This is a genomic window from Brevibacterium sp. 239c (genome assembly GCF_900169365.1).
In the GTDB taxonomy this organism is placed as follows: domain Bacteria; phylum Actinomycetota; class Actinomycetes; order Actinomycetales; family Brevibacteriaceae; genus Brevibacterium.
On the sequence record NZ_FXZH01000010.1, the window covers coordinates 56622 to 145217 of the forward strand.

82 protein-coding genes (1 of these 82 cut by a window edge) are annotated in these 88596 nt (G+C 62.5%); 44 read left to right on the forward strand and 38 right to left on the reverse strand.

Annotated features, from left to right (window positions below; translation table 11 throughout):
• Nucleotides 1–604: the 3' portion of an MFS transporter gene (locus BSP239C_RS10835; RefSeq protein ID WP_101572714.1), read on the forward strand. It extends 869 nt beyond the left edge of the window; only the last 604 of its 1473 coding nucleotides appear in the window; its start codon lies beyond the left edge, outside the window; it ends in the stop codon at nt 602–604.
• A 386-nt stretch (nt 605–990) separates the two neighbouring features.
• Nucleotides 991–2199, forward strand: a complete 1209-nt coding sequence (locus BSP239C_RS10840; protein ID WP_101572716.1) for an NADP-dependent malic enzyme — start codon at nt 991–993, stop codon at nt 2197–2199.
• A 123-nt stretch (nt 2200–2322) separates the two neighbouring features.
• Here the strand turns inward: BSP239C_RS10840 and BSP239C_RS10845 are convergent, their stop codons facing one another.
• Complete coding sequence (locus tag BSP239C_RS10845) at nt 2323–3411, reverse strand: SPFH domain-containing protein (RefSeq protein ID WP_101572718.1); 1089 nt, start codon at nt 3409–3411, stop codon at nt 2323–2325.
• Between the two features lie 174 nt (nt 3412–3585).
• Between BSP239C_RS10845 and BSP239C_RS10850 the strand changes: the two genes are divergently transcribed.
• Nucleotides 3586–4341: a FadR/GntR family transcriptional regulator gene (locus BSP239C_RS10850; RefSeq protein ID WP_226831344.1), complete on the forward strand. Its 756-nt coding sequence runs from the start codon at nt 3586–3588 to the stop codon at nt 4339–4341.
• 6 nt (nt 4342–4347) lie between these two features.
• Nucleotides 4348–5130, forward strand: coding sequence for a glucosamine-6-phosphate deaminase (nagB, locus tag BSP239C_RS10855; RefSeq protein WP_101572720.1), 783 nt, complete (start codon nt 4348–4350; stop codon nt 5128–5130).
• A 65-nt stretch (nt 5131–5195) separates the two neighbouring features.
• On the opposite strand, the gene BSP239C_RS10860 is transcribed toward nagB, so the two are convergent.
• From BSP239C_RS10860 to BSP239C_RS10875, 4 genes are read right to left on the reverse strand one after another with little or no spacing between them, the layout of a single operon-like run.
• A complete protein-coding gene (locus tag BSP239C_RS10860; RefSeq protein ID WP_101572723.1) occupies nt 5196–5885 on the reverse strand; it encodes an N-acetylmannosamine-6-phosphate 2-epimerase in 690 nt (229 codons plus the stop codon).
• Nucleotides 5885–6901, reverse strand: a complete 1017-nt coding sequence (locus BSP239C_RS10865; RefSeq protein WP_101572725.1) for an ROK family protein — start codon at nt 6899–6901, stop codon at nt 5885–5887. Before BSP239C_RS10865 ends, BSP239C_RS10860 begins: the two co-directional genes overlap by 1 nt.
• Nucleotides 6898–7815: a dihydrodipicolinate synthase family protein gene (locus BSP239C_RS10870; protein ID WP_101572727.1), complete on the reverse strand. Its 918-nt coding sequence runs from the start codon at nt 7813–7815 to the stop codon at nt 6898–6900. Before BSP239C_RS10870 ends, BSP239C_RS10865 begins: the two co-directional genes overlap by 4 nt.
• Nucleotides 7808–9400 carry a sodium:solute symporter gene (locus tag BSP239C_RS10875; protein ID WP_101572729.1) on the reverse strand — a complete coding sequence of 531 codons (1593 nt, stop codon included), beginning with the start codon at nt 9398–9400 and terminating at the stop codon, nt 7808–7810. Before BSP239C_RS10875 ends, BSP239C_RS10870 begins: the two co-directional genes overlap by 8 nt.
• Before the next feature lie 355 nt (nt 9401–9755).
• Between BSP239C_RS10875 and BSP239C_RS10880 the strand changes: the two genes are divergently transcribed.
• The 3 genes from BSP239C_RS10880 to BSP239C_RS10890 are packed head-to-tail and all read left to right on the forward strand — an operon-like array spanning nt 9756 to nt 12252.
• Nucleotides 9756–10835, forward strand: a complete 1080-nt coding sequence (locus BSP239C_RS10880) for a glycosyltransferase family 2 protein (RefSeq protein WP_101572732.1) — start codon at nt 9756–9758, stop codon at nt 10833–10835.
• On the forward strand, nt 10832–11758 hold the full coding sequence (locus tag BSP239C_RS10885; protein WP_101572734.1) for a hypothetical protein: 927 nt from the start codon (nt 10832–10834) through the stop codon (nt 11756–11758). The genes BSP239C_RS10880 and BSP239C_RS10885 overlap by 4 nt, the downstream gene beginning before the upstream one ends.
• Before the next feature lie 32 nt (nt 11759–11790).
• Nucleotides 11791–12252 (forward strand): DUF3151 domain-containing protein, encoded by a 462-nt coding sequence (locus tag BSP239C_RS10890; protein WP_101572736.1) that lies wholly within the window; start codon nt 11791–11793, stop codon nt 12250–12252.
• A gap of 82 nt (nt 12253–12334) precedes the next feature.
• Here BSP239C_RS10890 and BSP239C_RS10895 read toward each other — a convergent pair whose 3' ends face one another.
• The gene (locus BSP239C_RS10895) at nt 12335–12670 is read right to left on the reverse strand and encodes a helix-turn-helix transcriptional regulator (RefSeq protein ID WP_101572738.1); all 336 of its coding nucleotides are present in this window, start codon (nt 12668–12670) and stop codon (nt 12335–12337) included.
• A 166-nt stretch (nt 12671–12836) separates the two neighbouring features.
• Between BSP239C_RS10895 and BSP239C_RS10900 the strand changes: the two genes are divergently transcribed.
• A complete protein-coding gene (locus tag BSP239C_RS10900) occupies nt 12837–13913 on the forward strand; it encodes an NADH:flavin oxidoreductase/NADH oxidase (protein WP_101572740.1) in 1077 nt (358 codons plus the stop codon).
• 63 nt (nt 13914–13976) lie between these two features.
• Here BSP239C_RS10900 and BSP239C_RS10905 read toward each other — a convergent pair whose 3' ends face one another.
• Nucleotides 13977–14636 carry a TetR/AcrR family transcriptional regulator gene (locus BSP239C_RS10905; RefSeq protein WP_101572741.1) on the reverse strand — a complete coding sequence of 220 codons (660 nt, stop codon included), beginning with the start codon at nt 14634–14636 and terminating at the stop codon, nt 13977–13979.
• Nucleotides 14637–14808: 172 nt separating this feature from the next.
• Here BSP239C_RS10905 and BSP239C_RS20465 point away from each other — a divergent pair, with 172 nt between their 5' ends.
• On the forward strand, nt 14809–15069 hold the full coding sequence (locus BSP239C_RS20465) for a hypothetical protein (RefSeq protein WP_145997436.1): 261 nt from the start codon (nt 14809–14811) through the stop codon (nt 15067–15069).
• Here the strand turns inward: BSP239C_RS20465 and BSP239C_RS10910 are convergent.
• From BSP239C_RS10910 to BSP239C_RS10955, 10 genes are all read right to left on the reverse strand, one after another.
• Nucleotides 15050–15910: a polyphosphate polymerase domain-containing protein gene (locus BSP239C_RS10910; protein ID WP_101572743.1), complete on the reverse strand. Its 861-nt coding sequence runs from the start codon at nt 15908–15910 to the stop codon at nt 15050–15052. The two genes, BSP239C_RS20465 and BSP239C_RS10910, sit on opposite strands and share 20 nt — an antisense overlap.
• Nucleotides 15907–16551, reverse strand: coding sequence for a DUF4956 domain-containing protein (locus BSP239C_RS10915; RefSeq protein ID WP_101572745.1), 645 nt, complete (start codon nt 16549–16551; stop codon nt 15907–15909). Before BSP239C_RS10915 ends, BSP239C_RS10910 begins: the two co-directional genes overlap by 4 nt.
• A 106-nt stretch (nt 16552–16657) precedes the next feature.
• Entirely contained in the window at nt 16658–17323 is a 666-nt protein-coding gene (locus BSP239C_RS10920) for a response regulator transcription factor (RefSeq protein ID WP_101572747.1), read from the reverse strand.
• A complete protein-coding gene (locus BSP239C_RS10925) occupies nt 17320–18741 on the reverse strand; it encodes a cell wall metabolism sensor histidine kinase WalK (RefSeq protein ID WP_101572749.1) in 1422 nt (473 codons plus the stop codon). The genes BSP239C_RS10920 and BSP239C_RS10925 overlap by 4 nt, the downstream gene beginning before the upstream one ends.
• 17 nt (nt 18742–18758) lie before the next feature.
• On the reverse strand, nt 18759–19118 hold the full coding sequence (locus tag BSP239C_RS20715) for a hypothetical protein (protein ID WP_180958984.1): 360 nt from the start codon (nt 19116–19118) through the stop codon (nt 18759–18761).
• A 116-nt stretch (nt 19119–19234) separates the two neighbouring features.
• Nucleotides 19235–19612 carry a fluoride efflux transporter CrcB gene (gene crcB, locus BSP239C_RS10935; protein ID WP_101572751.1) on the reverse strand — a complete coding sequence of 126 codons (378 nt, stop codon included), beginning with the start codon at nt 19610–19612 and terminating at the stop codon, nt 19235–19237.
• Nucleotides 19609–20076 carry a CrcB family protein gene (locus BSP239C_RS10940; RefSeq protein WP_101572753.1) on the reverse strand — a complete coding sequence of 156 codons (468 nt, stop codon included), beginning with the start codon at nt 20074–20076 and terminating at the stop codon, nt 19609–19611. The genes crcB and BSP239C_RS10940 overlap by 4 nt, the downstream gene beginning before the upstream one ends.
• Complete coding sequence (locus BSP239C_RS10945) at nt 20073–20342, reverse strand: hypothetical protein (protein WP_101572755.1); 270 nt, start codon at nt 20340–20342, stop codon at nt 20073–20075. The genes BSP239C_RS10940 and BSP239C_RS10945 overlap by 4 nt, the downstream gene beginning before the upstream one ends.
• Before the next feature lie 202 nt (nt 20343–20544).
• Complete coding sequence (locus BSP239C_RS10950) at nt 20545–20874, reverse strand: nuclear transport factor 2 family protein (RefSeq protein ID WP_101572758.1); 330 nt, start codon at nt 20872–20874, stop codon at nt 20545–20547.
• 27 nt (nt 20875–20901) lie between these two features.
• Nucleotides 20902–21657 carry an SDR family oxidoreductase gene (locus BSP239C_RS10955; RefSeq protein WP_101572760.1) on the reverse strand — a complete coding sequence of 252 codons (756 nt, stop codon included), beginning with the start codon at nt 21655–21657 and terminating at the stop codon, nt 20902–20904.
• Nucleotides 21658–21720: 63 nt separating this feature from the next.
• Here BSP239C_RS10955 and BSP239C_RS10960 point away from each other — a divergent pair, with 63 nt between their 5' ends.
• Nucleotides 21721–22419, forward strand: a complete 699-nt coding sequence (locus BSP239C_RS10960) for a TetR/AcrR family transcriptional regulator (RefSeq protein ID WP_101572763.1) — start codon at nt 21721–21723, stop codon at nt 22417–22419.
• Between the two features lie 84 nt (nt 22420–22503).
• On the opposite strand, the gene BSP239C_RS10965 is transcribed toward BSP239C_RS10960, so the two are convergent.
• The 3 genes from BSP239C_RS10965 to BSP239C_RS10975 all read right to left on the reverse strand — a co-directional run bounded on the left by BSP239C_RS10965 (nt 22504) and on the right by BSP239C_RS10975 (nt 25240).
• Entirely contained in the window at nt 22504–23778 is a 1275-nt protein-coding gene (locus tag BSP239C_RS10965) for a PLP-dependent aminotransferase family protein (RefSeq protein WP_101572878.1), read from the reverse strand.
• A 136-nt stretch (nt 23779–23914) separates the two neighbouring features.
• The gene (locus BSP239C_RS10970) at nt 23915–24520 is read right to left on the reverse strand and encodes a copper resistance protein CopC (protein WP_101572765.1); all 606 of its coding nucleotides are present in this window, start codon (nt 24518–24520) and stop codon (nt 23915–23917) included.
• Between the two features lie 6 nt (nt 24521–24526).
• Entirely contained in the window at nt 24527–25240 is a 714-nt protein-coding gene (locus BSP239C_RS10975) for a YcnI family protein (RefSeq protein ID WP_101572767.1), read from the reverse strand.
• Nucleotides 25241–25515: 275 nt separating this feature from the next.
• On the opposite strand from BSP239C_RS10975, the gene BSP239C_RS10980 reads away from it, so the two are divergent.
• The 4 genes from BSP239C_RS10980 (at nt 25516) to BSP239C_RS10995 (ending at nt 30158) form a co-directional block, all read left to right on the forward strand.
• Nucleotides 25516–26802, forward strand: a complete 1287-nt coding sequence (locus tag BSP239C_RS10980; protein ID WP_101572769.1) for an adenylosuccinate synthase — start codon at nt 25516–25518, stop codon at nt 26800–26802.
• A gap of 262 nt (nt 26803–27064) precedes the next feature.
• A complete protein-coding gene (locus BSP239C_RS10985) occupies nt 27065–28099 on the forward strand; it encodes a tripartite tricarboxylate transporter substrate binding protein (RefSeq protein ID WP_219618884.1) in 1035 nt (344 codons plus the stop codon).
• Nucleotides 28096–28650 (forward strand): tripartite tricarboxylate transporter TctB family protein, encoded by a 555-nt coding sequence (locus tag BSP239C_RS10990; RefSeq protein ID WP_180958985.1) that lies wholly within the window; start codon nt 28096–28098, stop codon nt 28648–28650. Before BSP239C_RS10985 ends, BSP239C_RS10990 begins: the two co-directional genes overlap by 4 nt.
• On the forward strand, nt 28647–30158 hold the full coding sequence (locus BSP239C_RS10995) for a tripartite tricarboxylate transporter permease (protein WP_101572773.1): 1512 nt from the start codon (nt 28647–28649) through the stop codon (nt 30156–30158). The genes BSP239C_RS10990 and BSP239C_RS10995 overlap by 4 nt, the downstream gene beginning before the upstream one ends.
• A gap of 74 nt (nt 30159–30232) precedes the next feature.
• On the opposite strand, the gene BSP239C_RS11000 is transcribed toward BSP239C_RS10995, so the two are convergent.
• Nucleotides 30233–30511, reverse strand: coding sequence for a hypothetical protein (locus BSP239C_RS11000; protein ID WP_101572775.1), 279 nt, complete (start codon nt 30509–30511; stop codon nt 30233–30235).
• Nucleotides 30512–30670: 159 nt separating this feature from the next.
• On the opposite strand from BSP239C_RS11000, the gene BSP239C_RS11005 reads away from it, so the two are divergent.
• From BSP239C_RS11005 to BSP239C_RS11025, 5 genes are all read left to right on the forward strand, one after another.
• Complete coding sequence (locus BSP239C_RS11005; protein ID WP_101572777.1) at nt 30671–31513, forward strand: DUF1989 domain-containing protein; 843 nt, start codon at nt 30671–30673, stop codon at nt 31511–31513.
• A 302-nt stretch (nt 31514–31815) separates the two neighbouring features.
• Nucleotides 31816–32457, forward strand: coding sequence for an ABC transporter permease (locus tag BSP239C_RS11010; RefSeq protein WP_101572779.1), 642 nt, complete (start codon nt 31816–31818; stop codon nt 32455–32457).
• Nucleotides 32454–33704: an ABC transporter ATP-binding protein gene (locus tag BSP239C_RS11015; RefSeq protein ID WP_101572781.1), complete on the forward strand. Its 1251-nt coding sequence runs from the start codon at nt 32454–32456 to the stop codon at nt 33702–33704. The genes BSP239C_RS11010 and BSP239C_RS11015 overlap by 4 nt, the downstream gene beginning before the upstream one ends.
• Before the next feature lie 56 nt (nt 33705–33760).
• Nucleotides 33761–34447: an ABC transporter permease gene (locus BSP239C_RS11020; RefSeq protein ID WP_308298065.1), complete on the forward strand. Its 687-nt coding sequence runs from the start codon at nt 33761–33763 to the stop codon at nt 34445–34447.
• Nucleotides 34444–35403 carry a glycine betaine ABC transporter substrate-binding protein gene (locus BSP239C_RS11025; RefSeq protein ID WP_101572785.1) on the forward strand — a complete coding sequence of 320 codons (960 nt, stop codon included), beginning with the start codon at nt 34444–34446 and terminating at the stop codon, nt 35401–35403. Before BSP239C_RS11020 ends, BSP239C_RS11025 begins: the two co-directional genes overlap by 4 nt.
• A gap of 6 nt (nt 35404–35409) precedes the next feature.
• Here the strand turns inward: BSP239C_RS11025 and BSP239C_RS20720 are convergent, their stop codons facing one another.
• Both BSP239C_RS20720 and BSP239C_RS11035 read right to left on the reverse strand, forming a co-directional pair.
• Nucleotides 35410–35553 (reverse strand): hypothetical protein, encoded by a 144-nt coding sequence (locus BSP239C_RS20720; protein WP_180958986.1) that lies wholly within the window; start codon nt 35551–35553, stop codon nt 35410–35412.
• Nucleotides 35554–35669: 116 nt separating this feature from the next.
• Nucleotides 35670–36854 carry an MFS transporter gene (locus BSP239C_RS11035; RefSeq protein WP_308298066.1) on the reverse strand — a complete coding sequence of 395 codons (1185 nt, stop codon included), beginning with the start codon at nt 36852–36854 and terminating at the stop codon, nt 35670–35672.
• Between the two features lie 144 nt (nt 36855–36998).
• On the opposite strand from BSP239C_RS11035, the gene BSP239C_RS11040 reads away from it, so the two are divergent.
• Nucleotides 36999–37310, forward strand: a complete 312-nt coding sequence (locus BSP239C_RS11040) for a transcriptional regulator (RefSeq protein ID WP_101572882.1) — start codon at nt 36999–37001, stop codon at nt 37308–37310.
• 89 nt (nt 37311–37399) lie between these two features.
• Nucleotides 37400–38332: an arylamine N-acetyltransferase gene (locus BSP239C_RS11045; RefSeq protein WP_101572795.1), complete on the forward strand. Its 933-nt coding sequence runs from the start codon at nt 37400–37402 to the stop codon at nt 38330–38332.
• 33 nt (nt 38333–38365) lie between these two features.
• Here BSP239C_RS11045 and BSP239C_RS11050 read toward each other — a convergent pair whose 3' ends face one another.
• Nucleotides 38366–38851, reverse strand: coding sequence for a hypothetical protein (locus BSP239C_RS11050; protein ID WP_101572797.1), 486 nt, complete (start codon nt 38849–38851; stop codon nt 38366–38368).
• A 37-nt stretch (nt 38852–38888) separates the two neighbouring features.
• The gene (locus BSP239C_RS11055; RefSeq protein ID WP_101572799.1) at nt 38889–39674 is read right to left on the reverse strand and encodes an SRPBCC domain-containing protein; all 786 of its coding nucleotides are present in this window, start codon (nt 39672–39674) and stop codon (nt 38889–38891) included.
• 140 nt (nt 39675–39814) lie between these two features.
• Between BSP239C_RS11055 and BSP239C_RS11060 the strand changes: the two genes are divergently transcribed.
• Both BSP239C_RS11060 and BSP239C_RS11065 read left to right on the forward strand, forming a co-directional pair.
• Nucleotides 39815–40675, forward strand: a complete 861-nt coding sequence (locus BSP239C_RS11060) for an AraC family transcriptional regulator (RefSeq protein WP_101572801.1) — start codon at nt 39815–39817, stop codon at nt 40673–40675.
• A gap of 77 nt (nt 40676–40752) precedes the next feature.
• On the forward strand, nt 40753–41184 hold the full coding sequence (locus tag BSP239C_RS11065) for a VOC family protein (RefSeq protein WP_101572803.1): 432 nt from the start codon (nt 40753–40755) through the stop codon (nt 41182–41184).
• Between the two features lie 61 nt (nt 41185–41245).
• Here BSP239C_RS11065 and BSP239C_RS11070 read toward each other — a convergent pair whose 3' ends face one another.
• The gene (locus BSP239C_RS11070; protein ID WP_101572804.1) at nt 41246–42001 is read right to left on the reverse strand and encodes an AraC family transcriptional regulator; all 756 of its coding nucleotides are present in this window, start codon (nt 41999–42001) and stop codon (nt 41246–41248) included.
• Between the two features lie 68 nt (nt 42002–42069).
• On the opposite strand from BSP239C_RS11070, the gene BSP239C_RS11075 reads away from it, so the two are divergent.
• Both BSP239C_RS11075 and ftsW read left to right on the forward strand, forming a co-directional pair.
• Nucleotides 42070–43434 carry an MFS transporter gene (locus BSP239C_RS11075; protein WP_101572806.1) on the forward strand — a complete coding sequence of 455 codons (1365 nt, stop codon included), beginning with the start codon at nt 42070–42072 and terminating at the stop codon, nt 43432–43434.
• Nucleotides 43427–44707 carry a putative lipid II flippase FtsW gene (gene ftsW, locus BSP239C_RS11080; protein ID WP_101572808.1) on the forward strand — a complete coding sequence of 427 codons (1281 nt, stop codon included), beginning with the start codon at nt 43427–43429 and terminating at the stop codon, nt 44705–44707. Before BSP239C_RS11075 ends, ftsW begins: the two co-directional genes overlap by 8 nt.
• Here the strand turns inward: ftsW and BSP239C_RS11085 are convergent.
• On the reverse strand, nt 44647–45837 hold the full coding sequence (locus BSP239C_RS11085) for a GAF domain-containing protein (RefSeq protein WP_101572810.1): 1191 nt from the start codon (nt 45835–45837) through the stop codon (nt 44647–44649). The genes ftsW and BSP239C_RS11085 overlap by 61 nt on opposite strands.
• A 114-nt stretch (nt 45838–45951) precedes the next feature.
• Here BSP239C_RS11085 and BSP239C_RS11090 point away from each other — a divergent pair, with 114 nt between their 5' ends.
• Nucleotides 45952–47772, forward strand: coding sequence for an NAD(P)/FAD-dependent oxidoreductase (locus BSP239C_RS11090; RefSeq protein ID WP_101572812.1), 1821 nt, complete (start codon nt 45952–45954; stop codon nt 47770–47772).
• A gap of 248 nt (nt 47773–48020) precedes the next feature.
• Here BSP239C_RS11090 and BSP239C_RS21135 read toward each other — a convergent pair whose 3' ends face one another.
• The 3 genes from BSP239C_RS21135 to BSP239C_RS11105 form a co-directional block, all read right to left on the reverse strand.
• Nucleotides 48021–48926: a hypothetical protein gene (locus BSP239C_RS21135; protein ID WP_257930176.1), complete on the reverse strand. Its 906-nt coding sequence runs from the start codon at nt 48924–48926 to the stop codon at nt 48021–48023.
• A gap of 364 nt (nt 48927–49290) precedes the next feature.
• On the reverse strand, nt 49291–49812 hold the full coding sequence (locus BSP239C_RS11100) for a TetR/AcrR family transcriptional regulator (protein ID WP_101572814.1): 522 nt from the start codon (nt 49810–49812) through the stop codon (nt 49291–49293).
• Nucleotides 49813–49850: 38 nt separating this feature from the next.
• Nucleotides 49851–50489 carry a TetR/AcrR family transcriptional regulator gene (locus tag BSP239C_RS11105; protein WP_101572816.1) on the reverse strand — a complete coding sequence of 213 codons (639 nt, stop codon included), beginning with the start codon at nt 50487–50489 and terminating at the stop codon, nt 49851–49853.
• A 216-nt stretch (nt 50490–50705) separates the two neighbouring features.
• Between BSP239C_RS11105 and BSP239C_RS11110 the strand changes: the two genes are divergently transcribed.
• From BSP239C_RS11110 to BSP239C_RS11145, 8 genes are all read left to right on the forward strand, one after another.
• Nucleotides 50706–51719: an SDR family NAD(P)-dependent oxidoreductase gene (locus BSP239C_RS11110; protein ID WP_101572818.1), complete on the forward strand. Its 1014-nt coding sequence runs from the start codon at nt 50706–50708 to the stop codon at nt 51717–51719.
• Nucleotides 51716–53644, forward strand: a complete 1929-nt coding sequence (locus tag BSP239C_RS11115; RefSeq protein ID WP_101572820.1) for a sodium:solute symporter — start codon at nt 51716–51718, stop codon at nt 53642–53644. The genes BSP239C_RS11110 and BSP239C_RS11115 overlap by 4 nt, the downstream gene beginning before the upstream one ends.
• A gap of 30 nt (nt 53645–53674) precedes the next feature.
• Nucleotides 53675–55372 (forward strand): AMP-binding protein, encoded by a 1698-nt coding sequence (locus BSP239C_RS11120; protein ID WP_145997437.1) that lies wholly within the window; start codon nt 53675–53677, stop codon nt 55370–55372.
• A gap of 25 nt (nt 55373–55397) precedes the next feature.
• On the forward strand, nt 55398–56189 hold the full coding sequence (locus BSP239C_RS11125; protein ID WP_101572824.1) for an SDR family oxidoreductase: 792 nt from the start codon (nt 55398–55400) through the stop codon (nt 56187–56189).
• Between the two features lie 114 nt (nt 56190–56303).
• On the forward strand, nt 56304–56957 hold the full coding sequence (locus BSP239C_RS11130; RefSeq protein WP_101572826.1) for a TetR/AcrR family transcriptional regulator: 654 nt from the start codon (nt 56304–56306) through the stop codon (nt 56955–56957).
• A 166-nt stretch (nt 56958–57123) separates the two neighbouring features.
• On the forward strand, nt 57124–58866 hold the full coding sequence (locus BSP239C_RS11135) for an AMP-binding protein (protein ID WP_101572828.1): 1743 nt from the start codon (nt 57124–57126) through the stop codon (nt 58864–58866).
• Nucleotides 58863–62156, forward strand: coding sequence for a carboxyl transferase domain-containing protein (locus tag BSP239C_RS11140; RefSeq protein ID WP_101572830.1), 3294 nt, complete (start codon nt 58863–58865; stop codon nt 62154–62156). The genes BSP239C_RS11135 and BSP239C_RS11140 overlap by 4 nt, the downstream gene beginning before the upstream one ends.
• Before the next feature lie 84 nt (nt 62157–62240).
• On the forward strand, nt 62241–63794 hold the full coding sequence (locus BSP239C_RS11145) for an MFS transporter (RefSeq protein WP_101572832.1): 1554 nt from the start codon (nt 62241–62243) through the stop codon (nt 63792–63794).
• 125 nt (nt 63795–63919) lie between these two features.
• Here BSP239C_RS11145 and BSP239C_RS11150 read toward each other — a convergent pair whose 3' ends face one another.
• From BSP239C_RS11150 to BSP239C_RS11160, 3 genes are read right to left on the reverse strand one after another with little or no spacing between them, the layout of a single operon-like run.
• A complete protein-coding gene (locus BSP239C_RS11150; RefSeq protein ID WP_101572834.1) occupies nt 63920–65470 on the reverse strand; it encodes a tripartite tricarboxylate transporter permease in 1551 nt (516 codons plus the stop codon).
• Nucleotide 65471: 1 nt separating this feature from the next.
• Nucleotides 65472–66149 (reverse strand): tripartite tricarboxylate transporter TctB family protein, encoded by a 678-nt coding sequence (locus tag BSP239C_RS11155; RefSeq protein WP_101572835.1) that lies wholly within the window; start codon nt 66147–66149, stop codon nt 65472–65474.
• Nucleotides 66146–67192 (reverse strand): tripartite tricarboxylate transporter substrate binding protein, encoded by a 1047-nt coding sequence (locus tag BSP239C_RS11160; RefSeq protein WP_101572886.1) that lies wholly within the window; start codon nt 67190–67192, stop codon nt 66146–66148. Before BSP239C_RS11160 ends, BSP239C_RS11155 begins: the two co-directional genes overlap by 4 nt.
• Before the next feature lie 241 nt (nt 67193–67433).
• Between BSP239C_RS11160 and BSP239C_RS11165 the strand changes: the two genes are divergently transcribed.
• From BSP239C_RS11165 to BSP239C_RS11180, 4 genes are all read left to right on the forward strand, one after another.
• Nucleotides 67434–69734: a S9 family peptidase gene (locus BSP239C_RS11165; protein ID WP_101572837.1), complete on the forward strand. Its 2301-nt coding sequence runs from the start codon at nt 67434–67436 to the stop codon at nt 69732–69734.
• Nucleotides 69735–70067: 333 nt separating this feature from the next.
• On the forward strand, nt 70068–71054 hold the full coding sequence (locus BSP239C_RS11170) for an ABC transporter substrate-binding protein (protein WP_101572838.1): 987 nt from the start codon (nt 70068–70070) through the stop codon (nt 71052–71054).
• Nucleotides 71055–71195: 141 nt separating this feature from the next.
• A complete protein-coding gene (locus tag BSP239C_RS11175; RefSeq protein ID WP_101572840.1) occupies nt 71196–72236 on the forward strand; it encodes an ABC transporter permease in 1041 nt (346 codons plus the stop codon).
• Nucleotides 72237–72241: 5 nt separating this feature from the next.
• Nucleotides 72242–73033 (forward strand): ABC transporter ATP-binding protein, encoded by a 792-nt coding sequence (locus BSP239C_RS11180; RefSeq protein ID WP_101572842.1) that lies wholly within the window; start codon nt 72242–72244, stop codon nt 73031–73033.
• A 77-nt stretch (nt 73034–73110) separates the two neighbouring features.
• Here the strand turns inward: BSP239C_RS11180 and BSP239C_RS11185 are convergent, their stop codons facing one another.
• Nucleotides 73111–74100, reverse strand: a complete 990-nt coding sequence (locus tag BSP239C_RS11185; protein WP_101572843.1) for an alpha/beta fold hydrolase — start codon at nt 74098–74100, stop codon at nt 73111–73113.
• 53 nt (nt 74101–74153) lie between these two features.
• Here BSP239C_RS11185 and BSP239C_RS11190 point away from each other — a divergent pair, with 53 nt between their 5' ends.
• Nucleotides 74154–74759, forward strand: a complete 606-nt coding sequence (locus BSP239C_RS11190; RefSeq protein WP_101572844.1) for a TetR/AcrR family transcriptional regulator — start codon at nt 74154–74156, stop codon at nt 74757–74759.
• A 276-nt stretch (nt 74760–75035) separates the two neighbouring features.
• Nucleotides 75036–77180, forward strand: coding sequence for a BCCT family transporter (locus tag BSP239C_RS11195; RefSeq protein WP_101572846.1), 2145 nt, complete (start codon nt 75036–75038; stop codon nt 77178–77180).
• Here BSP239C_RS11195 and BSP239C_RS11200 read toward each other — a convergent pair.
• Nucleotides 77139–78176: a formylglycine-generating enzyme family protein gene (locus tag BSP239C_RS11200; RefSeq protein WP_257930177.1), complete on the reverse strand. Its 1038-nt coding sequence runs from the start codon at nt 78174–78176 to the stop codon at nt 77139–77141. The genes BSP239C_RS11195 and BSP239C_RS11200 overlap by 42 nt on opposite strands.
• 140 nt (nt 78177–78316) lie before the next feature.
• Between BSP239C_RS11200 and betC the strand changes: the two genes are divergently transcribed.
• Together betC and BSP239C_RS11210 are read left to right on the forward strand one after the other, a co-directional pair.
• Nucleotides 78317–79846 (forward strand): choline-sulfatase, encoded by a 1530-nt coding sequence (gene betC / locus BSP239C_RS11205; protein WP_101572847.1) that lies wholly within the window; start codon nt 78317–78319, stop codon nt 79844–79846.
• 273 nt (nt 79847–80119) lie between these two features.
• Nucleotides 80120–81520 (forward strand): TIGR01777 family oxidoreductase, encoded by a 1401-nt coding sequence (locus tag BSP239C_RS11210; protein WP_101572849.1) that lies wholly within the window; start codon nt 80120–80122, stop codon nt 81518–81520.
• 25 nt (nt 81521–81545) lie between these two features.
• Here BSP239C_RS11210 and BSP239C_RS11215 read toward each other — a convergent pair whose 3' ends face one another.
• Entirely contained in the window at nt 81546–82775 is a 1230-nt protein-coding gene (locus BSP239C_RS11215; RefSeq protein ID WP_101572851.1) for a cobalamin-independent methionine synthase II family protein, read from the reverse strand.
• A 167-nt stretch (nt 82776–82942) separates the two neighbouring features.
• Here BSP239C_RS11215 and BSP239C_RS11220 point away from each other — a divergent pair, with 167 nt between their 5' ends.
• A complete protein-coding gene (locus BSP239C_RS11220; protein ID WP_101572853.1) occupies nt 82943–83620 on the forward strand; it encodes a hypothetical protein in 678 nt (225 codons plus the stop codon).
• A 120-nt stretch (nt 83621–83740) separates the two neighbouring features.
• Here BSP239C_RS11220 and purL read toward each other — a convergent pair whose 3' ends face one another.
• The gene (purL, locus tag BSP239C_RS11225) at nt 83741–86107 is read right to left on the reverse strand and encodes a phosphoribosylformylglycinamidine synthase subunit PurL (protein WP_101572855.1); all 2367 of its coding nucleotides are present in this window, start codon (nt 86105–86107) and stop codon (nt 83741–83743) included.
• Between the two features lie 140 nt (nt 86108–86247).
• Between purL and BSP239C_RS11230 the strand changes: the two genes are divergently transcribed.
• Nucleotides 86248–87159 carry a rhodanese-related sulfurtransferase gene (locus BSP239C_RS11230; RefSeq protein WP_101572859.1) on the forward strand — a complete coding sequence of 304 codons (912 nt, stop codon included), beginning with the start codon at nt 86248–86250 and terminating at the stop codon, nt 87157–87159.
• A gap of 4 nt (nt 87160–87163) precedes the next feature.
• On the opposite strand, the gene BSP239C_RS11235 is transcribed toward BSP239C_RS11230, so the two are convergent.
• The gene (locus BSP239C_RS11235; protein WP_101572861.1) at nt 87164–88183 is read right to left on the reverse strand and encodes an epimerase; all 1020 of its coding nucleotides are present in this window, start codon (nt 88181–88183) and stop codon (nt 87164–87166) included.
• Nucleotides 88184–88596: the final 413 nt, after the last annotated feature.

Here is an 88596-nt window from a genome sequence, read left to right on the forward strand (position 1 = left end):
CCTGACGTCGATGTATTTCGTGGGCATGCCCGGAGTCTGGGTCATCGTCGCCCTCTATCTCCAGAACGGCCTCGGATTCCCTGCGCTCGAAGCGGGACTGATGGGTCTTCCCTCGGCGCTGTTGGCAGCGGTCAGTGCCCAAGCCTCCGGTCGCGTGGTCCTCACCTTCGGGCGCAAGATGGTCGTGCTCGGAGTCGGCATCGCCATCGTCGGAGTTGTCACGTCTGCACTGATCGTCCTCGCTCACGAAGACCTGGGCATCAGCATCTGGTGGATGCTGGCGAGCCTGGGTCTGACCGGGATCGGCCAGGGCATGGCGATCAGTCCGAACCAGACACTGACCCTGGCCGATGTGCCCGTCGAATATGCGGGAAGCTCCGGTGGGGTGATGCAGACTGGGCAGCGCGTGGGTACGGCCATCGGCATCGCGGTCGTCACGGCCGTGTTCTTCGTTGCCCAGGGAATGGCCGGATATGGGGTCGCGATCGTCACAGGATTCGGATTCATCGCCGCGGTCATGGTCTTCGCCGGACTCATCGGAATCGTCGACCTGGTCCGCGGGCGGGCGAAGGATCGGCAGACTGCCACAGTGGCAGGAGGCTGAGGTCCGGAACGCATTGTTCCGGGGTCGAATCCTCCCGGCTAAAGGTATTGAGAATATGCCTCCAAAACGTCGGACAACCTCGGCGAAGGTGACATTTTCGGGTGGACAGCGAAGGCTCATCGGCTATGCTGGCCGAGTTGCACAGTGAGTTTCATGAGGTCGGAACTCGGCCGACTGCGAACCGCTCGTGCCCTGCGCGACCACGCACAGTCCTTCACAAAGGACGCGGACCACACTGCGCAGACGTCACCGCACCATCCTTCTTGGTGACAGCTCTTCGATTCGACCGCTGCCAGAGACGCCCCGTGGTACTGAGCCGCGGTCTGACGAACACCGAAGGCGGCATCGCTGTGATGCCAGCCGTCACGAGACCACGAGGATCAAACATGACGACAACGACCGACACAACCACCGCTGCCGCACAGAACTCGCTGCCGCCCATCACCGATGATGAGATCTTCGCCGGGCACGAAGGCGGCAAACTCTCTGCCGAGCTCACCCGTCCGCTCGAGACCCAGCGTGATCTCTCCATTGCCTATACTCCCGGCGTCGCCAAGGTCTGCACCGCGATCAAGGACGAGCCGGAACTGGCGCGGACCCACACCTGGACCGGTCGACTCGTCGCCGTCGTCTCCGACGGATCTGCCGTGCTCGGCCTCGGTGACATCGGGGCGAAGGCCTCGCTGCCGGTCATGGAGGGCAAGTGCGCCCTGTTCAAGCGCTTCTCCGGGCTCGACGCCATCCCGATCGTCCTCGATACGAATGACTCGGACGAGATCGTCGAGACCCTCGTCCGCATGGCCCCGTCGTTCGGCGCAGTCAACCTCGAAGACATCTCAGCACCTCGCTGCTTCGAGATCGAGGACCGTGTCAAGGCCGCGCTCGACATCCCTGTCATGCATGATGACCAGCACGGCACCGCCGTCGTCGTCCTCGCTGCACTGACGAATGCGCTGCGCGTGGTCGACAAGTCTTTCGACTCCATCAAGGTCGTCCTCTCCGGGGCAGGAGCTGCTGGAGTCGCCGTAGCCAAGATCCTCGGCGATGCCGGTGTGAAGGACGTTGTCGTCCTCGACTCCAAGGGGATTATCGACTCCGACCGTGCGGATCTGACTCCGACGAAGGAATGGCTGGCGTCGAACACGAATCCACGCACCATCACTGGCAGGATCGACACCGCGCTCGCCGGTGCCGACGTATTCATCGGCGTCTCCGGCGGCACCATCGATGAGAAGCACCTGCCGCAGATGGCCGACAACGCTGTGATCTTCGGCCTGTCGAACCCGAACCCGGAGATCACCCCGGACATCGCGCAGAAGTACGCCTCGGTGGTCGCCACCGGCCGCAGTGACTTCCCGAACCAGATCAACAACGTTCTCGCGTTCCCAGGAATCTTTCGCGGAGCCCTGGATGCCGGAGCCACCGATATCACGGATGCCATGAAGCTCGCTGCCGCGCGTGCCATCGCCGATCTGGTCGGCGATGACCTGGCACCGGACTACATTGTGCCCGGAGCGCTGGACGCGCGGGTTGCTCCTGCCGTTGCTTCTGCGGTTGAGACCGCGGCCGATGCTGACGGTGTCGCTCGGGAGTAGGTTTCGGAGGTTGTCTGCCTGCGGGCAACAGCCTGCAGAGGCGAACGGGCGCCGGTGCGAAATTACGCGCCGGCGCCCGTTCTGTCATGTGCTGCCCAGACTGAGTCAGACTTTGACTCAGTCTCAGGAGCCGTCGGTCGTCGGGTCCGCGTTGTCGGTGTTGTGCCTGACAGCATCGACTGCACGCTTCATCGCCGACTTGGTATCGGCACGTGCGCTCTGCGCCGCCTTCGACACAGACTGCTGCTGAGACTGGGGGCCGGTGGCACCCTTCAGGCCCGTGGTGTTCTTTGCGTCCTCGGATGCGTTGGCTGCGAACAGGGTATTCCTGATCTCCTGCGTCATCTCGCCCAGGCCGCCGGGGTTCGACGGCATGAACAGCACGTTGGAGCGACCCTCCTGGGCCACGTTCTGCATGGTGTCGAAGTACTGGGTCATCATGAGCAGCTGCTCGGCTGTTTTGTCGATGCCGACTTCCTGCAGCTTCGCGTACTGTTCGGCGATACCTTCGGCAATGGCTTTGCGCTGTGCGGCCACACCCTCACCGTGCAGGCGCATCGCCTCGGACTCAGCCTGAGCCTGTGTGACCCGCTTGATCTTGTCGGCCTCGGCCAGGGACTGAGCCGCGACCTTATCGCGCTGTGCGGCATTGATCGAGTTCATAGAGTCGCGGACCTTGGAGTCCGGGGTGATGTCGGTGACCAGGGTGCTCACGATCTTGAATCCGTAGCGCTTCATCGACTCCGACAGGCGGCGTTCGACGTTCTCCGCGATATCATCCTTGGACTCGAATGCTGTGTCCAGGGTCAGACCCGACAGTGCGGAGCGAACGGTGTCGAAGACGTAGGACCTGATCTGCTCTTCGGAGTTGGCCAGTTTGTAGTAGGCGTCGGTGGCGTTTTCCTCTTCGACGACATACTGGACGGCCACCGGCACTGTGACGAACACGTTGTCACTCGTCTTCGACTCGATGTTGACCTCGAGCTGCTGGACGCGCAGCGAGATCGGTTTGCTGATGGTCTCGACGAGAGGCATTTTGAAGTTCAGACCAGGTTTGGCAACTTTCTTGAACTTCCCGAACCGTTCGACGACGACGTTCTCCTGCGTCTTGACGGTGAAGAACATACTGGTCCTCAGCTTGCCGAACAGAAGTACGCCGAGGATGACAACGATGACTACGACGGCGATGACGCTTCCGGTGAGAATTTCCATGGCTCCTCCGAGCTTTCAGTAGGTGCGCTGATTCTTACAACATCTGTTGCTTGCCCACTCTAGTGCTGTTTGGGGCAGGGGCGCGAGGGGAGACCGCATGTCGGTCGAAGCCGACACATCTGATGTCAGACGTATACTGGAAGCTCGGTGCGGAACTATCTGTGGAGGGCGACAATGACAGAGGCAATGCCGGCAGGCCATCAGCGTTCTGCCGCCGACAACGCCGAGGGGCGACGGAAGACGACGACGTCGGACCGGATCAAGGATCTCATTCTCGCAGACGGACTTCGCACCGGGGACCTGCTGCCCACCGAGGGGGAACTGTGCACTCGCCTCGGCGTTTCGCGGTCGAATGTCAGGGAAGCCATTCGCAAGCTCTCGACCCTCGACATCGTTGACGTTCGGCACGGACACGGAACCTATGTGGGTGAGATGTCCCTGGACGCACTCGTCGAAGCTCTCGTGTTCCGCGGTGTGCTTAGTCCCGGTGATGACCTGCGCGCCTTGCGGGACGTGGTGGAGGTGCGTGAGGCCCTGGACCACGGAATGTCCGAAGCGATTGTGAAGAGCCTGGAGGGAACCACGAACCCGGACCTCTCAGCACTCGTCGAGGAGATGGTCGCCATGGCACAGGACGGACGCTCCTTTCCGCAGCAGGACCGCGCCTTCCACACCGGGTTGCTTGAGTCCTTGGGGAACTCGCTCGTCGGTCAGCTCGTAGCCGCCTTTTGGGACGTGCACACCGCTGTGCTGCCCAAGCTCAATCTCGCGGTGGCTGCCGATCTTGAACGCACCGCCCGGGCCCACGGACTCATGCTCACGGCGGCCGAAGCCGGGGACGTCGACGCCTTCCGCTCCGCGATCACCGTGCACTACGAACCGATCGCCCGAGCCCTTGACCACGCCCCGACACCACGAGCAGAGAGCTGAGGACCAATGGAAGTAGTCATCGCCCCCGACGGTGAACTGGCGATGCTGGTCGCGGACTCCATTGAGAGGCTGCTGCGAGAATCGTCTGCCCCCGTGCTCGGGCTGGCCACCGGCTCGAGCCCGCTGCGCGTCTACGACGAACTGACCCGGCGGCACGAACAGGAAGGACTGTCCTTCGCTGCTGCGCGCGCATTTATGCTCGACGAATACGTCGGGCTGCCCGCAGACCACCCGCAGCGCTACCGGAATGTCATCGACGCCGAGATCGCCTCACGCGTCGATTTCGCCGAGGGCGCTGTGCAGGGGCCCGACGGAACCGCCGAGGACCTGATCAGCGCTTCCTCGGATTACGAACGTGCCATCGCAGAGGCGGGAGGAATTGACCTGCAGATCCTGGGAATCGGGACCGACGGTCACATCGCCTTCAACGAACCGGGTTCGTCCCTGTCCTCGCGTACCCGAGTCAAAGTCCTGGCGAACCAGACACGGGTGGACAATGCCCGCTTCTTCGACGGAGACGTCGACCAGGTGCCGAAGCACTGCCTGACGCAGGGGCTGGGCACGATCATGGAAGCGCGTCATCTTATGCTCATCGCCACCGGAGGCAACAAGGCCGAAGCGGTGCACCAGATGTTGGAGGGGCCGATCTCTTCGATGTGGCCGGCGACCGTGCTGCAGATGCATCCCCACGCCACGGTCCTTGTCGACGATGCGGCCGCATCGAGACTGCAGTTGGCCGATTACTACCGGCAGGCGTACGCGAACAAGCTCGAACCGCACCGGCTCTGAGGCGTCACTTTCACGGGCTGGGAGCCGTCACCTGAGCAGGCGGCGTCACCCGGGCACGGAGTGCCTTAGGCGTTGTCGCAGGCGTCGACGAACCAGGACGTGATCGTTGCCGGGTGGGTGATCGCTGTTCCCACCACCACCGCCTCGGCGCCGGCGGACAGTGCTGCTGCGGCATCGTCAGGGGAGTGGATCCGTCCCTCGGCGACGAGCATCGGGGCGAGGTCTGCCGCTTTGATCTGTTCGAGCAGCTCCAGGTCAGGCCCCGTCGTCTTCGCGCGTTCGCCGGAGTATCCGGCCAGGGTGGTGCCGATGAAGTCTGCTCCGGATTCGGCCGCGGTCAGCGCATCGTCAAGACTGCCGCAGTCGGCCATGACCAGCGCATTCGTCTCTTCATGCAGGCGCTCGATAGTCTGGGTGAGACTCAGCCCGTCCGGACGTTCACGGCGTGTGCCGTCCAGAGCCACCACGTGGGCTCCCGCCGAGGCGACGGCATGCGCGTGCTGATACGTCGGCGTGATGGCCACACCTTCGGTGCCGTCTTTCCATAAGCCGATCACCGGAACTTCGACCGCTGAACGAGTCGCCTGAATGTCGCTGAGCCCCTGGACGCGCACCGCCGCCGCACCACCGCGCACGACGGAAGCGGCGACCTGAGCAATGGTCCGCGGGTCCCGCATAGGCTCTCCCGGATAGGCCTGGGCCGAGACGATGAGGTGTCCTCGCAGGGCATCGACGATCTCCTGTTTGGTGAACATCACTCTGTCTCCTCGCTGGTGGTCTTTGATATTACCGAGTTTCCTGGCATCGGGCTTTTTGGTGCCGAAGTTGCGGCCGAGGTCGCGGCCGGCCACAGACTGGCCGCGCCGATGAGGGCCGCGTCTGATCCCAATTGTGCCTCGCGGAGCTCAAGTCCGCGGACGGCGGGGATGAGCTCACGGTCGAATGCCTCACACAGAGGCGACCACCACAGTTCTCCGGTACCCGCCAGGCCCCCGCCGATGACGACGACCTCGGGGGAGAGAACATTGGCCAGTCCGCCGAGCATCGAGCCGAGCGCTTCGCCAGCCCGGGCAAACGCCTCTTGGGCGATGACATCTCCAGAGCGAGCGACGCCCGCCAGTTCCCGGGTCGAGGACACGTCCGCACGGCCTTCGGCCCGTCGATAGGCCGCGAGCACAGCCGGCCCCGAGGCGATCGCCTCGACGTGCCCGGCGCCGTCGCAGGGGCACGGCAACCCCTGGGCGGCGGCGACAGGAAGGTGGCCGATGTGTCCTGCTGCGAAGTTCCGGCCGGTGAGGAGGCGGCCCTCGGAGATGAAGGCGCCTCCGATTCCTGTGCCCGCGGCTACCAGCAGCGAGCTGCGGGATCCTCGGGCTGCCCCTGCGAAGGACTCGCCGAGCGCATGAGCATGCACGTCGTTGACGGCCCGCGTCTCGAGGTCGAGGCGTGCCGTCAGCTCTGCCGTGAGTCGAGTCCCAGCCCAGCCGGTCAGGGAGTCCGTGGCCGAGACGACGGTTCCCGCCTCAGAGTCGATGACTCCGGCGGCCCCGATGCCCAGTTTCCACAGGCGGGGTGTATCAGCGCCGATCGAAGCGTCGGTGCTGCGCATGACTTCGCGGGCCACCTCGGCGATGGCATCCAGGATTGCCGAACGCCCCTCACTGGCGGGTGTCGGCACCTCCCGGATGTGTCCCATGGCGCCGTCGATGACGGCACCGGCACGAATCTTCGTGCCGCCGACGTCGATGGCCACCACGGCTCTTGAGGTCATAGAAGACCTTCGGCGGAGATGACCTCTCTGACGCGTCCGGTCTCGACCTCATCGAATGCCAGCATCGGCTCGGTCATCCGGTTGGAGGCGATGACGCCCATGAGCCGCAGGGCGGTCTTGAACGCACCAAGGCCAGCGGCACCGGGGGAGACGCGTCCGGGGGTGGGTGCAGCGGTGATCTGGAACAGGCGCGCCAGGCGATCCTGCTCGGCGGCGACGGCCGTCCAATCGCCGGCTCGGGCGGCGTCGTAGAGGCGAACGTAGCCAGCAGGGTCGACGTTGCCCAGACCTGGGACGATCCCGGCCGCACCACCGAGGAGTGCGCCGTCGGCGACCACCTCGTGGCCGGTGAAGACCGCGAAGTCGGGTTGGTCCTTGGTGTCGATGAGCAGGCGACGGAAGGACACGTCATCGGCCGAGGAATCCTTGACTCCGGCCAGCACACCCTCGCGGGCCAGGCGCACGGTCACGTCGTGGGGCAGTTTGGAATGGGTGCGCACTGGGATGTCGTAGGCGAAGACCGGAACGTCGAGGTGTTCGGCGACGGTGCGGAAGTGCTGCTCGATCTCGCCCGCATCGGAGAGCGCGTAGAACGGGGTGGTGACCACGGCGGCGTCTCCGCCGATCGACAGCAGACGCTTCGCCTCGTCGAGGACACGGCCTGTCGTCTGTTCGCTGATTCCCACGAGGACGGGGACCCGACCGTCGGCAGCTTCGATGGCAGTGGTCAGCACCTGCTCGCGTTCGCTCGCAGTGAGATAGGGGACCTCCCCTGAGGAGCCGAGCACGAAGATGCCGTGCACACCTCCCTCGACGAGGTGGTCGACGAGGGCCGAAATGCCCTCGAAGTCCAGCTCCCCGCGCTCGGAGCGCGGTGTCAGCAGTGGGGGGATGATGCCGTGGAATTCACTCATTGCTCTGTCCTTGCTTGATGCTGTTGCTGTCCCCCGCCGAGGTTGTCGCCGGGGAGGTTGAGATGCGCCGTGTGTACTGGTCACGTTTGCCGTAGATCGTCAGGGCAGTCACGTCGTGGTCGGCACGACGGTTCTGGGATCCTGTGAACAGGGAGATCACATAGCCGAAGACGACGGCGCCGACGAAGGCCACGGCCGAGACTGCGAAGGGTGTCAGCCCCGCGACGTCCTGGACGTACCAGGCGACGGCGGCACCGAGCACCAGTCCGCTGAGCACTCCGGCGCTGTTGGCCCGTTTGGTGAAGATGCCGAGGGCGAAGACACCGGCAAGGGGAACTCCGAAGAGTCCGGTGATCGACAGGAAGAGGTCCCAGGTGTGAGCCTGGTCAGTCGCGGAGAGATAGAGGGCGACTCCCACCGAGATCGCTCCGACGATCACGATGACCAGACGGGAGAACCCGACGCCTGTGCGGGCCACACCGTCCTTGGGCGGGAAGAACCGGTCCCGGATGTCAACGGTGACGCAGGCCGAGATCGAATTCAGGCTCGAGGAGATCGTCGACTGTGCGGCAGCGAAGATTGCCGCGATCAGCAGACCTGAGATGCCGGCCGGCAGCGCGGTGACAGCGAAGTAGGGCACCAGAGCCGAGGTGTTGAATCCGGAGGGAAGCGCCTCGGCGTGCTGGTAGTAGCTGTAGAGGACGGTGCCGATTCCGTAGAACAGAGGAATGGTCAGCAGTGCGAGGAAGCCGTTGACGATCAGAGACCGGATTGTGCTCTTCGGTGAGTCGGTCGTCTGATAGCGCTGCACCACGTCCTGGCTGGCGGTGTACTGGTGGAGATTGTTGAAGACCGAGCCGAGGAAGACGATCGGAATGGCCGCCGCCGCTCCACCGATCTTCCAATTGTCGGCCGAGATGAACTTGTCGTCTGCTGCTGCATCGGCGGCCACTGTCGCCAGACCACCGTCGAGGGCTGCGATGCCGAAGACGAGGATCACGGCGGCACCGACGAGGAGGATGATGCCCTGGACCACGTCTGACCAGATAACGCCTTCGATGCCGCCGAGGAAGGTGTAGACAACGGAGAGGACGCCGACTGCGGCGGCGACGAGCACGGGGCTGATATTGGTGACCGAGCTGATTGCCAGCGTGGGCAGGTAGATCACGATGGCCACGCGTCCGATGTGGAAGAGCACGAACAGGGCCGATCCGATGACTCGGATAGTGGGCCCGAAACGTTCCTCAAGGTACTCGTAAGCGGTGGTGACGTCGAGCTTGCGGAAGAAGGGGATGTAGAAGAGGACGAGCAGCGGGACGATCGCGAAGATGGCGATATTGCCTGCTGCATAGGACCAGTCTGTGAGGAAGGCCTGTTCAGGCGTGGACATATAGGTGATGGCAGACAGGGTCGTCGCATAGATGCTGAAGCCTGCGGCCCAGGCCGGGATGCGACCGTTCGCCTTGAAGAACGAATCAGTTCCGGCGCTCGCCTTGCGGGTGAACCACACCCCGATTCCCAACGTTGCCAACAGATAGATGATGATCACAGCCCAATTGAGGCCGCCGAGTCCCGGAGCGTCCATGCTCCCTCCTCACAGAAAGTCCGAACGGGACCGCATCGATGCCAAATCCCGGATGCAACATAAGACGTATGATGTCCTACGTTATAAATGTACGTGAATGTGTTCCCGCGCACAAGCCTTTTTGTTCGGCACGGGGAGGGCGAGGCGGAAGGGGAGCCCCTCGATCAACGCGGCACCTGAATATGTCGTCGCCGGCGACGACATATTCAGACTAACCATGGATCGAGCGCATACCGTGCCCGTGTGGCGACAATTTTTTTGTTCTTGGGGAGGTGGCCCGCAGCGATCGGGTGTTCGCCGGTGCCTGAGCAACCCCTCAAGGCCGAGACCGTGGGCATGTGGGAAGATTGAGGGCGTGTCGAAAATTCTTGAGATCCTGACCCCGGAAGGTCTGCCTCCACTGGCCGAACGCCCCGGTGTCTCCTTCATCATGCCGGTCCTCAACGAGGCCGAGCACATTGCCAAAGCGATCACCACGATCCTGGCCCAAGACTATGAAGGAGACAAGGAAATCGTCCTTGCGCTCGGGCCCTCGACCGATGACACGAACGCCATCATCGCCGACATGGCTGCGCAGGATCCTCGCATCCAGACCGTCGACAACCCGCAGGCTGCGACGCCGATCGGACTCAACCTCGCGATCGCCGCGACTCACCACCCTCTGATCATCCGCGTCGACGCACACTCGGGGCTGGGCGCCGACTACACGAAGCAGGCCATCGACACCCTGCGCCAGACCAAGGCCGCGAACTGCGGCGGACTCATGCTTGCCCGCGGTCGCACATCGTTCCAGAAGGCCGTGGCCCGGGCCTACATATCACCGGTCGGGCTCGGCGGACCTGCCTACCACTCCGGAGACGAAGCCGGCGAGGCCGAGTCGGCCTACCTCGGCGTGTACCGACGTGAGGTCTTCGACCACCTCGGCGGGTTCGATGAAGGAATCAAACGCGGACAGGACTGGGAGCTCAACCTGCGCATCCGCACTGCAGGCGGGCGCATCTGGTTCAACCCGGACATGGAGGTCACCTACTGGCCGCGGGATTCCTGGTCGAAGATCGGTCAGCAGTTCTGGGCCACCGGCATCTGGCGTGCTGAGCTCATCCGCCGCTACGGATCGCAGAATTCGATACGTTACTTCGCGCCACCGGTGCTGGTCCTCGGGATGGCAGCCAGCGTCGTCGAAGCCCTCCTGCAGCTCACAGGCAGGAAGAAGACCTGGCCCAAATTTCTGCGCCGCTTCACCTCTCTGGTCCACGTGCCCAGTCTGGGATACGTGTCGGGCATACTTGCGACCGCCTCGGCGGCCAAGGATTGCGGTCGACGCGAACGCGCTTGGTTCGGACTCGTATTGCCCACCATGCACCTGTGCTGGGGAGCAGGGTTCCTGCGGGGCCTGATCGCCGGGGCCGGATCGACGAAGGACGGCAGCCGTTGAGCAAGAAGAATCGCCGGTACGGTCGCAGTGAACGCGAGCAGAGCACCCGGGCTCAGGCAGGCAGCGAACACCCTGCAGAGGAAGCTCTCGAGAGCGGAGGGGCTCCGGTGCCTGAGCGGCCGACGCCGAAGAAGTTCAACGCGCCTCTGTGGGCCGGGCTCGTCGTCGTCATCGCTGTCGTCGCCGTCCTTGGACTCAACATGTTCGGAAGCAAGGACCACCTGACCGTGGACTCGCTCAACAAGCCCGCGGTCGCCGCCCTCGACGGTGGTTCGAAGGTCTACCCGGCGAACTCCACACTCGCCTTCACCGAGAACACGAAGTTCGGCTATCTGCCCGCACCGACCCTGTCCCAGCTCGGTGACGGCACCGTTGTCGCCGCGGACCCGAAATCCGCGCCCAAGGAGATGGAACTCAAAGGCGACCTGTCTGACCTGGACCGTAAGTCGTTCCTGGACCAGACCATCAAGCCACCACGCAAGAACACCGCATTCGGGGACCCCATCACCTGGGACCAGATAGTCGATGAGATGGGCGGAGCCACCGTGCTCATGCCCCTGATCGAATCGCCCAAGGTGGCAGATCCAGTGCTGAAGAAGATCGCCGAGGCGGACAGCGCCGATTCGACGATCGTGCGGACCTCCAACGCGAAGGTCGCCAAGGCGGCATCCGACGCCGAGGTGGCAGTGATGTTCACCGGTGACTATTCATCGACTTCGCCCGCGGACTTGAAGAAGTCGGGCTACAGTATGGTGTCCGTCGCACCCGATGCGGTGAGCACCTGGGCCGAGTCGGACCTCAAGGTCTGGGCCACCGGAGTCAAGGATGAAAAGCAGCTCAAAAAGCTCACAGATGCCGGGATCTTCGGGGCTCTGAGCACCAACCCGTACACGATCCAACCCTCAGACGTGAAGTCCAACTGAACTCTGCATTCGACCAACGACCAGGAGATGACATGACACAGCCCATCGGTAACCCATCGCATATCGGCAACCTCGACGCCACTCAGCTCGGCCCCCAGCCGACATTCCTGCCCGATGATCACGCAGACGTGGAAGCGAAGAAGCGCCTCGACGCCGGCGAAGAACCCATCGACGTCGCCGCAGCGTTGCCCGCCTCATCACTGGCCTGGGCGATCCTGGCCGATGAGGCTCACGGCGAGGGCCGCCTCGTCGACGCCTATGCCTATGCCCGCGTCGGCTACCACCGTGGTCTCGATTCCCTGCGTGCCGCCGGATGGCGCGGAGCAGGCCCGATCCCATGGAAGCATGAGATCAACCGCGGATTCCTCCGCGCACTCAACGCCCTCGGCCGTGCCGCCGGCGCTATTGGCGAAGGTGAAGAGGCTGCTCGGATCGAGGAGTTCCTGCGGTCCTCGGACCCGGTTGCCGTCGATGCGATTGCGGCGGGGGAGTAGGGGCGACAGCCTTGAGTTCCGCGGATTACGGAGCGGGGTCACAGGCGTCTGCCTGTGACCCCGCTCTGGTCTTCGATCGACCTCAGGTCGAGACGACCGCGGCTCCGCCTTCGATGTTTTGAGCAGCGAAGACCGCGTCGAGGAGTCCGGGGAACCGTGCGTCAAGATCGTCCTTGCGCAGTGAGTTCATGATCGACGTGCCCTGGTACTCCTGGCGAATCACACCGGCCTCGCGCAGAGTCCGGAAGTGATAGGTCGATGTTGACTTCGATACCGGCAGCTCGAATGTTGCGCAGGCGTGATCCTGGTGGGTGGTGTTCAGTCGGCAGGCGATGTGCCGACGAATCGGGTCGGCAAGTGCGGCGAGCACGGTGTCGAGTCGCATCTCGTTCCGTTCGGGGTGTTCAAGGGTTCTCATCCGTCACCTCTTCGTCACGCTGATTCTTTCGTCACAGTGATTCACAGTCCTTTGATTATACGTTCTTCTTCGTAGTACGGTAAACATCGAAGTACGAGGAGCTTCGTACTTCATCTCGAGTTCAGCGCTCAAGGCTCGAGTCCACTACTGACGATCACGAGGTCATATGTCTCATCTGCTGTTCGAACCCCTCACCTTGCGCGGCCTGACTTTCCGCAACCGTGCCTGGGTGCCGCCGATGTGCCAGTATTCCGTGGACACCCTCGACGGCGTAGCCGCCCCGTGGCACGTCGTCCACTACGGATCCCTGGCCCGGGGCGGCGCAGGCGCAATCATCGTCGAAGCCACCGGCGTCACTCCCGAGGCGCGGATCTCCGCGAAAGACCTGGGCCTGTGGAATGACAAGCAGCGCGATGCACTGATCCCGGTAGTCGACTTCATGCACACGCAGGGGGCCGCGGCCGGGATCCAACTCGCCCACGCCGGCCGTAAGGCCTCGACCTACCCCGAGTGGGGCGCCGACCACGAAGGCAGTCTGCCCGAGAGCGAAGGCGGCTGGCAGACACTGGCTCCCTCACCCGAGGCGTTCCCCGGATTGGATGCTCCACGTGAGCTCACCGAAGCGGAGATCGCCGAGATCGTGGCTGCCTTCGCAGCCTCGGCGCGCAGGTCGATGGAGGCCGGCTTCGACTTTGTGGAGATCCACGGCGCGCACGGCTACCTGCTCCACGAATTCCTCTCCCCGCTGAGCAATACCCGCACCGATTCCTACGGCGGAACCCCGGAGAACCGGGCGCGCTTCCTGCTCGAGGTTGTCGATGCCACTCGCGCCGAGGTGGGCGAGGACGTTCCCGTGCTCGTGCGCCTGTCCGCGACGGACTGGACCGAGGGTGGGCTGAGCCTCGATGACACCGCGCGGCTGTCCGGCTGGTTGAAGGGCCATGGCGTCGACCTCGTCGATGTCTCCACCGGCGGCAACGTGATGGCCAAGATTCCTGTCGGCCCCGGCTACCAGACGAGCTTCGCCGAGGGGGTCCGCAGGCAGGCGGACATTCCGACCGCGGCGGTCGGACTCATCACCGAGCCCTTTCAGGCCGAACACATCCTGGCGACCGAGCAGGCAGATGTCATTCTTCTCGGCCGCGAATCGCTGCGTGACCCGAACTTCCCGCTCCGGGCCGCTGACGCTCTACGCCACGAGATCGATTACCGGCCGTCCCAGTACCACCGCGCGTATAAGTGACACGTCGCCCGTGAGGTGAACCAGTGCGCGTAGGTAAGCCGTCGTGCGCTTAGGTCGACCGACTCAGAGTTCAGAGACGGTGCGGATGCGCTCGATGAGGTCATCCAATCCGTCGCTGAATTCGCGTTGTGAGGGGTCTTCGGCCAGTTTGCCTTCCAGGCGCTTGACTGTTGCATACTCGGCAGGATCCTCTTCGGGTTCGTCACCGTCGCCGGCTACCGGCGCGATGTCGATGCCCATCGCGGTCACCTGGAGAAGGAGGTCGCCGAGGAGGAAGCTGGTGAAGGCCTTATAGGCCTTCACCGCGTGAGTCTCGGAGAAGCCGTAGCCGAGGAGTGAGGCAAGGAAATAGTCCACCCAGCGAACGCTGCGCAGAGGGGGCCGCAGCCAGGGGGCTTCAGGCGGCTGTGAGATCAGTAGGGGAAACATCCTCGGATGAGACAGCGCCAGATTGCGCATGGCGTTGGCAACGTGCTGGAAGTAGGCCTCCCAGCTCTTCGGTTGAGTCTGCATGAGTTCGTCGTCAAAGAGGCCGTCGATGAGTTCACGGACAGCGGCAGAGACGAGCTCTTCGCGACTGGAGACGTGCCGGTACAGGGCCATGGCCTCGACGTCGAGGGCGGTGCCCAGGCGGCGCATGGTCAGAGACTGGACCCCATATTCGTCGATATATGCGATCGCGGACTGAATGACATCCTTTCGGCGCAGGCGTGTGCGATTCATGAAATCTCCTTGTCTTCGAAGCGAGCGGTCGCGGGAGGCGAATCGGCCCGGCCCGGCAGGGTCATCGTAGCGATCCTACACGCGTCCCCGGCTGCTGTGATGGGCAACGAGCGATGGCCGTGACCCTGCCACTTCAGCGGTGGGGCCATGGCCATCGACATCAGATCAGCCCATGATGGTTGTTCCTCTACTTGACGTACAAGGCGCCTCCGGCCGAGCTGGAGGCGCCTTGTATATTCAGGTGGGGATGTATCCGGGTGTTTACAACGTAAATAACATATCAATTGATTCAGTTATTCACAAGCGCAAACCAGTTTTCGTGCTGATTGCTTCGATGCTGGAGGGTTTACGCGGTAAACGTATGGGAGGTCTGGTCGCGATCGCTGAACACGGCAGCCCCTTCAGCCGCGAACTCACACGAAGTAACGTTTGATCGTCTGTTTCCACGGGTTGCTCGGCAGCTGCGGGTAGAGCAGTGACGCGGCTACGCAATACTTGCTGACCTTGTGCGGTCGGACGCCGTGCTGTTTGAGCAGCGCGTCCCAGATGCCGCCGCCACCGGCGGACTTCGTCTCGACGAGGACATCATCGGGACCGTCATGGGTCTCGTCCCCGTTGACCGCGCGAATGTTGAGGTCACACGTCAGTCGCTGATGGTCATGACACAGAGTGATCCGGTCGTAGATGGTTTCAAGCACCGGCTCCAATCGGTCGGCAGGGACCCGGCGGTGCGAGTCGCCGCCGATGATCGAATCGATGAACCCGATGTCGGTCTCCGACAGTGACCCTGGGCGATCGGTGGAGTGAGGGATTCGCTCCTTCACGGTCTGTCCCCGGTAACCCTTCGACTTGACCTCGAGGTGGCAGGTGCCGGTCTCCACGTAGGTTCTCGTTCGCACCTTGTACCGGTGACGACGTTCCTGGACATGGTCTCGGAAGAACCGGAAATCTGGGGAGTCGAAGTAGACGGTTCGGTACTCGAAGCATCTCTTCTGCCCGATCTCCAGCACGCTGAAGTCGTCCTCTGTGGCCTTGAGCAGTTCCACGAATAGGGCCCTCGGCAGGAAGTACTTCCGATCGACACGAGTCATGAGACGGGCCTGCGAATTGAGCTCGCCCAATGAGATGGAGTTCATGCGCAGCAGCTGCGCATCCAACTCGTCGGCCGCGGTGAGCTCGGCAGCCTGATCGAGTTCGTCCAGGTCAGCGAGGTCCAGGTGGGGCGAGGCCATCGCTGGGACCGCCTCGGCAATGGGGGTTCTGGTCATTGTCATTCCAGGTCCACCGGATGCTCAGGCCGCGTGCCCACCGCGATGTGATTGTCAGCCAGGTGGTCTGTCTGAGATGTCTGAGGCGCTTGTGACCTGCGGTGGGGCTTAGCCTTGTATCGCACATCGACCAGCGTCGTGTCTCGCACCAGATCGATGTCGAGGACCTCTGCTCGTACGGTATCGGCGGCGAACATGTCGGCCAGGTGAGCGATGAGCTCGTCCTGATCGGTGATCGCGCGATCGAGTGTCAGCGTGTGACGGTGCGTCGAGGACGCGATCATGGGGCTGTCGAGCACAGCGATGGCGACCAGGACCAGCGCGGAGAGCGTCGGTGTCAGCCAGGCAGGATCGGGATGCAGTCCAGCCAGGAGACCCAAAGCCAGTGCGGTGAAGTAGTAGGCGATCTCCTGCTGGGTGATCTGATCCGAGCGCAGCCGGATGATCGAGAGGATGCCGAAGAGGCCCATGCCCAACCCGACACCCACCTCCACCGAGCCCAGCGCCAGCGTCACGGCAACGACTCCGATATTCAGTGCCACATAGGACAGCAGCAGATCACGGCGACGGTGCCTGCGGAAGTACAGGACGTAGGCCAGGATGACAATGGCGACCAGGTCAGTGCCCAGTGCGAGAACAAGCGACATTTTTTCCTCCTTGATGACGTTCACCATCAAGACTGTCGTCCCCATCTAAGGCGACGATGAGGTGAAGATGAGAGCTTTCACATCTCTGCGGCGCTCACCTCGACGATCAGTCGATGACTCGCAGACGATACCCCGCCCCGCGGACAGTCTCGATCGTGTCGTGGCCCAGCTTCTCCCGCAGATACCTGACATAGACGTCGACGACATTCGAGCCGGGGTCGAAATCGAGTCCCCACACTCTGCTCAGCAGCTGGGCTCGGCTGAGCACCTGGTCGGGGTGCTGGAGGAAGACCTCAAGCAGCGTGAACTCGCGTGAGCTGAGTTCAATGGCACGCTCACCGACCAGTGCCCGGCGGGTGCGGATGTCGAGGGCCAGACTGCCAACCCTGAGCACACTCGGGTCCTGCGGGGTGGAGGGACGCAGCCGCAGTCGGACACGAGCCAGCAGCTCGTCGAAGGCGAAGGGCTTGCTCATATAGTCGTCGGCGCCGCCGGACAGTCCTGCCACGGTGTCCTCGGTCGATTCGCGGGCGGTAAGGATGATGACCGGGAGATCGTGGCGTTCGCCTCTGATCAGGCGCAGCACGCTGAAGCCGTCCAGCCCAGGCAGGCCCAGGTCCAGGATGACGAGGTCGAATTGTCCGGTGCGCACGAGGTCGATCGCGGTGTAACCGTCGTCGGCGATCTCGGTTGCGTACCCTTCTGCCTTCAGCCCCTTGTTCACGAAGGACGCGATTCGGTCCTCGTCTTCGACGATGAGAATGCGGGTCACTGGTCCTCCACTTCCGGATGGTGCCATGGCAATTCGATGAGGAATGTCGCTCCCTCTCCTTCAACTGAGCTGACTGAGACGCTACCACCGTGAGCCCTGGCGATGCGGTCGACGATCGTCAGGCCAAGCCCCGTCCCGCGTCTGCCGGGTTTGGCCTTCTTGCTGCGGGCGAAGCGTTGGAAGATGCGTTCGCGGTCTTCTTCGGCCACACCGGATCCGGTGTCTCGGACCCACAGTTCGATGGTGTCGGCTGTGGTGCGGCCGCCGAAGGCGATGGTGTCACCGGTGTCGGTATGATCGACGCTGTTGGCGGCCAGTTGCAGCAGTGCCTGGGTCAGCCGCTGCTCGTCGACGATGCCGAACGCTTCAGGGGTGGCATCGATGACCCAGTTGCGCGTCCCCAGGGCAGTTGCTTTGGAGAAGCTTTCGAAGACCAGATCGGTGATATCCGTCGGTGCGAGCATGAGGAAGTCAGGACCTTCGCTGCCGGCGAGCATGATGAGCTCGTCGACAAGTCGGGACATGCGTCGCAGCTCATCTCCGACGAGGTCGAGCGTGTACTCCCGGTCTTCGGGGTCATCGCCCATGACGTCGAGATGGCCGCGGACGACGGTGATCGGGGTGCGCAGTTCGTGCCCAGCATCATCAAGGAACTGCCGTTGGCCGGCGAACGCGGCTTCGAGCCGGTCGAGCATCCGGTTGAAGGTCACGCCGAGGTGGGCCACATCGTCATTGCCCGTGACCTCGATCCGCCGGCTGAGATCCTCTTCGCCGATCCGCGACGCAGTTTCGCTCAACTGCCTGATCGGGGACAGTACCCGTCCGGCGACCAGCCAGCCGAAGATTCCCGCCATGGCCAGAGCGATGACGGCGATGATCGTCATGGTCCAGATCGTCGCCCATGCCTCGTCGTATTCGGGGGTGAGGTATTCGACGATGACCAGCTGCCCCGTCTGCGAGCTGCCCTGCATCTGGATGGGAACGATCGCATAGGTCACCGGGCCGGCGGGAGTGGAACGTTCGTTGATTTCGGGAGTAGTCACCTTGGCAGCCTCAGCGACGAACTCGGCATCTTGGTCGAGCCGGAAGGGCGGATTGTCGACGCTGCGCTGGTCTTCTTTCCTATCCACGATGCTGAAGAACGTTTCTGTGTGTTCGGGCAGGTTGTTCTGCAGATGGCTGGTCATCAGTGCTTGAACGGAGTTGAAGCCTCCGCCGTCGCCAGAGCTCGGGCTGCTCGCGAAGTCGCGGAACTTCTCCACCTCGTGCTGCAGCTCAGTGTGGGCCTGGACCTTGACACGGGAGAGCTCTGCCCGGGCAGTGGTGACGACGATGATCGATACGGCGATGGTGAGGATGAGCAGAATCCACCCGAGGATGCGCGTGCGGGCGGTCACGCCTCGGCGGATCTCAGACATTCACGTCCTCGCCCAGCTCAGTCATCGTCGTATCCGTCGTCGTCATCGTCGTCCGCATCGTCTGAGTCGTCGTGGTCGTCATCGTCATCGTCATCGTCGCCGGCAGTCCTGGGCGGACCTGGTTTGATTCGGTCTGCGCCATGGGCGGTTCCGGTGGAATTACTCGAATCAGAGGGCTGTGGTGCCGGGCTCTGGGACGTGTCGAGGGTCGGCTCATCCGTAGGCGTGGGAGGCGATGGGGGTGCTGTCGGCGTCGGGACGACTACCGGCGGGCCGAGGTGAGTGTCGTCCTCGGCCAGCGTCTTGCCGGCGCCGAACCAGCCCAAAGCGCCGAGGAGGACGACCCCGATCACCAGAAGCCATCCGTAGCGTCCCATACGACAAGTATGGACGAAGCGGCGCCGAGGTTGGGCGCCGCAGCGATGAGAATGCTCTCATGATGTGCCGGTGAGTTGGACTGGGGTGAGGTGAGGCGGGCATACGGCTCCAGCAGCTACAGCTGTCCGCCGACCCAGAGTCCCAGCCCTGCCGCAGTGGTCGCAAGGACCAACGTCCCGAGACCACTGATGAGGCCGGCCGTCCACCTGCGCTCCTGAACGAGGAGTACAGTCTCGAAGCTGGCCGTCGAGAACGTCGTGTACCCGCCGAGGAATCCCGTGCCGATCACAAGCTGCCAGGCCTCGGGCAGGATGTGGGACGTGGCCAGTCCGGTGAGCAGGCCCAATGCGAGGGATCCGCTGACATTGATGATGATCGTCCCCCACGGGATCGCTCCATTCACACGTGACTTGATGAGGCCGTCGAGGAGCATCCGTGCCGCTGCGCCGATGCCGCCGGCCAGGGCCAAAGCGATGAAGAGGAGCGGAGTCATTGCGCACCTCGGCGATCATGGGCTGCGCTCGCCGCTGCGATTCCCGCCCAGGTGGCAATCGCGCCGATGAGGAGGGTGGTCAGGCCATATGCGATGCCGGTGCCGGGAGAGCCGCTGCCGATGAGCGTTGCAGCATCGGTGGCCAGCGCACTGTACGTGGTGAAACCGCCCATGAAGCCGGTGCCCACCATGATGCGCACTGTGCGTCGGCGTCCCTCGTCGGGACCTAGGCGGGCCAGCGCATCGAGAAGGAGACCGAGCAGGAACGCGCCGAGGATGTTGACCGCGAAGATCGCCACCGGAATCCCAGCCAGTGGTGGAAAAGCCAGTGACACCGCCTCGCGTGCGGCCGTGCCCAGGGTGCCGCCGACTACGGCGAGGCCGAGATAGGGAAGCCGGAGGTGCGCCGGTCGCCGGTGTAACGGTCGCCGGTGCGGCGCTCGCCAGGAATTCGGCCGGCTCATCGATCGCCTCCCTTGGAGTCTTCGGGATTCGACGGTGCTGGTTCGTGACTCGACGCGAGTGGGACGACGATCATCTGTGCGTCGACTTCCTCGGCGATGCGGGTCAGTTCCTGTGCAGGGCCGCCGGCGAGCCACCGGGTCGTCCAATCCACGGTCGAACCGCGCAGGATCTCGGAGATCGCGGAGTGCAGGTCCGGGTCGAACTCAGGGGCCACCTCGGCGGGCTGGCCGGGGGCGACGCCGACGACGATGGGTGCACTGTGCATGGGATCTCCTACCTTTCGGGCATGCTGACGCCGGTTGAGGTAGGGACTGTTGTCGGAGAACCGAGGTTGGGTACGGCGAGCCCCACCGCCGCGACGCTGGTGTGCGTCCCCTTCATTCTGCCACAGGGGGCATGCGAAGGAACCGCCGGATGACAGGCATCCGGCGGTTCCTTGACACTGAATATGACGGAGAGGGGAGGTTTCAGCCCTCGCGGATGGTCATTCTGCTCAGCTTGTCGCCGGCGACGACGAAGGCGAACGAGGACCGGCCATTTGCGTGTGTTGAGCGCCAGTCACCGATGACGGTGATCTCATCGCCGTCGGTACTGACCTCTTCGGGGGTGAGTGTGCCGGTCGCGCCGATGAATTCCTTGTCGCTCCAGGCCCTGATCGCCTCACGTCCGGTGAATTCGCGGCCCCAGTCATCGACCGTGCCATCGGTGGTGAATGCGTCCAAGAATCCCTGGTCATCGTGGGCATTGACGGTGTCGATGAAGCCGGCGACGGGTTCGGGAATCTGCAGATCTGACATGGTGTCTCCTTAAGTTCTGTGGTCGACTCAGCGGGTGGTGTATCCGCCGTTGGCGAAGATCGTCTGGCCGGTGATCCACCAGCCATCGGTGGCGAGGAAACGCACGATCGGTGCGATGTCCTCGATCCGCGTGAGCTGATTGCCCATGGCCTGCGATTTGTGGAACTCTACCCGCTCAGGTGTTTCCTGGCCGTAGAAGAAAGGGGTGTCCATGGGGCCGGGTGCGATCGCCGTGACCGATATTCCGCGCTCTGCGTACTCTTTTGCCGCCGCCCTGGTGAAGTGCTCGACCGGGCTCTTGCCTCCGGCGTAGGTCGAGTAGCCGTCGGTGAACGCCGCGAGCAGCGCCGTGACGATTGTGACGATCTTCCCGTTGTCGGCCAGGTGATTCCCGGCCTCCTTGATGAAGAAGTATGCGGCCTTGGAGTTGATGTCGAACATCGAGTCGTACTCGTCTTCCGTGGTGTCCGAGATGGGTTTGCGCAGCACCTTGCCGGTCGTGTTGATCGCAATGTCGATCGTCCCCAGCGCCGAGGTGGCATCGGCGAACAGCGTCTCGACGTTGGCGGGCTGGGTGAGGTCTCCGGTCAGGAGCACGCCCTTCGCCCCGCTGGCTTCGACCGCGGCGAGCGTCTCTTCGGCCTCGGGGCGGGAGGACTCGGAGTTGTAGTGGATGGCGATATCGGCACCTGCCTCGGCGGCCTGTCGGGCGATGAGCCCGCCCAGATTCTTGCCGCCGCCGGCGATGAGAACTGTCTTGCCCTGAAGCGAATGGTTGGTCATGTCGTCTCCATCTATATCGGTGGTATATCGTGCTATATCGACAATACACGATAATATAGCGACATGACAGACATGGCCTCAATCGATACACGGACCCGGTTGCTCAATGCGGCTGCGGACCTTATTGCTGCGGCTCCCGGTGAGGATTTCTCGCTGCGTGCGGTCTGTGATGCGGTGGGCGTGAAGATGCCGACTCTGTATCACTTCTTCGGCAATAAGCAGGGGCTCATCGAGGCCGTCATCGAACGTGGCTTCGACATGTACCTGTCGGCCAAGTCCGCCTCTGAATCCAGCGGGGACCCGATTCAGGACCTGCGGATGGGTTGGGATGCGCATGTGTCCTTCGGGTTGGAGAACCCGGGCTTCTACACGCTCATGTACGGCAAGGTGCGGCCTGGGTATTCGCCGGAGGCGCAGTCGAAGCCCAGTGAGATCCTGCGTTCGCTGACACGGCAGGCCGAGGGGCAGGGGCGGTTGGTGGTCGGTTACGAGCAGGCAGCCGCCCACATCCTGGCGACGAACATCGGAGTGACCCTGCGCCTGATCATCCAGGGCAAGGACGACCCGGACCTTTCAGCAGGAGTGCGCGAAGGTGTGCTCGCGGCGATCACCGGAACAGCGCAGGCCAGCGACGATGAGAGGCGTTTGGGGCATTCGGTCATCGAGCGCGCGGCGGCGCACCCGGAGATTCTCGGCACGACCGAGACCGCGCTGCTCATCCAATGGATCAGCCGCCTCGGCGAGGGTGACGGGAAGCTCTAGAGCGCGAGCGCCGCGCTTAAGGGCACGAACGCGGCGCTCGAGTGATCGAACGCCGCGCTCGAGGGAAAACTCGTCAGCGCTGAGTCAGTGGCGGGCGTGGGAACGAGCCGAGTTGTACTTGTCGACGGCTCGGCGCAGACGCTGCAGACCCTCCTCGATACGCTGCGGTTCCGCCGAGGCGAAGCACAGCCGCAGCGCGTTCGTGAAGTCACCGGTCTGGGAGAACGCCGTGCCGGGAATATAGGCCACGCCTTCCTCCAGAGCCACTGGCATGAGGTCCTCGGTGTTGACGGTCTCGTCGTTGAACGTCACCCACAGGAAGAAGCCCCCGTCGGGATCCGTCGAGCGTACCTCCTGGCCGAAGAGCCGTTCGAGACCGGACGTCATGGTCTGCTTGCGCTCGCCGTAGGAGCGGCGCAGATGGGCGACGTGCGTTTCCGCGTTGCCGTCGTTGAGCCATTTCGCGACCATGTGCTGAGTCGGCAGGCTCGTGCACGAGTCCATGACCTGCTTGGCATTGATGATGAGGCCGCGCAGTTCCGGGTCGGCGTCGAGCCAGCCGACGCGCAACCCGGGGGCGACGAACTTGGAGAAGGTGCGCACGCCGAAGATCAGCGGATCGTTGGGACTGAGCTGGCTCAGTGAAGGGAGGTCCTCCCCGGAGAAGCGCAGCGTGCTGTACGGATTGTCTTCGAGGATGACCGAGTTGTGGCGGTGGGCGAACTCCAGGAGCTTCTCGCGCCGGGCCAGTGACATCGTCACTCCGGCTGGGTTCTGGAATGTCGGGACCGTATAGATCACAGAGGGCGCCCGCCCGGCCCGCGCCACGATGTCTTCGAGCAGGTCCACCTGCATGCCCTCTTCGTCGACGGGCACCTCGGCGATCTCGGCCTCATAGCTCAGTGCTGTGGCCGATCCGTTCGTGTACGTGGGAGCCTCGCAGAGGACGAGGTCTCCGGGGCTGACGAAGAGTTTGAACCCGAGGTCGATTCCCTGCATGCCGCCGGTGGTGATGACCAGACGGTCACGGTTGCCGAAATGCTCGGCAGGGATCTGACCGGTCTCCTGCAAGTAGTTCAGCAGCGCGTCGATGAGGACCGGTTCGCCCTCCGTTGCCCCATAGGTGAAGCTCTCGGGGGTGAACACGCTGTTCGCGATCCGGGCGAAATCCTCGGACGGCAGCATGTCTGGGGCAGGTGCGCCCATGCCGAATTTGACGATGTCGTGATCGTAGGTGGCAAGCATCGCCACGGAGGAATCGATGACGGAGCCGACGAGGTGCTCAGCCCGGCTGGCGAAGGGAAGTGAGGCACTCGCAGATGCGGTTGACGATGGTGTTGACGAACTCGTGATGGACATGAGCAGGCCTTCCACGGGCGCCTGTGCCCTGAAGTCGACTCTGTCTCCGACGAGGTTCAGGAGCAACGTGCCCGAACGACGGAACTAGTGGTGGCCTCAGCATAAGTCCACGAAGCGCCGGGGAACAAGGACGGTGTCAGCCGTGTCTGCGCGATCGCTTCGTACGGACGACGACGAACACGATGAACGCGGCGATCACGATGACGACGGCAGCTGAAACCGTGATGAGGCCGATGGAGCCCGACCCGTCGTCATCGCTGGCAGACGAGCTGTCGGAACCCGCTGAACGCTTGGGGCCGGTGGCCGCCGAGGTGTCTGTGTGCTGAGGCGCCGATTCGGTCTCATTCGCCTCGTCGCCTGTTCCCTTGACCGTGAAGAAGAATGTGCCGCTGACGGGATGGCCGTCCTCGGACACGATTCGCCAGTCGACGGTGTAGTCACCGGGGGTCAGCTCCGATTCGAGGCTCTGCGTGATCGTGTGAAACTGTGTTTCGGGTTCGCCCGTGGCGACGTTCTCACCATCGTGCTCGACTCGGATCTGATTGCCGACCTTTTGTGGAGATCCGCTGAAGACCATTTCGACGGCGTCGGGCGCAGCACCGACGGTGTCCCCGTCGCCCGGCGTCGCTTCGACGAGCTGATCGTGGGCGAAGGCCGGCACCGCTGACACACCGAGTGCCAGGGCGAGTGCCAGAGCCGCCGCGGCGAGGATGAGGTGAGTCAGTCGTGAGATCTGGTTCATCGTCGGTCAGGACCTGCGCCGCGTGCGCAGCAGTGCGATACCGCCTGCGACGAGCCCCAGGGCACCGAGGACGACTCCGATGATTCCGAGCGCCAGGGGTGCTGCGGAACTTTCGCTGGCTGCCTGCTCGCCCGAACCCGAGGGATCCTGGGCCGATTCGGAACTGTCGGGGGCTGCGCCTGCGGAGGGGTCAGCCTCGGCGGCGGTGACAGTGAAGGACGGGGCGGGGGAGTCCAGGTCCTCCTCTGACTGGCCCTCCTTGGGCACCTGATCCCATTTCGTCTTAGCGCCCTTGCATTCCTGTGTGGTCGGGAAGACCAGGGTCTTCCCCTCGGTCTCGGGAGGGAGGAAGAGGGAGAGTTCGAAGGAGTCCCGCTGATCCGCCGACAGCGGCGTCTTCGCGGTGTAGTCGATCTCCTTGACGTCTTTGGTCTTGTCGCCGTCTTCGTGGACGGACGTGATCTTCCAATTCGGATTCACGCTCGGTGTGATTCCGGAGAGCTCGTCTGGCAGACCGATCCGGACCTTTTCGGTGGGTTTGCCCTCACATCCGTGGGGGACGCTGACGGTCATCACAGTGTAGGAGCCTGCGGCAGTCGAGTCCGGTTCGACGGTGACATGGGCCGAGGCTGCTCCGGGGCCCGTGAACACGAGGCCGAGGGAGAGGGCGACCGCGCCCACGCCGGGAATCGTCAGTGATCGCATACGTGCACGGGGCATTGCGGTTCCTTGCTGGAAGGGGGCCGTCGGTGACGCCGACGGATTTCTACGTTACGTAGAAATGGTACTCCTGGGCTTCGACGGAAGCCAGCTCTCATGGGGCTGCACCGGTGGGCGCAAGGATTCGGGTCGAGCGCGTTGTGGATGTTGAAACCTTCGGCGTCTGGATTCACATCTGCGCCGAGGCGGGGTGCGACGCCTGCCGTGTCACAGTGACCCAGTAGACTAATGCGGTAATGACATCCCCTCCCTTCACTTCGAGGTGAACAACTCTCATGCCAGCAATCGTTGTCGTCGGCGCCCAATGGGGTGACGAAGGTAAAGGCAAAACGACCGATATCCTCGGGACCAGCGTCGACTACGTGGTCAAGCCCAATGGCGGGAACAACGCAGGTCACACGGTTGTCGTCGGCGGTGAGAAGTACGAACTCAAACTGTTGCCGGCAGGCATCCTCTCACCCAACGTCACCCCGGTCATCGGCAACGGCGTCGTCGTCAACCTCGAAGCACTGTTCGAGGAGATCGAGGCTCTGGAATCCCGCGGAGCAGACACGTCGAAGCTGCGGATCTCGGCCAACGCCCACCTCGTCGCGCCCTACCACCAGACCCTGGACAAGGTGACCGAACGGTTCCTGGGCAAACGTGCCATCGGCACCACCGGACGCGGCATCGGGCCCGCCTATATGGACAAGATCGGACGCCTGGGCATCCGCGTCCAGGACATCTTCGACGAGTCGATCCTGCGCCAGAAGATCGAAGGTTCGCTGCGGCAGAAGAACGAACTCCTCGTCAAGGTCTACAACCGTCGGGCCGTCGACGTTGAGGAGATCGTCGAATACTTCGAGCCTTTCATCGAACGACTGCGCCCCTACGTTGCAGAGACCGAGCAGCTGCTCAACGATGCTCTCGACCGTGGCGAAGTCATCGTCATGGAGGGTGGCCAAGCGACCATGCTCGACGTTGACCACGGCACCTACCCGTTCGTGACCTCGTCGAACCCGACTGCCGGCGGATCCTGCGTCGGCTCGGGGATCGGCCCCACCCGCATCAACCGAGTCGTCGGAATCGTCAAGGCCTACACCACACGTGTGGGTGCCGGGCCATTCCCCACGGAACTCTTCGACGACATGGGGGAGTACCTGCAGAAGGCCGGCGGTGAGTTCGGAGTCAACACCGGACGTCCGCGCCGCTGCGGTTGGTACGACGCTGTCATCGCCCGTTACGCTGCACGCGTCAACGGTTTCACCGACTACGTGCTGACGAAGCTCGACGTGCTCACCGGCATCGAGAGAATCCCCGTGTGCGTGGCCTACGAAGTCGACGGAGTCCGCCAGGATGAGATGCCGATGTCGCAGACCGAGTTCCACCACGCCAAGCCCATCTTCGAATACTTCGAAGGCTGGACTGAGGACATCACCGGAGCCAGGACCTTCGATGACTTGCCGGAGAACGCCCAGAAGTACGTGCTCGCACTCGAGGAGCGCTCGGGCTGCCGGATGTCGGTCATCGGCGTCGGTCCCGACCGCGAACAGTCGATCGTCAGGCATGACCTGCTGGACTGAGGCTCCTTCGCGAGGCTGAAGCTCTGTGAGACTTAAGAGTGGGAAACGCATCGCGAAGTAGACGTTTGAGCGCCTGAGACAGGTGAACAGTAAAGGGCGGGACCGACAGATCATGTCGGTCCTGCCCTTCGCTGTGCTCAGTGTTGTAGTCCGGATGGGGTGTGCCGATATGCGGGATCTCGAGGCTCCGTTCTCAGCTCGTGTGTCTCATTCTCGCAGGGACCGTTGAGGTATGAAGTCATCAGCGGGTAACGTGCGGACCATGCTCCACTTCGGAATCCCACTGGCGCGATCATCCTCGCTGAAGCGGGCTGTCAGACGCATCGGCGCAGCGTCCATCGGACTCTCGCTGATAGCCGTGACGACGGCGTGCATGCCCGATATCCATAGAAACGAAGGCTTTCCGCCTCCTCGTGTCACCGCTATTGCAGCTGGGTCTCCAGGCGGCCTCGACCTGACTACACGTATCACCAATGACGGATTCGAAGCAGCGGATATCGACACTTTCATGTCGATCGAAAACATGGGCGGTGGGGGAGGGAACCCAGCTCGCGCCGCGGTTCTGCAGCGGGAGAACGACGGCACTTCCGTCGTTTTCGAATCTAACCGCATCTTCCTCTCGAACATCACCGGAACCACCACAATGTCGCTGGAGGACTTCACCCCCATCGCTCAGCTGACCACCGACTACGAAGTGTGGATCGTGAAGGCCGGGTCGGAATACGACTCGGCAAAGAAGGTTCTCAACGACGTCAAGGGGGACCCGAGTTCGGTCAACTTCGGAATCGGAACGGTCCCCAGTGATGATCAGCTCAATGTCCTCCGCCCCGCCAGCGAATTCGGAGTCGACGAACTCTCCAAACTCAATCTCGTTGCATTCTCTGATGGTGGGGACCTCAACAACGAGCTGTTGGGCGGACGGATCGACGTGGCTTCGACCGGAATGTCGGAAGCCATGGAACTTGTCGACAGTGGAGACATCGAGATCATTGCGGTGTCGGCACCGGAACCAGTGGACCTGGCACCAGGGGTGCCGACATGGCACGACCTCGGAATGGACATCACCATCAACCACTGGCGAGGTGTCTTCGGTCCGGCAGACATGCCCGAAGACGCAGTCGACTGGTGGCGTAAGGCGTTGCAGGAGGCAGTGGAGACCGACGATTTCGTCAAACAATCCGATGCCTTGGGAATCAACCCCGACTACCTCGCGGGTGACGAATGGCTCGAGACGGTGATTCAACCCGAGAAGAAGGAATCGACAGAGGTGCTGAAGAAAGTGGGGCTGGTGAAATGAGTGCGAACACCGAACCCACCGCAACCGATGCGGTCGATGAACCGTACTTGGAAGCCGGAAGTCGCACCACCTCGGCGGGAATTTCGACCATTGTTCTTGGCTTTCTCGCGGTCTTCTTCTTCATCAACGCGCTTCTGCTTCCAAGCTCTGCCGGTGAGGACGGCATCGGTCCGAAATCATTTCCCGTTGTCGTCGGCATCGTTCTACTGTGCACAACGATCCTTGGCATCGTCGCCATCCTGCGCGGCGGCGTTGAAGTCAGACCTGTCGGTGGGGGCGAAATTCTTCGTGTCGGCTGGTGCATCGTCCTCTTCGGTCTGTACGCGGCATCGGTCTTTCTCATCGGTTTCGTCGAAGCCTCGGTGATCTTCTCGATGCTCGTGTCGATGACGGTGTTCGGTGTCCGGCTCAGCCTGGCCCGAGCCTGCGGCCTCTTCGCCATCAACATCGTCATAGCGATGGTGCTGTTCCTCATCTTTGATGTCTGGCTCAACGTCCTCCTGCCAGTCGGCTGGCTTGAATACTGGGTCTTTGGAGGTCTGCAGCTATGAACACTGTCAATGAACTGCTCTCGGCCCTCGGCGGAATCGCTACCTCGCCGAGCTTGCTGCTGATCATCCTCGGAGGAGTCATCCTCGGGACAGTCGCTGGCCTGTTGCCCGGCATCGGCCCGTCGACTGCGATTGCGCTGCTGCTGCCGGTCGCGATTACGGTTCCGGCCGAAATCTCCTTGCCGCTTATGGTGTCTTTGTACCTTGGGGCCGAATACGGCGGGAGGATCTCCGCGATCCTGCTGAATATTCCCGGGGATCCGGGTGCCATCATGACTACCCTCGACGGGCATCCGATGGCGTTGAAGGGCAAGGCCGCAACCGCGCTGTCGATCTCAGCCATCGCCTCATTCGTAGGAAGTATGCTGGCCTTCCTCGGTCTCGCATTCATTGCCGGACCGATGTCGGAGTTGGGACTGGCATTCGGTCCGGGAGCGTACTTCGCCGTCGTCGTGATGGCGCTCGTCCTCAGTGCAACCCTGGTCGGATCGGCACCGATGCTGGGGCTGACCGCTGTGGCCATCGGCGTCGCTGTTTCAACCGTCGGCATCGAACTTCAATCCGGCCTTCCCCGGTTCACCTTCGGCAGCTTCACGTTGTTGGAAGGCATTGACCCGATTGTCGCGATCATCGGTGTATTCGGTGTCGGAGAGATCCTCGCCAGCACCACGATGGGCAAAGACTCCCAAGTCATGTCGAAGCTGTCAGGGAGGTTCCTGCCCACCGGTCGTGAACTCAGACAGGGAACACTTCCAAGTCTGCGCGGATCCGTCATCGGCTTCATCGCAGGTGTCCTGCCTGGCGCGGGCACGACAATCGCAGCCTTCTTCTCCTATGGTCTGGAAAAGCGCCTTGCTCCGGAATCGGCCGGAATGGGCAAAGGTGCGGTTCGAGGGCTGGTTGCTCCTGAGTCCGCGAACAATGCCGCTGTCTCCGGTTCGATGGTGCCCCTGCTGACATTGGGCATTCCCGGCTCGGGCACCACCGCAGTGCTGCTCGCCTATCTGATGATGTACGGCCTCAATCCAGGACCCGGATTCTTCGACGCCAATCCGGAACTCGCATGGACGATCATCGGTGCGCTGCTGGTCAGCGCGATCATGGGTGTCGTCATCAACATCGGCGCATCTCCTCTGCTCGCGAAGATCCTCTCAATCCCGATGCCCTTCATGGCTCCGGTCATCCTCATGCTCGCGCTCATCTCCTGCTACAGCATTCACAATTCTGTGACTGACGTATATATCGCTTTGGCGTTCGGAGTACTCGGATATGTCATGCGGCTGGTTGGAATGGCGCCTGCGCTGCTGGTGATCGGACTGGTCCTGGGCGAGATGCTCGAGCGCAACTTGCAACAGGCGCTGGGCCTGACAGGCGGCAATTTCTGGGCCGTGATCTCCGATCCGCTTGCCATGGTCTTCATCATCATTGCCCTGCTCGCCCTCGTCTCGGTGCTGCCGTGGCGACGGATGTTCGGAAAGAAGAAGACCGATGCGAAGACGAAAGTCTGAATCGAACCCAGAAGAGCTGAAATACGGCGGGGCCGATAGATCTTGTTGCTCTGCCCGTGCAGCTGCCGCCGCAGCTAGCCGCGCAGTTCGCGGATCGCCTCGATACCTCCGTCATACGCGGCAGAGATGTCTTCGAGATCGATCCGATCCGGCAGATCGCCGGCGGACTGATGTCTGAGCATGAACTCCACAGCGGCCCGAGCGGTGGCATCGTCATTGCGCAGCACACCATCCGAGACGTCTTCGGCATCGGAGAGGATGAGCACGATCTCCTCTGTTCCGGCACCCGTATGAATGCTGGCCAGGAACTCTCCGGTGTCCTGTAGTTCGATGTCGATGCTCTCTTCAACCATTTCGGTCTCCTACGGTGCGGCGCGAACGGCGGCTCTCTTTTCAGCATAGACCTCGTCGACAACCACTTGGGCCGCAGGCGGCAACGTGGCATCGTGGCAGACAGGCCACCGGACATCGCGGTTGGAACAACGCCGGACACAGCAGCAGGGGAGACGATCATGGCAGAGAACGCACGTCTGACCGAAGCGGCCTACCAAGGTCCCGCGCTCGACGTCGACGAAGACTTCTACGGACGAATCGGGCAGGACACGGACGACCGGGAGATCGTCGACGAATTCACGATTCCGATCCGTTCCGGTCAGGCATGGGACGTTCCCGCTGGCCATGTCTGTCGAATCTCCACAATCGAGGGACCGCAGGTCGGCGACCTCAATCTGTGGAACCGCCACGATCCCCGGGAGAGATTCTGGGCTTCGCGCACCCGCCAACTTCAGGCCGCACACCTGTCGACCTTCGACCGTCTGTGGTCGACCCTGCCCTTCCTGCGACCGATGGCCACAATCGTCAACGACACTCTGGCCGATTACGGCACCGACCCCGAAGGCGGCCGACTTCATGACACTCTCGGTACTCGTTGCGATCCCTACGTCTCGACGATGCTCAGCGGAGTCGACTTCGACAATCACTGCCACTCGAACTTGGTCCGAGCCATCCTCCCGTTCGGGCTGACCGAGTTCGACGTCCACGATGTCCTCAACGTCTTTCAATGCACGGGACTGAATGACAACGACGAATACTTCATGAAGACTTGTCCCGCCAGACCTGGCGACCACTTCGAATTCTTCGCGGAACAGGACCTTCTGGCAGCCCTCTCCACCTGCCCCGGCGGAGACCTGTCCAAGCCGATGTTCGGCGAAGGCAATGACGACCCGGTCGAGAACTGCCACCCACTTCAGGTCACGGTCTATGCGCTGCCAGAGAACCTCCTCGGCGATTGGAGTGAACCGGAATCACCGAACTACCGAGGCATGCATGGGCTAAAGCCGCAGACATGGGCCTGATCTCGTCGGGACAGGTTTGCGACTACATTCACCTCGCTGCCCGGCGTCCCGGGCGGGCCTCCTAGGGCCTTGGTCACGACGGTCGCGAGCGTGCGACAGTGTCGGAAGACCTCCGGTTCACCGGCGCCAGGGAACAATGAATTTCCCGGTGAGACGCTCAGCGGCAACACCCTGAACAGACAACCAGTCCTGCAGCAATTTCGGGCAGAAGGACAGAACTTGTAGTACGGTCCAATCGTGGGCGGCTTCGTAGCGGAGGCTTCGGACATGTGACTCAAACTACGAAAGCTGGTGAATAGGCAGTGCTCGACTTCGTGTCGTCAAGGTGGATGGACATATTGTTCCGCTCCTATCAGCACGCGAGTCTTGTGGTGCAGTCGCTGGTAGTGGCGACCATCATCGCTCTGCTCATTGCCATGCTCGTATCCAGCCGGCCATGGGGCTCGGCTGTGGCGAACGCGGTTTCCTCGATCGGCCTGACGCTGCCGTCATTGGCGCTCTTGGGACTGGCGGTTCCGCTGGTCGGGATCGGCACGTTGCCTTCAGTGATGATCGTGATCTTCTATGCCACATTGCCGATTCTGCGCAATGCCATCGTCGGGCTGCAGAACATTGATGAGGACCTGCTCGAATCCGCGCGCGGACAGGGAATGAGCCGACGGGCCGTCCTCCTGCGCGTCCGGCTGCCCATGGCCTGGCCGGTCATCATGACCGGCATTCGCGTGTCCGCGCAAATGTCGATGGGAGTAGCTGCCATCGCCGCCTACGCTCTTGGCCCCGGCCTCGGTGGCTACATCTTCTCCGGACTCAGCCAGATCGGAGGGGCGAACGCCCTCTATTACGCCCTCGCGGGCACCATCGGCGTCATCATTGTGGCGCTGATCGTCGACCTTGTGCTCGTGCTGATTGCGCGCCTGACTACTTCGAAGGGATTACTTGTATGACAAAGACTCATCAGGACTCGACGTTCCAGGCAGGTGTCGACATCGAGCTGCAGGGAGTCACCAAACGTTACTCGAGCAAGGGTGAAGCGGCAGTCGCCGCCTTGAATGTTGCCATCCCCGCCGGTGAGATGGTGATGTTCGTCGGACCTTCCGGCTGTGGCAAGACGACGTCGCTGAAGATGATCAATCGTCTGATCGAACCGACAAGCGGTCGGATCCTCATCGACGGCGAGGATGTCACCGACATCAACCCGACCAAACTGCGTCGGAAGATCGGCTATGTGATTCAGGGAGGCGGAATGATTCCGCACCTGAGCGTCGGCGACAACGTAGGTCTGGTTCCAAAGCTGCTGAACTGGGACAAGAAACGCATCCGCGAACGGGTCGATTTGCTGATGGACCTGGTGGGGCTCGATCCCGTGCACTATCGCGATCGTTTTCCCCGTGAGCTCTCGGGTGGCCAGCAGCAGCGTGTGGGCGTGGCCCGCGGACTCGCAGCCGACCCTCCGATCATCCTGATGGACGAGCCGTTCGGCGCCGTTGACCCGATCACCCGCTCTCGTCTCCAGGACGAGCTCATGCGAATCCAGTCGGACTTGAAAAAGACGATCGTCTGCGTCACACACGACATCGACGAGGCGATCAAGCTCGGTGATCGGATCCTGGTCCTGGAGCGTGGAGCCAGGATCGCTCAATACGACACACCGGAGAGCATCCTTGCCGCTCCGGCCAATGAATTCGTCGAAGACTTCATCGGGTCCGGATCGACCCTCAAGCAGCTCAGCCTGCGTCGCGTGGACGAACTGGATCTCACGCAGCCACCGACTGCGCACATCGGAGACCGGGTCGCCGAGGTGGAAGAGCGAGTGAGAGCGGCAGGAGAGACGTCGGTGATCGTGCTCGACTCGAGGGAACGGCCGAGGGAATGGCTCAGCCTGCGCCAGCTTCGCCACGCCGACGAGGTGCCCACCCCCACCACCGACCTGCAAACCGTCATCGACCACAGGTCCACACTCAACGACGCTCTGGACGCCATGCTGGCCTCCAGCCATGGCGGTGCCATGGTGACCAACCGCGGCCGCTATATCGGAGTGCTCAGCTACACAGCAGTGACCGACTATGTGCGTGCACTCAATGAACAGGCCTCCGATGAGGCCGAAACGTCGGGGCCCCGAGCATCCGAAGCTACCCGGACATCCCCGCTGACGCAGGAGAGCTCCGGTCGAAGTTCCGGAGCCGGTGCGTGATGTGGGGCAGACTTTCTCGCGAAGACAGAATCCTCCTGATTGGGATCCCAATCCTGGTGGTCCTAATCGTCGCCGGCTGGTTCATCTGGCATGCGACGGCCGATCTCGACGATATCGAGGCCCGGACTCTGGCAGTCGCCAATGTGGCGACGTTGACCCGACAGCATATTGTGATCGTCGTCATCGCCACCATCGCGGTTATGGTCACGGCGGTTCCGACAGGTGTTCTGCTCACCCGTGGAAGACTCTCCTTCTTGGCCGGTCCGGTCACCTTCATCGCGAACATGGGCCAAGCAGCCCCTGTGATCGGTGTGATCGTGCTCCTCGCCATTTGGCTGGGATTCGGCACACCCGTGGCGGTGCTGTCACTGTGGATCTACGCATTTCTGCCGGTCCTGGCCAATACTGTGGCCGGGCTGCGCGGCGTTGACCGAACGATCCTCGAAGCCGCTCGAGGGATCTCCATGTCGCCGGCCCAAGTGCTGATGCGAGTCGAACTGCCGATGGCGCTGCCGGTCATCATGGTCGGTGCCCGCACCGCGCTGGTGCTGCTCGTCGGCTCCGCCGCCTTCGCAACCTTCATCTCGGCCGGCGGCTTGGGGAACCTCATTACGACAGGAATCAACCTCTATCGCTTTCCGATCCTCGTGTCAGGAGCGATGCTCATTGCCGCACTCGCCCTGGCCGTTGAATGGTTCGGACGACTGATGGAAGTCGTGCTGACTCCGAAAGGGATGAAATGAGAAAACTGACGACCGTATTCCTCGCCCTTCTCACGTGCATCACTTTGGTCAGCTGCGGCCTCGGGACTTCCGGCGGGTTCACCAAATCCGGCAGACTTGCCGGGGAAGTGTCCAAGATCGATCTGTCCGGCATGGACGTCTCGGTCGGGTCGAAGAACTACACCGAGCAGATCCTCCTGGGCAAGATCGCCATCGTCCTTCTGCAGTCCGCAGGCGCCAATGTCCACGATCTGACCAACATTCCAGGGTCGACCTCGGTGCGCCAGGCCCAGCTCGAAGGCGATGTGAACTTCAGCTTCGACTACACGGGAACAGCTTGGGTGACCTATCTGGGCAAGACCAAGCCGATACCGGACGAACAGCGTCAGTTCGAGGCTGTGCGAGACGCCGATGCTGAGCGCGGTCTGGTCTGGCTGCCGCCGGCGACGATGAACAACACCTACACCCTCGCAGTCAAGTCGACTGTCGCAGAGAAGTACGACCTGAAGACGCTCGATGACATCTCCAAGCTTCCCGAGGAGAAGCGCACGTACTGTGTGGACGCTGAGTTCAACGCGCGCAGCGATGGTTTCGATCCGATGCTCAAGGCGTACGACCTTCCGCCGCCGGAAGCAAGTGAGAAGTCGATCATGGACACCGGTGCAATCTACGCGGCCACCGCAGGCGGCACGTGCACCCTCGGCGAGGTATTCACCACCGATGGGCGAATCCCGGCGCTGAACCTGGTGCCGCTGTCGGACCCGAGGGCGTTCTTCCCCAAATACAATATGGCTCCCGTCGTCAACGAAGACCTGATTGAGCAGTATCCCCAGCTCAAACAGCTGCTGAAACCGATCATCGACGACCTGGACAATGAGCGGATGCAGGAACTCAACCGGCAGGTCGACGTCGATGGCAAAGAGTACTCCGACGTCGCCTTTGAATATCTGTCGAAGCTGGGCATCGTCAAAGAGTAGTCCACCTCAGCGAGCGTTGGTGAGCTGATTCGCAGGCCGCGCCCATTCGTCGGTGCCTATGTCGGCTATGACATCTCCACCTGCCCCGGCGGAGACCTGTCCAAGCCGATGTTCTGCGAAGGCAATGACGACCAGGGCGAGAACTGCCACCCTCTTCAGGTCACGGTCTACGCACTTCCCGACTACCTCCTCGGCGACTGGAGAGAGCCGAGTTCACCGAAGTACCGGGGTGGACACGGTCTCAAGCCTCAGACCTGGTCTTAGCCTTAAGCGACCTGGTTCTCGGCAGCGTACGGGCGCCCGCCACTGAACCAGCGGAGGAGTGCGGCACAGATGGCGAGAAACGCCACGAAGCCGCCGTACCAGCAGGCAGTGGCGAAGAGTCCGATGGCGGGGACGAGGACACCGGCGATGACGACCGGAAGTCCGAATGCCAGATAGCAGACGACGAAGACGGCGGCCATCACCTCAGCGTTGGCTTCCGGCTTCACGACTGCCTGGATGGTTTTCAGGGCACCTGGGAAAGCGGTGCCGAACCCGGTGCCGGTGATGACGACCGCGAGGCAGTACAGCTGAGGCGAATTGAGGGAGAGCGCCACCAGGGTCAGGGTGCTGCCGACGGCGAGTGAGATCGTGCCGAAGAGGGTGACGGTGCGCGCGGATCGGTCGCGCATGAAGAATCCCGCCAGCCCACCGGCGCCGGCGAGCATCGTGACGATCAGTCCGCTGACCAGATGGGAACTCGAATGGAACTCGGCGGTGATGATGTTGGCACCGAGGGACAGGTACAACCCTCCCGTAGCCCAGCCTGCGATGAAGGCCGGCACCGCGAACAGGAACGCCTTGCGGACTTCCCGGGGCAGTGCAGCGCGCGGCAGAAGAGATGCCCACGCGCCACTTCGACGAGCCGAGGTCTCCGGCAGGACCCAGATGATGCCGGCAAGAAGCAGATAGGTTCCTACGAGCGTCCCGAAGACCACCGTCGAACCGCCGCCATCGATGAACACAGCGAGAGTCGCTCCCGCGAACAACCCTCCGATGGCCAGTCCCGCCATCGCGGAGATGGCGTTCCAGGAGGAAGCCGAGCCGGGCTTGTGCGGCAATTCCAGATCGACGACCGTCGCTGACAATGTCGACAGCAGAACCCCGCTGGCCATTCCTTGGACGACGCGAGACAAGATCAGCGCCACTGCACTATCGGCATGCCAGAACAGGACCATGCTGAGGGCGAGCACCACGAAGGCCGCGCAGATCACGGGTCGGCGTCCGACGTGGTCAGACAGTGCGCCGGCAGTGAGCAGAGTCGCCAGCAAGGCTACGGCGTAAGCGGCGAAGACCACCGTGATCATCACAGGGGCAAAACCGAACTCTGCCTGGATGACAGGGTAGAACGGAGACGGTGCGCTGGCACCGGCCATCATCGCCGAGGTAGCGATCAGGACTAGGCGCAGACGCTAGCGCTCACGCGACCACCAGGCAGAGGTGGGTGCCGGCTGAGCTGCGGAAGCAGGAGCTTCTTCCGTAATGTTCGAAACTTTTGGAACCATTATTGGAGAGTATACGAGATGCTCAGACAGTTCAACTATTATCGAACTATGGTTGCCAATGAAAAACTGCCACACCCGGATCGCGAGGACATCGAGCTGACCTCAGTACTCTTCGCTCTCAGCGACGAAGCCAGGCTGGCTCTGGTTCAGCAGCTGCGGTCGGGGCCGATGGATATGGCCGACTGCTCGGCACTGGGTCCGGGCGTGCCGAAGTCGACTCGCTCGCATCAGGTGAAGGTGCTGCGCGAGGCCGGTGTCATCATCAGTGAGCTCCATGGTCGGAATCGACGACTGACGCTGCGCCGTGAAGACATCGACGCGCGTTTTCCCGGGCTGCTGGAGTCCGTGCTGCAGGGGTGACGGCAGCTTTCTCGCTGCTGCTTCCACCTCGACACCGCATCCATCCGACAATCTATCCACCCCGATTCTGGATCCCAGGAGATCAAATCATGACGCAGCTCTCGCTTCTCAACCGGTACGCAGAGCGGCTCGGTCTGCGCGATTCTGCTCCAGAACTGTGCCGTCGAGCCGAGGGGACAACCACACAGCTGATCGACCTTCTCGATGAGCTCCTGCAGGCGCACACGCAGGCGATCTGCTTCGAGAACCTCGAGGTCATTGCGAACCTTGCTCGGGGCGAGCTGAAAGCGGTTTCGCTCGATTTCGAGTCGGTGGCTGACAAGCTGCTCGATTCCAAACGTGGTGGATACTGCCACGAACACGCCACCCTCATTCGCGCGGTTCTGACCGAACTGGGAATCTCGGCGCATCCGATCATGGCTCGGGTCCACCTCGGCGAGGGCCGGGTCGCACCTGGCGCGCTGACACATCAGGCGACGATCGTTCGGGTCGATGCTCGCAGCTTCCTCGTGGATCCTGGGTTCGGCGGCGGAACACCGGAAGTTGCACTCGAACTGTCGACGTCCGCACCGGCGCGGATGACGCCGCGTGGTGAACATCGCCTCGTGCCGGCGGAAGCGGCGCTTGATCCTGATATGCGGGCAGAGGCCGAGTGGGCTCTGCAGTCTCGGACGAGTCGCGACCAGGAGTTCCGCACCGTCTATGCCTTCGCCGATGTGCCCCGGCCGCAGGCCGATCTTGAGCTGGCGAACTGGTTCACTTCAACGAAACCGGGGACTCCTTTCACCGGGCCGCCTGTCCTCGCACGTTCGCTGCCCGACGGCATCAAGCTGACCTTGGACGGACGCCGATTGCGACGAGTTTCCTACAGCCCGGACGGTGATCGCACCGAACACGCGATCGCAGACGCCGCAGAATTCGCCGAGGTCCTCACTGCCGAATTCGGACTTGGGGTGGACAGGGAATTCTCCGATGTGGCCTGGAATGCAGCCATGTCCACGACGGACGACGGACTGTCCTGAAGCGAGACTGGGCTGTGGCGCTTCGGCGAGGCGTCACCCAGCCTTTTGGGCGCCGACCTCGGCAGCCACCTCGGCGGCTGAACTCGGAGTGACGGGACGAGCCTCCGCCCCGGCCATCAGTGCCTGCAGGCCGACAGTGAGGTGGTGCCCCCAGGCTGTCGTGCACACGGAGTGACAGGCGAGCTGAGGCCGGAGTCCGACGTGGGTGAAGTCGACCCGAGTGCCGTGACTCAGCTCGACGAATTCGAAGATGACGTCGGTGCCGACCCACTCGTCGAGTTCCAGGCGATGCTCAGAGGGGATGACCTGCCAGGACAGTCTCCTTCCCGCGAGAGACTCGCTGACTCGAGATTTCGAGTAGTGGATTCCCGGGACCTCATAGATGAAGGACTCGGCCACGTGACGGGCAGATCCCGAGATCATGGTGTTCCACCAGATGTTCGGCTGTGCCGCGAATGAAAATGCTTCGGACGGTGTGCATGGAGCAGTGAACGTAGAAGTGAAATTGTCATTTTCCATTGTGCTTCCGTTTCGAATGAGAGCTGCAGCATGTCGTTCAAGAGGTTGTGTAGGGGAGCGCCTCGCCGCTCTCCAGGTAGGACTTGAGGCTGGCGAGAATGGCCGGCCAGCCCTGGGAGATGCCATCGAGCATGCCTTTGTCTGGCAGGTTCGTGTGGGTCACGGTGAGCTTGACGACCTCACCAGTCTGTTCGATGTCATAAGTGACGACCGACCCCTTGGTCTCCAGCGGCTGTGCGGCGGGCTGAAATGTGAAGACCAGTCTCTCCGGTGGGCGGCTCTCGAGTATTCGACCCCAGATGTCGTAGTCGCCCACGGGGTCACCGTTTTTGCGGTGGGTCCATTCGGAGCCGGCCTGCCAGTCTGAGACATTCGCGATTCCACTCCAGTAGATCGGCGTGATGTCGGCGTTGGTGAGCGCATCCCAGACATCCTCGCGGGAGGCTCGGATATAGGTCACGTAGACGTAATCGGGAAATTCGTTGGTGGTGGTCATTGCTGCCTCCTCGGCTTGTTTTTTGACGGCGTCGATGGCGTCAAAGTGCTGCTGGTCGAAATCACGGGTCCAGCGCCGCTCGATTTCGTGGATAGGAAGCGGATTGAGATAGTGGCGCCGCTCCCGTCCCTTACGGATGACGACGATCAGATTGGCATCGACGAGTTGGTCGATGTGCTGGGTCAACGACTGTCGAGCCATTGAAACTCCTTCGCAGAGGTCGCGCAGCGACTGTCCGTTCTCACGTCGAAGCTCATCGAGAAGTCGTCGTCTGGTGGGATCAGAGAGGGCCTTGAACGCCTTATCGAGATCATCTGCGTCGGTCACATCTCTAATATGCAGGTAGATACCTGCATAAGTCAATAGGTGGAGGGTACCCGCTGCGTAAGTGCGGTCGGCGCGGGCCTGCGCGCTGCGAACCCTGCTGCGAACAGGGGAGTGTCAGACCGCGGGTCTACACTGCTGACATGTCCACGGAGGCCAGTGACGATCTGACCCGCAGCCCGCATCCGCGACTGCGGCCCTTCGTCGGGGACTATGCCGGCTACGACATCTCTGGGGTACCGGCGGGAACCCATCTCGGGCTACCTTCGGGAGCACTGACGTTCATCGTCGCGATCAACCAGCCGCTGCAGCAGTATTTCCCGGAGGCGGACACGGTCGAATCATTCGACGTGCTCTTGGCTGGCCTGCACCTATGGCCGACTCTGATCGCGCACAACGGTGCCATGTCCGGCATCCAGATCAACTTCACCCCGTTCGCACCTCGTGCCTTCTTCGCATCCCCGGCCGTCGAATTCGCCCACCATTCGGTTGAGCTCGGAGACATCGCCCGGCCTATCGCCGCCGAACTTCACGAGCGGGTGAACACCGCACCGACCTGGTCCCAGCGTTTCGATGCCATCGATGACGTTCTCCTCCGTGCAATCCGCGATGATCTCGGGCCCCGCGCCGAGGTGGTCGAATCCTGGAGGCAGATCGCGCGCAGCCACGGCGGTCTGCCGGTCTCACTCGTGGCCGATGAAGTCGGATGGAGTCGGCGGCATCTCAACGGGCAGTTCCGCGCGGAGTTCGGCATCGGCCCCAAAGAGGCGGCTCGAGTCATCCGCTTCGACCGGGCGCGGAAGATCATTTCGGCGGGAAAGTCGTCCCTCGCCGAGGTGGCAGCGGTCTGCGGCTACACCGATCAGTCACACCTCAACCGCGACTTCAGGCTGCTGACCGGCACCAGCCCGACAGGATGGCTCGACAGCGACCCGATCGCGCGCCGTTCGGAGCCTAATGGCGCGGTGTCATTCAACGGCACTGCGAGCCAGACTTCCCGCTAGTTCCCATTTGTCCAAGACTCAAAGGTGTCCATCGTCCGATGATGGTGGGGACACCAACTACGAGGAAAGGAACTGACATGTCGAACGGCACTAACGGAGCAGGCACCAACGGAGCCAATGTCTGGCCGACATTCCGCTACCGGGATGCCAAGGCCGCGATCGCGTTCCTCAAGGACGCCTTCGGATTCGAAGTCGCCGCCGAATACACGAATGCCGACGATCCGCAGCGCGTCGACCATGCCGAGCTGCGGTGGCCCGAAGGCGGGGGAGTCATGCTCGGCTCCGCTCGTGATGACGGAGGCGCAATGACGAAGACCGGAGTCGCCTCCGGCTCGGTCTACATCGCCACCGATCAGGTCGCGGAACTCTACCACCGAGCGATCGCAGCCGGTGCCACAGAGGTGATGGGGCTGACCGAACAGGACTACGGCTCCAAGGACTTCAGTGTTCAGGACCCCGAAGGTGTGCTGTGGAACTTCGGGACGTATCGGGGTGCGGGCGCAGACTAGGAACGGCCGCCTCGGCAGAGTAGAGGGACTGCCCCGGTCTGGGGCACATCGACATTCTGGGTCACATTGACGTCATCGAATGCTGGTATCTCCCCGGACTCATCCCCACCAAGGAGGTGAAGGCAGTGATGAACGAATTCGGGTTCGCCCAGCCGCACTCGGCTGCCGTGTCATAGACGCTTCTTCCCTCGGCGAGGAGGAGGAGGGCGCGATGAACTCTCAGCTCCGCCCTCCATTGCCGAAAAGTCATCCCAGTCTCCTGCTGGAACAACCGAGACAGGGTGCGCTCGCTCGCACCGACCTGGCGGCCCAGCTGGGCCAGCGTAGCGACATTCGACAGATCCTCCTCGACCAATTGAGTCACAGCCAGGAGACGATCATCATGTGGCTCCGGCAGGTACAACGGCTGTTCACCGGTGAGACTCAACTCGTCGATGGCGACGAGCCGAAGCCGGTCCGTGCTCTCCCTCGAGCGTTGTCTGGATCCGGTCAGCGCAAGCAGCGATTCCCGAGCGAGGGGTGTCGTGGCCAGGACTGCTGGGTACGGGCCCAAAGGCTCCGCCATTCCATCCGGGAGGAAGACGATCCGCATATCGGTCGCCCCGTGGGCCCGATGCTGGTGTTCGAACCCTGACGGAACCCAGACGACCCGGTTCGATGGGGCAATCCATGAACCGTCTCGCGTTACAAGGGAGAGGACTCCCGTAGCCGGATACACCAGATGCCCGAGATCGTGGGTGTGAGCGGGAGTACGTTCATCATGGCCGAGCTGGTGGATCAACTCGGGACTCATCGCTTTGTGGCTGAATTTGTCCATTGCCAGTCAGTTTATCGGTTGCACGCCGTCGCAGGGCCGGTTTGAATGGGGAGTATGGAAAAAGCATCATGAAGAGACGTGACCCGAACTTCACTGTGGAGCTCACGCTGGAGACAGATGGCAGCGCCACCGTCGATCCACCTCGGCGAGAGAGGGCAGCGGACGGACACCGACGACGCAGCCTGCTGCTTCTCGGGGCAGGTCTGATCCTCATCGGACTCAATCTGCGCATCGGAGTCGCATCGGTGGGACCGGTGCTCGGCGATATCCTCGATGACTTGCAGCTGAGCGCCACGACCGCAAGCCTGCTGACGACTATCCCTGTGTTCGCATTCGGCGCGTTCGCATTTCTCACACCGGGCCTCACGCGGCGATTCGGAATGCACCGGGCCCTCGGAATCATCATGATCGTTCTCGCTGCCGGCATCGCCCTGCGACTGCAACCGAGCCTGGTGGCACTTCTGGGCGGCACGATCCTCGTCGGCGCGGCCATCGCCATCGGCAACGTCCTGCTGCCCACGGCGATCAAGAGCGACTTCTCTCATCGGGCGGGACTAATGATGGGGCTGTACTCCACCGCGCTGTTCCTCGGCGCAGCTCTGGCGTCCGGCCTGACCGTGCCGATGCTGCCACTCTTCGACGGATCCTGGCGGTGGGCGATGGGTATCTGGGCGGTGCCAGCCGTGCTGGCCGCGATTCTGTTCCTCCCGCAGATGCGACGCGCTCGGGACTCGGCCGGACCCGAGGCAACCGACTCGGGTCGGGACGGCTCTGCGACGTCCGCCTCAGGTGAACCACCGTTTCGGGCGATGCTCAGAGACCCGATCGCGTGGTCGGTCACCGGCTTCATGGGGTTGCAGTCGCTGAGTTACTACGCGGCTCTGACCTGGGTGCCGGCCATCTTCCAAGAAGCAGGAATGCCTGCCGATCGAGCAGGATGGATGCTCTCGTTCTCTGCCTTCCCGGCAATCATCACTTGCTTAGTCACGCCGACAATCGCCAAACGGCTCAAGCCGCGATGGGTGCCCGTCTTCGCCGCCGCTGTCCTCATCGGTGCCGCGTTCCTTGGCCTGCTGCTCGCGCCGCAAGCCGGTGCCTATGCGTGGATGACGCTGCTGGGGTTGGGGCAGGGGGCAGCGATCAGTCTGTCGTTGTCCTATATCGTGTGGCGCTCCCCGGATGCCCATCACACCGGGCACGTATCAACGATGGCCCAGGGATTCGGCTACCTCGTCGCCGGGCTCGGCCCGCTCGGATTGGGGTGGCTGCACACCGTCACCGGGTCATGGACCGTACCGCTCATCGTCCTCATCGTGCTGCTCCTGCTCCAAACGATCATCGGCGGCCTCGCCAGTCGAGACCGGCACGTCGGAGGCCGATATCAGGGCAGGACAGTCATCGTCATGCAGGAGCCGGCACATACGCATGGATAGCTACCGGGGCGGCAGGACGCATGGGACATTGCGTGCCCGACTTCCTCGAATCGGCCAGAAGCTGCTGCGGGTGCCTGCCGTCCCGCGGATCGACAGCGGATCTCTGGTCATCCTCGGCGCCTCGCTGTGTCTGGTCGGTCTTGGTCTGCTGATGGTGCTGTCGGCGACATCGATCACCTCCTTCGACGGAACCAGCGGATCCTCGTTCTCCATCTTCGCCAGGCAGGCATTCTTCGCAGCCATCGGCATCGTCATGCTGACCGTCACTGCGCTGATTCCGGCGCAGATATGGAGTCGGCTGGCCGGTCCGATGATCATCGCCGGGTTGGTGCTCTTATCCCTTCCGCTGATTCCGGGGCTGGGCATCACCGTCAACGGAAGCACCAACTGGGTGCATGTCGGCGGACTCCAGCTTCAGCCCTCGGAAGTCTTCAAACCAGTGCTGGCTCTGTGGCTCGGGGTCGCGCTCGCTCGCAGATCACAGCGGCTTCATCGCCCCAAAGATCTGTTCTTCGCCGTTGTCCCCGTCTCGGCGTTCGCGTTCGGTTTCATCCTCCTCGGCGGAGATCTGGGCACGACCTTGGTTCTCATGCTGATGACGTTGGCCGCACTGTTCATCGCAGGTGTCCCGAAGCGGTATTTCGCGGCAACACTGGGTGTGATCGCCGTGGGTGTGACCATCCTCGTGGCGACAAGCCCGTACCGAATGGCACGTGTGCGTGCGATGTTCGCGGACACGGATGCTTTGAGCGACGTCGAGACCCTCGGCCAGCACTGGCAGTCCAATCATGGGCTGTTCGCGTTGGCCTCGGGAGGGTGGACCGGAACAGGGCTGGGAGCCAGCCGCGAAAAATGGTTCTGGTTGGCAGAAGCGCACAACGACTACATCTTCGCCATCATCGGCGAGGAGCTGGGACTTCTGGGCACACTGACGGTGGTGTGCCTCTTCGGCCTGTTAGGCGTGGGGCTGATCAGAACCTCGTTGAAGAGCCGGGAGCTGAAGACGAAGGTGCTGTGCCTGACCGTCTTCGTGTGGATATTGGGCCAGGCATTCATCAACATGGGGGTTGTGACGACGCTTCTGCCCGTCATCGGCGTGCCGCTGCCCTTGATCTCATACGGCGGTTCCTCCCTCGTATCCACGTTGATCGGAATCGGACTGGTGATCTCCTTCGCCCGTGCCGATAGGGCGGGTCGAGATCGTGACCGGGATCAGGATGACGCTGAAGCGGCTTCGTCGAATCGCGCGGACACGCCCTCGGCCCACCGGTAGGGCTGAGTCGCGAGGAGTGCACCGATCGAACGCCGCAGCCGGGACACCTCGGCGCGCACTGTGACCTGATGGTCGGCATCACCGTAGAGCTTGAGGCTGAGATCGCCGGCCCTGATGCCAGCTGGCCCCGCCGAGGTGATCGCTGAGAGGATCTGAGCGCGCCGGGGCGTGAGGGGCACGACGAATGGGTCAGTGCTCGATTCGATCTCCAGCATCGCAGACCGAGCTGTCTGCCGCAGCACTACCGACACCTGCTGAGCGTTGATGTCGGCACTCGGCCGCAGCAGCCAACCACCGGTCACCCTCTCCGGGATGCAAAGACCGGCACCGGGGATGAGGATCGTGCGATCAGACGCCGGCACCTCTATCCGCTCTTGGCTCTGCACTCCCTGTCGGTAGGCGACCCAGCCCTCATCATCGACGACCAGCGCCGGCCCCCGACTGCCGTTGAGGACAGTGGACATGCGAGTGCGCAGACTGCTCAGGTGCTCCTGCCGGATGAGGGAAAGCCGGGCCTCGGCCAGGCGGACAGCGGTTGTCACCAAGGACTGCACCGCCGGGTGGAGAGTCAGCGCCGGCCCGCTGATGTCGACGACGCCTAGGAGCCGGCCATCACTGGGATCATGGACGGGAACGGCGCTGCAGTACCAGGGGTGCTGCGAGGTCTCGAAGTGTTCGGCGGAGAACAGCTGAACTGGGGCCTCTTCGGTCAACGCGGTGCCGATGGCATTGGTGCCCACCACGGGTTCGGACCAGTGGGCACCCTCGACGAAGCCGAGACTGTCCGCCTGTCGCTGGGCGGCACTGGCACCGTCGCGCCACAGGATCACACCCTCGGCGTCGGTGACGACCAGGATGAAGGTCGCGGCATCGGGAATCCGCAGAAGAATGGTTTTGAGCTCATCAACGATGAGGCGCAGCTTCGAATCGCGTCTGCGGGACTCCACATCCGCCTCGGCGGAAAGAACTCGACGATTGCCGCCCGAGGGATCCAACCCCAAGCGCAGCATCCTCTGCCACGAGCGTGCAACGAGCGCTCGCGGCTGCTCCGGCGGCGAACCGCCGGTGATCACGGCATCGTGAATGCGGGACAGATCCCGAGCAAGATGCGCCAGGTCGAGCTGAGGCATGCTTCCGAGTATAGGGGTGATGTGGCTCACTGCATATGCAACTCGATGCAACCCTTTCTTCGGTGCCGGCGGCGGCATAGCTTGGAGTCACACAGCTCAACGAAGAGGAGTGACATGACAACGACAATCGACCGCCAGCAGCTCACAGCCGATGACATTGCAACGCAGTGGCTGGGCGATTTCGAATCCGCGATGCGCAGCAGGGACGTCGAAGCCGCAGTGAGTCTGTTCGCCACCACGAGTTACTGGAGGGACCTCGTCGCCTTCTCCTGGAACCTGTGCACCGTCGAGAACCGTGACGGCATCAGGGACCTTCTGACGGAGGTCATCGACCGCGTCGCCGCATCGGACTTCGAACTCGGAGAACCGGCCACCACAGCCGATGGAGTCACCGAAGCCTGGTTCACCTATGCCACCGCAGTCGGCAGGGGCAAGGGCATGGTTCGTCTGGTCGACGAAGACGGAACCAAAGCGTGGACGCTGCTCACTACTTTGCAGGAGCTCAAAGACCACGAGGAGCCGCAGGGACCTCGCCGGCCCAAAGGAGCCGAACACGGAGTCGACCCCGAGCGGAAGAGCTGGTCGGAGAAGCTCGCCGAGGAGGATGCCGCCTGGGGTGACACCGCCCAGCCGTACACGCTCGTCGTCGGTGGGGGACAGGGCGGCATCGCACTCGGCGCTCGCCTGCGCCAGCTGGGTGTTCCGGCACTCGTCATCGATCGGTGGGAACGGCCCGGAGACCAGTGGCGCTCGCGGTACAAGTCGCTGTGCCTGCACGACCCTGTCTGGTACGACCACCTGCCCTATCTCAAGTTCCCTGAGAATTGGCCGGTGTTCGCTCCCAAGGACAAGATCGCTGACTGGTTGGAGTTCTACACCAAGGTGATGGAGATTCCGTACTGGTCATCGACGACAGCCACCTCGGCGAAATATGACGAAGCCTCTGGTCAGTGGACGGTCAACGTCGAACGCAACGGTGAGAAGATCACTCTCAACCCGACGCACCTGGTCATGGCCACGGGGATGTCGGGTAAGCCCAACGTTCCCTCGTTCCCAGGATCCGATGTCTTCCAGGGCGAACAGCAGCACTCCTCGCAGCACCCCGGGCCCGATGCCTATGCCGGTAAGAAGGTCGTCGTCATCGGCAGCAACAACTCCGCTTTCGACATCTGTGGGGCACTGTATGAGAACGATGCAGACGTGACGATGGTCCAGCGCTCGAGTACTCACATCGTCAAGAGCGACTCACTCATGGACATCGGCCTCGGCGACCTCTATTCGGAGAAGGCGCTCGCCAACGGAGTGACCACTGAGAAGGCCGACCTCACGTTTGCCTCCCTGCCGTATCGGATCATGCCCGAGTTCCAGATCCCGCTCTATGAGCAGATGAAAGAACGCGACAAGGACTTCTACCAGCGGATGACGGATGCAGGGTTCGACCTCGACTTCGGTGACGATGAGTCCGGAATGTTCTTGAAGTACCTGCGCCGGGGCTCCGGCTACTACATCGACGTCGGCTCAGCTGAGCTCATCGCCGATGGCAAGGTGAAATTGGCCAAAGGCAATGTCGACCATCTGACTGCTGACTCTGTGGTGTTGGAAGACGGTACCGAGTTGCCGGCCGACCTCGTCGTCTATGCGACCGGATACGGGTCGATGAATGGTTGGGTTGCTGATCTCATCGATCAGGAGACAGCAGACAAAGTCGGCAAATGCTGGGGCCTGGGCTCGGACACGACGAAGGATCCGGGCCCGTGGGAAGGCGAACAGCGCAATATGTGGAAGCCCACCCAGCAGGAGAACCTATGGTTCATGGGCGGGAACCTGCACCAGTCGCGGCACTACTCGCTGTACTTGGCACTCCAGCTCAAGGCCCGCTATGAGGGACTCGAGACGCCGGTGTACAACCTGCAGGAAGTGCACCACCTGGCGTGATTGGTGAGGGCGGGGCCGGGCCTGAGTGGGCTGGGGCTGCGTGGGCTGCGCCTGGGCGGGCCGGGTCGCCGTTGGCTGAACCGAGTTGTTCGCACTTAGGCGAGTTGCGCAGTCGCGCCGCGCAGTCGAGTCACGCGTATTACGCCGAATTTCGTGCACTAGGCCGAGTTGCGGACGATCCGTGTTGAAATCTGCTCCGGATTCCAGCACAGATCGTCCGCAACTCAGCTGTCAGGAGGTCTGGCCGGTCAGGACAGCCCAAGGTGGTGGCGAATCTGCGCCTCGAGCTGCTGATAATTCACTTTGCTTGTCACATGGATGACGGTCCAACCTTCGGTGCGCAGTGCTTCATCGCGTCGAATGTCGCTCTGCCACTGCTGTTTCGATCGCAGATGGTGTTCGCCCTCGTACTCAAGGGCCAGCAGATCGTCGGGATAGCCGAGGTCCGGTTCGACTGTGCGTTTGAGCAGCGGGCTGTAGATCTTCGGATGGACGACGGGTTCAGGGAGGCCGACGGCAAGCGTCCACAGTCGTAGGTCGGTTTCCGGTGGGGAGTCGACGGTGAGGCGGACCAAGTCGAGTGCCTCGATGAGGTGAGCACGTCGACGGACGAAAGGCCGATTGCAGACGTGCTCCTGGAGTTCGTCGAGGCTGATCTGCGGTGGGCCGTGCCAATTGCCGACTGCGGCGTCGCCGAGTTTCACAAGGTCCCGCTGGCCGAGATCTTTGCCGAGGCCGATGAACGCATCTTCGGGAGCAACAACCTCAAGGCCACACCACTGCCGTGTCGACATCTTGGTCATCCTATGCAGTCTGATCTGAGAGATCCTGATCCGTGAATGCCTGTTGCTCACAGAGACGTGAAGTTGAGACGTCCGCCAATTAGACGGCAGCGGCCATCCGTACAGCCGGGCGGCCATCGCGTGACTGGCCGCGATTCCCGGGTAGAGGAGCTGGGCGGCGCGGAACCGCAGCGCGTCCCATTTCCAGAAGTCGTCCGCCCAGGTCGGAGTGGGGCATCGGTCGAAGGCCTCGAGGTCCGATCTCACTCCGGGGAGTACTTGCTCATAGCGCTTCGAGTGATAAAGGGAATGTCGTGTGATTCCCCGTGCGGTGTAGTCCTGGGTGCGGAACAGCTGTGGAAAATCTCGCATCACCCACCTGTCTCCATTGAACATGGATGACATCATCACTCACTTCGCGGCGAGAAGAAATGGCTTGAAATCAGCCTGTGGACAGAACTTTTTCGTCCACAGGAATCTACGCACGAGTGCGTGGGGTGGAGGAGCGGGGTTGCCACACGCTGGAGAGCGGGGTGCGCCTGCAAGTTGCGGACGATCTGTGCTGAAAACCGAGTCGGAAATCAACACGGATCGTCCGCAACTCGGTAGGGATAGCTAGACGGCAGAGCGTGGCTCGGAAGTGAAAGCTTGAGGGCAGCGAGCTCCACGTCAGAATCAGCGCAGTTCGCTCACCTCATGGGCGTACTCAGCAGGTGCTCTGATACCTGAAGCCCGATCACAGACCCAGTCGTGCCAGCACGTTCTTCACGTGGGCCAGAGCCTCGTCCTGGGAGAGGCTGAAATTCTGGTTGAAGTACATGCCGTCGCCGATGAGCTGTACGGTCATCGCCAGATCGGGATCGCCGAGATGTTCATTGAGTGCATCGAACCAGGCTTCTCGGGTCCTCCGGAGCGTGTCCTTCGCCTGTTCATTCTCCTGCGCCAGGCAGCTTGCCGCGATGAGACTGCGGTCCAGCGGTGTGCCGGTCTCGGCTGAGGTCTCAAGATAGTACATGTGCAGGCGATCGCCAGCATTCTTCATCTCCGCAACATCTTCTTCGACAAGCCGGTCGAGACGCTCGAGACTGCCCTTGATCAGCTCCGCCTTCGACCCGTAGTGATAAAGCAGGCCTCCCTTGGAGACACCAGCTTTCGCTGCGACCGCGTCGAGTGTTGCCCCCGAGATACCGTGTTTTTCTAGCAGGAGATCGAAGGCGTCGAGGAGCTTCTCTTTGGTGTCGGTGGAGTTGCGTGCCATAGCGTTGAGCCTAGTCGATGGCTGTGGTTCCGCCATCGCTATGGGCGGCGATCGATTCCGCTGACGACGATATCGGTGACTTGGGCGGCCAACTCGGCAAGGTCAGACTCGGACTGATCCGGATTCGGCCGATACCACATGTCGACCGCGTTGAGACTGCTCAGCAGCGTCCGCACCAGCATCTTTGGTTCCAGCGGGCGGATGGAACCGTCCTCGATTCCCGCTGCAGCCACTGACTTGAAGAGGTCTTCGTATTCCGCTCTCAGACGGTTCAGCTCTGCCAGCTGCTCACGCTGCCGGGGCCGCAGCGCCACCGAGCGCTGTTCGCGGACTCCTTCATGCACGACCTGGTGATAGCCGAGATCAACCATGATCTGGAGGACGTGGGCCGTCGACATGGCCAGCAGGCGGTCGAAGCCGGTTCCCGGCCCATCGACGCACGGGTCGACGCGAGCTCGTGAACGCACCATGCCTTCCTTGTAGACGGCGAGGAAGATGTCGAACTTCGAGCGAAAATGGTAATAGATCAGACCCTTCGTCGCTCCGACGGCGTTGGCGATGTCATCAATGGTGGTGGCGTTGTAGCCGCCGAGCATGAACTCATCGGCCGCGGCATCGAGGATTCGCTGGCGCGTCTTCTCGGGAGCTCCAACGGAGGGGTCAACGTCCGTGCTCACTGCGAGACCTCAGCTGCTTCCAGTGGCTTCACCTGGACGTCCTTTCCGAATCCACGATTGCGTTGACGCTAGGCTACACGGCCTTCTGCCGCCAAGAACGAGCAATCTCGTCGAACCTGATGAGCAGGGTCTTGACACGTGTCGACCTGCGGGATAAATTCATACCCAATCAATGATGATACTCGGTAGTATGACTGGTGAGAGGCTTAAGCGACAGTGAACTTCAATGAAGAGGTAGCAATCGTGACCGGCGCCGGCGGGGGACTGGGGCGGTCTCACGCCCTGTCCCTTGCCCAGCGCGGTGCACGTGTGGTCGTCAACGATATCGCCCCGATAGGCAGAGACGCTGGAGAGGACAGTCCTGCAGAGCTGGTGGCGAAGGAGATCATCGCATCCGGAGGTAGCGCGATTGCGCATTCGTGCGACGTGACCGATGCGTCGGCGGTCCAGGCCATGGTCGATCGAGTGATCGGCGAATGGGGCCGGATCGACATCCTCATCAACAACGCTGGCATCCTGCGAGACAAGACCTTCGCGAAAATGGATATCGACGATTTCCGCAAAGTGGTCGACGTGCATCTGATGGGCTCTGTTCGCTGCACCAAGGCGGTGTGGCCTCACATGATGAGCCAACAGTACGGACGGATCCTCATGACCACCTCGGCGTCGGGGATCTACGGAAACTTCGGGCAGTCGAACTATGGTGCCGCGAAATCCGGAGTGGTTGGGCTGATGAACGTCCTGGCCATCGAGGGTGAGCGTTATGGGATCCGAATCAACGCCTTGGCGCCCACGGCTGCCACAGGCATGACCGAGGGGCTGTTCGACCAGGCATCCTGGGACGTCATGTCACCGGAATCGATCACCCCGGGCGCAGTCTTCCTCGTGTCCGAAGGTGCTCCGACCAAAACCATCCTCGGTGCCGGTGGGGGAGTCTTCGCGGTGGCCAAAATGGTCGAGGCCGCGGGAGTGTTTTTGTCCCATGACGAACGCAGCCCCGAAGCCATCGCCGAACAGTGGGAGGCGATCAGCGATATCTCCGCCACAGTGATCACCGGCTCCGCATTCGACCAGACCGGTCGCTATCTCGAAATGACAACGTCAACCGAGGCTGAAACAACCGAGACCGCAACGAGGGAGGTCGCAACGCGTGAGACCGCGGCCTCAGAACCATCAGCAACTCATTCCACACCGTCCGATCTGACCGTCACTGCAAAGGTGCAATCATGACAATCGTTCTGGCAATCGTCATCCTCTACTTCATCGTCATGTTCGCCATCGGCTACTGGGCGAACACCAAAATGAAGGGGGCCAAGGACTTCCTGGTCGCGGGGCAGTCGCTCGGCTTCTTCGTCATGGCCATCGCCTCCTTCTCCTCGATCCAGAGCGGGTTCGGGATGATCGGGCATACGGCCAACACCAACGCCTGGGGCATTCAGGCCGTCGTCGGCGCAGCCCTCCTAGTGCCGCTCGGCTTCGCGCTGGCCTGGTTCATCTTGGGGGCGCGCCTGCACCGAGTGGCCCGCGCGCATGAGGTCTATTCCATTCCGGACATCATCCGCGTCCGCTACCCGAATCGTTCGGCTCACATGTCGATGTCGATCGCCATGTTCATCGGTTCGGTCGCCTACATGACCGCGCAGGTGACCGCTCTCGGCGTGATCATGTCCCTGATCTTCGGCATCAGCCTCACCGTCGGCGCCATCATTGGCTCCGCCATCGTCGCCGCATACACGATCGCCGGTGGAATGCTCGCAGCCGTCTGGACGGACTTCATCCAGGGCCTGCTCATGATCGTCATGGCCATCGCCGCATTCTTCATCGCCACGAACACCGTGGGCGGATGGTCAGCCATGCTGGACACCATCGCGAAGAACGACATCGGATTCCTGAAAATCGACGCCACACAGCCGATGACCTGGATCTTCGGGTTCATTTTCCTCGCGATTCTCGGCACTGCGGCCCAGCCGCAGCTGGCGACGAAGTTCCTCATGCTCAAGTCGGGCTCGCAGCTGCGCTGGGGCTCACTCGTCGCGGCTGTCGGCTACTCGGTGACGACCCTGTTCGCGCTGTCCATCGGTCTGGCAACCCGCGCACTGACCTTCGAAGGCAGGGCGCCGCAGTTCGACAATGCCGACAACACCACGACCTGGTTCCTCGACAACATGACAACACCAGCGTTCGCTGGCTTCGCCTTGGCCGGACTGCTCGCGGCAATCATGTCCTCCGCCAGCTCGTTCATCACCATCGGCGCATCGTCGCTGGTGCGTGACCTCACCAGTTCGCTGGGCAAGGTCGTCCATCGTGAACTGATGTGGAACCGGTTGGCCAGTGCCTTCGTTGTTCTCTGCTCCCTGGTATTCGCCCTCTATCTCACCCAGGTCGTGTTCCTGCTCGGTGCCATCGGCTGGGCGGCGTTCGCCTCGGCGGTCTTCGCTCCTGTCGTCTTCGGGCTGTATTGGAAACGTGCCACTGGGATGGCCACGACCATTGCCGTGTCCTTCGGCGTGCTCGGCAACCTGGTGCTCACGATCCTCACAAGCGAGGAGATCATCACCATTCCCACTTACATGCAGGATGGGGCGATGGTCATCGCCACGGCTGCGGTCCTGTTCGTCGTCATCTCTCTGCTGTTCCCCTCACAGGGTTCGCGAGACGGCTTCGCCAGTGCCTACGGCGTCAACGCCAACAGCGGCACAGGCGCACTCAGGGGTGGTGCGGCCGTGAAATCGGTCGCTGTGAAGGGGTTTGATCGGACCGATGTGCTTGTCCTCATCGTCACCCTGGCCTGCCTCGCCACCGCAGTGGGAAGCCTCTTCGATACCTGGCAGGCCCTCTACTATGCGATTCCAGTGATCGCGTTCGTGATGATGCTCTTCGGAGCTCTGAATTCCACCGACAAGTGGAGCCGGGCCAACGTGGTCCTCATCAGTGCATTCTCCGCTGTCCTCATCGGGCTCTTCATCCTCGCCCACGCCTTCTTCGGCAGCTCCGCCATGCTCGGCGGTCTGCCCACGACAACCGCCGTGTTCGTGTACGTGATCTGGCCATGGACAGCGGTCGGGGCCCCGTTGGTCTACGCGGCCGTCCACAAGTCGTGGTTGATGCGCGACATGGAGGGGCCCGTGCCGGCAGCCGAGAACGTCAGCGTCTGAGTGAAGGGAACAAACACGGTGGAATTCGATGTGACAACACTGCGCGGCCGCCGAGCCGACTCGCGGCTGCACCGGCTGTCGATGGGCGATATCTTCGAGCGGATGCGCTGGAGCCAACCGGACCGCACGGTTCTCACCGGCCATGTCGGAGCCGCCGAGAACCCAGAAGGGGCCTCGGTGACCGTGGCCGAGGCCGACGACAGGGCCAACCAGTTCGCGAATTCTCTCCTGGCTGCCGGTGCGCAGCCGGGGGAGATCCTCGTGATGGTCTGCGAGAACTCCCTCGAGTCTGTGCTGGTCAAAATCGGAGCGGCCAAGGCTGGGGTGACGATCGCACCGCTGAACCCGAACCTAGCCGCCGAGGTGATGGCTGAGCTGATCGCGGACATGGGGGCACGGTGGGCCGTCGTCGACGCCGAGTTCGCCGACCGTGTCCGGCCCGTCTTCGACGCGACGAACGTGAATACACTGACCAGCATTGCGGTGGGTGGACCACAACCGGACGGGGCCGTGAGCTTTGCGGACTTCATCGCTGCCGCCTCGACGAACGAACCAGATGTCACCATCCACGGTGACGACATCTGGCAGATCCAGTTCACCTCGGGAACCTCAGCCTTGCCCAAGGGCGTCATGGGATCTCACTCGAAGACGATGTTCGAGGCCCTGGCCTCAGTGGGAATCGTCACCCGAGGGCAGCGGTTCGAATTCGACTCGGTGGCTGGCATCTTCGTGTCGGTGACCTACCACGTCAGCGAGGTGCTGATCTATGCCGCGCTGCTGGCAGGCGGCCGAGCGGTGGTGGGGCGTAGGCCCGATGCCAGGGAGTTGGCTGTTGCCATCGACGAACATCGCGTAACGACAATGCATGTGGGGTCGCCGCAGATGCTCGAACACCTCGACGCCGAACTGCGAGCGGACCCGAGCCTGGACGCGGGGACGGTCACCAGCATTCTCCATTCCTTCGCCCCGTTGCGCGCCGAATCGTATGCCTCGGTCAAGGACTCCATCGGCGCAGACGTGCTGGTGGTCGGCGTGATCGGGCAGACGGAGATGTGCATCATGCATCGCTTCTGGATCGGTGCCGACGAGGATCTGCATGCGAGGACCTCACCGCAGGAGAACTATGTCGGCTTGCCGCACCCGATGACGGCGGCAGCGATCATGGGCGCCGACGGCGACATCAGGAAACCTGGCGACGCTGAGGTCGGTGGTAACGCTGGGGTCGGTGAGGACGGAGTCGGCGAGGGAATCTACCGCTCACCGGCACTCATGGCCGGCTATTTCAACAACCCGCAAGCCACTGCCGAAGCGTTTGCCGACGGTTGGTTCCACGGCGGAGATGCGTTTCGCAGCGGGGAGAAGGGCCTGCGCATTCTCAACGACCGGATCAAAGACGTCATCAAAACCGGCGGAGAGAACGTCTCATCGATCCGCGTCGAATCAGTGATGAGCACTCATCCACTCGTCAACCGGGCCGTCGCCATCGGTCTGCCCCACCCGCGCTGGGGCGAAGCCGTCACGGTGCTCGTGCGCACCAAGCCAGAAGCTGTCGTGGATGAGGCGGCGCTCATCGGATTCGCGAAGACACGACTGGCCGGCTTCGAAACGCCCAAGGCCGTGCTCTTCGTCGACGAGTTCCCTGAGACGGTCGGCAACAAGGTGAAGAATCATGAGCTTCGCAGCCAGTATGCCGGTCTGTTCGACACAGCAGAGGCAGTCAGTCTGTGAAGACAGCGCAAGGGGAGGACCCGCAATGACCACAGGAAACATGTTCGATATCAGCGGCAAGCAGATTCTCATCACGGGTGGAGCTCGCGGAATCGGTCGCATGATCGCCGAAGGGCTGCTGAAAGTCGGAGCCACCGTCTTCATCTCGACCCGAAAAGAAGACGCAGCCACTGAAGCAGTAAGGGAGCTGTCCGAACTCGGTGAAATCCACGCGATAGCCGCAGACATCACCACCGAGGCTGGTCGCAACAAAGTGGTTGATGCTGTCGCCGAGCGCACCGATCACCTGGATGCACTGATCAACAACGCCGGCGCCACCTGGGGTGCCTCTTTCGATGAGTTTCCGGACCAGGCGTGGGACAAGGTGCTGGGAGCCAACGTCAAGGCACCGTTCGCATTGGCTCAGCGTGCGCGTCGGCTGCTCGAAGCCGGTGCCGAACGTGGTGCATGCCCTGCGCGGATCATCAACATCGGGTCGATTGACGGACTGGCGGTGCCCAGTTTCGAGAACTATTCCTACTCGGCTTCAAAGGCCGCCATCCACCACCTCACCAGGCACATGGCGGCAACTTTGGCTCCGACGATTCTCGTCAACGCCGTCGCCCCGGGGCCGTTTCCGACGAAGATGATGTCTTGGATCCTCGATGAGAAAGGTGATGAGATCGCGGCTGCCAACCCATTGCAGCGCATCGGCACGCCAGAAGATGTCACGGGAGTCCTCACATTCTTGCTCTCGCAGGCAAGTTCCTACCTCACCGGGACAGTGATCCCACTCGACGGCGGACTGAGCACGACGATGACAGTGGGAATGAGCTGAAGGTGGGACTTGTGGTGTCCACCTCGTTCACGGGCGAGCCCCATGTCCACCTATAGGATTGTCGCAATGCCCGGGTAAAGGGCCACAGGTGGAGCAGACGCGGAGGAGGTGTTGATGGAACAGCGGCCGATTCGAGAAATGGATTGGACGAAGGCACGCGACATCCGGCGAGACCTCGAATCGGAGACCAAGGACAGACTCCTGGCCGCAGCTCGGGCCGTCTTCTCCTCTCAGGGATTCGATTCAGCGACGATCGGCGACATCACTGCCGCGGCAGACGTCTCGCGACCTTCCTTCTACGTCTACTTCGCCACCAAGTCAGAGGTGTTCCGCGTCGTTGCAGCCAAGCTGCGGGACGAAATCCTCGAAGCACACCACTACCCGAAGCCGATGGCGGATGACCCCGTGCTCGTGGCGAGGGCTTCAATCGAAGCATTCATCACCATCTACGTCGACAATCTTGAACTCCTCGACGTCATTGAGAAGCGAGCACAGACAGATCCGCAGGTCGCAGAGATCAACGCGGTCATCGTCGGCAAGCCCTTCCGTCGTATCCTGCGCCAGATCACCGACGTTCGGGATTCCGGACTCGCGAACCCGCCAGTCGATGCGGAATATGCGGCTCACCTCATGGACGCGGTCATCGTCGATGCCGCCTCGGCGACCAGGAAGGACCGGAACCGGCTGGATTACTACATCGACCAGGCCACCCGGGTCTACTTCGCCATCATCGGGTTCACCGGAGATCTCACCGCTCTTGACGCTTGATTCCTCGACCGAATCTGCGGTGTCCATTCCTTCGATCCCAATGCACCAGCAATCTCGCCAAGTGGTCCGAGCCGATCCAGCGCTTGCATAGGGAGATTCCTTCGATTAGAACTGTGATTGACAGAGTCGTCAATCGGTCAGCGGTGATCGGTGAGAAGGAGTTTCCATGAACGGCAGCAACGGTGACACTCGAACCTCTTCGTGGGAGGAATCGGCAGCTGAACTCGCAACGCTGCGAGCGCTGTGGCCCGAGGGAGTTCCGCACACGGTCCCTGAAGCCGCAGCCGGACCTGGACTGGCTGAGTCGGTGATCCACTGGGCAGGCGAACGCCCCGACTCTGCGGCTATGAGTTTCTACGGCTGGAAGTCGACCTGGGCTCAGCTCAAAGGCGATGTCGCGGCAACGGCCGGCTGGCTGGCCGGACGCGGCGTCAGCGAGGGGACTCGAGTCGGCGTGTACATGGGCAACTGCCCGCAGTTCGTCCATTCCTTCCTCGCCATCGCCTGGCTCGGCGCCATCTACGTCCCGGTCAACCCTATGTATCGAACCGAAGAGCTCAGACACCAGCTGGCCGACTCCGGTACAACCCACCTCATTGCCCACCCGCACTCGCGCAGCCTTGTGGAGGGCGCAGTCTCGCAACTTCCTGAGACCATCGACATCACCTGGACCGACCCTGCGGCAGTCTTCGCGTTCTCCTCGGCACCGAAACCCAGCGCCGACTGTCCTCATACAGTCCCCGCACCCGAGAACGCAGGCGATTGGGGCCGGGTCCTCGCCTCGACGCCGGTCGACCCAGTACCGGCAGACCCCGACCGGCTCGCCTCACTCAATTACACGGGTGGGACGACGGGGCTGCCCAAGGGGTGCGAACACTCCCTCGGGCATCTGTCATACACGGCGGTGTCGGCAATGGCCGGAATGGCGACGACCCCAGGCGACGGGCGGGTCGTGTCACTCGGATTCCTGCCGATGTTCTGGGTTGCCGGCGAGAACTTCGGTCTCCTCCTTCCTATCTACGGCGGCGGTGAAGTCGTCATCATGGCCCGTTGGCATCCGCAGGCGGCCCTGCGCAGCATCGCCGAACGCGGCGTCACCCGTGTGGTCTCACCTGCCGACGGCTACGTCGAACTCATCGACCTCCTCGACACCGAGGAATTCGCCGACGCAGATCTGTCCTCCTTGGAGACCTGCCAGGCTGTGTCCTTCGTTCGCAAACTCGACGTCGAACTGCGCGAAGAATGGAAATCGCGAACAGGAATCGTTCTGCGCGAAGCGTCCTACGGCATGACCGAAACGCACACCTCGGACACCTTTACCCTCGGACTCCAAGACGACGATCGCGATCTGCGCGCCGAGCCCGTGTACTGCGGATTCCCGGTACCCGGCACCGACATCGTCGTCGTCGATCTCGACCTCAACCCGGTGCCCGTAGGAGAGACGGGAGAGATCCTCGTCCGCTCGCCCTCGGTGACGACCGGGTATTGGAAGAATCCCCGCGCGACCGAGGACTCGCTCATCGACGGTTGGCTTCGCACCGGCGACACCGGACGCTTCGACGACCAGGGTGCCCTGACGTACCTCGCTCGCACCAAGGAGATGATCAAAGTCAACGGAATGAGCGTCTTCCCCGCCGAGGTGGAGGGTCTTCTTCGTGCCCACCCCTCTATTGAAACGGTGGCTGTCGCCCCGCGTGAGGACGCCGATCACGGCCAAGTGCCCGTCGCCTTCGTGGTCCTGGCTGAAGGCGTCGCTGCGGACAGCGAATCGCTGACCGCCTGGGCGAAGGAGAACATGGCCGTGTACAAAGTGCCCGAGTTCGTCTTCGTCGGCGGCATGCCCATGACTGCGACAGGCAAGATCCGCAAGACCGTGCTCATCGACGAACTGTTGGAGGGAAACCGTTGAGCGCTGCGAATTCCGCCGAGGCTGTCGGCCTTCTCGTCGCCAACCGCGGAGAGATCGCCTGCCGGATCATCCGCTCGGCCAAGATCCTGGGGTACCGTGCTGTGGCCGTGCAATCAGCGAACGAGGAGACTCTGGGCACTGCGGCCGGACTGCACGTCGCACTCGCCGACGAGGTTGTCACACTCCCCGGCTTCGGTGCATCCGCGTACCTCGACCCCGAGGCCATCGTCGCAGCGGCAACGTCGGCAGGCTGCAAACTGGTTCACCCCGGGTACGGATTCCTCTCGGAGTCCCCGCGGCTCGCTGGTGCCTGCGCCGAGGCGGGACTGACCTGGGTTGGTCCGGAGGCCGAGGCTTTGGAACTGTTCGGAGACAAGCAGGCAACTCGCGTCCGCGCCGAAGGGTTGGGAATTCCGACGCCTCCGGCCACTGGACTGCTGGCGCTCGAGGGCGCAGGCGTCGAATCGGACCACGGTGAGGCGCTGCGAGCCACTCGCGCACTTCTCGACGCGCACCGCTCCGGAATCGCGATCAAGGCGGTGGCAGGAGGAGGGGGCCGCGGGATCCGAATCGTCGCCGATCCGGATGAGCTCACTGGTGCCCTGCGGGCATGTGCGTCCGAGGCTGCAGCCGGTTTCGATGATGCCCGGATCTTCGCCGAGGCTCTGATCACTGGCGCTCGCCATATCGAAGTCCAGGTGATCGGCACTCCCGACGGCACCGTGGTTCTTGGAGACCGTGACTGCTCGATCCAGCGCCGGCGGCAGAAGCTCATCGAGATCGCCCCGGCTCCAGGGCTCGAAGGCGGCCTGCGGCAGAGCCTGCACAATGACGCCGCACGACTCGTCGCTTCAGCTGACTACAGGTCCCTGGCGACCGTCGAATTTCTTGTTGCCGGGCACGAGTACTGGCTCCTCGAGGTCAACCCGCGGATTCAGGTCGAGCACACCGTCACGGAGGCAGTGACCGGACTGGATCTGGTAGCGGCGCAGCTCGATGTCGCCGCCGGGCGGACGCCTGCGGGCTTGGAAAATGTGGAGCCACGGGGTGCGGCTATCGAACTGCGCATTTCTGCTGAAACGGTCCTCAGCTCAGGAGAGCCGGCTCCCAGTACCGGCAGAATCAGCTCTTTGACGTGGCCGACGGGGCCTGGGGTGCGCATTGACACCTGGGCTGTCACTGGTGTCGCCATGGCCGGAGGATTCGACCCTCTGCTCGGTAAGATCACCGTGCACGGACACGACCTCTCCGCGGCCGTCGACGCAGCAAGGCGTGCCCTCGCCGAATTCCACACCACAGGGATCGAGACGAATGCAGGGATGCTGCAAGCGATCACCGAAGTCCTGGAACTTGGGAACTCGACAACATCGGCGTACGACGAGCATGCCGAGGAAATCGGGATTCGAGCACGAGAGAAGCATGCGGCCAATCCGGTAGACGGCTCAGCCGCAGACTCTGTCGACCACAGTGAGCCTGAGCTGAGAGCAGGGGAGTCACTGCTGCGATCGACGATGAGCGGTGCTGTCGTGGCCGTCAGCGAGAATCGCAGCGAATACGTCCTCATCGAGGCGATGAAGATGCACCACCCGGTCACCGGTCCCAACGCTGCAGGTGTCCGTCACCTCGTCGCGGTCGGTGACCAGGTGGCGACAGGACAGCCGCTTGCCGTTCTCGTCGACGCCGAGGCGGGTGGGTTCGAAGACGTTGACCGATTTGAGCCCCATCCAGGGGTCGCCGAGGTCCAGAACAGGCATGCCGCTGTCGGAGACGAGGCGCGCGAAGACCAGCTGGCCAAGATCCGCAAGCGAGGTCGTCGAACAGTACGCGAGAACATCGACGACCTCGTCGATTCCGGCAGCTTCGTCGAATACGGTCCACTTGTCATCGCGGCACAGACTCGCAGACGCAGTGTCGAGGACCTCATTGCCAAGACCTCGGGCGACGGCCTCATTGGGGGACCGGCGACTATTGACGGACGTGAAGTCGTCGTCATCAGCTACGACTATTCGGTTCTGGCCGGCACACAGGGCACACGCAACCATGCGAAGACCGATCGACTGATCCAACTCGCTGAGACCAAACGGGTGCCGATCATCCTCTTCGCCGAAGGCGGAGGCGGTCGCCCCGGCGACACTGACCGGGGGCCGAGCTCAGGCCTACAGGTTCCCACCTTCGCTTCCCTGGCCAGGCTGCGCGGCAGGGTGCCGTTGATCTCAATCGTCTCCGGCAGGACCTTCGCTGGAAATGCGGCACTTGCGGGAGTCTGCGACCTCATCATCGCCACGCCCGATGCGAATATCGGTATGGGCGGGCCGGCGATGATCGAAGGCGGAGGACTCGGTCGCTATAAGCCGGAGGACATCGGCCCGGTCGACATCCATACCACCAACGGCGTCATCGACGTTCTTGCCGACGACGAATCTGCTGCAGTGGCGATCGCCCGGGAGGCCCTCGGGATACTGAGTGGTACGGGCAGCGAAGCGCGAGCGGATGGTCGGGGTGTCGGGCGTAAGGACTCGGTCGGCGAATCATCCGACGGCCACCTCGGCGAATCGCCCGAGGACCCCCTCAGCGAGGGGAAAGAGGAGCGAGCACGCACGGTTGTGCCGGCCGACAGGCTGCGGACCTTCGCCATCCGAGATGTCATCGACACGATTGCCGACGATGGAACATTCATCGAAGTGCGGCGGGACTATGCGCCGGGTGCGGTGACCGGATTCGTGCGAGTCGGAGGGCAGCCGCTGGCGCTCGTCGCCAATGACAACCACCACCTCGGCGGGGCGATCGACGTTGATGCGGCGCGCTCGCTCTCCCAGCATCTGAAATTGGCCCAGGATCACGGGGTCCCGGTCCTCTCGCTCATCGACACCCCTGGTTTCATGGTCGGTCCCGAGGCAGAGCGCGAACCGGGTGTGCGCGCATTCGGTGACCTCTTCGTTGCGGGCGCGGCGCTGACGGTGCCGGTCGGCTCAGTCGTCATCCGCAAGGGATACGGCTTGGGTGCGATGGCTATGGCCGCGGGGGGATTCGACGCGACCTCCTTCACCATCGCCTGGCCCAGCGGCGAGATCGGACCGATGGGACTCGAAGGGGCCGTGCGACTCGGCTATGCAAAGGAACTCGCCGCGATTGAGGATGAAGCAGAGCGGAAGCAGCGAGAAGAGGAGCTGATTGCGGCTGAATACGAGCAGGGCAACGCAATGAGTGCGGCCATGATCTTCGACATCGATGACGTCATCGATCCGGCCCGAACGCGCGATTGGGTGCTGACTCTGGTGCGAGGGCGGTAGGGGAGCGGAGCACAACCTGCGGCGCGCAGAAAAATATACGCGCCACCTTGTTCACTGTACCGTCTAGACGGTACAGTAGATTCCATGTTCACCACACAGACACCACAACTGCGCGCTGGTCGGCGCGAATGGGCTGGCCTGGCTGTGCTGATGATCCCTGTTCTGCTCATCTCGATCGACAACACCGTCTTGGGATTCGCGATACCGGCCATCAGCACCGGCCTCCATCCCACCGGCACCCAGCTCCTCTGGATCGTCGACATCTATGCGCTCATGCTCGCGGGACTCCTCGTGGCCATGGGCAGCATCGGTGACCGGGTCGGTCGCCGCAAACTGCTCGTCGTCGGCGCCATCGGCTTCGGCCTGGCCTCGCTGCTGGCTGCGTTCTCCACTTCGCCGGAGATGCTCATGGCCGCCCGTGCGCTGCTGGGCATCTTCGGCGCCACCCTCATGCCCTCGACGCTCTCGCTCATCCGCAACATCTTCCTCAACGCCAAGGACCGCCGGGTCGCCATCGCCACCTGGTCCGCCATGTTCTCAGGCGGCGCCGCCCTCGGGCCCATCGTCGGCGGAATTCTGCTCGAGCACTTCCACTGGAGCGCGATCTTCTTCATCAACCTTCCTCTGATTGCGATCTTCATTCCCGCCGCCATCGTGCTGTTGCCGGAGTCGCGTGACCCGAACCCGGGCCGGATCGACCCCTTGTCGATCGTGCTGTCCATGCTCACGCTCACCCCGCTCGTCTTCGCCATCAAACACGTTATGGCCGAGGGCGTGGACCTCCTCTTCTGGGCCAGCCTCATGGTGACCGCGCTTGCGGGAACCGGATTCGTTCTTCGCCAGCTCTATTCCTCGCGTCCGCTGCTCGACGTCCGGCTCTTCACCGACAAGGTCTTCAGCTCAGCAGTGGCGTCCAACCTGCTCAGCGTCATGGGCCTGGCCGGATTCCTCTATTTCGGCACCCAGCTGCTCCAGCTGGTTCTCGGCATGTCCCCGGTCGAGGCGGCGCTCGTCCTCATCCCCGGCCTTGTCACCTCGATCGTCGCCGGCTACGCGGCGGTGCCGATCATGGCGCGAGTCCAGCCGCGCGTGGTTGTTCCCTGTGCCCTCGTGTTCAATGCAGTCGGGCTCGGGATCGTGGCCTTCTCACCCGAACATTCGGTCGCGGGCATGGTCATCTCGTTCCTCATCCTCGGCATCGGCATCGGCACGGCCGAGGTCATCACGAACGACCTCATCCTCGCGGCTGTTCCTGCGCACAAGGCGGGTGCCGCCTCGGCGATCTCCGAGACGGCCTACGAATTCGGATCGGTCATGGGAACCGCCGTCCTCGGCGGACTCTCGACTATGGTTTTCGGCTCCCACCTGCAGGCCACGCTGGGTGCCAAGGCGAGCGGTCCCGAGTTCGACACCCTTGGTTCCTCACTTGAGCATGCGAGTGCCAAAGGTGGGCAGATCGGTGATCAACTCGCCGAGGCTGCTGTTGCGTCCTTCGACCTCGGCGTCCAATGGGCGGCAGGTGCAGCGGTCGTCCTCGTCCTCATCGCTGCGGTCCTCACCACGTTCGGTCTCAAGGGCGCGGGCCGGCTCCTTCCTGGGCCAGTTGAAGAGCCTCGCATCACTGAGCCTATTTCCTGAGGACGGATGGACAGGACAGATTGAGCGAGAGTCAGACCTCCTAGAACGCACGAGGCCCCGCGGACGATTCGATCGAATCATCCACGGGGCCCTTCGTCTTCATGCATCAGGTTCCACTGCTCAGATCATGAGCTGACCGACTCGCTGTCACGCGATGTCGCCGCGGCTGTCTTCTTCTGCCGCTGACGTGCCAACACTCGACCGATGCCGGTGTAGAGCAGTGCGCCGATGAGGACGACATAGAGGACGATCGTGATCGGCGAGGACGCGAGGGTCGAGACATCGTTGCCCGAAGCCAGCAGGGCATCGCGCAGACTGGATTCTGCCAGTGGGCCCAGCACCATGCCGATCATCAGCGGAGCCAGCGGCACTCCGTAGCGTTTGAGCACGAAGCTGATGATGCCGATTCCCAGCAGGACCATGAGCTCGAACTGCGACGCCGAGGTGGCATAGATGCCCAGCCCGCAGAAGACTGCGATGCCACCGTAGAGGTAGGGATCCGGGATCTTGAGCAGCTTGGCCCACAGCGGAGCGAAGGGCAGGTTGATGATGAGGAGGACGACCATGGCGATGAAGAAGCTCGCCAGCAGACCCCACACAAGGTCAGGGGATCGGTCGAAGAGCAGCGGCCCTGGCTGCAGACCGTACTGACGGAACGCCGCCAACATGATCGCGGCTGTCGCTGAGATCGGCAGGCCCAAGGCCAGCAGGGCACCCATGGCGATGCCGGTCGTGGCGGAACCTGCCGACTCGGGTCCGGCCAGGCCGCGGATGGCACCCTTGTCACCGAACTTCGGATGTTCGCGTCTGGAGTCGAGTTTGCGCTCGAGACCATAGGACATGAACGTCGGCACATCTGCGCCGCCGACTGGAATCACACCGAAGGGCAGGCCGATCGCCGTCCCCCGCAGCCAGGCCGGCAGTGCCTCGCCGAATTCCTTGCGGGAGAGGAAGGGGCGACCCGAGGAGTTGATCGTGTTGTCGTTCACCTTGCGACGGATCCGGGAGGCGATGAAGAAGACCTCGCCCAGGGCCAGGATCGCGACGGTCACCGTGACCAGCGAAACCCCGTCGAAGAGTTCGGGGACACCGAAGGTGAAGCGTTCCGTTCCGGAGACCGAATCGATGCCGATGACCGAGAAGCCGATGCCGAGCACCAGAGCCATGAGGCCCTTGAGTACGGAGTCAGCGACGACCGAAGAGGTCGCAACGAACGCGAAGAGTGCGAGTGCGAAGAACTCTGCAGGACCGAAGTTCGACGAGAAGTCTGCCAATGCAGGTGCGACGAACACAACGAGACAGCAGGAGATGAAGCCGCCGATGAAGGCACCGATCGCGGCCGTCGCCAGAGCCTGCGGGGCTCGCCCGTTGCGCGCCATCTTGTGGCCTTCGAACGTCGAAGCGATCGCCGATGCCTGGCCGGGCGTGTTCATGAGAATGGCCATGGTGGAGTCACCGAAGAGACCACCGAAGTAGACGCCGGCGAACATGATGAATGCACCGGTCGGGTCGAGAGCGAAGGTCATCGGCAGCAGCAGTGCCACTGCCATCGATGACCCCAGACCCGGCAGCACGCCGACGGCGGTGCCGAGGAAGCAGCCGACGAGAACCCACAGCAGGTTCATCGGCGTCAGCGCGTGTGTGAAGCCTTCGAAGAGGGACATGAGAGCGTCCATATCAGAAGCCACCTCCCAGGATTCCCGAAGGAAGATTGAGCCCCAGCAGCACCGCGAACGCGATGTAGACCAGGGACGAGAAAGTCAGTGCCATGGTGAGGTCGAACAGAGGACGCTTCGACCCCATCGACCGGGCCACGCACCAGAACAGAAGAGCAGCGGCAAGGATCCACCCGGCGAACTCCAAGATGAGGGCGAACGCGGCGAAGCCGCCGGCACCCCAGGCCAGGGACACGAAGTCGCTGTGGGTGCGATGTGCGGAGTCTTCCGCCCGAGCTTCAGCAAGTGCCTTACGGTCCTGGGCCGGTTCGTCCTCTTCATGCGGGTCGAGGCGTGAGGCAGATACCGCCGAGGTGACAGGCGTCGAGAATGCCTTCTCCTCCTCCACCTCCGCGGGGAGACCATCGTAGACATCGACGGGTTCGGGATTGCGGATATAGGCGATCGCCAGCAGAACAGTGAGGATGTAGCCGACGATCATGATGATCATGGGGAAGAACTGCGGCCCCGGCTGATCGGCATCCTCGGCGACGTCCATCGTGATGATGCCGATGAGCAGGTAGGTCGAGAACCCGGCCATGATGAGGGGGACCAGGAGACCTGATCGCCCCTGCCACCAGGTCCCGGCGCCGAAGTGGCCCGTCCTGGTTCTCTTCTCCGTTGACGTATTGATGCTCACAGTCCCAACTCCTTCAGCAGCTTCTCGATCCGAGAAGTGTCCTCCTTGACGAACTCTGCGAACTCATCACCTGTCAGCCACACGTCCGTCCATTTGTTGCGGTCGAGGGCGTCAGCCCATTCCGCGCTGTCACGAGTCTGCTTGAGGATGTCGACAAGCTGCGAGCTCTGATCCTCGCTGATGTCGGGGGCGCCGAGGAAGCCGCGCCAGTTGGTCAGAGTCACCTTGTAACCCTGTTCCGTCATCGTGGGAACCTCGTCGTAGCCGTCGATGCGTTTCGGTGAGGCCACACCGAGAGCCTTGACGCGGCCGGCTTCGATCTGGTCCGAGACCTCGTTGAAACCACAGGACGCGAAGTCCGTTGTTCCTGAGAGCAGCGTCTGGATCGCCTCACCGCCGCCGGACTTCGGAATATAGGTGATGCCAGAGGCCGGAATATCGGAGAGCAGAGCCAGCTGAGCGATCGTGAGGTGATCGACGGAACCGGCAGAACCGCCTGTCCAGACGAACCCTTCCGGGTCCTTCTTCCAGGCGCCAACGACGTCATCGATCGTGTTGTACGGAGAATCGGCGGCGGCGATGAGCACGTCATAGTCCTCCGCGACCCGGGCGAGCAGAGTCGTGTCGGAGAACCCGACGGGCGACTTGTTGAGCGCAATGCCGCCGACCATCGCGGTACCGGTGGCCAGGAGGGTGTCGGCCTGACCGCCCATAGTGGAGAACTTGCCGAGCCCGATGGTGCCACCGGCGCCGGGAATGTTGACGACCTGGGAGTTGTTGGCCAGGTTGTTCACCCGCATGGCCTGCTGGGTCTCGCGGGCGAACCCATCCCAACCGCCACCGGCACCGGCAGGTGCGATGATCGTGAGGTTCGAGGAGAGATCTCCCTTGGCCGATGCTGCTTTGACCGAGTAAGCGGTGGCCGTCCCGATGGCAGCCACTGCGATGGCACCGTAGGCGATCCGACCGAACATGCGCCGAGTCGGATGAGGCGGCTCGGACCGTGGATCTGCGCCAGGATCTGAGGCGGAATGGTTCGTCATTGACCAAACTTTCATATCGGTTGTGAACTGCATGTGAGGCTCGTCATAGCTTAGGTTGATTCACGTCACAATTACTCGGTTGTGCGCACTGATCGCGTTCTGCTCATTCTGCTCACCTGGACGCGCGGGAACTGCGGAGGTGAAGTTCGCGATGTGAGGTGTCATGGGCGCACCCGTTCCCATCTATGCGCCATCGCCATCTGCGCGCCATCATCGACGTCGAGGTAGTTAGGCTGGGACCATGAACGACACTGCCCCCAGCGCCCCCGTGGCCAAGAAGATCCCCCATGAGCGCACCCACCACGGCCACACCTTCGTCGATGACTACGAGTGGATGCGTGAGAAGGAATCCCCGGAGGTCATCGCCCACCTCGAGGCCGAGAACGAGTGGACGAACACCCAGACATCCGGACTCGAACCACTGCGCGAATCGATCTTCACCGAGATCAAAACCCGCATCAAGGAAACCGACATGTCGGTACCGACCAGGCGCGGCGACTACTGGTACTTCTCCCGCACCAAAGCAGGGCTCGACTACGGGATCAGCGTTCGCGCCCCCATCGCGAACGCCGATGACTGGACTCCGCCCGAGGTCGGCGAGGAGACGCTTCCCGGCGAAGAGGTCATCTTCGACTCGAACATCGCAGCCGAGGGGCAGGAGTTCTTCTCGCTGGGCACCTTCTCTCTCACCGATGACGGTCGGTATCTGCTCTTCGGCGTCGACAACTCCGGAGACGAACGCTACACACTGAGACTGCGCGACCTGAGCACAGGCGAAGATCTGCCCGACACCGTCGAAGGCACCTTCGCCGGTGCCTCCATCGACCCCGCCGGCCGCTACGTCTTCTACACCACCGTCGACGAGGCATGGCGACCGGAGAAGGTCTGGCGCCACGTCGTCGGCACCGACAGCAGCGACGATGTCTGTATCTTCCACGAGCCCGACGAGCGCTTCTTCGTCGGCTCGGGATTCGCCCGTTCAGGCAAATACATGTTCGTCGTCACCGGGTCGAAGACCACCACAGGATTCTGGTCGCTCGAAGCCGATGACCTCGAAACCACTCCGCAGGTGGTCTGGCCCCGCGTCGACGGAGTCGAATACTCCGTGGAGCATGCGATCATCGCCGGTGAGGACCGCTTCCTCATCACCCACAATCAGGACCGCGATGACTTCGATATCATCGATGTGCCCGTCTCCGATCCGGCCGGTACCGCACGCGAACCCGTCGACGCCATCGACGAACCCGGCGGCATCGCCGATCCATCCACCCTCGGTCGTCCCTTGCTGGATGACGTCGACGGGCTGCGCATCGAAGATGTCGACGCCTTCGCCGACTTCATCGTCGTCAGTTACCGTCGCGGCGGATTCGCCCGGGTCGGCATCATCGAGCTGAACGCGAGCGGGCAGGCCGTGCGAAGTGGAGCGTCGACTCCCAGTGACACGGCTTCGCCGTTCGGTCGCCTGCAGGAACTGCCTTTCTCTCGCGAAACCGGCACCCTGGGATTCGCCGGCAACCCAGAGTTCACACAGACGAGCATCCGACTGCTCTTCAGCTCCATGTCCACACCCGCTGTGATCTATCAGCACAGCGTGACAGACGGCACTGACACGGTCCTCAAACGCCAGCCCGTCCTCGGCTCGGTCAACCTTGAGAACTACCGCGAATCCCTCGTCTGGGCCAATGCCGAGGACGGAACTCAGATTCCGATCTCCCTGGTCTATCGCACCGATCTGGTGCCGCTTGCCACCGGAACCACGACCTCGGCGACGGACAGCACCACCACCTCGGCGACGGTCACTGCAGCAGCTCCAGCCGAGTCTGCCCCCTTGGTGCTCTACGGGTACGGCTCCTACGAGATGAGCATGGATCCCTACTTCTCCGTCTCGCGGCTCTCCCTGCTCGACCGCGGAGTCGTCTTCGCCATCGCACACGTGCGAGGCGGCGGTGAGATGGGCCGGCACTGGTACGACCAGGGCAAGACCTCGGCGAAGAAGAACACCTTCACCGATTTCATTGCGGCTGGACGCCACCTCGTCGCTGCAGGATGGACGAACCCGGAGAAGCTTGTTGCAACCGGGGGATCGGCCGGAGGGCTGCTGATGGGAGCGGTGACGAACATGGCTCCGGAGCTCTTCGCCGGGGTCAGTGCACATGTGCCCTTCGTCGATGCGCTGACCTCCATCCTCATGCCCGAACTTCCCCTCACCGTCATCGAATGGGAGGAGTGGGGAGACCCGCTCCACGACCAGGACGTCTACGAATACATGCGCTCCTATTCTCCGTACGAGAACGTCGCAGAGGTGGCCCATCCGAAGATTTTGGCGGTGACCTCCCTCAATGACACCCGGGTTCTCTACGTCGAACCTGCCAAATGGGTCGCTCGACTCCGTGAGGTCGGCGCCGATGTGCTGCTCAAAACCGAAATGGTCGCCGGACACGGCGGTGCATCCGGACGGTACGACTCTTGGAAGGAAACGGCTTTCGACTTCGCATGGATTCTCGACGTGCTGGGTCGATCGGATGTCACCATCGAAGCCTGATGCTGAGGTGTGGCGTCCCCGCGGGGACGCCACACCGGGACGCTTGGGTGATGCATACGCGGCAGCAGGGGACGTTTGTCGCGACAGATAACAATACTGGGACGATTGTCTCCAAAACCTTGTTTTGGTCGGTCGTGTCAGCGGCGCCCAATAGAGTGGTTGTCATCACAGTCGCACCCTTGCTCGTCTGCGGAATCAGAATGATCTGTGCCGCAGCGAGTATGTGGTTCGGCTGCAGTTCTACGAGGCCCACCGATGGGTCCGACCGGGAACAAGTGACAGGGTTCGTGCCGGTTCTGCGCAGTTGCACCGGTTTTTTCAAAGGGGAGAAGTATGCGTCTCAGGCGTCTGGCCACAGCAATTGTGGCGGTGAGTTCGGTTATTGCGGTATCAGCATGTTCGGGCGGAGACGGCGCCAGCGGTGACGGTGAAGGCGGGGATTCCTACTCGATCGGCATCTCCCAGCTGGTTCAGCACCCGGCGCTCGACGCCGCCAGTGCAGGATTCAAGAAGTCATTCGAGGACGCCGATGTCACCGTCAAATGGGACGAACAGAACGCGCAGGGTGAGCAGGCCAACGCGACCTCTATCGCGCAGACATTCGCCAACGAGGACCTCGACCTCGTCCTCGCAGTGGCCACTCCGGCAGCACAGGCTGCCGCGCAGGCAATCACCAACGTTCCGGTGCTCTTCACCGCCGTCACCGACGCCAAAGAGGCCGGGCTTGTGAAGTCCGACGATGCGCCGGGTGCCAACGTCACCGGCACCTCCGACCTCAACCCGGTCGCCGACCAGCTCAAACTGGTCAAGGAACTAAAGCCCGATGCAAAAACTGTCGGCATCGTCTACAGCTCCGGGGAGGTCAACTCGGAAGTCCAGGTCGACCTCGCGAAGAAGGCCGCGAAGGACATGGGGGTCAAGATCAAGGAAGCCACGATCGCCAACTCCAGTGAACTGGCGCAGGCAGTGGACTCCCTCGGTAAGGTCGACGCGTACTACGTCCCGACCGACAACAACGTCGTCTCGGCCGTCACGACCATGGTCCAGGCAGCGGAGAAGAACAAGGCCCTCCTCGTCGGTTCGGAAGCCGGCCAGGTGGAACAGGGTGCGGCGATCACCCGCGGCATCGACTACACGAAGCTGGGCGAACAGACCGGCGAAATGGCGCTGAAGATCCTCCAAGACGGCAAGAAGCCGGCCGACATGCCAGTAGAGACCAGCTCCAACCTCGAGCTCGTGGTCAACCCGAAGGCCGCCAAGGCTCAGGGCGTTGAAATCCCGAAGAAGCTCATCGACGAAGCCGACAAAGTCATCGACTGATCGATTAAGCATCATCGACTGAGCGACCCACATCGTCGACAGCTCGACCCCCGTCGTCGGCCGAGACTCGTGACCTATCAGGTCCCGTGATCGGCCGGCGACACCAACCCACGCATCAAATCACCACCTGATCGGAAACACATGTTCGGAGCACTGGAACTCGGGCTCATCTACGGAGCGATGGCGCTCGGGGTCTACCTGACCTTCAAGGTCCTCAACTTCCCCGACCTCACCGTCGATGGCAGCTTCACCACAGGTGGCGCCACCGCCGCATCCTTGATCATCGCCGGGGTCAACCCTTTCCTGGCGACGTTGGCGGCCATCGGTGCGGGACTCATCGCCGGCTACATCACAGGACTTCTCCACACCAAGGGCGGCATCGACGGTCTGCTCGCCGGAATCCTGACGATGATCGGGCTGTGGTCGATCAACCTGCGCATCATGGGCAAGGCGAACCTCCCGCTCCTGCGAGAAGAGACCGTGTTCACCCCGTTGCGGGAGAACATGTGGCTGGGCACCTGGGTCTCCATCGCCATTCTTCTCGTCTTCACCTTGATTCTGAAGTTCGCCATCGACTGGTTCCTCACAACCGATCTGGGCCTGGCGATCCAGGCCAATGGCAATAACCGACAGATGATCCGCAGCCTCGGTGTCAACACCGACAACACGACAATGCTTACCCTGGCTCTGTCCAATGGCTTCGTCGCACTCTGCGGTGCCCTCATCGCCCAGTATCAGGGATTCTCCGATATCAGCATGGGCATCGGCCTCATCCTCGTCGGCCTCGCCTCGGTCATCCTGGGCCAGGCAGTCTTCGGCAGCCGCAACATCTTCATGGCCAGCCTCGGTGCCCTCATGGGTTCGGTCATCTACCGTCTCATCATCTTCCTGGCACTGCGTGCCGGCCTGGACACCAACGACATGAAGCTGACGACCGCACTGCTCGTCGTCATCGCACTGCTGCTGCCCAGATGGGGTTTCCTCAAGCGGATACCTTCACTGAGGTCACGCGGAAATCGAGCTTCGTCAGCAGCTATGACAGCAGATGAGCCAGCCAACGAAGCGGGAGCCCAGGTTCCGGCCGGCACGATCGATGTCCCCGAAGGCACCGCAGACGTCCCCGCGGGGACGTCTGCACAGGCAACCGGAACAACTGTTGCGTCAGACCCGAAGGAGGACTGAGACACATGCTGAAGATCGATACCATCTCGAAGACCTTCTTCCCCGGCACCGTCAACGAACGCAAGGCCCTGCAGAATCTGTCGCTCGAGCTCGAAGAGTCTGACTTCGTCACCGTCATCGGCTCCAACGGAGCCGGAAAGTCAACCCTGCTCAATACGATCTCGGGCCGACTTCCCATCGATTCCGGATCGATCACGATCGACGGCGCCGAGGTGTCCCGGATGCCCGAATACAAACGGGCCAAGTATCTGGGCCGGGTGTTCCAGGACCCGATGGCAGGCACCGCGCCGGACCTCACGATCGAACAGAACCTGTCTCTGGCGCTCAAGCGCGGTAAGAGGCGTGGGCTGGGACGAGGGACCACCTCGGCGAGGCGGGACCTGTTCAGTGATGAACTGGCCACTTTGGAACTCGGCCTGGAGAACCGGTTGAAGACCAAAGTCGGTCTGCTCTCCGGTGGACAGCGCCAGGCGCTGAGCCTGCTCATGGCCGGATTCACTCAGCCTCGAATCCTGCTTCTCGACGAACACACAGCAGCTCTTGACCCACAGCGAGCGGCGCTCGTGACGGACCTGACGCAGAAGATCGTGTCCAATGACGGGCTGACCACACTCATGGTCACGCACAACATGGAGCAGGCGATCGCTCTGGGCAACAGGCTCATTATGATGCACGAAGGTGAGATCATCTATCAGGCTTCAGCCGAAGAGAAGAAGTCGCTGACGGTGAAGACTCTGCTCGGCGAATTCTCTAAGCTCAAGGGCGCGACCCTGGGTGACCGGGCACTGCTGAACTGACCCGGGCAAGGCACGGTTCGACCGACCCGCGTGCAATTCGGCCATGCCTGCCAGTCGGCGATATCGCCTGGCACCGGTCACGGTCGAGCGATGAAGTCCCCGATGTCACCGGTGATCTCGTCTGGATATTCGCCGGTGATGGCGTGAGAGGCATCCTCATAGACATGGACCGCTTCGGTGCCTAAGGCTCGCCGTGCCGTCGCAGAGGCGGTCTTCGGGTCATGCATGACCGAGCGTCCCGCGATGATTGCGAGGACGGGCATCGACAGGTCGGAGAGCTGCTGCTCCGTGATCCGAGTCGGTGCGGGCTTCTTCATTGTGTAATGGTGCATCCCGGCCTCGATCATGTCTGCCACCGGCATATCCTCGACCTCGATGCCACCAGCTGTGTATGAGTTGAATGCATCACGCGCGGATTTGGGAAGCCACGGGACGGAGGCCGGGATCGAGCGCAGGATCGTTTCCATCGGCAGGTTGTCGAAGGTGTAGACAGGATCGACGAGGGTCAGTGTCTTCACATGCTGCGCGCGGCGGATGGCGAGATTGGCCGCCGTCCAACCACCCAGGGAGAGCCCGATCAGGTTCACGGAATTCTCTGGAATCGCTGTGATCGTCTCGGCGAGCCATTCGGCCTCGTCTTCGGCGTCGGCAATCGGTGAGGCCTGGATGCTGCGACCTGGTTCGCCGAGGAGATCGAGTGTGTAGACATCACCCAGTGCGAGCAGGGACGGCATGTTGTCCGCCCAAACCGGTGTCGATGAGGCGGTTCCCGGCAGCAGCAGCATCGGTGAGGCTTCGCCGGTCCCTGCGAACCGATAGACCCGAACAACGCCGAAGCTGGAGCGAACGTCCATCGTGTCCGCCGGCTCCGGCATGCTCTCGAACGCCAGATCGTACGCGGTGAAGAACTCGGCCTCCCCATCGGCGCTGTCCCAATGCCCGACAGGCGATGGGGACCGGAGGAAGTATCCGCAAAGGGCCGCGATCGACATGGCTGAGACCACCGGCAGGAGCACCCGAGGACGCAACATCCGCAGTCGGGTGCGTTGCCCAATGTGAGCGTCCACCAGCCCTCCTCTACCGATCGGTCAGTAATTTAATCCTAAGGTAAAGTCAGGGTATGGCACAAGACCCAGCGGAGGCGAAGACGGGCGAGCCAGCGTTGACTTTCACCCGGCGTGCTCGGCGCGCGCAGATCATCGACGTCACCATCGAGCTCCTCGCCGAACACGGATACTCAGGAGTGTCACTGTCGCAGATCGCTGATCGCGCAGGCGTGACCAAACCGACCGTCCTCTACCACTTCACCGACAAATCCAATCTGGTCAGCGGTGTATACCGGTATGTGCTCGGCGCGGTGGTCGAATCGGTCGGTGATGCGATTGAGTCCGCCGAGGTGGGTGATCGTCCCGGTGTATATGTGCGCTCCATGGTGAATCACTTCCTCAGGCATCCCAGTCACGCCCGTGTGACCATCGAAGCGCGCATCCACGGGAACGAGCGAACGGAGAGTTCGGCACGGTGGCAGCCGGTGGCAGATCTCCTTCGCGCGGCACGAAAGGCGCTCGGAGCTGCAGAGTCAGCCGAGTTGCGCACCGCTGCACTCATCATCGGTGGAGCCATTGATGCTGTGGTCGCCGAAGCAGCAGAAGACCCGCAGTTCGATGCTGTCGCTGCGAGCGAAGAGATCGTGGAGCTGATCGAGACGCGCTACCTCGCTGGCTGAGCCTGGCCGCGTCAACACCGGGTAGGAGCAGGAATCCTTTGAGAAGCTCACAGGAAGCTGTTAAGGTCCGAAGCTATGGAAAAAACGGGTACTTTCAGGGCAGACCTCTGTGCCCGGACCCTTTCTGCGAAACGAACAGCACCCCATCCCACCGCCGGCTTCGCCAATGATTCCTGGGAAGGCGCAGCGATCGGGTGGTGCGGTTCAGAGCCGTAGGCCACGCTGGCAACTTTCGATCATCCGTTTCCTCGACGATTGAGAAAGGGCCATCGCAATATGTCCGATGACTCCACACCAGATACATCCCGATCCGCCGAAGCTGACCCTGATGTGAAGGCGGCCAACGCGGAAGCCGAAGCAGCGAACGTGCCGAGGCTCGACACTGATGATTCCGGCCCCCTGCGCCCCGAGCGGAAAGCCTCGCGTGAGAAGCTCAAGGCCGATGCCAAACGAATGAGCAGAGAGACCGGAAAGGGCCTGGGCAAGCTGGACTACAGCCGCCCCCGCCGCCGGGCCGATGAAGAGCCGGAGAGTAACACCCAGTACCCGCACAACACCCACCCGATCCTGGTCCCGGGCATCGCGATCGACGAACAGCGCCGCCGCTACTCCCTCGACAAGATCATCTTCGCCGTCGCCGGCACGCTCACCGTCGCCTTCGTAATCTGGGGCATCACCGATTCCTCCAATGTCGCCTCGGTGGCTAAGGCCGCTTACGACTGGTCAACGATGAATGTGGGCTGGTTCTTCAACGTCGTCGCCATCGTCGTACTCGTCGCACTCCTCATCCTCGCGTTCTCGTCTTATGGCAAGATCCCGCTGGGCAAGGACGACGAGAAGGCTGAGTTCAGCACCTTCTCCTGGGTGGCGATGCTCTTCGCCGCAGGAATCGGCATCGGCGTGCTGTTCTTCGGCCCGTCCGAACCGCTGACCTACTTCATCAGTCCACCACCGCTGACGAACGACCCGGAAACCACTGAGGCCCTGCACGGAGCTATGGCCCAGACCTACTTCCACTGGGGCTTCCATGCCTGGGCGATGTACGCCCTGGTCGGTGGCGCGATCGCCTACGCCGCCTACCGGCGCGGACGTTCGCTGCTGCTGTCCTCGATCTTCCAGACCCTGTTCGGCAAACGCCAGACCGAGGGCTTCGCCGGCAAGGTCGTCGACATCTTCGCAATCGTCGCAACCCTGTTCGGAACCGCGGCGGCTCTCGGCATCGCGGCAATGCAGATCGGCACGGGTGTGAGCATCGTCAGCGGGGCCGGACCGATGACGAACAATATGCTCGTCGTCATCATCTGTGTTCTCACCGTCGGCTTCATCATCTCTGCGGTCTCCGGTGTCTCAAAGGGCATCCGTTATCTCTCGAGCATCAACATCATTCTCACCGTCGGCATCGTGGCGCTCGTGCTGTTCCTGGGACCGACACTGTTCCTGCTCAACCTGCTGCCTTCGGCGATGATGGAATACCTCGGGTCCCTCTTCGACATGATGGGCAAGTCCCTGTCCTGGGGCGGCGAAACATACGAGTTCCAGTCTGTGTGGACCGTCTACTACTGGGCCTGGTGGATCTCCTGGTCTCCGTTCGTCGGTACGTTCATCGCCCGTATCTCACGGGGACGCAGCATCCGCCAGTTCATCCTCGGCACGATCTTCATCCCTTCGACCCTGCTTTTTGTTGCCTACGGCATAATGGGCGGAACGTCGATCTGGATGTACCGAGAGGGGGCATCTGGTTTCACCGACAGCATGGAAGCGCCCGAGGTGTTCTTCACCCTCATCGGCAACCTGCCCTATGTCGAGTGGTTGCCGGCGGTCGCGATCGTCGTCCTCGCGATCTTCTTCATCACCTCTGCTGACTCAGCGTCGGTGGTCATGGGCATGCTCGCCAGCCGCGGTGATCAGGAACCCAAGAAGTGGGTTGTCGTGTTCTGGGGTCTCGTGATGTCGGGCATTGCCGTCGTCATGCTTCTCCTCGGCGACGCCAGCGCGCTGGAAGGGCTGCAACAGCTCGTGATCGTCACTGCGGTGCCCTTCGCCGTCATCATGCTCTTCATCATCTTCGCCTGGTTCAAGGAACTGCGCACCGATCCGCTCGCACTGCGACGCAAGTACGCCCAGAACGCGGTCGACAACGCCGTGGTCGCTGGTGCTGATCGCTACGGCGATGACTTCGCATTCCAGGTCGTGCAGACCGAGCCGGGCGACGGTGCAAACGGGGGCATCGACTCCGAACACGAGGATTACACCGGGTGGTACCAGCGCACGGATGAGTACGGCGAGCCTGTCGGGTTCGACTATGAGACCGGCAAGTGGGCTGACGGCTGGACCTCCGAGGAAGCTGGGAACGACGACTCGGAGACCACCGCTGAGAGTTCAGAGGCTGAGAGCCAGACGGAATCCCGTGTGACCGAGTGAGGTGTCCGGTGTCGCGGCCGAGCGTGCCGAGGTCCGGTACCTGCGGCAATACGAGTCATGGCACATATAGGACCCGCCACGTAGCACCGGTCGCTGGTCGTGCGCACTGAAGTGACTGCTCGTCCACTCCCACACGTTTCCGGTCGTGTTGTGCAGACCGAAGCCGTTGGGTGCAAACGCGTCGGCGGGAACGGTGCCGACCGGCGCTGTCGGTCGGCTGGGGAAGACCCCGGCGAAGGTGTTCATGCGGGCCACACCGCCGGGTTCGCGTACCGAACCCCAGGGGTAGGGCTGTTGCTCGAGGCCGCCGCGGGAAGCGAACTCCCATTCGACTTCGGTCGGCAGCCGGGCACCCACCCACTGCGCATACGCCTCGGCGTCGGTATGGGAAACATGGGTGACCGGATGCCTGGCCCACTCTTCGAGGTTCGAACCTTCGAGGGTCGAACCGGGAACAGCAGCCACACCGGTCGGCCCGGGTCCGCCGGGGTGGAACCAGGTGGCCCCTGTGACCTGACGCCACCAGGGGGTAGCCTGCACAGAGGGAGAGGTCTCGGCCAGACCTTCGGCCACCAGGCCGGTGAAAACCAAGGAGTCACCATGAGTTTCGGCATCAGTGCGATGACCCGTCGCGTGGACGAACGCGGCGAATTCCGCGACCGTGACGGTCGTCGCGCCGATCGCGAAGCCCTCGATGCCAAGCTCGCGGACCGGGCCTTCACCATCGTCGGGGTAGGCCAAGGGGTCCTCGCTTCCCATGAGGAACGAGCCTCCACTCAGACCGATCATCGCCAGATCCTGCGGGGCCAGAGCCGCGAGCTCGGCCAGCAGCTGCCGATCGGGAGCGGACGCGGTGGGCGATTCCCTGCCCGACATTCGCACCTCGGTGGGGGATTCTTCTTCCTCAACACCCACCTCGGCGGACCGAGGACTGCCCTGGCTCGCTCCGACGGGCGAGCTCCGTGCCGGGCCGCAGCATGAGGCCAATGTCGCCACCTTCAATCCATATTTGAGAATCAGTTTCGCAAGAATCTGTTCGATCTGACACACCTGCGCAGGTCTTCAACGCAGCTGACTTCGCAGATCATGCTTTCACAAGCAGACCATACGTTTTTGAGAAAGGACGTGACCAGCATATGCAACCGCCGAATATCGTAGTGATCCAGGCCGACCAGATGGCCGCTCAGGCACTGGGAGCCTACGGAGACACCGCCGCACTCACCCCGAACATCGATTCCCTGGCCGATGACGGGGCGGTCTTCGATCGCGCCTACTGCAGCACCCCGCTGTGCTCACCGTCGAGGGCATCGATGATGACCGGTCGGATGCCCTCCGACATCGACTGCCTCGACAACGGCGACGACTTCGCCGCCTCTGTGCCGACGTTCGCTCACCGTCTGCGCAAGCTCGGCTACCACACCGCGCTCATCGGACGGATGCACTTCATCGGCCCCGATCAGCACCATGGTTTCGAAGAGCGCCTGACCACCGACGTCTACCCGGCCGACCTCGACATGGTCCCCGACTGGCAGCGCCCTCTGGACCAGAAGCTTCAGTGGTATCACGAGGCTGACCCGGTGTTCACCGCCGGTGCTGCCAAGGCGAACGTCCAGCAGGACTTCGACGACGAGGTGATCTTCAGGACGCTGCGTCACCTCAACGGACGAGTGCGCGCCAATCAGGCCGCCGGTGAGAACCAGCCGTTCCTCATGGTCACCTCGTTCATCCATCCGCACGACCCGTACGAGCCGCCGCGGGAGAACTGGGACAGATTCGCCGAGGTGGACATCCCGGACCCAGCTCACCCCGAGGTGCCCGACATCGCCGAGGACCCGCACAGCCACCGTCTGCGCACGATGAGCGGACTCGACAAGCGAGAACCGGGCCCCGAGGACATCCGTCGGGCACGCCGCGCCTACTATGCGTCGGTGAGCTACATCGATGATCACATCGGCAAGATCCGCCAGCGTCTGCGCGAGCTCGACCTTGAGGACAACACCGTCATCATCGTCACCAGCGACCACGGAGACATGCTGGGGGAGAAGGGGCTGTGGTACAAAATGTCCCCGTACGAGCAGTCCTCCCGTGTCCCGATCATCATCAACGGCCCCGCCGAGGCGGTCACGCCGGGTCGGTATGCCAACCCCGTCAGCCTCGTTGACCTGATGCCGACTCTGCTCGAGCTGGCAGGAACGTCGGATCCGGATGCGACGGGCATCTCTCTGTTCGAGTCGGCTCGGCAGGAAGCGGCAGGCGAGACGGAGCCGGCCGATCGCGATGTCATCATCGAGTACTTCGCCGAGGGCACGTATCGACCGCAGGTGACGCTCATCCGTGGACAGTACAAGCTGACGATCTGCCCGGGAGATCCGGAGCTGCTGTTCGACCTCGAAACGGATCCGGACGAGCTGGTCAACAAGGCCGGCGACGCCTCCTATGCGGAGCTCGTGGCCACGATGCGAGCCGAGCTGGACTCACGCTACGACCTCGAACATCTTGAACAGCATGTGCTCGGCAGCCAGTCGAGCCGGCAGCTCGTCGCCGATGCGCTCAAGATCGGCACGGTCCGGCACTGGGACTACGATCCGGAACCCGAGAACGGCTATGTCCGCGGCGACTTCTGGACCGCGTTCAGGTTCGGAAAGATCCCCGACACCACAGCCTGAGGCGAGGCGAGGCGCAAGCGCCCCGCGGGGCCGAGCCCCACGCTCCAGCCGTGACGTTTCATCGAGCGCAGATCGCAGCGTCGAGAGCAGACTGTATACCCTCTGCCCTCGACGCTGCGGTCGTCTTTCGGTGAGATCGAGACGAGATCGAGACGAGGGAGTAGCGGATCCCCGGCAGGGCCCACCTCGGCGGGGATAATTCACTCAGCATTGGGCGAGTTGCAGGTCACACTCTCAGACTCTGGTGGCATCATCTGGAGTAGGAGGGATGTCATGACCAATTTTGAGTGGACATCTGAAGTCCCGCTCGCCGCCGAGACCACGTATCTCTGGCACGCACAGCCCGGAGCACTGACCAGGCTGTCCCCGCATTGGGCACAGGAGATCATCCAGGAGAGCTACCCTCCCATCGCACCCGGTGCGATCGCCCAGGTCAAGACCAGTGTGCCCGGCACCTACGGCCTTGTCCGGCGACCATTCAGCTCGGTGCATTCCGAAGGTCCCTCCCGGTTCTCGTTCGTCGATGAACTCAAGAAGGGTCCACTGAGTCAGTGGAAGCACACTCACGAATTCTCCTCAGTCGCCGGGGGAACCAAAATCGATGACCATATCGAGTTCTCGATGGCTCCGACAGGCTTCGACGCGATCGACCGTGGCCTCATCCATAACTTGGAAGCAACCTTCGAAGCCAGGCATAAGCGCATGCTCATGGATATCGAGTTCCTCGAGCGCATGCATGCACCTCTGTTGACGCGTAAGAAGGGCAAACGCATCCTCATCGTCGGCGGCAGCGGACTCGTCGGCCAACAGGTCGCGGCACTGTTCTCCACGGCGGGCCATTTCGTGCGCCTGCTGGTGCGGCGCACCCCGAAGTTCGAGTATGAGTCCCATTGGAACCCCGAATTGGGAATCATCAACCCTCGCGACCTGGCATGGGCGGATGCGGTCGTCCACCTCGGTGGGCGATCGATTGCCACCCGGTTCACGAAGAAGGCCAAGGAGGAGATCCGCTCCTCACGCATCAATTCGACGACGCTGCTGGCAGAGACGATGCGCGCCCTGCCCGAGGCGAAACGACCCGAAGTATTCGTCTGCGCGTCCGCGGTGGGAATCTATGGTTCTCGGGCGGAAGCGCCGGTGGATGAGACCGCACCGGCTGGGGACGGATTCCTTGCCGAAGTGTGTCAGGAGTGGGAAGCTGCAGCCGCCAGAGTCGAGGAGCTGGGCATCCGGCGGGTCTCCATCCGCTCGGGCATCGCATTGACCTCGTTGAGCGGGTTCCTCAAACTCCAAACACCGTTGTATCTCGCGGGGGCCGGAGGCCGTTTGGGCAGTGGCGAGCAGGGCCTGGCCTGGGTTTCCCTCGATGATCTGGCCAGATCATATGTGCATGCTGTGCTCACCGACTATGTCCGCGGCCCCGTCAATGCGGTGGCCCCCGAAATGGTGACGCAGGGAGAATTCGCCGACGCGCTCGCTGCCCACCTGCATCGGCCGGCCCGCCTACTGACGCCCGGTTTCGTCACCGAGCTGGTCCTCGGTGCCGACGGAGCAAAGGAATTGGCCCTAGCCGACCAGAAGGTGCTCCCGGAAAGGTTGGAGGAGACCGGATACCAGTTCGCCCACCCCACGCTGGCCGCCTGCCTTGAGGAGGAACTCGGCAGCGGAGCGTGAAATGGGCGAACGGAGTCAGCTGAGCTCAGAACCTCTTCGAGGCGATCTCGGCACCAGCAGTCAATGACTGCAGCTTAGCGACGGCGATCTCGGGGTGGACGCGTCCACCCAGGCCGCAGTCGGTCGAGGCCACGACATTGTCGGGACCGACGAGCTTCGCGAAACGCTCGATGCGATCGGCGACGAGCTCGGGATGCTCGACGACATTCGTGGAGTGCGAGACGATGCCGGGGATGATGCACTTGCCCTCGGGCAGCTTCGTATCCTCCCAGATCCGCCATTCGTGTTCGTGGCGGACGTTGGCCGCCTCGAAGGTGATGCCACCAGCATTGAGCGTGAGCACCTGGTCGACGATCTCCTTGAACGGCAGGTCCGTCACGTGCGGCCCGTGCCACGAACCCCAGCAGGTGTGGACGCGAACCTGCGCCGGGTCGATGCCGCGCAGAGCATGGTTGAGTGCGTCGATGCGGACCTGGATGAACGACCGGTAGTCGGCGAAGGAGGGTTCCGGGTTGATCTGGTCGAAGTTCTCGGCCAGTGAAGGGTCGTCGATCTGGACGGTCAGACCCGCCTCGGTGATGGCGAGGTATTCCTCACGCAGCACATCGGCCCAGGCCCAGATGAACTCCTCGTCAGTCTTGTAGAACTCGTTGGCGATGCGAGATGCCGAACCCGGGGACAGCGCGTTGATGTACCCGTCGCGTTCACCGTACCCAGCAGCCGCGAGACCGGCCTTGAGGTTGGCGATGTCGCTGGCGACCTGATCATGGCCGACGTAGCTGATGGCGCTCGTGGCCTTGGGGAACTGCGGCTGGTCACCGGTGTCCGTGCCGGCGTTGGCATCACCGTAGACGCCGGGGAAGAGATTGCGGTCGCGGCGGTCGCCGAAGCTGGTCAGAACCGTGTTGCCCGGCTCCGAGCGGACAGCCGGAGCATCCCACTTGTCGACGTCATCGAGTTCGAGCCCGCCGGTGCGGGCGAAGGAGTAATGCCACCAGGCACCGTAATCGAAGTCAGCGGACATTGTGTGGCCGTATTCGCCGTCGTTGGGGATCGAGATGCCCAGATCTTTCTGGCGCTTGACGAGGTCGGCGACGCTGGCGGAGAGGAGCTCGTTGAACTCCTGAGTCTGTGCGTCCGAGACTGTTTCTCCGGCCAGGCGGGCGGTGATCTGAGCCTGCTTGACCTTATTGGCCTCGATGAGCTCGGGGGTGCGGGGTAAGGACCCTGCGTGCGAGGTGCGGATGGTGGCCATGGGTGACTCCTTCGGTTGTTCGACTGTGTTGTAGGCGAATCGTTCCCCCTCAGGCAATCACATTAGCCACTTCGCATGCGAGAGACTCGTCATGTTGGGTCACTTGCTGTGGCGCCAACTGGGTGAAGAGAGCGCGGTCCTGGCCCTCACCGACCTACAGTGATGTCATGAGTCAGCAGGCTTCTTCGGGAGGACCCGAACGGGAGGTCGGACCCGGGTGGACGGCGCGGGTCCTGTACTGGGTGGCCCTGGCCATCGGCTCATTGCCGGAGCTCGTGATGATGCCGATGATGGTCGACGGGGTGCGGCCTGAATTCTTCGCCGTGTATTCGGCCATGAGCGTCGTAGTAGCGATCCTCGAACTCGTCCTCGGCGTCGTTGCCCTTCTCACAGTGAGGGCCAGTCCGATGCCGATGCGTCTGTTCGGGATAGGACTACTCATTGCCATCAGCATCTATGCATTCGCTTTGCCGTACCTGATGCCGATCATTGTGAATCCTGGTGTCGACGGTTTCGGCGGCAGCGGTTTCGGCGGCAGCGCCAGCAGTTTCGAACTGGCGATGATCATCCCGAGCATCATCTGGACCTTCCACGGCGGCGTTGTGCTGGCCGGAACAATCATTGCCTGGAACCTCGCGCGCAACAGAACCTGGTGGACCCACCTCGTGGCTGCCGGCTATGCGCTGCTGATGGGACTCGTGGTCGCCTTTGTCGAATGGGCTATGAACTGGTTCGGTTCCTCATTCGCGATGTCAATGGTCCTCACGCAATGTGTCTTGCTGGGAGTGACATTCTGCGGTCTTGGTCTGCTGCACGTGCTCGGCGGCCTGCCGCGTGGCAACTAAAAACGCCGAGGGGACCACTTAGCTTTGACCGGACCAGTTGCAACTGGTTCTCTCGGCGCTAAGGGGTCCCCTCGGCAATCAATAGGGTGAGGACGTGCTGACCGCCGCGGCGGCCACGCTTCAGCCGAAGTGCTTCGGCAGTGTCCCCTCATGGGTTTCGCGCAGTTCGTCCAGGCCGACCTCGAAGTGATCGACGACTTCGAGGACGGGTGCCTCTTCGCCGGTGTCGGTCATGCCGATGCGGATGAACGGGAAGTGCCGGGCGGTGCACATGTCCTTGAAGCGGACCTCTTCGGACCGCGGCACGGCCACGATCGCACGGGCCGTTGACTCAGAGAACAGCGCGGTGAACACGTCGACACCATCGCGTTCGCACACTTCGTCGAGCCAGATGCGCGCCCCGGTGCCGAAGCGCAGGCAGGATTCGATTAGTGCCTGAGACAGTCCGCCCTCGGACAGATCGTGCGCCGCATCGATCATGCCATCACGTGAGGAGTTGATGAGGATCTCACCGAGTTCCTTCTCCGTGCTCGGCTTGTACTGCGGAGGCACCCCGCCGAGGTGACCGGCAGTCACGTCGGCCCAGGCCGAACCGTCGAGTTCGGCTTCGGTCGTGCCGAGGAGGTAGATGGTCTGGCCAGGTTCTTTCCAACCGCTCGGGGTGGCCCGGGTGACGTCATCGAAGACGCCGAGGACACCGACGACCGGAGTCGGGTGGATGGCCACGCCACCGGTCTGGTTGTACAGGGAGACGTTGCCACCTGTCACGGGAATGCCCATGTCCTGGCACGCCTCGGCGAGGCCCTCAACAGCGGCTGCGAACTGCCACATGATCTCCGGGTCCTCGGGGGAACCGAAGTTGAGGCAGTCGGTGACCGCGCGGGGGATGGCCCCGGCAGTGGTGACGTTGCGGTAGGCCTCGGCCAGCGCCAGCGCTGAGCCGCGGGCCGGATCGAGGTAGCAGTAGCGACCGTTGGCGTCCGTGGCGATGGCGACACCGAGTCCGGATTCTTCGTTGACGCGGATGACTCCGGCATCGTCGGGGAATGCCTGGGCGGTGTTGCCCTGCACGTACTTGTCATACTGCGAGGTGATCCACTTCTTCGACGCCAGGTTCGGTGAGCCGGCGAGCTGCAGCATGGTCGACCGCAGTTCTTCGTTGCTCTCGGGCTTGACCAAGCCAGCGGATTCCACGGTGTTCGCGGCCACCTCGGCGGCCCATGAGGGCTCGGACATCGGACGTTCGTAGACGGGACCGTCGTGGGCGACCGAGCGTGGTGGCACATCGACGATGACGTCTCCGTGCCATTCGATGACGAGGCGTTCGGAGTCGGTGACCTCACCGAGGACGGAGGTTTCAACGTCCCATTTGCCGACGATCGCGAGGAAGTCGTCGAGGCGCTCCGGCGTGACCACGGCCATCATCCGCTCCTGCGACTCCGACATGAGGATCTCCTCAGGAGTGAGAGTCTCATCGCGCAGCAGCACATCATCGAGGGCGATGTGCATGCCGCCGTCACCGTTCGAGGCCAGCTCCGAGGTCGCACAGCTGATGCCGGCGGCTCCCAGATCCTGGATGCCTTCGACCACTCCGGCGTGGAAGAGTTCGAGGCAGCATTCGATGAGCACCTTCTCTGCGAAGGGGTCGCCCACCTGGACGGCCGGGCGCTTCGAGGGCTTCGTATCGTCGAAGGACTCCGAGGCGAGGATCGAGGCTCCGCCGATGCCGTCGCCACCGGTGCGGGCACCGAAGAGGATGACCTTGTTGCCCTTGCCCGAAGCATTGGCCAGGCGGATGTCTTCGTGCCGCATCACGCCGACTGCGAGAGCGTTGACCAGAGGGTTCCCCTGGTAGACCGAGTCGAAGACGGTTTCGCCGCCGATGTTGGGCAGGCCGAGGGAGTTGCCGTAGTTGCTGATCCCGGACACGACTCCGTGGAGCACGCGTGAAGTGTCGGGGTGGTCGATGGCACCGAAGCGCAGCTGGTCCATCACGGCCACGGGGCGGGCGCCCATCGAAATGATGTCGCGTACGATTCCGCCGACACCTGTGGCCGCACCCTGGTGGGGCTCGACATAGCTGGGGTGGTTGTGGGACTCGACCTTGAAGGTCACAGCCCATCCGTCGCCGATGTCGACGACGCCGGCATTCTCACCGATGCCCACGAGCAGGTGCTTCTTCATGTCCTCGGTGACCTTGTCGCCGAACTTCGACAGGTGCACCTTCGACGACTTATACGAGCAGTGTTCGGACCACATGACCGAATACATCGCCAACTCCGCCGAGGTGGGACGTCGTCCCAGGATCTGACGGATCTGGGCGTATTCGTCGGCTTTGAGGCCGAGGTCGGCATAGGGCTGATCCACATCGGGATTCGCAGCAGCGAACTCGACTGTCTCCTTGACCTTTTTGGAATTGGCCTGGTCGGTTTCGACCTGCTGGGATTCGACCTGCGTGGAATTCGCAGCGTTGAGGTTACTCGACATGTCCTCTTAATGGCCCTTTCATACGACACGGCATCACCGTCAATCTTAGCCGTGCAGTGGGGGAGGAGGGGAAGCAGGTCTCATCGGCCAGACCCTACCGCCGAGTTCGGCGCACACATTCGCCAATTAGAATGTAGGCCATGGCAACTCCGAAGATCGTCTTGTTCTACGTATTCACCCCTCTGGCAGACCCCGAAGCAGTCAAACTGTGGCAGCACACTCTGGCTGAGAGCCTCGGGCTCAAGGGGCGCGTGATCGTGTCGAAGGATGGCATCAATGCCACCATCGGCGGCGACATCTTCGACGTCAAACAGTACGTGCGGGCCACGAGGTCCTACGCACCGTTCAAGAAGGCCGACATCAAATGGTCCAACGGTGAAGGAGACGATTTCCCACGACTGAGTGTCAAGGTCAGACCAGAGCTCGTGACCTTCGGCACCGATGATGAGATCACAGTGACCGAGACGGGAGTCGAAGGCGGCGGTGAACACCTCAAGCCCGGAGCCCTGCACAAACTCCTCGACGAGCGCGGTGACGATGTCGTCTTCTTCGACGGACGCAATGCGATGGAAGCCCAGATCGGGAAGTTCCGCGATGCGATCGTTCCCGAGACGGACACCACGAGAGACTTCATCGAGGAGATCGAATCGGGCAAGTACGACGATCTCAAGGGCAAACCGGTCGTCACCTACTGCACCGGCGGCATCCGCTGCGAGGTCCTGTCCGTGCTGATGAAGAACCGCGGCTTCGAAGAGGTCTACCAGCTCGACGGCGGAATCGTCCGCTATGGGGAGACCTTCGGCAACACCGGATACTGGGATGGCTCCCTTTATGTCTTCGACAAGCGCATGCACGTGGAGTTCGGCGACGGTGCCGAATCGATCGGTCACTGCGTCGCGTGTGAGAAGGCGACCCCGAACTTCGTCAACTGCGCGAATCTGGACTGCCGGCAGCAGTACCTGCGCTGTGAGGACTGCACCGAAAAGAATCGTCAGCCCTACTGCCCCGACTGTGTGCAGGCCGGTATCCCCGCCGAGGTGACCGCCGGCTGATCTGTCAGCGCAGCAGGCTCTTCGTCGCGGCTCTGATGTCGGTCCATGTGAAATCGAAGCCTGCTTGCTCCAGTCGCTTGGGCAGCACCCACCGACTTTTGAGCACCAGCTCCGATTCCTGACGCAGGACGAGCATCCCGATCTCCAGCAGCCAACGGGGCGCCGGAATTCCTAGCGGCATCCGTACGGCCCGTCGCAGAGACGCCATCAGAGTGGTGTTGTCCGAAACGCCTGGGCTCGAGACATTGATGGGCCCGGTCAGCTCCTCATGTTCATCGATGAATCGGATCGCGCGCACAACATCGTCGATGTGCACCCAGCTGAACCGCTGCCTCCCATGACTGAGCGGATGCCGGTGCCAAACCTTAGGCCCTGACGCATCAGGTCCAATGCCCCGGTACCGGGTGTGACCGAACCAGCGCCCTTCCAACTGAGGACCGCCAGCGCCGAAGCGGGCTGCGGTCGCGAGCATGTTCAGAGCCGCGCCGTCGCCGAGGACGATCGCCATCCGGATTGCCACTCTCCTCGTCCTGGGCAGTTCCCCCTGGAAGAACTCCCGTTCCCAGCCCTTGGCCACGTCGACGGAGAAGCCCTCGCCGATGTCACCGTCGTCTTCGGTCTGAGGCTGGTCCATGGCATGGCGATAGATCGTCGCCGTGCTCGAGTTGATCCACAGGCGCGGTGGCGACGAGGCGGTCCTGACCGCATCGTTCAATACCCGAGTCGTCATAACTCGTGAGTCCCAGATGCCCTGCCGGTTGCGGTCGTTGTATCTGCAGCCCACGCTGCGGCCGGCGAAGTTGATGAGCAGATCGGCACCATCAATGAGTGCAGCGATCTCTTCCGGGTCATCCCAGGAGACATGTGTTCCTGAGGAAGCGGCCTGGCCGATGGTGCGCACATGGTAGCCCCACGAGTTCAGGGGAGTCATGAGTGATCTGCCGATGAAACCGGAGGCTCCGGCGATAACAGCTATCGGTGCTGAGCCGTTGTCGGGATGAGGAGAAACATTTTCCGCAGTCATGAAGCGACGGTAACACCGACAGATCCGGGCGTTGGCGGGGAATTGTCCGTCCCCAGTTCAGGCAGCCGGGGCCTGTGTGTCGGGCGTCACTGCAAGAGAGCCGGTTTCGAGTTGCACGACGAGCCAGGCCTGGACTAGAGTAGTATCTCGTTGCCCCGCAGAAAACGAGTTCTTCTAGAACAGTCTTCACCGGTGTGACCAGCACAAACACAGTTTGGGTGTGGTTCACACGGAACACGGGTGACAACGAAAAATTGAAACTGACACCCCTGGTGTACACGCCCTTTTTTTGGGGGTTGTGGTGACGGGTGAGTGTTTGTGGTTTGAGAATCCAATAGCGTGTTTGTTTGAACAAATAGTGATGCCAGAAATATTAGTTTTCTGGTAAGACAATCACATGTTCACGCACTGAT

Excerpts from the sequence above, each read along its gene's own strand:
- BSP239C_RS10840 (WP_101572716.1), top strand. The coding sequence starts at position 991 with ATGACGACAACGACCGACACAACCACCGCTGCCGCACAGAACTCGCTG.
- BSP239C_RS10845 (WP_101572718.1), bottom strand. The coding sequence starts at position 3,411 with ATGGAAATTCTCACCGGAAGCGTCATCGCCGTCGTAGTCATCGTTGTC.
- BSP239C_RS10850 (WP_226831344.1), top strand. The coding sequence starts at position 3,586 with ATGACAGAGGCAATGCCGGCAGGCCATCAGCGTTCTGCCGCCGACAAC.
- nagB (WP_101572720.1), top strand. The coding sequence starts at position 4,348 with ATGGAAGTAGTCATCGCCCCCGACGGTGAACTGGCGATGCTGGTCGCG.
- BSP239C_RS10860 (WP_101572723.1), bottom strand. The coding sequence starts at position 5,885 with ATGTTCACCAAACAGGAGATCGTCGATGCCCTGCGAGGACACCTCATC.
- BSP239C_RS10865 (WP_101572725.1), bottom strand. The coding sequence starts at position 6,901 with ATGACCTCAAGAGCCGTGGTGGCCATCGACGTCGGCGGCACGAAGATT.
- BSP239C_RS10870 (WP_101572727.1), bottom strand. The coding sequence starts at position 7,815 with ATGAGTGAATTCCACGGCATCATCCCCCCACTGCTGACACCGCGCTCC.
- BSP239C_RS10875 (WP_101572729.1), bottom strand. The coding sequence starts at position 9,400 with ATGGACGCTCCGGGACTCGGCGGCCTCAATTGGGCTGTGATCATCATC.
- BSP239C_RS10890 (WP_101572736.1), top strand. The coding sequence starts at position 11,791 with ATGACACAGCCCATCGGTAACCCATCGCATATCGGCAACCTCGACGCC.
- BSP239C_RS10895 (WP_101572738.1), bottom strand. The coding sequence starts at position 12,670 with ATGAGAACCCTTGAACACCCCGAACGGAACGAGATGCGACTCGACACC.
- BSP239C_RS10900 (WP_101572740.1), top strand. The coding sequence starts at position 12,837 with ATGTCTCATCTGCTGTTCGAACCCCTCACCTTGCGCGGCCTGACTTTC.
- BSP239C_RS10905 (WP_101572741.1), bottom strand. The coding sequence starts at position 14,636 with ATGAATCGCACACGCCTGCGCCGAAAGGATGTCATTCAGTCCGCGATC.
- BSP239C_RS20465 (WP_145997436.1), top strand. The coding sequence starts at position 14,809 with ATGATGGTTGTTCCTCTACTTGACGTACAAGGCGCCTCCGGCCGAGCT.
- BSP239C_RS10910 (WP_101572743.1), bottom strand. The coding sequence starts at position 15,910 with ATGACAATGACCAGAACCCCCATTGCCGAGGCGGTCCCAGCGATGGCC.
- BSP239C_RS10915 (WP_101572745.1), bottom strand. The coding sequence starts at position 16,551 with ATGTCGCTTGTTCTCGCACTGGGCACTGACCTGGTCGCCATTGTCATC.
- BSP239C_RS10925 (WP_101572749.1), bottom strand. The coding sequence starts at position 18,741 with ATGTCTGAGATCCGCCGAGGCGTGACCGCCCGCACGCGCATCCTCGGG.
- BSP239C_RS20715 (WP_180958984.1), bottom strand. The coding sequence starts at position 19,118 with ATGGGACGCTACGGATGGCTTCTGGTGATCGGGGTCGTCCTCCTCGGC.
- crcB (WP_101572751.1), bottom strand. The coding sequence starts at position 19,612 with ATGACTCCGCTCCTCTTCATCGCTTTGGCCCTGGCCGGCGGCATCGGC.
- BSP239C_RS10940 (WP_101572753.1), bottom strand. The coding sequence starts at position 20,076 with ATGAGCCGGCCGAATTCCTGGCGAGCGCCGCACCGGCGACCGTTACAC.
- BSP239C_RS10945 (WP_101572755.1), bottom strand. The coding sequence starts at position 20,342 with ATGCACAGTGCACCCATCGTCGTCGGCGTCGCCCCCGGCCAGCCCGCC.
- BSP239C_RS10950 (WP_101572758.1), bottom strand. The coding sequence starts at position 20,874 with ATGTCAGATCTGCAGATTCCCGAACCCGTCGCCGGCTTCATCGACACC.
- BSP239C_RS10955 (WP_101572760.1), bottom strand. The coding sequence starts at position 21,657 with ATGACCAACCATTCGCTTCAGGGCAAGACAGTTCTCATCGCCGGCGGC.
- BSP239C_RS10960 (WP_101572763.1), top strand. The coding sequence starts at position 21,721 with ATGACAGACATGGCCTCAATCGATACACGGACCCGGTTGCTCAATGCG.
- BSP239C_RS10965 (WP_101572878.1), bottom strand. The coding sequence starts at position 23,778 with ATGTCCATCACGAGTTCGTCAACACCATCGTCAACCGCATCTGCGAGT.
- BSP239C_RS10970 (WP_101572765.1), bottom strand. The coding sequence starts at position 24,520 with ATGAACCAGATCTCACGACTGACTCACCTCATCCTCGCCGCGGCGGCT.
- BSP239C_RS10975 (WP_101572767.1), bottom strand. The coding sequence starts at position 25,240 with ATGCCCCGTGCACGTATGCGATCACTGACGATTCCCGGCGTGGGCGCG.
- BSP239C_RS10980 (WP_101572769.1), top strand. The coding sequence starts at position 25,516 with ATGCCAGCAATCGTTGTCGTCGGCGCCCAATGGGGTGACGAAGGTAAA.
- BSP239C_RS10985 (WP_219618884.1), top strand. The coding sequence starts at position 27,065 with ATGCTCCACTTCGGAATCCCACTGGCGCGATCATCCTCGCTGAAGCGG.
- BSP239C_RS10990 (WP_180958985.1), top strand. The coding sequence starts at position 28,096 with ATGAGTGCGAACACCGAACCCACCGCAACCGATGCGGTCGATGAACCG.
- BSP239C_RS10995 (WP_101572773.1), top strand. The coding sequence starts at position 28,647 with ATGAACACTGTCAATGAACTGCTCTCGGCCCTCGGCGGAATCGCTACC.
- BSP239C_RS11000 (WP_101572775.1), bottom strand. The coding sequence starts at position 30,511 with ATGGTTGAAGAGAGCATCGACATCGAACTACAGGACACCGGAGAGTTC.
- BSP239C_RS11005 (WP_101572777.1), top strand. The coding sequence starts at position 30,671 with ATGGCAGAGAACGCACGTCTGACCGAAGCGGCCTACCAAGGTCCCGCG.
- BSP239C_RS11015 (WP_101572781.1), top strand. The coding sequence starts at position 32,454 with ATGACAAAGACTCATCAGGACTCGACGTTCCAGGCAGGTGTCGACATC.
- BSP239C_RS11025 (WP_101572785.1), top strand. The coding sequence starts at position 34,444 with ATGAGAAAACTGACGACCGTATTCCTCGCCCTTCTCACGTGCATCACT.
- BSP239C_RS11040 (WP_101572882.1), top strand. The coding sequence starts at position 36,999 with ATGGTTGCCAATGAAAAACTGCCACACCCGGATCGCGAGGACATCGAG.
- BSP239C_RS11045 (WP_101572795.1), top strand. The coding sequence starts at position 37,400 with ATGACGCAGCTCTCGCTTCTCAACCGGTACGCAGAGCGGCTCGGTCTG.
- BSP239C_RS11050 (WP_101572797.1), bottom strand. The coding sequence starts at position 38,851 with ATGGAAAATGACAATTTCACTTCTACGTTCACTGCTCCATGCACACCG.
- BSP239C_RS11060 (WP_101572801.1), top strand. The coding sequence starts at position 39,815 with ATGTCCACGGAGGCCAGTGACGATCTGACCCGCAGCCCGCATCCGCGA.
- BSP239C_RS11065 (WP_101572803.1), top strand. The coding sequence starts at position 40,753 with ATGTCGAACGGCACTAACGGAGCAGGCACCAACGGAGCCAATGTCTGG.
- BSP239C_RS11070 (WP_101572804.1), bottom strand. The coding sequence starts at position 42,001 with ATGGACAAATTCAGCCACAAAGCGATGAGTCCCGAGTTGATCCACCAG.
- BSP239C_RS11075 (WP_101572806.1), top strand. The coding sequence starts at position 42,070 with ATGAAGAGACGTGACCCGAACTTCACTGTGGAGCTCACGCTGGAGACA.
- ftsW (WP_101572808.1), top strand. The coding sequence starts at position 43,427 with ATGGATAGCTACCGGGGCGGCAGGACGCATGGGACATTGCGTGCCCGA.
- BSP239C_RS11085 (WP_101572810.1), bottom strand. The coding sequence starts at position 45,837 with ATGCCTCAGCTCGACCTGGCGCATCTTGCTCGGGATCTGTCCCGCATT.
- BSP239C_RS11090 (WP_101572812.1), top strand. The coding sequence starts at position 45,952 with ATGACAACGACAATCGACCGCCAGCAGCTCACAGCCGATGACATTGCA.
- BSP239C_RS21135 (WP_257930176.1), bottom strand. The coding sequence starts at position 48,926 with ATGCGAGATTTTCCACAGCTGTTCCGCACCCAGGACTACACCGCACGG.
- BSP239C_RS11100 (WP_101572814.1), bottom strand. The coding sequence starts at position 49,812 with ATGGCACGCAACTCCACCGACACCAAAGAGAAGCTCCTCGACGCCTTC.
- BSP239C_RS11115 (WP_101572820.1), top strand. The coding sequence starts at position 51,716 with ATGACAATCGTTCTGGCAATCGTCATCCTCTACTTCATCGTCATGTTC.
- BSP239C_RS11125 (WP_101572824.1), top strand. The coding sequence starts at position 55,398 with ATGACCACAGGAAACATGTTCGATATCAGCGGCAAGCAGATTCTCATC.
- BSP239C_RS11130 (WP_101572826.1), top strand. The coding sequence starts at position 56,304 with ATGGAACAGCGGCCGATTCGAGAAATGGATTGGACGAAGGCACGCGAC.
- BSP239C_RS11135 (WP_101572828.1), top strand. The coding sequence starts at position 57,124 with ATGAACGGCAGCAACGGTGACACTCGAACCTCTTCGTGGGAGGAATCG.
- BSP239C_RS11145 (WP_101572832.1), top strand. The coding sequence starts at position 62,241 with ATGTTCACCACACAGACACCACAACTGCGCGCTGGTCGGCGCGAATGG.
- BSP239C_RS11150 (WP_101572834.1), bottom strand. The coding sequence starts at position 65,470 with ATGGACGCTCTCATGTCCCTCTTCGAAGGCTTCACACACGCGCTGACG.
- BSP239C_RS11160 (WP_101572886.1), bottom strand. The coding sequence starts at position 67,192 with ATGACGAACCATTCCGCCTCAGATCCTGGCGCAGATCCACGGTCCGAG.
- BSP239C_RS11165 (WP_101572837.1), top strand. The coding sequence starts at position 67,434 with ATGAACGACACTGCCCCCAGCGCCCCCGTGGCCAAGAAGATCCCCCAT.
- BSP239C_RS11170 (WP_101572838.1), top strand. The coding sequence starts at position 70,068 with ATGCGTCTCAGGCGTCTGGCCACAGCAATTGTGGCGGTGAGTTCGGTT.
- BSP239C_RS11175 (WP_101572840.1), top strand. The coding sequence starts at position 71,196 with ATGTTCGGAGCACTGGAACTCGGGCTCATCTACGGAGCGATGGCGCTC.
- BSP239C_RS11180 (WP_101572842.1), top strand. The coding sequence starts at position 72,242 with ATGCTGAAGATCGATACCATCTCGAAGACCTTCTTCCCCGGCACCGTC.
- BSP239C_RS11190 (WP_101572844.1), top strand. The coding sequence starts at position 74,154 with ATGGCACAAGACCCAGCGGAGGCGAAGACGGGCGAGCCAGCGTTGACT.
- BSP239C_RS11195 (WP_101572846.1), top strand. The coding sequence starts at position 75,036 with ATGTCCGATGACTCCACACCAGATACATCCCGATCCGCCGAAGCTGAC.
- betC (WP_101572847.1), top strand. The coding sequence starts at position 78,317 with ATGCAACCGCCGAATATCGTAGTGATCCAGGCCGACCAGATGGCCGCT.
- BSP239C_RS11210 (WP_101572849.1), top strand. The coding sequence starts at position 80,120 with ATGACCAATTTTGAGTGGACATCTGAAGTCCCGCTCGCCGCCGAGACC.
- BSP239C_RS11215 (WP_101572851.1), bottom strand. The coding sequence starts at position 82,775 with ATGGCCACCATCCGCACCTCGCACGCAGGGTCCTTACCCCGCACCCCC.
- BSP239C_RS11220 (WP_101572853.1), top strand. The coding sequence starts at position 82,943 with ATGAGTCAGCAGGCTTCTTCGGGAGGACCCGAACGGGAGGTCGGACCC.
- purL (WP_101572855.1), bottom strand. The coding sequence starts at position 86,107 with ATGTCGAGTAACCTCAACGCTGCGAATTCCACGCAGGTCGAATCCCAG.
- BSP239C_RS11230 (WP_101572859.1), top strand. The coding sequence starts at position 86,248 with ATGGCAACTCCGAAGATCGTCTTGTTCTACGTATTCACCCCTCTGGCA.
- BSP239C_RS11235 (WP_101572861.1), bottom strand. The coding sequence starts at position 88,183 with ATGACTGCGGAAAATGTTTCTCCTCATCCCGACAACGGCTCAGCACCG.